114 protein-coding genes and 1 tRNA gene (2 of these 115 cut by a window edge) are annotated in these 112,145 nt (G+C 56.3%); 66 read left to right on the top strand and 49 right to left on the bottom strand.

Annotated elements, in window-relative coordinates; genetic code table 11:
* Positions 1-439: the 3' end of a 2-oxoacid:acceptor oxidoreductase family protein gene (locus ACZ5PA_RS07650; protein ID WP_464929754.1), read on the top strand. The gene continues 1,469 nt to the left of window position 1, outside the view; the window shows 439 of its 1,908 coding nt (coding positions 1,470-1,908); the start codon falls outside the window, past its left edge; its stop codon occupies positions 437-439.
* Positions 436-1,380: a 2-oxoacid:ferredoxin oxidoreductase subunit beta gene (locus ACZ5PA_RS07645; RefSeq protein ID WP_464929753.1), complete on the top strand. Its 945-nt coding sequence runs from the start codon at positions 436-438 to the stop codon at positions 1,378-1,380. The genes ACZ5PA_RS07650 and ACZ5PA_RS07645 overlap by 4 nt, the downstream gene beginning before the upstream one ends.
* Here the strand turns inward: ACZ5PA_RS07645 and aroF are convergent, their stop codons facing one another.
* A complete protein-coding gene (aroF, locus tag ACZ5PA_RS07640) occupies positions 1,381-2,367 on the bottom strand; it encodes a 3-deoxy-7-phosphoheptulonate synthase (RefSeq protein ID WP_464929752.1) in 987 nt (328 codons plus the stop codon).
* 55 nt (positions 2,368-2,422) lie between these two features.
* On the opposite strand from aroF, the gene ACZ5PA_RS07635 reads away from it, so the two are divergent.
* The 5 genes from ACZ5PA_RS07635 to ACZ5PA_RS07615 all read left to right on the top strand — a co-directional run bounded on the left by ACZ5PA_RS07635 (position 2,423) and on the right by ACZ5PA_RS07615 (position 7,468).
* Positions 2,423-3,379, top strand: coding sequence for a tyrosine--tRNA ligase (locus ACZ5PA_RS07635; protein ID WP_464929751.1), 957 nt, complete (start codon positions 2,423-2,425; stop codon positions 3,377-3,379).
* 126 nt (positions 3,380-3,505) lie between these two features.
* Positions 3,506-4,303 (top strand): transketolase, encoded by a 798-nt coding sequence (locus ACZ5PA_RS07630; RefSeq protein WP_464929750.1) that lies wholly within the window; start codon positions 3,506-3,508, stop codon positions 4,301-4,303.
* Positions 4,294-5,238, top strand: a complete 945-nt coding sequence (locus ACZ5PA_RS07625) for a transketolase family protein (RefSeq protein WP_464929749.1) — start codon at positions 4,294-4,296, stop codon at positions 5,236-5,238. The genes ACZ5PA_RS07630 and ACZ5PA_RS07625 overlap by 10 nt, the downstream gene beginning before the upstream one ends.
* Positions 5,235-6,257 carry a 3-dehydroquinate synthase gene (aroB, locus tag ACZ5PA_RS07620; RefSeq protein WP_464929748.1) on the top strand — a complete coding sequence of 341 codons (1,023 nt, stop codon included), beginning with the start codon at positions 5,235-5,237 and terminating at the stop codon, positions 6,255-6,257. The genes ACZ5PA_RS07625 and aroB overlap by 4 nt, the downstream gene beginning before the upstream one ends.
* Positions 6,245-7,468, top strand: coding sequence for a 3-phosphoshikimate 1-carboxyvinyltransferase (locus ACZ5PA_RS07615; protein ID WP_464929747.1), 1,224 nt, complete (start codon positions 6,245-6,247; stop codon positions 7,466-7,468). Before aroB ends, ACZ5PA_RS07615 begins: the two co-directional genes overlap by 13 nt.
* On the opposite strand, the gene ACZ5PA_RS07610 is transcribed toward ACZ5PA_RS07615, so the two are convergent.
* The 3 genes from ACZ5PA_RS07610 to ACZ5PA_RS07600 are packed head-to-tail and all read right to left on the bottom strand — an operon-like array spanning position 7,465 to position 11,455.
* Positions 7,465-8,769 carry a TrpB-like pyridoxal phosphate-dependent enzyme gene (locus ACZ5PA_RS07610; RefSeq protein ID WP_464929746.1) on the bottom strand — a complete coding sequence of 435 codons (1,305 nt, stop codon included), beginning with the start codon at positions 8,767-8,769 and terminating at the stop codon, positions 7,465-7,467. The genes ACZ5PA_RS07615 and ACZ5PA_RS07610 overlap by 4 nt on opposite strands.
* Before the next feature lie 29 nt (positions 8,770-8,798).
* A complete protein-coding gene (locus ACZ5PA_RS07605) occupies positions 8,799-10,082 on the bottom strand; it encodes a TldD/PmbA family protein (protein ID WP_464929745.1) in 1,284 nt (427 codons plus the stop codon).
* Positions 10,079-11,455, bottom strand: a complete 1,377-nt coding sequence (locus ACZ5PA_RS07600) for a TldD/PmbA family protein (RefSeq protein ID WP_464929744.1) — start codon at positions 11,453-11,455, stop codon at positions 10,079-10,081. Before ACZ5PA_RS07600 ends, ACZ5PA_RS07605 begins: the two co-directional genes overlap by 4 nt.
* Before the next feature lie 66 nt (positions 11,456-11,521).
* On the opposite strand from ACZ5PA_RS07600, the gene ACZ5PA_RS07595 reads away from it, so the two are divergent.
* Entirely contained in the window at positions 11,522-11,842 is a 321-nt protein-coding gene (locus ACZ5PA_RS07595; protein WP_464929743.1) for a hypothetical protein, read from the top strand.
* An 89-nt stretch (positions 11,843-11,931) separates the two neighbouring features.
* On the opposite strand, the gene ACZ5PA_RS07590 is transcribed toward ACZ5PA_RS07595, so the two are convergent.
* The 8 genes from ACZ5PA_RS07590 to ACZ5PA_RS07555 form a co-directional block, all read right to left on the bottom strand.
* Positions 11,932-12,177: a hypothetical protein gene (locus tag ACZ5PA_RS07590; RefSeq protein WP_464929742.1), complete on the bottom strand. Its 246-nt coding sequence runs from the start codon at positions 12,175-12,177 to the stop codon at positions 11,932-11,934.
* A 116-nt stretch (positions 12,178-12,293) separates the two neighbouring features.
* Complete coding sequence (locus ACZ5PA_RS07585; protein ID WP_464929741.1) at positions 12,294-12,983, bottom strand: formate dehydrogenase accessory sulfurtransferase FdhD; 690 nt, start codon at positions 12,981-12,983, stop codon at positions 12,294-12,296.
* Positions 12,973-13,437 carry a formate dehydrogenase accessory protein FdhE gene (locus tag ACZ5PA_RS07580; RefSeq protein WP_464929740.1) on the bottom strand — a complete coding sequence of 155 codons (465 nt, stop codon included), beginning with the start codon at positions 13,435-13,437 and terminating at the stop codon, positions 12,973-12,975. Before ACZ5PA_RS07580 ends, ACZ5PA_RS07585 begins: the two co-directional genes overlap by 11 nt.
* Before the next feature lie 91 nt (positions 13,438-13,528).
* Entirely contained in the window at positions 13,529-14,260 is a 732-nt protein-coding gene (locus ACZ5PA_RS07575) for a cytochrome b/b6 domain-containing protein (protein ID WP_464929739.1), read from the bottom strand.
* A gap of 33 nt (positions 14,261-14,293) precedes the next feature.
* Positions 14,294-15,148: a 4Fe-4S dicluster domain-containing protein gene (locus ACZ5PA_RS07570; protein ID WP_464929738.1), complete on the bottom strand. Its 855-nt coding sequence runs from the start codon at positions 15,146-15,148 to the stop codon at positions 14,294-14,296.
* A 2-nt stretch (positions 15,149-15,150) separates the two neighbouring features.
* Positions 15,151-18,678 carry a molybdopterin-dependent oxidoreductase gene (locus ACZ5PA_RS07565; protein ID WP_464929737.1) on the bottom strand — a complete coding sequence of 1,176 codons (3,528 nt, stop codon included), beginning with the start codon at positions 18,676-18,678 and terminating at the stop codon, positions 15,151-15,153.
* Positions 18,675-18,878, bottom strand: coding sequence for a hypothetical protein (locus ACZ5PA_RS07560; protein ID WP_464929736.1), 204 nt, complete (start codon positions 18,876-18,878; stop codon positions 18,675-18,677). Before ACZ5PA_RS07560 ends, ACZ5PA_RS07565 begins: the two co-directional genes overlap by 4 nt.
* A 23-nt stretch (positions 18,879-18,901) precedes the next feature.
* Entirely contained in the window at positions 18,902-19,513 is a 612-nt protein-coding gene (locus tag ACZ5PA_RS07555; protein ID WP_464929735.1) for a helix-turn-helix domain-containing protein, read from the bottom strand.
* A gap of 179 nt (positions 19,514-19,692) precedes the next feature.
* On the opposite strand from ACZ5PA_RS07555, the gene ACZ5PA_RS07550 reads away from it, so the two are divergent.
* The 3 genes from ACZ5PA_RS07550 to ACZ5PA_RS07540 all read left to right on the top strand — a co-directional run bounded on the left by ACZ5PA_RS07550 (position 19,693) and on the right by ACZ5PA_RS07540 (position 23,218).
* Positions 19,693-21,393, top strand: a complete 1,701-nt coding sequence (locus ACZ5PA_RS07550) for a FeoB small GTPase domain-containing protein (RefSeq protein ID WP_464929734.1) — start codon at positions 19,693-19,695, stop codon at positions 21,391-21,393.
* A 108-nt stretch (positions 21,394-21,501) separates the two neighbouring features.
* Positions 21,502-22,626: an alkaline phosphatase family protein gene (locus ACZ5PA_RS07545; RefSeq protein WP_464929733.1), complete on the top strand. Its 1,125-nt coding sequence runs from the start codon at positions 21,502-21,504 to the stop codon at positions 22,624-22,626.
* 28 nt (positions 22,627-22,654) lie between these two features.
* Positions 22,655-23,218, top strand: coding sequence for a DJ-1/PfpI family protein (locus ACZ5PA_RS07540; protein WP_464929732.1), 564 nt, complete (start codon positions 22,655-22,657; stop codon positions 23,216-23,218).
* 18 nt (positions 23,219-23,236) lie between these two features.
* On the opposite strand, the gene ACZ5PA_RS07535 is transcribed toward ACZ5PA_RS07540, so the two are convergent.
* Positions 23,237-25,675, bottom strand: a complete 2,439-nt coding sequence (locus ACZ5PA_RS07535) for a malate synthase (RefSeq protein ID WP_464929731.1) — start codon at positions 25,673-25,675, stop codon at positions 23,237-23,239.
* A gap of 103 nt (positions 25,676-25,778) precedes the next feature.
* On the opposite strand from ACZ5PA_RS07535, the gene ACZ5PA_RS07530 reads away from it, so the two are divergent.
* From ACZ5PA_RS07530 to ACZ5PA_RS07515, 4 genes are read left to right on the top strand one after another with little or no spacing between them, the layout of a single operon-like run.
* A complete protein-coding gene (locus ACZ5PA_RS07530) occupies positions 25,779-27,356 on the top strand; it encodes an L-lactate permease (protein ID WP_464929730.1) in 1,578 nt (525 codons plus the stop codon).
* Entirely contained in the window at positions 27,353-28,750 is a 1,398-nt protein-coding gene (locus ACZ5PA_RS07525; protein ID WP_464929729.1) for an FAD-binding oxidoreductase, read from the top strand. Before ACZ5PA_RS07530 ends, ACZ5PA_RS07525 begins: the two co-directional genes overlap by 4 nt.
* Entirely contained in the window at positions 28,747-29,730 is a 984-nt protein-coding gene (locus ACZ5PA_RS07520; protein WP_464929728.1) for an FAD-binding oxidoreductase, read from the top strand. The genes ACZ5PA_RS07525 and ACZ5PA_RS07520 overlap by 4 nt, the downstream gene beginning before the upstream one ends.
* Positions 29,727-30,896, top strand: a complete 1,170-nt coding sequence (locus ACZ5PA_RS07515) for a (Fe-S)-binding protein (protein WP_464929727.1) — start codon at positions 29,727-29,729, stop codon at positions 30,894-30,896. Before ACZ5PA_RS07520 ends, ACZ5PA_RS07515 begins: the two co-directional genes overlap by 4 nt.
* Positions 30,897-31,047: 151 nt before the next feature.
* Here the strand turns inward: ACZ5PA_RS07515 and ACZ5PA_RS07510 are convergent, their stop codons facing one another.
* The 8 genes from ACZ5PA_RS07510 to ACZ5PA_RS07475 form a co-directional block, all read right to left on the bottom strand.
* The gene (locus ACZ5PA_RS07510) at positions 31,048-31,839 is read right to left on the bottom strand and encodes an ATP-grasp domain-containing protein (RefSeq protein ID WP_464929726.1); all 792 of its coding nucleotides are present in this window, start codon (positions 31,837-31,839) and stop codon (positions 31,048-31,050) included.
* The gene (gene carB / locus ACZ5PA_RS07505) at positions 31,833-34,901 is read right to left on the bottom strand and encodes a carbamoyl-phosphate synthase (glutamine-hydrolyzing) large subunit (protein WP_464929725.1); all 3,069 of its coding nucleotides are present in this window, start codon (positions 34,899-34,901) and stop codon (positions 31,833-31,835) included. Before carB ends, ACZ5PA_RS07510 begins: the two co-directional genes overlap by 7 nt.
* A 122-nt stretch (positions 34,902-35,023) precedes the next feature.
* Positions 35,024-36,331, bottom strand: coding sequence for a 4Fe-4S binding protein (locus tag ACZ5PA_RS07500; protein WP_464929724.1), 1,308 nt, complete (start codon positions 36,329-36,331; stop codon positions 35,024-35,026).
* Positions 36,318-36,968: a TorD/DmsD family molecular chaperone gene (locus ACZ5PA_RS07495; protein ID WP_464929723.1), complete on the bottom strand. Its 651-nt coding sequence runs from the start codon at positions 36,966-36,968 to the stop codon at positions 36,318-36,320. The genes ACZ5PA_RS07500 and ACZ5PA_RS07495 overlap by 14 nt, the downstream gene beginning before the upstream one ends.
* Positions 36,968-37,768: a 4Fe-4S dicluster domain-containing protein gene (locus tag ACZ5PA_RS07490; protein WP_464929722.1), complete on the bottom strand. Its 801-nt coding sequence runs from the start codon at positions 37,766-37,768 to the stop codon at positions 36,968-36,970. Before ACZ5PA_RS07490 ends, ACZ5PA_RS07495 begins: the two co-directional genes overlap by 1 nt.
* 2 nt (positions 37,769-37,770) lie before the next feature.
* Positions 37,771-41,484: a molybdopterin dinucleotide binding domain-containing protein gene (locus tag ACZ5PA_RS07485; protein ID WP_464929721.1), complete on the bottom strand. Its 3,714-nt coding sequence runs from the start codon at positions 41,482-41,484 to the stop codon at positions 37,771-37,773.
* Positions 41,472-42,476 (bottom strand): NrfD/PsrC family molybdoenzyme membrane anchor subunit, encoded by a 1,005-nt coding sequence (gene nrfD / locus ACZ5PA_RS07480; protein ID WP_464929720.1) that lies wholly within the window; start codon positions 42,474-42,476, stop codon positions 41,472-41,474. Before nrfD (ACZ5PA_RS07480) ends, ACZ5PA_RS07485 begins: the two co-directional genes overlap by 13 nt.
* A gap of 68 nt (positions 42,477-42,544) precedes the next feature.
* Positions 42,545-43,285: a transcriptional regulator gene (locus tag ACZ5PA_RS07475; protein ID WP_464929719.1), complete on the bottom strand. Its 741-nt coding sequence runs from the start codon at positions 43,283-43,285 to the stop codon at positions 42,545-42,547.
* 795 nt (positions 43,286-44,080) lie between these two features.
* On the opposite strand from ACZ5PA_RS07475, the gene ACZ5PA_RS07470 reads away from it, so the two are divergent.
* Positions 44,081-44,341: a sulfurtransferase TusA family protein gene (locus tag ACZ5PA_RS07470; RefSeq protein ID WP_464929718.1), complete on the top strand. Its 261-nt coding sequence runs from the start codon at positions 44,081-44,083 to the stop codon at positions 44,339-44,341.
* Here the strand turns inward: ACZ5PA_RS07470 and ACZ5PA_RS07465 are convergent.
* A complete protein-coding gene (locus ACZ5PA_RS07465; protein WP_464929717.1) occupies positions 44,310-44,696 on the bottom strand; it encodes a DsrE family protein in 387 nt (128 codons plus the stop codon). The genes ACZ5PA_RS07470 and ACZ5PA_RS07465 overlap by 32 nt on opposite strands.
* A gap of 164 nt (positions 44,697-44,860) precedes the next feature.
* On the opposite strand from ACZ5PA_RS07465, the gene ACZ5PA_RS07460 reads away from it, so the two are divergent.
* The 5 genes from ACZ5PA_RS07460 to ACZ5PA_RS07440 all read left to right on the top strand — a co-directional run bounded on the left by ACZ5PA_RS07460 (position 44,861) and on the right by ACZ5PA_RS07440 (position 47,342).
* Positions 44,861-44,936: transfer RNA gene (locus ACZ5PA_RS07460), tRNA-Gly, on the top strand.
* A 180-nt stretch (positions 44,937-45,116) separates the two neighbouring features.
* Positions 45,117-45,998 (top strand): TIM barrel protein, encoded by an 882-nt coding sequence (locus ACZ5PA_RS07455; RefSeq protein WP_464929716.1) that lies wholly within the window; start codon positions 45,117-45,119, stop codon positions 45,996-45,998.
* A 137-nt stretch (positions 45,999-46,135) separates the two neighbouring features.
* Positions 46,136-46,663, top strand: coding sequence for an ATP-binding protein (locus ACZ5PA_RS07450; protein ID WP_464929715.1), 528 nt, complete (start codon positions 46,136-46,138; stop codon positions 46,661-46,663).
* Complete coding sequence (locus ACZ5PA_RS07445) at positions 46,663-46,887, top strand: hypothetical protein (RefSeq protein ID WP_464929714.1); 225 nt, start codon at positions 46,663-46,665, stop codon at positions 46,885-46,887. The genes ACZ5PA_RS07450 and ACZ5PA_RS07445 overlap by 1 nt, the downstream gene beginning before the upstream one ends.
* Before the next feature lie 26 nt (positions 46,888-46,913).
* On the top strand, positions 46,914-47,342 hold the full coding sequence (locus tag ACZ5PA_RS07440) for a DUF4143 domain-containing protein (RefSeq protein WP_464929713.1): 429 nt from the start codon (positions 46,914-46,916) through the stop codon (positions 47,340-47,342).
* A 331-nt stretch (positions 47,343-47,673) separates the two neighbouring features.
* On the opposite strand, the gene ACZ5PA_RS07435 is transcribed toward ACZ5PA_RS07440, so the two are convergent.
* The 3 genes from ACZ5PA_RS07435 to glpK are packed head-to-tail and all read right to left on the bottom strand — an operon-like array spanning position 47,674 to position 51,027.
* Positions 47,674-48,129 (bottom strand): SRPBCC domain-containing protein, encoded by a 456-nt coding sequence (locus ACZ5PA_RS07435; RefSeq protein WP_464929712.1) that lies wholly within the window; start codon positions 48,127-48,129, stop codon positions 47,674-47,676.
* Entirely contained in the window at positions 48,120-49,430 is a 1,311-nt protein-coding gene (locus ACZ5PA_RS07430) for an FAD-dependent oxidoreductase (protein WP_464931236.1), read from the bottom strand. Before ACZ5PA_RS07430 ends, ACZ5PA_RS07435 begins: the two co-directional genes overlap by 10 nt.
* Positions 49,431-49,449: 19 nt before the next feature.
* Positions 49,450-51,027 (bottom strand): glycerol kinase GlpK, encoded by a 1,578-nt coding sequence (gene glpK / locus ACZ5PA_RS07425; protein ID WP_464929711.1) that lies wholly within the window; start codon positions 51,025-51,027, stop codon positions 49,450-49,452.
* A 178-nt stretch (positions 51,028-51,205) separates the two neighbouring features.
* On the opposite strand from glpK, the gene ACZ5PA_RS07420 reads away from it, so the two are divergent.
* The gene (locus ACZ5PA_RS07420; RefSeq protein ID WP_464929710.1) at positions 51,206-51,931 is read left to right on the top strand and encodes an MIP/aquaporin family protein; all 726 of its coding nucleotides are present in this window, start codon (positions 51,206-51,208) and stop codon (positions 51,929-51,931) included.
* Between the two features lie 15 nt (positions 51,932-51,946).
* Here the strand turns inward: ACZ5PA_RS07420 and ptsP are convergent, their stop codons facing one another.
* Both ptsP and ACZ5PA_RS07410 read right to left on the bottom strand, forming a co-directional pair.
* Positions 51,947-53,674, bottom strand: coding sequence for a phosphoenolpyruvate--protein phosphotransferase (ptsP, locus tag ACZ5PA_RS07415; protein WP_464929709.1), 1,728 nt, complete (start codon positions 53,672-53,674; stop codon positions 51,947-51,949).
* Positions 53,671-53,952, bottom strand: a complete 282-nt coding sequence (locus tag ACZ5PA_RS07410; protein WP_464929708.1) for an HPr family phosphocarrier protein — start codon at positions 53,950-53,952, stop codon at positions 53,671-53,673. The genes ptsP and ACZ5PA_RS07410 overlap by 4 nt, the downstream gene beginning before the upstream one ends.
* Before the next feature lie 55 nt (positions 53,953-54,007).
* Here ACZ5PA_RS07410 and dhaK point away from each other — a divergent pair, with 55 nt between their 5' ends.
* The gene (gene dhaK, locus ACZ5PA_RS07405; protein ID WP_464929707.1) at positions 54,008-55,021 is read left to right on the top strand and encodes a dihydroxyacetone kinase subunit DhaK; all 1,014 of its coding nucleotides are present in this window, start codon (positions 54,008-54,010) and stop codon (positions 55,019-55,021) included.
* A gap of 21 nt (positions 55,022-55,042) precedes the next feature.
* Here dhaK and dhaM read toward each other — a convergent pair whose 3' ends face one another.
* Complete coding sequence (gene dhaM / locus ACZ5PA_RS07400; protein WP_464929706.1) at positions 55,043-55,435, bottom strand: dihydroxyacetone kinase phosphoryl donor subunit DhaM; 393 nt, start codon at positions 55,433-55,435, stop codon at positions 55,043-55,045.
* A 13-nt stretch (positions 55,436-55,448) separates the two neighbouring features.
* Positions 55,449-56,201 carry a dihydroxyacetone kinase subunit DhaL gene (gene dhaL / locus ACZ5PA_RS07395; protein ID WP_464929705.1) on the bottom strand — a complete coding sequence of 251 codons (753 nt, stop codon included), beginning with the start codon at positions 56,199-56,201 and terminating at the stop codon, positions 55,449-55,451.
* A 564-nt stretch (positions 56,202-56,765) separates the two neighbouring features.
* Between dhaL and ACZ5PA_RS07390 the strand changes: the two genes are divergently transcribed.
* Together ACZ5PA_RS07390 and ACZ5PA_RS07385 are read left to right on the top strand one after the other, a co-directional pair.
* A complete protein-coding gene (locus tag ACZ5PA_RS07390) occupies positions 56,766-56,906 on the top strand; it encodes a hypothetical protein (protein WP_464929704.1) in 141 nt (46 codons plus the stop codon).
* 50 nt (positions 56,907-56,956) lie between these two features.
* Positions 56,957-57,088: a hypothetical protein gene (locus ACZ5PA_RS07385; RefSeq protein ID WP_464929703.1), complete on the top strand. Its 132-nt coding sequence runs from the start codon at positions 56,957-56,959 to the stop codon at positions 57,086-57,088.
* 452 nt (positions 57,089-57,540) lie between these two features.
* Here ACZ5PA_RS07385 and ACZ5PA_RS07380 read toward each other — a convergent pair whose 3' ends face one another.
* The gene (locus ACZ5PA_RS07380) at positions 57,541-58,416 is read right to left on the bottom strand and encodes an EVE domain-containing protein (RefSeq protein ID WP_464929702.1); all 876 of its coding nucleotides are present in this window, start codon (positions 58,414-58,416) and stop codon (positions 57,541-57,543) included.
* A gap of 818 nt (positions 58,417-59,234) precedes the next feature.
* Positions 59,235-59,669, bottom strand: coding sequence for a transcriptional regulator (locus ACZ5PA_RS07375; protein WP_464929701.1), 435 nt, complete (start codon positions 59,667-59,669; stop codon positions 59,235-59,237).
* 379 nt (positions 59,670-60,048) lie between these two features.
* On the opposite strand from ACZ5PA_RS07375, the gene ACZ5PA_RS07370 reads away from it, so the two are divergent.
* The 3 genes from ACZ5PA_RS07370 to ACZ5PA_RS07360 all read left to right on the top strand — a co-directional run bounded on the left by ACZ5PA_RS07370 (position 60,049) and on the right by ACZ5PA_RS07360 (position 63,732).
* The gene (locus ACZ5PA_RS07370; RefSeq protein WP_464929700.1) at positions 60,049-61,152 is read left to right on the top strand and encodes a TIGR04053 family radical SAM/SPASM domain-containing protein; all 1,104 of its coding nucleotides are present in this window, start codon (positions 60,049-60,051) and stop codon (positions 61,150-61,152) included.
* A 135-nt stretch (positions 61,153-61,287) separates the two neighbouring features.
* The gene (locus tag ACZ5PA_RS07365) at positions 61,288-62,070 is read left to right on the top strand and encodes a hypothetical protein (RefSeq protein ID WP_464929699.1); all 783 of its coding nucleotides are present in this window, start codon (positions 61,288-61,290) and stop codon (positions 62,068-62,070) included.
* A gap of 6 nt (positions 62,071-62,076) precedes the next feature.
* Complete coding sequence (locus ACZ5PA_RS07360) at positions 62,077-63,732, top strand: ABC transporter ATP-binding protein (RefSeq protein ID WP_464929698.1); 1,656 nt, start codon at positions 62,077-62,079, stop codon at positions 63,730-63,732.
* Here the strand turns inward: ACZ5PA_RS07360 and ACZ5PA_RS07355 are convergent.
* A complete protein-coding gene (locus ACZ5PA_RS07355; protein WP_464929697.1) occupies positions 63,718-64,278 on the bottom strand; it encodes a YbhB/YbcL family Raf kinase inhibitor-like protein in 561 nt (186 codons plus the stop codon). The two genes, ACZ5PA_RS07360 and ACZ5PA_RS07355, sit on opposite strands and share 15 nt — an antisense overlap.
* Before the next feature lie 46 nt (positions 64,279-64,324).
* Here ACZ5PA_RS07355 and ACZ5PA_RS07350 point away from each other — a divergent pair, with 46 nt between their 5' ends.
* Positions 64,325-65,395 carry an energy-coupling factor transporter transmembrane component T family protein gene (locus ACZ5PA_RS07350; protein WP_464929696.1) on the top strand — a complete coding sequence of 357 codons (1,071 nt, stop codon included), beginning with the start codon at positions 64,325-64,327 and terminating at the stop codon, positions 65,393-65,395.
* Here the strand turns inward: ACZ5PA_RS07350 and ACZ5PA_RS07345 are convergent.
* The gene (locus ACZ5PA_RS07345; protein WP_464929695.1) at positions 65,392-65,547 is read right to left on the bottom strand and encodes a hypothetical protein; all 156 of its coding nucleotides are present in this window, start codon (positions 65,545-65,547) and stop codon (positions 65,392-65,394) included. The genes ACZ5PA_RS07350 and ACZ5PA_RS07345 overlap by 4 nt on opposite strands.
* Positions 65,548-65,640: 93 nt before the next feature.
* On the opposite strand from ACZ5PA_RS07345, the gene ACZ5PA_RS07340 reads away from it, so the two are divergent.
* On the top strand, positions 65,641-66,078 hold the full coding sequence (locus ACZ5PA_RS07340) for a hypothetical protein (RefSeq protein ID WP_464929694.1): 438 nt from the start codon (positions 65,641-65,643) through the stop codon (positions 66,076-66,078).
* 65 nt (positions 66,079-66,143) lie between these two features.
* On the opposite strand, the gene ACZ5PA_RS07335 is transcribed toward ACZ5PA_RS07340, so the two are convergent.
* Together ACZ5PA_RS07335 and ACZ5PA_RS07330 are read right to left on the bottom strand one after the other, a co-directional pair.
* Positions 66,144-66,677, bottom strand: a complete 534-nt coding sequence (locus tag ACZ5PA_RS07335; protein WP_464929693.1) for an NADH-quinone oxidoreductase subunit C — start codon at positions 66,675-66,677, stop codon at positions 66,144-66,146.
* 3 nt (positions 66,678-66,680) lie between these two features.
* A complete protein-coding gene (locus ACZ5PA_RS07330) occupies positions 66,681-67,271 on the bottom strand; it encodes an NADH-quinone oxidoreductase subunit B (RefSeq protein ID WP_464929692.1) in 591 nt (196 codons plus the stop codon).
* 205 nt (positions 67,272-67,476) lie between these two features.
* Between ACZ5PA_RS07330 and ACZ5PA_RS07325 the strand changes: the two genes are divergently transcribed.
* A complete protein-coding gene (locus ACZ5PA_RS07325) occupies positions 67,477-68,901 on the top strand; it encodes an MFS transporter (RefSeq protein ID WP_464929691.1) in 1,425 nt (474 codons plus the stop codon).
* Here the strand turns inward: ACZ5PA_RS07325 and ACZ5PA_RS07320 are convergent.
* Positions 68,879-70,012, bottom strand: coding sequence for a glycosyltransferase family 39 protein (locus tag ACZ5PA_RS07320; RefSeq protein WP_464929690.1), 1,134 nt, complete (start codon positions 70,010-70,012; stop codon positions 68,879-68,881). The genes ACZ5PA_RS07325 and ACZ5PA_RS07320 overlap by 23 nt on opposite strands.
* 96 nt (positions 70,013-70,108) lie before the next feature.
* Here ACZ5PA_RS07320 and ACZ5PA_RS07315 point away from each other — a divergent pair, with 96 nt between their 5' ends.
* The 7 genes from ACZ5PA_RS07315 (at position 70,109) to ACZ5PA_RS07285 (ending at position 77,957) form a co-directional block, all read left to right on the top strand.
* Positions 70,109-72,568, top strand: a complete 2,460-nt coding sequence (locus tag ACZ5PA_RS07315) for a molybdopterin-dependent oxidoreductase (RefSeq protein WP_464929689.1) — start codon at positions 70,109-70,111, stop codon at positions 72,566-72,568.
* Positions 72,565-73,131 (top strand): 4Fe-4S dicluster domain-containing protein, encoded by a 567-nt coding sequence (locus ACZ5PA_RS07310; RefSeq protein ID WP_464929688.1) that lies wholly within the window; start codon positions 72,565-72,567, stop codon positions 73,129-73,131. Before ACZ5PA_RS07315 ends, ACZ5PA_RS07310 begins: the two co-directional genes overlap by 4 nt.
* Positions 73,128-74,294, top strand: coding sequence for an NrfD/PsrC family molybdoenzyme membrane anchor subunit (gene nrfD / locus ACZ5PA_RS07305; RefSeq protein ID WP_464929687.1), 1,167 nt, complete (start codon positions 73,128-73,130; stop codon positions 74,292-74,294). The genes ACZ5PA_RS07310 and nrfD (ACZ5PA_RS07305) overlap by 4 nt, the downstream gene beginning before the upstream one ends.
* A 221-nt stretch (positions 74,295-74,515) precedes the next feature.
* Positions 74,516-75,325, top strand: a complete 810-nt coding sequence (locus ACZ5PA_RS07300; protein ID WP_464929686.1) for an eIF2B alpha/beta/delta subunit family protein — start codon at positions 74,516-74,518, stop codon at positions 75,323-75,325.
* A 101-nt stretch (positions 75,326-75,426) separates the two neighbouring features.
* Positions 75,427-76,491: an amidohydrolase family protein gene (locus tag ACZ5PA_RS07295; protein WP_464929685.1), complete on the top strand. Its 1,065-nt coding sequence runs from the start codon at positions 75,427-75,429 to the stop codon at positions 76,489-76,491.
* Positions 76,492-76,511: 20 nt separating this feature from the next.
* Positions 76,512-77,264 carry a tRNA pseudouridine(38-40) synthase TruA gene (locus tag ACZ5PA_RS07290; protein WP_464929684.1) on the top strand — a complete coding sequence of 251 codons (753 nt, stop codon included), beginning with the start codon at positions 76,512-76,514 and terminating at the stop codon, positions 77,262-77,264.
* Between the two features lie 42 nt (positions 77,265-77,306).
* A complete protein-coding gene (locus ACZ5PA_RS07285; RefSeq protein ID WP_464929683.1) occupies positions 77,307-77,957 on the top strand; it encodes a hypothetical protein in 651 nt (216 codons plus the stop codon).
* Here the strand turns inward: ACZ5PA_RS07285 and ACZ5PA_RS07280 are convergent, their stop codons facing one another.
* The gene (locus ACZ5PA_RS07280) at positions 77,958-78,437 is read right to left on the bottom strand and encodes a molybdopterin-binding protein (RefSeq protein WP_464929682.1); all 480 of its coding nucleotides are present in this window, start codon (positions 78,435-78,437) and stop codon (positions 77,958-77,960) included.
* Between the two features lie 75 nt (positions 78,438-78,512).
* Between ACZ5PA_RS07280 and ACZ5PA_RS07275 the strand changes: the two genes are divergently transcribed.
* From ACZ5PA_RS07275 to ACZ5PA_RS07260, 4 genes are read left to right on the top strand one after another with little or no spacing between them, the layout of a single operon-like run.
* Positions 78,513-79,541, top strand: a complete 1,029-nt coding sequence (locus tag ACZ5PA_RS07275; RefSeq protein WP_464929681.1) for an ABC transporter ATP-binding protein — start codon at positions 78,513-78,515, stop codon at positions 79,539-79,541.
* Positions 79,538-81,346 (top strand): ABC transporter permease, encoded by a 1,809-nt coding sequence (locus ACZ5PA_RS07270; RefSeq protein ID WP_464929680.1) that lies wholly within the window; start codon positions 79,538-79,540, stop codon positions 81,344-81,346. The genes ACZ5PA_RS07275 and ACZ5PA_RS07270 overlap by 4 nt, the downstream gene beginning before the upstream one ends.
* A gap of 52 nt (positions 81,347-81,398) precedes the next feature.
* Entirely contained in the window at positions 81,399-82,859 is a 1,461-nt protein-coding gene (locus ACZ5PA_RS07265) for an ABC transporter substrate-binding protein (RefSeq protein WP_464929679.1), read from the top strand.
* 51 nt (positions 82,860-82,910) lie between these two features.
* Positions 82,911-84,542, top strand: coding sequence for an ABC transporter substrate-binding protein (locus tag ACZ5PA_RS07260; protein ID WP_464929678.1), 1,632 nt, complete (start codon positions 82,911-82,913; stop codon positions 84,540-84,542).
* On the opposite strand, the gene ACZ5PA_RS07255 is transcribed toward ACZ5PA_RS07260, so the two are convergent.
* Genes ACZ5PA_RS07255 through ACZ5PA_RS07245 form a run of 3 tightly spaced genes read right to left on the bottom strand, consistent with a single transcriptional unit; the run spans position 84,534 to position 87,303 of the window.
* Complete coding sequence (locus ACZ5PA_RS07255) at positions 84,534-85,337, bottom strand: ABC transporter permease (protein ID WP_464929677.1); 804 nt, start codon at positions 85,335-85,337, stop codon at positions 84,534-84,536. The genes ACZ5PA_RS07260 and ACZ5PA_RS07255 overlap by 9 nt on opposite strands.
* Positions 85,328-86,341: an ABC transporter permease gene (locus ACZ5PA_RS07250; RefSeq protein WP_464929676.1), complete on the bottom strand. Its 1,014-nt coding sequence runs from the start codon at positions 86,339-86,341 to the stop codon at positions 85,328-85,330. Before ACZ5PA_RS07250 ends, ACZ5PA_RS07255 begins: the two co-directional genes overlap by 10 nt.
* Positions 86,338-87,303: an ABC transporter ATP-binding protein gene (locus tag ACZ5PA_RS07245; RefSeq protein ID WP_464929675.1), complete on the bottom strand. Its 966-nt coding sequence runs from the start codon at positions 87,301-87,303 to the stop codon at positions 86,338-86,340. The genes ACZ5PA_RS07250 and ACZ5PA_RS07245 overlap by 4 nt, the downstream gene beginning before the upstream one ends.
* Positions 87,304-87,343: 40 nt before the next feature.
* On the opposite strand from ACZ5PA_RS07245, the gene ACZ5PA_RS07240 reads away from it, so the two are divergent.
* On the top strand, positions 87,344-87,979 hold the full coding sequence (locus tag ACZ5PA_RS07240; protein ID WP_464929674.1) for a hypothetical protein: 636 nt from the start codon (positions 87,344-87,346) through the stop codon (positions 87,977-87,979).
* A gap of 112 nt (positions 87,980-88,091) precedes the next feature.
* Entirely contained in the window at positions 88,092-88,562 is a 471-nt protein-coding gene (locus tag ACZ5PA_RS07235) for a PaREP1 family protein (protein WP_464929673.1), read from the top strand.
* A 65-nt stretch (positions 88,563-88,627) separates the two neighbouring features.
* Here the strand turns inward: ACZ5PA_RS07235 and ACZ5PA_RS07230 are convergent, their stop codons facing one another.
* On the bottom strand, positions 88,628-89,335 hold the full coding sequence (locus tag ACZ5PA_RS07230; protein ID WP_464929672.1) for a diphthine--ammonia ligase: 708 nt from the start codon (positions 89,333-89,335) through the stop codon (positions 88,628-88,630).
* A gap of 59 nt (positions 89,336-89,394) precedes the next feature.
* Here ACZ5PA_RS07230 and ACZ5PA_RS07225 point away from each other — a divergent pair, with 59 nt between their 5' ends.
* The 3 genes from ACZ5PA_RS07225 to ACZ5PA_RS07215 are packed head-to-tail and all read left to right on the top strand — an operon-like array spanning position 89,395 to position 91,565.
* Positions 89,395-89,859 carry a protein-tyrosine phosphatase family protein gene (locus ACZ5PA_RS07225; protein ID WP_464929671.1) on the top strand — a complete coding sequence of 155 codons (465 nt, stop codon included), beginning with the start codon at positions 89,395-89,397 and terminating at the stop codon, positions 89,857-89,859.
* A gap of 38 nt (positions 89,860-89,897) precedes the next feature.
* Positions 89,898-90,593 (top strand): DUF72 domain-containing protein, encoded by a 696-nt coding sequence (locus ACZ5PA_RS07220; protein WP_464929670.1) that lies wholly within the window; start codon positions 89,898-89,900, stop codon positions 90,591-90,593.
* Between the two features lie 18 nt (positions 90,594-90,611).
* Entirely contained in the window at positions 90,612-91,565 is a 954-nt protein-coding gene (locus ACZ5PA_RS07215; RefSeq protein WP_464929669.1) for an aldo/keto reductase, read from the top strand.
* 13 nt (positions 91,566-91,578) lie between these two features.
* Here the strand turns inward: ACZ5PA_RS07215 and argF are convergent, their stop codons facing one another.
* Positions 91,579-92,502 (bottom strand): ornithine carbamoyltransferase, encoded by a 924-nt coding sequence (gene argF, locus ACZ5PA_RS07210; protein WP_464929668.1) that lies wholly within the window; start codon positions 92,500-92,502, stop codon positions 91,579-91,581.
* 73 nt (positions 92,503-92,575) lie between these two features.
* Between argF and ACZ5PA_RS07205 the strand changes: the two genes are divergently transcribed.
* Entirely contained in the window at positions 92,576-93,343 is a 768-nt protein-coding gene (locus ACZ5PA_RS07205) for a hypothetical protein (RefSeq protein WP_464929667.1), read from the top strand.
* Between the two features lie 25 nt (positions 93,344-93,368).
* Here the strand turns inward: ACZ5PA_RS07205 and ACZ5PA_RS07200 are convergent, their stop codons facing one another.
* Complete coding sequence (locus tag ACZ5PA_RS07200) at positions 93,369-93,767, bottom strand: HIT family protein (protein WP_464929666.1); 399 nt, start codon at positions 93,765-93,767, stop codon at positions 93,369-93,371.
* A gap of 46 nt (positions 93,768-93,813) precedes the next feature.
* Here ACZ5PA_RS07200 and ACZ5PA_RS07195 point away from each other — a divergent pair, with 46 nt between their 5' ends.
* From ACZ5PA_RS07195 to ACZ5PA_RS07180, 4 genes are read left to right on the top strand one after another with little or no spacing between them, the layout of a single operon-like run.
* Positions 93,814-94,248, top strand: coding sequence for a MaoC family dehydratase (locus tag ACZ5PA_RS07195; protein ID WP_464929665.1), 435 nt, complete (start codon positions 93,814-93,816; stop codon positions 94,246-94,248).
* Positions 94,245-95,009: a diphthine synthase gene (gene dph5, locus ACZ5PA_RS07190; RefSeq protein ID WP_464929664.1), complete on the top strand. Its 765-nt coding sequence runs from the start codon at positions 94,245-94,247 to the stop codon at positions 95,007-95,009. Before ACZ5PA_RS07195 ends, dph5 begins: the two co-directional genes overlap by 4 nt.
* A gap of 15 nt (positions 95,010-95,024) precedes the next feature.
* Positions 95,025-96,794 (top strand): translation initiation factor IF-2, encoded by a 1,770-nt coding sequence (gene infB / locus ACZ5PA_RS07185; RefSeq protein ID WP_464929663.1) that lies wholly within the window; start codon positions 95,025-95,027, stop codon positions 96,792-96,794.
* Positions 96,795-96,830: 36 nt separating this feature from the next.
* Positions 96,831-97,496 carry a dolichol kinase gene (locus tag ACZ5PA_RS07180; RefSeq protein ID WP_464929662.1) on the top strand — a complete coding sequence of 222 codons (666 nt, stop codon included), beginning with the start codon at positions 96,831-96,833 and terminating at the stop codon, positions 97,494-97,496.
* On the opposite strand, the gene ACZ5PA_RS07175 is transcribed toward ACZ5PA_RS07180, so the two are convergent.
* From ACZ5PA_RS07175 to ACZ5PA_RS07160, 4 genes are all read right to left on the bottom strand, one after another.
* A complete protein-coding gene (locus tag ACZ5PA_RS07175) occupies positions 97,462-97,908 on the bottom strand; it encodes a 30S ribosomal protein S6e (protein ID WP_464929661.1) in 447 nt (148 codons plus the stop codon). The two genes, ACZ5PA_RS07180 and ACZ5PA_RS07175, sit on opposite strands and share 35 nt — an antisense overlap.
* A 50-nt stretch (positions 97,909-97,958) precedes the next feature.
* Positions 97,959-98,201: an Lrp/AsnC family transcriptional regulator gene (locus ACZ5PA_RS07170; protein WP_464929660.1), complete on the bottom strand. Its 243-nt coding sequence runs from the start codon at positions 98,199-98,201 to the stop codon at positions 97,959-97,961.
* Positions 98,202-98,317: 116 nt separating this feature from the next.
* Positions 98,318-99,178 (bottom strand): heme o synthase, encoded by an 861-nt coding sequence (gene cyoE, locus ACZ5PA_RS07165; protein WP_464929659.1) that lies wholly within the window; start codon positions 99,176-99,178, stop codon positions 98,318-98,320.
* A gap of 114 nt (positions 99,179-99,292) precedes the next feature.
* Complete coding sequence (locus tag ACZ5PA_RS07160) at positions 99,293-99,577, bottom strand: hypothetical protein (RefSeq protein ID WP_464929658.1); 285 nt, start codon at positions 99,575-99,577, stop codon at positions 99,293-99,295.
* A 44-nt stretch (positions 99,578-99,621) separates the two neighbouring features.
* Between ACZ5PA_RS07160 and ACZ5PA_RS07155 the strand changes: the two genes are divergently transcribed.
* On the top strand, positions 99,622-99,975 hold the full coding sequence (locus tag ACZ5PA_RS07155) for a hydroxymethylglutaryl-CoA reductase (RefSeq protein ID WP_464929657.1): 354 nt from the start codon (positions 99,622-99,624) through the stop codon (positions 99,973-99,975).
* 21 nt (positions 99,976-99,996) lie between these two features.
* On the top strand, positions 99,997-100,752 hold the full coding sequence (locus ACZ5PA_RS07150) for an SDR family oxidoreductase (RefSeq protein ID WP_464929656.1): 756 nt from the start codon (positions 99,997-99,999) through the stop codon (positions 100,750-100,752).
* On the opposite strand, the gene ACZ5PA_RS07145 is transcribed toward ACZ5PA_RS07150, so the two are convergent.
* Positions 100,738-102,078, bottom strand: a complete 1,341-nt coding sequence (locus ACZ5PA_RS07145) for a ribonuclease FAU-1 family protein (RefSeq protein ID WP_464929655.1) — start codon at positions 102,076-102,078, stop codon at positions 100,738-100,740. The genes ACZ5PA_RS07150 and ACZ5PA_RS07145 overlap by 15 nt on opposite strands.
* Before the next feature lie 69 nt (positions 102,079-102,147).
* On the opposite strand from ACZ5PA_RS07145, the gene surE reads away from it, so the two are divergent.
* Together surE and ACZ5PA_RS07135 are read left to right on the top strand one after the other, a co-directional pair.
* Positions 102,148-102,900, top strand: coding sequence for a 5'/3'-nucleotidase SurE (gene surE, locus ACZ5PA_RS07140; RefSeq protein WP_464929654.1), 753 nt, complete (start codon positions 102,148-102,150; stop codon positions 102,898-102,900).
* On the top strand, positions 102,897-104,117 hold the full coding sequence (locus ACZ5PA_RS07135) for an MFS transporter (RefSeq protein ID WP_464929653.1): 1,221 nt from the start codon (positions 102,897-102,899) through the stop codon (positions 104,115-104,117). Before surE ends, ACZ5PA_RS07135 begins: the two co-directional genes overlap by 4 nt.
* On the opposite strand, the gene ACZ5PA_RS07130 is transcribed toward ACZ5PA_RS07135, so the two are convergent.
* On the bottom strand, positions 104,079-104,924 hold the full coding sequence (locus tag ACZ5PA_RS07130; protein WP_464929652.1) for a SagB/ThcOx family dehydrogenase: 846 nt from the start codon (positions 104,922-104,924) through the stop codon (positions 104,079-104,081). The two genes, ACZ5PA_RS07135 and ACZ5PA_RS07130, sit on opposite strands and share 39 nt — an antisense overlap.
* An 8-nt stretch (positions 104,925-104,932) precedes the next feature.
* Here ACZ5PA_RS07130 and ACZ5PA_RS07125 point away from each other — a divergent pair, with 8 nt between their 5' ends.
* The 10 genes in view from ACZ5PA_RS07125 to ACZ5PA_RS07080 are tightly spaced (at most 55 nt apart) and all read left to right on the top strand, a layout consistent with a single transcriptional unit that may run on beyond the window.
* Positions 104,933-105,244 carry a hypothetical protein gene (locus ACZ5PA_RS07125; protein ID WP_464929651.1) on the top strand — a complete coding sequence of 104 codons (312 nt, stop codon included), beginning with the start codon at positions 104,933-104,935 and terminating at the stop codon, positions 105,242-105,244.
* Between the two features lie 32 nt (positions 105,245-105,276).
* A complete protein-coding gene (locus ACZ5PA_RS07120; RefSeq protein ID WP_464929650.1) occupies positions 105,277-106,449 on the top strand; it encodes a fucose isomerase in 1,173 nt (390 codons plus the stop codon).
* 55 nt (positions 106,450-106,504) lie between these two features.
* On the top strand, positions 106,505-106,897 hold the full coding sequence (locus ACZ5PA_RS07115) for a hypothetical protein (RefSeq protein WP_464929649.1): 393 nt from the start codon (positions 106,505-106,507) through the stop codon (positions 106,895-106,897).
* Between the two features lie 38 nt (positions 106,898-106,935).
* Positions 106,936-107,490: a hypothetical protein gene (locus ACZ5PA_RS07110; protein ID WP_464929648.1), complete on the top strand. Its 555-nt coding sequence runs from the start codon at positions 106,936-106,938 to the stop codon at positions 107,488-107,490.
* A 29-nt stretch (positions 107,491-107,519) separates the two neighbouring features.
* Positions 107,520-109,310, top strand: coding sequence for a carbon starvation CstA family protein (locus ACZ5PA_RS07105; RefSeq protein WP_464929647.1), 1,791 nt, complete (start codon positions 107,520-107,522; stop codon positions 109,308-109,310).
* 35 nt (positions 109,311-109,345) lie between these two features.
* The gene (locus tag ACZ5PA_RS07100) at positions 109,346-109,594 is read left to right on the top strand and encodes a DUF7990 family protein (protein ID WP_464929646.1); all 249 of its coding nucleotides are present in this window, start codon (positions 109,346-109,348) and stop codon (positions 109,592-109,594) included.
* Complete coding sequence (locus ACZ5PA_RS07095) at positions 109,591-110,592, top strand: ArsA family ATPase (protein WP_464929645.1); 1,002 nt, start codon at positions 109,591-109,593, stop codon at positions 110,590-110,592. Before ACZ5PA_RS07100 ends, ACZ5PA_RS07095 begins: the two co-directional genes overlap by 4 nt.
* Entirely contained in the window at positions 110,589-111,566 is a 978-nt protein-coding gene (locus ACZ5PA_RS07090) for an ArsA family ATPase (RefSeq protein WP_464929644.1), read from the top strand. Before ACZ5PA_RS07095 ends, ACZ5PA_RS07090 begins: the two co-directional genes overlap by 4 nt.
* Positions 111,563-111,826: a DUF7990 family protein gene (locus tag ACZ5PA_RS07085; protein ID WP_464929643.1), complete on the top strand. Its 264-nt coding sequence runs from the start codon at positions 111,563-111,565 to the stop codon at positions 111,824-111,826. Before ACZ5PA_RS07090 ends, ACZ5PA_RS07085 begins: the two co-directional genes overlap by 4 nt.
* Positions 111,816-112,145 carry the 5' portion of a hypothetical protein gene (locus ACZ5PA_RS07080; RefSeq protein ID WP_464929642.1) on the top strand. Its footprint extends 120 nt past the window's final position, so only the first 330 of its 450 coding nucleotides appear in the window; the start codon lies at positions 111,816-111,818; its stop codon lies beyond the right edge, outside the window. The genes ACZ5PA_RS07085 and ACZ5PA_RS07080 overlap by 11 nt, the downstream gene beginning before the upstream one ends.

Genomic DNA, 112,145 nt, shown 5'->3' with positions numbered 1-112,145 from the left:
CGCCGAGATGGTCAAGAAGATGTACGAAAAACGCATGAGGAAGATGGAGCTCATATCGAGGGAGATACCCGACGAGGACAAGGCCAAATACTACGGCCCTCCCGACGCCGACGTCGTCATAGTCTCGTGGGGCACCACCAAGCCGCAGATACTCTCGGCCCTCGAGAAGTTGAAAGGAGTGGGGTTCCTCCAGCTGAGGCTCTTGTACCCGTTCCCTGCAGATCTAGTAAAACGCTATCTACAAGGCAGGAGGACCTTGTTCATAGAGGGCAACTACACGGCGCAGAGCTCCATGTTGGTGAGGATGTACACGGGCATCTCGGCCGACGCGGTCGCGGTCAAGTACAACGGAAGGCCCATAACGATGGACGACGTGTTGGAGGCATACGAGCGCTTCTCCAAAGGCGAGAAACGAATAGTGCTGGAGTGGGACCTATGACGACCGTCAAGGTGTCCTTGAAGAGGACTCCGCAGGACTACAAGTGGACTAAGCCGCCCGAGTGGTGCCCTGGCTGTGGGCATTTCGGAGTGTTGCAAGCATTGTTGCAAGTATTCGCCGAGCTCGACATGGACCCCTCGAGGACCGTGTTGGTGTCCGGCATAGGCTGTAGTAGCAGGTTGCCGCATTACGTGAGGACGGTCTCGGCCCATACGATACACGGGAGGGCGGTGCCCTTCGCCATAGGCCTAAAGTTGGCCAACCCCAACTTGGAGGTCATCGTAGTGGGCGGAGACGGCGATTTGTTCGCAATAGGCGGCAACCACATACTCGGAGCCGGCCGTAGGAACGTCGACTTCACCGTGATATTGATGGACAACGCGGTCTACGGCTTAACGCGCGGCCAGGCGGGCCCAACGCTCCCGTTGGGCATGCAGCCCAAGGCTTTGAACAAGCCCAATCCGCACTCAGACCTCAACCCGTTGCTCGTGGCCTTGGCGTCGGGCTTCACCTTCATAGCCAGGGCCTACAGCTACGACATAAAATACACGGCGAAGATGATCAAGGAGGCCATACTGCACAAGGGCTCCGCGATAGTCCAAGTCCTCAGCCCCTGCGTGACCTACAACAACATAATGACGAGGGAGTGGTACGAGAAGAGGGTCTATAAGCTCGACGAAGACCCCACGTGGGACCCAGTAGTGCGCGACGAGAAGGAGGACTACGAGAAGAAGAAACGCGCTATAGAGAAGATAGTGGAGCCTGATAGGCTCGCCCTCGGCGTGTTCTACAAGAACGAGCTGGTGCCGACGTTCGAGGAGAGGTACGCCTCTATGTACGACCCCAACTACGCTAAGATCCCGCCTGCGCTTCAGCCCATAGAAAAGGACGGGAGGTCCGTGATCGACTTCTACAAGCTAATGGCGGACAGGATACTGTAATCACAAGCTTTTCCCCAAGGCCCTCGCGAGGGCCCTCGCCTTCTCCACGAGCTCGCCGAATTGGGCGAAGGTCAACTGCTGCGCGGCATCGCTTAAGGCCTTGTCTGGTTGTGGGTGCACCTCGACTATGAGGCCGTCGGCCCCCGCCGCCAATATGGCCAAGGCCAACGGTATCACGAAACGGCGATCGCCCGCGGGGTGGCTTGGATCGCCTATGACGGGCAGATGGGTAGCCTGCTTGGCGTAGGCTATTGCGCCTACGTCTAGCGTGAAGCGGAGCGTCCTGTCGAAGGTCCTTATGCCCCTCTCGACGAGGACGACGTCGCCGTTGCCGTGGAGAGCCACGTACTCAGCAGCCGCGAGCCACTCGTCCACAGTGTTGCCGAAGCCTCGCTTCAAGAGGACGGGCTTGCCCGCGCGGCCCAGCTTTTTGAGGAGCGAGAAGTTCTGCATGTTCCTAGCCCCTATCTGCAAAGCGTCGGCGTATTTGGCCACTAGGCCGATGTCTTGCGAGTCCATCACCTCGGTGACTACGGGCAAGCCCGTGGCCTCCTTGGCCTCAGCGAGCAGTTTGAGCCCCTCCTCGCCCAGCCCTTGGAACGTATACGGAGAGGTCCTCGGCTTGAAGGCCCCTCCCCTCAACGCGTGGGCGCCCATCTCCTTGACGGCCCTCGCCGCCGCCAAGATCTGCTCCTTGCTCTCCACGGCGCAAGGCCCGGCGATTATGAACACCTTCCCCTCGACGATTTCCCTATCCCCTATTCTCACCGGCGTGGGGTCCTTCTTCCACGCGCGGGACACCAGCTGGTATTCGCCCTTGAGCTCTATCTCCACGTCGGCCCCCGAGGGCGAATTGGCCTTAACTCCAGGCGGCGTGGTCACTATATAGTAGCCCCAGGCCTCTATATACCAAGAGGAGAGGCCTTCGGCGTCGAGGCGCTCCTTGAAGGCCTTGGCCCTCTCCGGGTTCTTGAAGGCGTAGAGCATGCGCCGAATTTCGGCGATCTATATAAGTCTTCAATTAATAAACCGGACCTATCACATGGGGTTCGAGCTAGTCGTAAGAAACGCCGTAGAGGTCGTGACAGAGGAGGAGGTGAAGGCGCGGATAGGCGGTAGGGCCTACGTCGGCTACGAGCCCGTTTGGCCCGTCCACGTGGGCTGGCTCGTTTGGCTGTACAAGGCGAGGGACCTCGTCGAGGCCGGGTTCGAGGTGGTGCTCCTCGAGGCCCTCTGGCACGCTTGGATTAACGACAAGGGCGATTTCAAGACCTTGGAGGAACACGCGGCGAGGATAAGGGAGCTAGCCGGGAGGATATCGGGGAGGTTCAAGTTCAAGGACGGGAGGGAGCTAGCCGCCGATCCTAAATACTGGGAGCTCGTGGTCAAGGTGGCCAAGTCGTCGTCTTTAGCGCGTATAAAACGCGCCGTGCCCATAATGGGCAGGAGGCAAGAGGAGGTGGAGCTGGACTTCTCGAAACTGCTCTACCCGGCCATGCAAGTCGCCGATATGTTCTACCTAGACGTCGACGTGGCGCTAGGAGGGCTCGACCAACGGAGGGCTCACATGTTGGCGCGCGACGTGGCCGAGAGGCTGGGCCTCAAGAAGCCCGCGTCGATACACACGCCCATAATAACGTCCCTCAGCGGCGTCGGGAGGATGGAGGGCACCAGCAGGGAGGTGGACGAGGTGTTGGCGCTCTACAAGATGTCCAAGTCCCGACCCGGCTCGGCGATATATGTGACCGACTCGCCCGAGGAGGTCGCTAAAAAGGTCTGGTCCGCCTACTGTCCCCCGAGGGAGGTGGAGTTCAACCCCGTGTACGAGCTAGCCGCATATCTGCTTTTGCCCTATCGGGGACCCCTCGAGATAGGGGGGCGGAGGTATGAGGACCCCAAGACGCTCGCCAAGGACTACGAGAGCGGCGCCCTCCAGCCTCAAGCGCTCAAACAAGCCGTGGTCGACGGGCTCATCGACATGCTCTCCAAAATTCGCTAGTTCCTCGACCTCGGCGGGTTATCTCTGGGCCGAAAGCCGCACGGCCTCGGGCAACTCCTCGGTAATGTTTAAATATAGCTCCTTGACGCACGGCATGGAGATCGCCTCGGGGTACGCGAAATCGGGGTGGGCTCCTTAGCGGAGTTGGCTTGCGAGGCTAGGCGAAAGCTCCTCATAATGGCCGCCTACGATCCCGGGATTCACATCGGCTCGTCCCTGTCCGTCATCGATATACTAACCGCCTTGTACGGCACCGGCAGGGTTAAGTTCAACGCCCACAACGGCGTCGCTTCGAGGAACTACCTCGTGCTCTCTAAAGGCCACGCCGTCCACGCCATATATGCACTGGCCTCCGTCTTCGGCTACTTGAACCAAGACGAGCTAAGGGAGACCGGCTCTCTGGGCAGCAGGCTCCAGAACCATCCCGAGGACGACACGCCGTTTGTGGACTTGTCCAACTCCGGCTCCCTCGGGCTGGGGATAGGCATGGCCGTGGGGCTCGCCATGGGGCTGAGGCTTAGGGGATCCGCGGGGAGGGTCTATTTGATAACCGGAGACGGCGAGCTGGACGAGGGCATTTCCTGGGAGTCCTTCGCCGTGATCTCGTCCTATCGCCTCAACAACGTGATAACCATAGTGGACTTAAACGGGGCCCAGCTCGACGGGCCCTCCGAGGAGGTGTTGAGGAAGGGCGATATAGCCGGGAGGTTCAAGGCCTTGGGCTTCTTCGTCCAGACGGTCGACGGCCACGACCTCGAGAGCCTCGTCAAGGCCCTCGAAGCCGCCGAGGGGTCGAGCGCCCCCAGCGTGATAATAGCGAGGACTATTAGGGGGAAGGGCGTGGACGGCCTAGAGGGCTCCACCAGGCAGAGGATACCCAGAGACGAGGCCTTGGCCCTAGCCGCGAGGGTGACATGTCGTTAGTCGAGGAGTTGACCCCCAGAGAGGCCGCCGGCAAGGCTCTGGCGGATCTAGGCGATCTCAGAAACGACGTGGTGGTCCTCGTGGCGGACACGGGCGAGACCACGAGGGCTAAGTTCTTCGCCGAGAGGCATCCCGAGAGGTTCTTCAACGTGGGCATAGCCGAGCAGGCCATGGTGGCCATAGCCGCCGGCCTCGCCTCGGCGGGCTTCATGCCGTACGCGTTGACGTTCGCCGCCTTTATGGCGAGGGCTTGGGAGATAGCCAGGAACTCCGTAGCGCGCTTGAACTTGCCCGTGAGGCTAATCGGCACGCACGCGGGATTCTCAGATCCCTACGACGGCCCCTCTCACCAGGCCCTGGAGGACATAGCGCTCTTCAGAGTCCTGCCCAACTTCACGGTGATCGCCCCGGCCGACTCTTGCGAGACTTACAGAGCCGTGATGGCCTCCGCCGAGGTCAAGGGGCCTGTCTACATAAGGGTGGGGAGGGATTTCCACGTTCCAGCGACGTGCGACATGTACAAGACCTTCGAGGTGGGCAAAGGCTACGTCGCGTTGGACGGCAACGACGTGGCTATACTGACCACTGGACAGATGTTGAGCCTCGCCCTCGACGCGGCCCACGTGTTGAAGGAAAAGGGCATATCCGCGGCCGTCCTCCACTTCCCGACGATCAAGCCGCTCGACTTAACCCTCCTATCCCGCTACGCGCGCTCCGTCAAGGCGATAGTCACGGTCGAGGAGCACGTGGTCCACGGCGGTTTCGGGTCTGCGGTGGCCGAGGCCTTGGCCAACATAGGGCCTAAGCCCATCGCGATCATGGGCGTCAAGGGGTTCGGCAGAACGGCCAAGAGCCCCGTGGAGCTGTACCAGTTCTTCGGGCTCACGCCCGACAACATAGCCGCTAGGGCCGAGGAGTTGATGTCCTTGTCATGAGGGAGCTTTCCTACCGCCACAGCAGAGGGGTCACGAAGATAGTCGTCGGCCGCGGGCTCGACTTGCGCGTCGTGGGCGACAAGGCCGTTTACCTAGTCGACGCAAACTCCGGCGTGGAGCTTGAGGACGCCTTGAGGCTCCCGGGCGGCGAGGACGTGAAGAGCTTGGAGGTTCTCACAAAGGTCTACGAGTTCTTGGCGTCGCGCGGCGCCGACAGGTTCACGTACTTGGTGGCCATAGGCGGCGGCGCCTTGTTGGATTTGGCCACCTTCGCGGCGGGCACCTACATGAGGGGCATGAGGCTGGTCTTAGTCCCCACTACTTTGTTGGCCATGATCGACGCGGCGATAGGCGGAAAAGGCGCCGTGGACTGGGGGCGGGTGAAGAACCTAATAGGGGTCTTCTACCAGCCCGACTTGATACTAATCGACTTGAGGTTCGTGGACGGGTTGCCCGACAGGGTTTTCAGATCGGCCTTCGCCGAGGCCGTCAAGTACGGCGTAGTTCTTGACACGGACTTCTTCGCTTGGCTCAAGCTCAACGCCGAGGGGCTCTTGAAGAGGGACGGGGCGTTGCTCGAGGAGGCCGTCTACAAGTGCGCGAAGATAAAGGCCTCTGTGGTCGAGGAGGACGAGTTCGAGCTGAGGGGCATAAGACAAGTCCTCAACTTCGGCCACACGGTGGGCCACGCCATCGAGAGGGTGCTCGGCTTACTCCACGGCGAGGCGGTGGCCATCGGCATGGTCGTGGAGGGCGAGGCCGCGGTCGAGGCCGGCCTCTTGGGGAGCGCCCAGCTGGACGAGCTCTTGGCCTTGTTGAAGACCTTCGGGCTCCCGACAAGGGCTTGCCTGGACCAAGCCTCGTTGGAGGAGGCCAAACGACTCGTAGAGCGCGACAAGAAGAGGAAAGGCGACGCAATGCTAATGCCGGTGCCCGCCGGGATAGGGAGATGGAGGCTGGAGGAAGTGCCCCTAGAGCTCGTGAAAAAGGCGCTGGACCGGCTGAGATGCTCTGCATAAAGCCGTCGCCGCTCGAGGGCAAGTTCAAGGCGCCTCCCTCTAAGCCCTTGAGCCAACGCTACATACTCGCAGCCGCTATAGCAGACGGCGTCACGGAGATCGGCCCCGTAGAGCTCAGCGACGACGTAGTTGCGGCGTTGAGGGCGGCGCAACCCCTCGCGCGTATATCGCTTGAGGGCGACAAGGTCCTCTTGGCCAAGAGAGAGCCCGACTCCGTCAGGTCCTTCAACGTGGGGGACTCCGGCTTCACGTTGAGGGTATCCGTCGCGTTGTACGCCGGCATAAGGGGGAGGACCGTGATATACGCGTCGGAACAAGTGGACAAAAGGCCTCTGGACGACTTAGTCCAAGTTCTGAAGAAATACGCCGAGATCGAGAGGATCCCGGGCGCCGTCTTGATAGAGAGCCGCGGAGTCGAGCGAGTGGACGTCGAGATACACGGCGATGTGACGTCCCAATACATCAGCGGGCTCATCTACCTCTCCGTCGTGGCCGAGGGCGGCGGCAGGGTGAGGGTCTTGGGGAGGAAATCGTGGCAATACGTCGAGGCCACGGCCGACGTCGTGAGGAAATTCGGCGGCAAGGTCGAGCTCGACGGCGACGTGATATACGCCGAGGGGCCCCTCAAGTCGCCCGGCTCCGCGGCTGTGCCAGGCGATTACGCCCTTTCGGCTTTCCTCTTGGTCGGGGCCGCCGTAACGGGAGGGGGCGTCTCGGTCTTAGGGCTAGGCGAGGGCCCGGACAAAGCCGTGTTGGACATACTAAGAGATTCCGGCGTCTCGGTCCGCGCGTCTGGCGACGAGGTCTCCGCGGAGGGGGCCCCCTCGAGGCCGCTGGACGTCGACCTATCCAACGCGCCCGATCTAGCGCCCCCCTTAGCGCTTCTGGCCGCCTTCGCGCCAGGCCGTAGCGCCTTGAGGGGCGTCGAGCACCTCGCCTATAAGGAATCCAACAGGATCGAGACTATAAAGGACGTCTTGGGGAGGATGGGCGTCCGCGTTGAGTACAAAGAGGGAGTTCTATTCGTCGAGGGTCCGCCCAAGGCCAAAGACGTCCGTTTCGCGTGCCACAAGGACCACAGGATCTGCCTCATGGCCCTCGTGGCCTCCAGAGCTCTCGGAGGCTGCGTCGACGACCTATCGCCTGTGGCCAAGACTTGGCCCTCCGCGCCTTTGTACTTCTTGGGTCAACTATCGCCGATCCGGGCCTAGCGTGGGCCTTTCTCGAAGCCCAACACGTCGGCGAAGTTCGCCAGATCCAACAGCCCGTGTCCGCTGAAGCTTATCAACACGACTTTCCTCTCGCCGGTCCTCTTAGCCTCATCCGCTATTTCCTTCACGGCGGGGAGCACGTGTGCCGTCTCCGGGGCCGGCACGTAGCCCTCCAGCTGCGCGAATGCTTGGGCCATCTTGAACACAGTCTCCTGGTCGTAGTCGCGCCCCTCGACCCATCCCTTGTACATTAAGTAGGACAAAGTCGGCGCGACTCCGTGATATCTGAGGCCCCCCGCGTAGATCGGAGGCGGCACGAAATCGGCGCCGATGGTGTACATCTTCAACTGCGGGAGGAGCTTGCCGGCGTCCGGGTCGTCGTATTTGTACACGCCCTTGGTGACCTTGGGCACCTCCGATGCGCCCACCGCTATATACCTACGCCGCACCTTGCCCGATCTCAGCTCCTCGCCTATGAAGGGGAAGAAGGCCCCGCCCCAGTTCGAGCCGCCGCCGACCACGCCTATGAATACGTCCGGCTCCTCGCCTATGAGCTCCAGTTGTTTTTTGGCCTCTAGTCCCGCCACGGTCTTGAACAGAATATCGGCGTTTATGACGCTGCCGACTACGTATTTGCCGCCGTGTTTTAGGGCGTATTCGGCAGCCTCGGTTATGGCGACGCCCAGCGAGCCCGGGTGGTCCGGCCTCTCGGCCAACAACCTCCTCCCGAATTCTGTCAACTCGCTGGGGCTCGGGTGGACCTCGGCGCCGTACATCTGCATGAGGAAGCGGCGAAGCGGCTTCGCGTAGTACGAGGCCCTGACCATAAAGATGTGGGCCTTGGTCTTGAAGAGGGCCGCCGCCAAGGCCACCGCAGATCCCCACTGCCCGGCCCCCGTCTCCGTCGTGACGAGGCCGGCGCCGTCCTTCAACGCATAGTAGACCCACGCCAGCGCCGAGTTTATCTTGTGGCTGCCCGTGTAGGTGTACCCCTCCATCTTCAGATATATCCTAATTGGCGCGTCCAAGTACTCCTCCAGCCTCTTCGCCCTTATTAAGGGCGTTGGCCTCCCCACCTGTAAGTAACGCTCCCTCACCTCCTCGGGGATCTTGATATAACGCTCCGTCGAGAACTCGAGCCTCAAAGGCTCCGACGGCACTACTTGTTTCAAGAGCTCCAGCCTCTTCCCGCCGTCGGGGTCTAGAGGAGGCGGCAACGGCTCCGGCAAATCGGCCAAGATGTTGTACCACCTATCGGGCACCTCCTCGGGAGGTAGATCCACTCTCAACTTATCCGGCATATCTTCTGGAAAAAGAATCTATTTATCGATTACTTGACTACTCCTACGTTCTCCACGACGGCATAAGGCGCGGTGGCGGCCACCGGCATATCCCACCAATATATCTGCTCGGCCTCGCCCGATAACAACGAAATCCCCCTCAGTATGTTCTCGAGCGTATCCGCTATCCTCATATGCTTGACGATCGCCGTCGGCTTACCGCCTCGCACCACGAGCACCACATCTCTGCCCACTGTCGAGAACTGGCCTATCTTGACGTTCTGATAGCGCGTGTACCAGTTGTTGTGGACGTAATAGCCAGTGCCCAGCTCGGCTAATAGGCCTTGCAGATCCTTAGGCCCATCGCCCGGCCTCGCCATCACGTGCCCGGGCGTCGGCATGATCCATCCCCTGAGCGCGTGGCCCGTCGTGGAGGCGCCGAGCTTGGCCGCAGTCCTGTTGTTGTGGAGGAACCCGGCCAAGACGCCGCGTCTTATCAGCTCGACCCGCCTCACAGCGTTGCCCTCGTAGTCCAACGGCGTGAAGCCGTACGCGCCCTCCTCCGCGGTCACGTCCTCGAGCGTCAAGGCCTCCGAGGCGACCGTTTTGCCGAGATCGCCGGGCCCGTACCTGGAGGAGCCCGCGAGTACGCTGCCAGCGGCGAGCCAAATCGACGCGGCCTCCCCTATCAAGTGGCCGAACACTAGCGGGGATAGCAACAACTTGTGCTTGCCCGGCTCCACGTCCTCGGCGGGGAGCCCGGCCGCGAGCCCGAGCAGTTCCGCGTTAGATCGGCCGGCCTCCTTCGGCCTAAGCTCCGAGGGCCTACGCGCCGCGCTCGCCGCCGTGGCGGCCAATTCGCCCTTGAAGGAGCGGACGGTGAGGTAGGACCTATTGACGCAATACTTCCCGCGGCCTCCGTGGACGTCCTCGTACTCGAAACAGAGATAGGTCAACTGCACGGCGCCGGCGTTTCTCTCGACGCCGTTGGCCGCCGATATGGCCTCGGCCGCGATGTCGGCGAGTTTCTCGAAGTCCTCCTCCCTTTCCTCCCTCGGAGGAGGCGGCTGCGGCTTGAGCGGCGCGTAGAGCGGGTCCTCCGGCAACTTCTCGAGGCGCTTCACGGCCTCGTCCACCGTTTTGACATCCGGCTCCCCCGTGAAGGAGACGATGGAGATCCTCTTGCCCTTGGCCAGATAGAGGCTGAACTCCGTCGTTGCCCAAGACTTAAACGCGGTGATCTCGTCGTTGGCGAACCTCACTAAGTAGTTCTCGGACTCTACCTTGACCAAGGCGGCCTCGTCGACTAGCCTCTCGACGAGCTTGAGGATCATGGCGCCACCAGTAGGTTCCTGCTCCTAAACGTGGGGCCTCCCATGGTCACCGGCACTCCTTGCGATGGATTGCCCTTGCCGCACGTCCCCACGAAGAGCTTAAAGTCGCGGCCCACGGCGTCGACGTTGCTCCAGAGCTCCTTGGTGTCGACCTCCAAGAAGCCCTTGACCGGCTCCTTGAGGTCTCCGTTCTCTATCAAATAGGCCTCGAAGAAGCCGTACCTCCCCGCTTGCCGCTTGTCGTCGATGTTCCACTCCGTGTACGACACGACGTATACGCCGCGCCGCGTGTCCTTTATGATCTCCTCCGGCCTCCAGTCGCCCGGCGCCAAGTACGTGTTGGACATACGAGGTATGGGCTCTCTGTCGAACGCGGACGCCCTAGCCGCGGCGTTGCTGCGCGCCCCTATCACGGCGGCGTATTGCCTATTGGTTATGAACTCCTCGACCCGCCCCCTTCTGACGAGCTGTTTAGGCCTCGCCGGCACGCCCTCCTCGTCGACTAGGTAGAACCCATACGTGCCAGGGATCGTCGGGTCGTCCACCACGTTGACCAGCTCGCTCCCCACCTCGACCCTCAAGCTCTGCGGCCTCACGTAGGACTCGCCGGCCTCGGCGCCCTCCCTCCCGAATATCCTGTCCAGTTCGAGTGGATGCCCTATGGACTCGTGCACGAATATGCCCGCCATCTCCGGCGAGAATACCACGTCGTATCTGCCGGGGGGTATCGGCCTCGCCTTGTCCAAGAGGTCCGCTGCCTTTCTGGACTCCTCCTCGACGAAATCCTCGAAGCCCTCCAACGACCTCGCCGATGTGCCTCCCGCCGAGACGTCCCTCTGGAGGCTGCCCCTCGACGGCTCGTGGGCGATCAACACGCCGAATACGAAGACCCTCGGGATCTTGCTGTATACGTCAGCGCCGTCGCTCGTCACTATCCTCTTCTCCGTGGTCCACACGCCGCCCACGAAGCGCCGGATCGACACCCTCTTGTCGACGCGGGAGTCCAGCTCGGCCAGATACCGCTCGAGCTCGAGCTCTATGGGCGGGAGCTCGTACTTGACGGCGGCGAGCCTCTCCTCGGAGAGCTCGACGGGCCTCCTCCTCATCCTCCCCGCCGCCTTGGCCAACTTGACGGCCCTCTCCACGGCCGAGAGCAGATCTTGAAGGCCGGTCCTGGGCGTCGCCGCGAAGCCCAACCCGCCTTCGGCTATGGCCCTCACCGAGAATCCGGCCAGCCGCGTCGAGCCCGAGAACTCGAACTCGCCGTTGCGGAATCCCGCCCATCTGCCCTCGTCAGATTGCCACCTCACCTCAACGTACTTAGCGCCTAGGGATAGGCCGAAGTCGACGGCCTTTCTTATAACCTCGTCCATAAAAACGCCGCGGAATTCGCTATAAAGTTTTTCGAAAAGCTTTTTTAGCAGCTCGGGGACGTCCTCGTGTCCGTCATAGACCAGCGGGATAAGCACAGATTCGGCGAGGACTCCACGCCTGTCGTCTTGGAGAACGCCAGACGAAAAGCGGCGTCTATGGGTCTGAGGCTAACGATAGACGACCGCGCCGTGGCGATCGGAAACTTCGAGGCCGAGGCCTCCGGCGGGACGTTGAGGACGCCGTTCGGCTCATACCCCGTAGAGCCCGACGAGTGGGACCTCCTCAAGGGCTTGCTCTTGAGCTTTTTCGCCTCAAACGGAAGGCCGCCGAATCGACGAGAGTTCGCCGAGATGTACTTCGCCGCGACGGGGCGTTGGCCTACATGAGGGCGCTTTCGGTCCTCGCCGCAACGTCGGCCCGTTCCTAAAAGCCAAGTCGTTTTTCGAAATAGGCGATTACGTCGCCGAAAGTCGCCTTAAGGGCTCCGCCCTTTTCTGATCTCGTTTAAAAGCTCCTCCACGAGCCTCGATTGCATCTCCTCTACGAACTCGACAGTCTCGGCGAGCCTCCTCGCCATCTCCATGTTTAGCCTCAAGGCCTCCTCCAGAACCTCGGCGGGATCCTTAAAACGCGCCGATTCTATGAGCTTCCTCATAGCCTCCTCGTAAGTCGTGACGCTCACGCCGAACGATTTCAACATTCCGCGCGTCTTCTCGCTCATATCGCCGCAGTTCGAACAATCGCTGTTCTCGGATCTGCGGTTAGTACAAACAACGGCTCAACGACGGCGTTGAAGAGCTCGTAGAACTTCGCCATGTAATCGCCGATTGTTGCATTTTAATGTTCTCTTAGGATCCTCTGCTCGTTGCAGAGCGCTACAAAGCCCTTGCCCCTCACGTTGGCCACCAACGTTACGCCCAGCTTGCAAGCGGCCTCGATGCCGCTGTAAAGCGGCCCTCTCAAGCTCACCACGATCGAGGCGCCCATCGACGCCGCTCTGATCACCATGTCGGAAGAGGCCCGGCCCGTCGTGAAGACCACGCCGCCCCTTAAGCCCTTCTTGAGGGCTTTCCCGACCAGCTTCAACACAGAGCTGTGTCTGCTCACGTCGTGCGCCACCGTCCATTCGCCGTTGAGGAGGGCCGACGTGTGCATGGCCAAGGACGGCTCTATCGAGGGCATGGTCAACTTGCCGAACTCGGACGCCAGAGATCTGAGCTGCTCCTCGGTTATTTGGACCTCCACTAGTTTGCGCTTGTTGGATATCCCCACTCCGCCGCATTCGTCTAGGACTGTCGACGCGATGCGGGGCGAGCCGGCTATCCTCGCCCTCACGGCGTTGTCCTCGACCGATATCTCCGCGACGTCTTCCAACGACTCGACGTAGCCCTCGGCGTATAGGTAGCCCAGAGCAAGCTCCTCTAGCTCAATCGGCGTGGCCACCAGCGTGGCCGCTAACTTCTCGTTGACGTATATCTCTATCAAGCGATCCACGGCGATTCTAAAGCCCTTGACCTCACGCCACATATCTGGCCAAGATCCTGAGCCCGTACTCGGCCACCTCGTCTATCTCGTCGTTTACCTCCACGTGGACGTGCCCGCACCTCTTGCATTTATGGAAGAAGACGCCCTTCATATCCTCCTTGTACATCACGTCGAAGTTCTCCCTCCCCTCAGCGCCGCATTTCGGGCACCGCCACCATTTATAACGCCACGTGAAGCCGCAGACACATTTGGCGTATTTAGCCCGGCCTTCGAAGAGGGCCCCGGGCTCGCGTTTGACTAAGAACAACACGGGCACCGCGCCGCAGATGGGGCACCTATCGCCCTCCCATTCTCGAAATCTTTCGCCGTATAGTTGGGCCAGCCTCCGGGCTACGGCCAAACGCGCTAGATCCTTGTCGCCTATTAGGACCTCCGCCGAAGATAAGTTCATCACGCGTTCTATCAACGGCGACTCGATAGACTCTAGCACCGGCATAAAAGAGGAGAGGCTTGAGAAAAACTCGGCCGCCTCTTTGGGGGCCTCCGAAAGCCCCCTTCTGCACTCCTCGTCGTCTCCGCAGACAGCTCTAATTATCGCTTCTCTTGACATGTTTCAGATAATTGGGCATATGCCTCTGAGCCCACTCCAAGGCCACCTTACCGTAGCCGAACATGGCATTCAACAAAGGCCTACTAGCCGGATGTAGCACAGCGAATAGATGGAAGAATATGAACAACAACACTAGATAGAACCCAATATCGTGTAGCATCAACAAATCTCTGAAAACGGCAACGCTCAGCCCGAGGGCGTTGCTGTATACAAGGAGGACTCCGCTGATCGACAACAACACTATCCCCACTACCAATACTATAGTTATGTAGGCTGCCAATACGTTGTGTCTCTCCAAGCTCTTGGCCACGTCCTCGGGAAGCGGCTTGCCGAACACGTAGTGATTGGCCAACGCTTTCGCTTCCCTTATCTGTTGGCTCAAGGGCTTCCTCAACGCGTCGAAGACGTGGATCCTTCTAAAGGCCAACAGATATACAGCATAGACTATCAGTAAAACGCCCCATATCTCGCCGAGGAACCTATGCGACGAGCGCGCCAACTCCTCCCCCACCGATACTGGGTAGGGACTCCCCAAGAGGGCGGCGAGCGGGGCGCCCACTGCGTAGCTCATCCAGCTCATCAACTCGGGGAACAACAACATGGACCCCGTAATCGCCAATAACGTAATCAACACTAAGTTGAGCCCGTGGGCGAGCCTGTAGCCGAGGGACGCCACCTCTATTTCTTTTTCATTATTTATACTAGCCATATTATAATAGAGATTTTGAGTTTAAAAAATTTACTATGCCTTTTGTTGTTGAATAGATTTTTGCTCTTCTATACGAGATTTGCGCCACGAGGCCACTCCGATAATCGTCAACCCCACGGCGCCCACGAGAGCAAGCGGCGGCACTATCTCCTTCAATATCTCCCTCGCCTCGTTGGTGGCGACCACGGCGTCTTTCGGGAAGTGTTGGCTTATCGCGAAGGCCCTCCTATCTGATGAGACGTATATCCAGCGGACTTGGCCTCCGACGTATTGGCTCAAGCCGAGCCCGTACACAGTCCTGCCCTTAGCGGCTTCCGATTGGGCTAACTGGATTATCTGGGAGGCGGGTCCAAAGGTGAAGACGCCGGTGGGGCAGACCTCGACGCACGCGGGCCTCTCGCCGTTTTGTATCCTGTCCACGCAGAAGGTGCACTTGTAATACTTACCGTCCGATCCCCTTCTGGGCACGTCGTAGGGACACGCGTTCTCGCAGAAGCCGCACCCTATGCATTGATCCTTATTTATCACGACGGCACCCTCAGGCGTCACTGATATGGCGCCGGACGGGCACGCCCTAGCGCACGGCGGGTTTACGCAGTGGAGGCACTGCGCCGGCAACGGAGCTATGTCCACTTGCTCGAAGACGAGCTCGCCCGCAGGGGTCGACAAGCCCTTCTTAGTTGTGCCCTCGTAGAAGAACACGACCTTCCAGTCGTTCGCGGTGAAGGTTGGCGGGTTCGTGAACGTGGGGCTAAACGTCGTCTCGGTGGGGCCTCTGCCGTTCCATTCCTTACAGGCAACTTGACATGCCCTGCAACCTATACACTTATCTATATCTACAAGAACGGCGTAGCCCTCGTTGGCAGGGGGCGGGTTTATGGCGACCATGGCTACACGCCAGAGGCTTTTCTTATCACCCCAAGCCAGGCCTTAGTCTCTTGTATAGTCGTCACCGGGTCCACGACATCCGGCGAGATGAAGTTGCCCGACGGCCCAGCCTCCGGCCCCTCGAAGCTCCACGACCAGAGCACGTTGACCACGGGCACTTGTTGGCCATCCACGTTGAGGTAAGCCTCGCCGTCTGTGACGTAGGCCCTGACCTTTATGCCACCGCGGGCAGTCCAGATCTCCACGTAATCGCCCGTGTTTACGCCGATTTGTTGCGCCAGCTTTTTCGATATGATCGCGAAGGGCCTCGGCACCAGTTCGGCGAGGTCCGGCATGCGGCGGTTCATGGAGCCGCTGTGCCAAGTCTCCGTCAAGCGGTTCGATGTTACCACCACGGTCACCCCGCTTATGCCTAACTGTTGCAGCATGGACTGCAACTCCTTAGGCTCTAAAGCCACTCCCACCATCTTGCCTTGTAATATACTCGGTTGTTGGTTCAGCACGTCTAGATTGTAAGGGTTGAGCCACGCCAGAGTCGGGTACTGTATGGCCATGTCGACTATGGGCGACTCGACGGGCTCTGCATGTATAGGCCATTGGAAGGTATAGCCCTTATACCAACCGCCCATGTCTTGTATCACCTTGAGCGTGGCCGCTTTCAAATCTCCTAGTTGTTGATAGTATTGTCTCAACAAGCTCCTCATCTTCTCGTAAGTGGGCTTGAACTGCCTCCACCCCACGCCGCTGTAGAAGATCCTCTTGAGGAACGCCTTGATCGACAAGGTGTCTTGGTCCCAATACAGCGTATCGTTGGCCCATAGGTATTTCATCCCGGTCTGAGAGGCGAAGGAGTCGAAGTCTAGGACTTGCACGCCGTTGTCTGTCTCCACCACGAATTTCCCTAGGAAGTTCATCTGGCCCGTGCGTATGAACGTCATTAAGTCGAGGCCGCCGAAGAGGTCCGCGACTCCGCTGAGCCTCCTCTTGAAGGACCTCGGAACGAAGAAGTTATGGCCGGGCACAAAGGCCGGCCTATATTCGCCCGTGTACTCGTCGATTATCTCGCCGGTCTCGCCGGTGACGGTCCACTGCCTCCCAGCGGCCGTTATCACGTCGGGCTTGCCCAGTATTACCTCAAGCGAGTCGTAGTTGTACATGAATCGGACGTTCATAGGCCACGACCAGCCCCAGTTCTTGTACACCTTGAACGTAGAGCTGAAAACGCCGTCTATCTCGCCCGGCTTTCTGAGGGAGTTGTCGCGCCTCATCGTCGTGAAGGAGTCCCTTACAGGATCGTATATTCCTTGGTAGAGGAACGTGGAGAAGTTTATCTCCTTGTTTATGATCCTCGGGTTGACCTCGGCCTCTATATCCGATATCGGCTGGGCGGCCCCTGTCCCGCCCGAGTAGTCCCAGGAGTAGTCGGGCCTCAACGGCCTCTCGTAGACGAAGACTAATTGGCCCTTCTTCCTAAACTTGACCTGCTCAGATTTAAGGCCGGCGGCCTCGCTAGGCAGCAATATAGCGCCGGCTTTCCTCAAATACTTGTATAAGTTCGTAATTATCCAGTAATCAGGCCTCGATTGGCCCCTCGGAGACACCGCGCGCCAGCTCCACTGAATCACTCTGTTGCCGTCCGTCTTAGTCCCCTCCTTCTCGGCGAAAGAGGCCGCCGGGAGCACCACGTCGGCGAACCAAGCGGTCTCGGTCTCGAATATGTCGCTGACGACCAACAACTGCAACGACGATAGGGCCGCCATGGTGACCTTCACGTTGGGGTCGGTCACCGCGGGATTCTCGCCGAATATAAACGCGGCCTTGATGCTGCCTTGCAACACCTTGCTGGGGAACGTGGTCTCGGAGGCCCCGGTGCCGAAGGGAATGTCGCAGACGACCTTTCCGTTGACCGGGTCGTCGGGCGGAACCGTGCCGCAGTAGATGCCCCAGAGCAGCTCGAAGCGGCGCCATCCGTAGAAGTTGAAGACCGTGAGGATCTTAGTGACGTCTGCAGAGCCCTTAGATGGCGCAGAGGTCCCCAGCTTGCTGACGGCCCACTGCGGCACTTCCCAACTCCAAGCGTCCGGCATCCCCTGTAATTTCCAGTCTTGGTACACCCTGACGTCGAAGGAGCTAGACGGAGGGGCGTGGTATCCTGGCAACACGCCCAAGCCGCCTCCTTGAACGTCGGTGGCTCCCTGCACGTTGCTGTGGCCGCGGAACGGGTGGGTGCCTCCGCCGGGATAGCCTACGTTGCCCAGCAACAGTTGGACTATGGCGGCGGCTCTGATTATGCTCAACACGGCGTCTGTGTGTTGCGTCATGCCCATGGCCCACTGTATCACTCCGTGTTTCTTGTGTCCCGTGACGACGCCGCTGTTCTCTACGTATATCTGGGCGAGGGTCCTCAACATGTCCACGGGAATTCCGGTTATATTGGACACCGTCTGGGCGTCGTATTCCGAGACCATCGCCTTTAAGTCGTCTAGGTCGTCTTGCGTGATGTTCCACCTCTGGGACATAAGCCTCTGGAACTCCGGGAGTTGGTCTATGGGCGGGTTCCTCTCGAAGAAGGCGTAATGGAGGATGTAGTTCAGTATAGCAGTGTCGGTGCCGGGCCTAAACGGTATCCAGATGTCGCTGGCCGCAACAGTCCTGCTGTAGTTGGGGTTCAACGCGATGAGGATAGTGCCCCTCTCCTTTTGGCCTTTCTTGAAGTAATAGAAAGACAACGGGTGGGCCTCAGCCGGGTTCGAGAAGAAGAGGACCACATCGGCGAGCGCCACGTCTTCTATGCTGGCCGTCTCGGCGCCCCAGCCGTAGGTCAACGCCAACGCGGTCACCGTGGACGAGTGGCATTTCCTGTACTCTGAGTCTGTGTTGGAAGTGCCCAGAAACGCGGCCAGTTTTCTGGACAAATAGGCTTCCTCGTTTGTGACTATCGAGGAGCCTATGAGCATGACGGGGTTTTGGGCGCCCACGTAGTAGTAGCCGTCGTTTTGTATCGGCGCCCCGGTCGAACTACGCCACTCGTTGAGGATCGAGGCTAGTTTGTTGGCTATATAGGTAAACGCTTGCTCCCAAGACACCTTCTCCCACTGCGGCGGGTATTTCTTCAAGAGAGCCACTAAGTCGTCCCAAGTCTTCGCGTTGAGGATCTCGTCTGGAGGCGGCTTAGGGCCTGTCCTTATCATGGGGGAGTCCAACCTCTGCTGGTTATCGACGATCTGATAGGCCGCCTTGCCCTTAGGGCATAAGGCGCCCCAGTTTATGTAGGAGTCCGGAGAGCCCGAGGTCCAGATTATGTTGGAACCGTCGGTGTAGAAGTCTATGGAACATCCCATGGAGCAGAACGTGCATATCGTCGGCGTTACTCTGGCGCTCTTGAGGCCTAGCTTCCCTCCGATCTCGCCGAGAGTCCACGTGGTCTTCTGTTGGATAAAAGGAGTCTGCGCGGCCGAGGGGAGCCCCAACGCCAACGCGGCTATAGCCGAGATCTTCAACAGACCTCTACGAGATATCGTGGCCGTCATAGCTTGGCGGATCCCCAGTTTTTGTCCCTCTTCCCGAATATCTTCTTGGCTGCGAAGCAGCTGTAATCGGGCTCGCTGTTCATAAGACCGTAAAGCCCGCTTACACTCTCGCCGATAAGCCGCAACTCGGCCTCATATACTTTATGGAAATCTTGGAGTTGCTTCCTCACTATATTCGAAGGCATATCCGCCCTATCCACTAGGCGCCTTAAGCACCTTTTATTTACGCCTTATTCAAAGTCTCCTTGTAATTGAAAGTTGGCTCAAAGAGCTTACATCTATCCACCACATAGCGAGCACATAGCTTACAGTATCCAGCGAACAGGACGTCGCCGCCGTACACTATTAGGAGCCCCTTATGTCCATCGTAATTAAAGGCGGGGAAATATTCCGCTATTATTTTCGCTATCGTGTCGGCTAGATCTTCATCTTGCCTTGCTAATTCTACAAGCTCCTCAGGTCCCTTCGCGAGCTTAAGGAGCGCCTCTAGGAGGTTGTCGTTCAAAACCGACCAGTAGGGCGTTAACTTATTCAGCAGTTTACAGAGGCCTGGCCCGAAGTCAATGCCGTACTTGTGCTTGGCGGCTAACATCACCGAGGTATCGCAACCGAACGCGGCTACGTACTTTACTAAGCCTTTCAAGCGCGGGTGCACTATGCCGTCTTCGTCCACGGCCACGTAACCATCCCTCTCAAGATGCGCCAGCTCGTAATATGCCGTGGAAGTAGGCATACCCGCCGATTTGGCTATCTCATATCTGCTCGCCGGATATCTGGCTACAACTTCCTTGAGGAGGCCGAGGCGCTTCGAGGGCGCGTCGCTTCTGTAAAGCATTTATGGATAATGAAAATTATGTTCTTAAGACTATCGCTATCTCGTTATCGGTACGGGAATTGATACACACATTTTCTCCAAGAACTGAGTTCGTGTTCATTGTATTTACTATGTTAATATTGCTTCCGATATCTCCAATCGATTAGAAAGGCTTAAATAGTTAACATCGTTAACAACGCGTGGCCAAGAGGATAGCGCTCTTGGGCCCTCCCAACGTGGGGAAGTCGGCGTTGTTCTTCGCGCTCACTGGGCGATACGTCAAGACGGCGAATTACCCCGGCACGACCTTAGAGATAAACGTGGGCAGAATCAAGTGGACGGACGTGGAGATAGTGGATCTCCCAGGCGTGTTCAACCCGCGCAATCCCAGAGACGAGGACGAGAAGCTGGCGCTCGACGCGGCCCTCAAGGACTCATATGACGCTGTTATCGTAGTCGGCGCTCCGCACGCATTGAGGGAGGCGTTGGAGTTGGCCGAGATCGTGAGCAAACACAAGCCGGTGGCGTTTGTCTTGAACATGTCGGATATCGGAAAGCCCGAGGTGGACGCCAAGACCCTCGCCGCCGAGATGGGAGTCCCCGTCTTCTACACGTCCGCCGTCAAGCGCACCGGCGTTGCGGAGCTCGTCGAGTTCCTAAAGAAGTGGGATCCGAGGGGGCCCACGCCCGTTAAGCCCGTCGAGATCCCCTTGAGGCCTACGGCTAGAGTGGCCGGCGCGATATTCTCGAGGCCCTGGGCCGCCGCCTTAGCCCTCTTCGCCATCTCCACGGCCACTGTGTTGTTGTTGATGGCGGCCTTAGAGGGGATCCTCCCCTGGGGAGGACAAGCGCCGGGCTTGCTCCCGACGCTGGAGCGCTACCTCGACGCGGTCCCGGAGCTGATCTCCTCTGCGGGTCTTCCCCCCTTGCTTACGTCGTTTCTCGTCGACGGCCTTTGGACCGGCATATCGGCGTTGGTGGGCTTCTTGCCCTACGTGTTGGTGGCCTTGGTCATCGTGGTCTTTTACGAGGAGACGGGGATCATAGGCGCATTGACGAGGGCCGTCGAGTCCAAGCTGGTCGCGCTCGGCGTGCCGGGCAGAGGCCTCCTCTGCCTAGCCGTGGGCGGCATCTGCAACGTCCCAGCGCTCTCCATCACTAAGGTCATGTGGGGGAGGGGCAATAGGCTCTTGACGGCGCTCCTCGTGCCGTACGTGCCTTGCGCGGCTAGGCTCTCCTTGTTCGTGGCCATAGCGACGGCGGCGTTGGCCGAAAGGCCGTACCTAGTGCCCTTTGCCGTGTTCATCCCCTACGCGGTCTCGGCCCTTATCATACTGGCGGCCTCTGCCATATACAGTAGGGCCCTCCGCGCGAGGCCCCGCGTCGAGGGGCTCCCGCCTACTCCTCTGATGTTGCCCAACTGGAATATCTACGCGATTAAGATCTGGCACTACTTCAAGGACTTCTTCAAGAAGGCCGGCTTGTTGATAGCGCTTTTGCCGTCCGTCCTATGGCCCTTGACGGCGTTTGGGCCCGGCGGCCTCGCCGCGAGCCCGGCCGACTCGTGGATGGCGATAGCCGGCGAGCACCTCGGCGCCGTTCTCGCGCCTCTCGGCATACCGTGGCAGATCTCGGCGTCGCTTATAGCCGGCTATATCTTCAAGGAGGTCGTGTGGGGCTTTATGGAGGCCCTCGGCGCCACGGCGCTTCTGCCCAGCCTATCCCTGCCCTCCGTTCTCGCGTTGTTGGTGTTCCTGGCCGTCTACTCCGCCTGCATAGCGACTACCTCGTCCTTGATAAAGCTAGTGGGATGGCGCGCGACGCTGGCCTCCCTGGCCATCCAGCTGGCGTTGGGCCTCGCAGCCGCCTACGTAGTATACTACATAACCTTAATAATTTAGTCCTGGCCGGGGCGTCTCCTTAGAGGGCGCGTCGCATGCCCGCTCGCGTTCGACGAACTGTACCGCCTCTCCCGCGTAAATCATTTTTTACAAAGCCGTATCGCATTCATGGAGAGGCCCGACTACGCTGGAGGGGGTCTGAACTCCTTGTCCAACTCGCTCTTGGCCCACTTCGGGTTGCCGGAGAGGGGACCTCCCCTTAAGTTCGACCTGGGCGTCTCCTCGAGGAGGATCGCCTTAGTGTTGCTGGACGGCTTGGGATTCAATTTGTTCTCGAGGGTGGCGGCCGCCGATAAGTTCAGAGGAGTTTATAGGATATCCACGGTCTTCCCCTCGACCACGGCGTCCGCGTTGACCACGCTCTCAACTGGCCTCGCCCCTTGCCAACACGGCGTCGTGGCCTGGAGCTTCTACTTGAAGGAGGCGGGCGCCGTCGTGGACGCCCTCACAATGAGCCCTATGTTGGGCGAGAGGGACGGCCTCCACAACGCCGGATACGAGCTCAAGGCGCTTTTCCGCGCCCCCACAATATTCGCCGATATGGCAAAGGCCGGGGTGAAATCGCGGGTCCTCCTCCCGAGAGGCCTCAACGGAGGGATCAGCAGAATTCTCTACGAGGGGGCCGAGGTGTTCGAGTACGTCTCCCACCACGACGCCTTGATAAACGCAGGCCGCTTCCTAAGCCAACACGACGCGGCTCTGGCCTACGTCTACATCCCCACCATAGACAGCGTGGAGCATAAATACGGCCCCCGCTCGGAAGAGGCTACGGCGACGGCCGAGGGCCTCCTCGACGACGTTTTGAAGCTCGCCGAGCGGCACCTCAAAGGCGCTGACGTCTTGTTGACTGCAGACCACGGCCACGAGGAGATATCCCGCAACGAGGACTTGACCAAGGACTCCGAGCTGTTGAGGGCTCTGGAGGCGCCTCCATTCGGCGATCCGAGATCGCTGCACTTGAAGACGTCGATAGACAGGCGCGGCCTCGAGGCCCTTCTGGCCAACCACGGCGAATTCCAGCTCATGACCAAGGAGGAGGCCGTCGGGGCCGGTTTGTGGGGGCCGTGCGAGGGCGGCTTCGTCGACAGGTTGGGCGACTATTTAGCACTGCCCGGCAGAGGCTTAGCCGCGATTTATCTGTTCAAGCGCAAGAACGAGGACCCTCTGAAGTTCAGGGGACATCACGGCGGATTGACCGAGGACGAGCTCTACGTGCCGCTCGTCGTGATATAAGCTTAAAAATCAGCAAGCGTTACTCTATATGGCCAAGAAGGTATTGATAATAGCTGGAGATGCCGTGGAGGCCTTGGAGATCTTCTACCCCTACTATAGGCTTAAGGAGGAGGGGTTCGAGGTAGACGTCGCGGCCCCCTCTAAGAAGGACTTGAGGACAGTCGTACACGACTTCGAGCCCGGCTGGGAGACCTACAGCGAGAAGCCGGGGTATCTGTTCAAGTGGGTCACTAAGACCTTGGCAGAGGTAAAGCCCGAGGAGTACGACGGCCTAGTGATACCGGGCGGGAGGATGCCGGAGTACGTGAGGGTGGTGGCGTCGGAGGACGTGAAGAGGATCGTGAGGCATTTCTTCGAGCACAATAAGCCCGTCGCGGCTATATGTCACGCCCCCTTGATCCTCGCAGTTGCCGGGGTCATTAAGGGCAAGAGGATGACCAGTTACATAGCCGTTAAGCCCGAGGTGGAGAACAACGGCGGCATATGGGTCGACCAAGAGGTAGTCGTGGACGGGAACTTGGTGACCGCCAGGGCGTGGCCGGACAACCCGGCTTGGATGAGGGAGTTCATAAAACTCCTCAAATCGCGATAGATTTTTTCCCTACTCCTTTTATCTGATGTCGTGGATGTAGTCGTAGAGCTCGAGGACGTAGGGCTTTAGCTTCCCTTCCCTCACTAGCCTCTCCACCTCCTCCCTCTGCGTAAAGATCGCCCTCAACGCGGCGTCCCTCTCCTCGTCCGGCAACGGCGCCAGCGCCATGATCAAGCGCCCGCCGTGTTGTAAGTACATGGGCGACTTGAGCTTAGCCCTCAAGATCTCCATTATGACGGGCGCGAAGGACCTATCGAAACGCGGTTGGTTCTCCACGACGGCTTTCTCCAACTCCTCCTCGGCGATGGACCCAACGATCCTCCTCGCGGTCTCTCTCGGCGACTGGTATCTGAACGGGCCCGCCTTGTAGGCATCGGCGATAGCCCTCTTCACCTTCTCCGCGAACCTCGACAAGATCCTCTCGGCGGCTATGCGATCCAAGTCGTCGTAGAAGGCCAGAGTCCACTCCATGTGGAGGTCCCACAGCTTGTCGAAGAGCTCCTCCGTGAAGCGCGTCCCCGCTTGAACCTTTATTCTGTCCTCAGCAGGTATAACGCCGAGGCTAGTCCTGGCGGGTCCTTTGAAGGCCCCGTCCTTCGTGATCGCCGCGTTGTGTCTGAGCAAGGTCCAGAGCCACGTCGAGAATATGCGGTAGGTGGCCAGGTCGTTCATGAAACGTTGCCCCAGCTCGTAGTCGTCTATGGCAGCCGCGAGGTTGCCGTTGAGCAGCTGGAAGCCGTAGTTGGCGGCCATGTAGAACGCGTGTTGTATGTGCTCGGCGGTGATGTCTCCCTTGGGCGGCTCGAAGAGGGCGCTCCAGAGGTCCTTGCCTCCCCACAGCTCCGGGTTGTTAATGAGCTTCTCCGGCGTGTCCAACATATCGGGCCTTATCACCCAAGGCGTTATGTTGCCCTGCTCGTCTATGAGGCCGAGCCTCACGAAGAGCTGCCTCTCTTGCTCCGTCAAGCCGCTGTCGACTGCCGGTATCCTAACGCCGTCCACCTCGACGTACTTGACGGGGCGGTTGATCATCTGTTGGAGCTCCTCGAGGCTTGCGCGCAAGGGCTCGTTGCCGGCCCTCACGTAGGACTCCTCCGGCGTCGCCACCCAGCTCTGCCTGAAGAGGTCGAAGAGCTTGCCTTTGACCTTGCCGTCCAGTATATCCTTTAAGACGACCTTCTTCACGGGCTCCTCGGCAAAGAAGATAAGGCCTATTAGCCTCTCCCTCAGCTTGTCCAGCCAAATAGCCCTAAGCGCTCTTGCGTTGAAGCGGTGGCGTTGGTAGGGGTCGTCTTGTCTGTACAACATGACGGCGGCCATGCCGCCTACAGGGCCGGCGTTTAGCCTCCCCTCTTTGTCCAACCCCGCCATTAGGCACACGAGCGCGTTCCACTTCTGGTACGCCATCATGATGGGGTGCGTCATGGTGATGTTCTGGGGATCCGGGTACACCGCCTCGTCTTTCCACATCTCGATCAGAGAGCCCAAGTAATCCCAACGGCCGTTGTTGCTCTTCACCAGCCTCTCCCGCCATATCCAGAAGATCACAGGCAAGTATATCCCGGCTCTGGCCTCCTCGTAGAGCACGGCTATCTTGAGCTCCCCCCGCCTCAGCCCTAGCTTGTCCTCAACTCTGCGCAACAACTTCTCCACCACTAACGCCTCGTCGGGCGTCTGCGTCTTGGGGATGTAGAAGTAAACGCCGGACCCCGCCTTTTTCAACAAATCGTAGTTGTTCACTGTATATATCACCACGGAGGTTATTATGGCGGGGACGGGCCTTCCGTCGACCCTGATGTCGAAGTCCAATATATGTAGCCCCGGTACCCTGTGGATAAGCGTCGGCCACTTCTCCCTCGGCTTCCTTATCTTGTACTCCTTGCCCCCCTCGTAGTAGGGCTGCGGCACATCGCCCCGCAATACCTTGTTCACTACGCGCCTGGCCTCCCACACCGCTGCGACAGTCCGCCCGGAGCCTCGCGGTATGTACCACGCAGGGGAGGCGTCCTCCTCGTCCTCCATCATCGCCGCCACGTCGGCGTTTATTTGGTGGATTGCTCTGCTCATGGGGAACCACGGCCCCGTTATCTCGAGGCCTGGGTTCTTCAACGGGTGGAGGTCGTCCGGCACGGGCGCGTTCCAGTTGAGCCCCCAGCGCAAGGGCGTGTCGCGGCCCAGGAGGTTGTCTATTAGGCCTTGCACGATCTCCCTAAACGTGCGGACGTTGCCGTCGGCGTCCGTGAACTTCTCATCCCAAGGAAACGCCGCCTTGGCCCTCACGGGCCTCTTGTCGTTGAGCCACTCGCGCCTAGCCCTCACCACACGGTCTATCTCCCCCCTCAACTCCTTGGTCAACTCCTCTATTAGTCCCTCGACCGAGACCACGCGGCCGTTGACGACCTTCTCGCCGAGGAGATCGCCGTATTCGCGTTTGACGATAGGATTGATTTCTATCATGGACAACACAAAGAGGCGCATTTTTAAGTATTCTATGAGGTTATACTTCCTTTTTCGACAATAAACGAAGTAAATATTTTAAAATATCGTAAATCATAGACCTATGTACACACAACCCGAACTGTTCTTCGGAAATCCCGTTTTAACTATATTTATCGACCTAAGCCCAATTCTATTACTCTTCGTACTATTGGCGGGCCTACGCCAATCTGCGTGGAAGGCCACTCTCATAGCCTCCTTGTTCACGTTGTTCTTCGCCATAGCGCTCGGCGTCCCTCCCGACCAGACCGCCGCGGCGTGGGCCATCGGCGCGTTGTTCGGCGTCTGGAGTATATCGTGGTTGATATTCTGGGGCGTCGCGTGGTTCAACACTTGGAGGTTGACCGGCCATCTCGACGCCTTTAAGTACTGGATGTTCCAAAATATCACGCAGGATATGCGGGTTTTGACAATAGCCTTAGTCTGGGCCCTCGGCGCGTTGATAGAGGGATTGATAGGTTTCGGATCTCCGTGGGCGTATATAGTGCCCATATTGGTATCGTTGGGGCTACCGACGTTGAGGGCTATAACCATAATGGCCGTGGCCAACACCGCCCCCGTCTCCTACGGGGCATTCGGCATACCGGTGATCACGCTTGCCGGCGTCACGGGCCTCCCCTTGATGTTCACATCGTCTGCAGTCGCCCACGTAGTCGCAGTGTTGGCCATGGTGATAACGTTCTTGCTCTTGTATTTAATAGACGGGTGGAGGGGCATACGCGAGGCGTGGCCTGCCGCGCTGATGGGAGGGCTGGGATATATTTTGGGCCAATACACCACGGCAGTATATCTAGGCCCCTACCTCCCTGATATAATAGGCTCTATTACCGCCTTCTTGTTCATAATTGCCCTCTCCCGCGTCTGGCGTCCGGCTAACATCGTCAAGCCGCCCCGTTTGGATATAAACGCGGTGGATAACGACAAGGTGGTCAGGGCGTGGATTTCGTTAATAATCTTCGTGGCGGTTATGGGTCTCTGGAACTCGCCCATATCCCCCTTCGTTAAGTTCTCCCTCGCGACCTTCAAGGTGTCGGCCTTCTCGACCGTGTTGAACAAGACGGTGGCCGTGTCCTATTCCTTCAACCCCTTCGCCACAGGCACGTCGGCCCTCATCGCGTGGCTCATCACGTTGCCCATCATGGGGGCCACTAAGCGCGTCGTAGCGGAGGCGCTGAAGACCACGTGGAGGCAAATGTGGGGCGCCGTCTTGACCGGCGTCTTCGTAATAAGCTTGGGCTACGTCTTCAACTTCAGCGGGATGGCCTACAGTTTAGCCCATCTAGCGACCGGCGTCGGTCTCCTCTTCCTAGTGATATCCCCGTTCCTGGGCTGGCTAGGGGCCGCGCTCACTGGGAGTAATACTTCCTCCAACGCGCTCTTCGGCCCGTTCCAAGCGGCGATGGCCACGTTATTGGGCATGCCGGCGGGTCTCCTCCCAGCTCTACAGAGCGTGGGGGCCGAGCTGGGGAAGCCCGTCGCGCCGCAGACTGTATCGACGGGCGTCTCGACGTCTGAATACGTAAGGCGCGAGGGCGAGGTTATCAGAAACAACTTAAGATATTCTATATCTCTAGTATTTGTGTTAGTCCTAATCGGCGCGTTGTACTTGTTGTTGTTCCCATGGCCGTTCATGCTACATTGAACGCGTTCGCGAAAAAGGCGCGCGAGATCTTGGGCGAGGGGGGCGTCCTCTTGGACGAGGTGGATCTGCTCGTATACGAGCAAGACGGGACCTTGGCGCTTAGGGGGAGGGCCGATGTGATAGTCTTCCCGCGCACTACTGAGGAGATGGCCAAGGTAGTGGAGCTGGCCTATAATTACGGCCTCCCAATAGTAGGCAGAGGCTCCGGCACTAGCCTCAGCGGCGGCGCAGTTCCGGTCAAGGGCGGCGTCGTCGTGAGCACGGCCCGCATGAATAGGATTTTGGAAATCGACTTGGACAACGAAGTGGCCGTGGTCCAAGCCGGCGTGGTGAACGACTGGATAAACTCCTACCTCGCGCGCATGGGCTACCAATACCCCATCGATCTGGGGTATCAATATACGGCGGATCCCGGCTCGCAGAGGGTGTCCACGATAGGCGGTAACATAGCGCACAACTCAGGAGGGGTCAAGTGTTTCAAATACGGGGTAACCGTGAACCAGCTCAGAGGCCTCACCGTGGTTCTGCCTACGGGCGAGGTCAGAAGGATCGGCGGCAAGGAGTTCGAACAAGTCGGCTACGACCTAATAGGCCTCTTGACGGGGTCTGAAGGCACTTTGGCGCTAGTCGCCGAGGCCATCGTGAGGATAGTCCCCACGTATGAGTCCTCCGTCACTATATTGGCTAAGTTCGACGACTTATCGACCGCCGGCCGCGCCGTGTCCGCCGTCATCGCGTCGGGCGCTATGCCCGTGGCCATGGAGCTGATGGACAAACTCGCCGTGGAGGCCGTGGAGTCGGGGCCCTACGCCGCCGGCCTCCCCAAAGACGCCGAGGCCGTTTTGTTGATACAAGTAGAGGGATCCCTGCCTGGCGCTAAGGAGGAGGCCGCGAAAGTCGCCGAGATTTTGAGGAGGAGCGGCGCTGTAGGGGTCGAGGTAGTGGAGGATCCAGCCAAGGCGGCTAAGATATGGGCCGCCAGGAAGCAAGCCTTCGGCGCCATGGGCTTCGTGGGCCCCAACTACGTCGTCGAGGACGGCACGATACCCCGGAAGAAGCTGGCCGAGGCCTTGATGTTGGCGAGGGCCGCGGGGGCCAAGAGGGGCCTCAGAGTGGCCAACGTGTTCCACGCAGGCGACGGCAATCTACACCCCTTGATCCTCTACGACGAGAGGAAGCCCGGCGAGAGGGAGAGAGCCATCGAGGCGGGGGAGGAGATCTTGGAGGCTTGCGTGGAGCTCGGCGGAACCATAACGGGAGAACACGGAGTTGGGTACATGAAGAAGAAGCTATTGCCCAAGATGTACAAGAGGGAGGAGATAGAGCTCATGAAGGCCATAAAGGCGGCGTTCGACCCCAAGGAGCTCATGAACCCAGGCAAGATATTCCCATGAGGCCCAAGTCCGCGGAGGAGCTGGCGGAGGCCATAAACGAGGCCAACAAGGAGGGGAGGAGGTTGTTGCCGGTCTGCAAGGGCTCGAAGGCCCATCTAGGGCCGCCCGTGGAATACGACGAGGAGCTCCAGCTGGGCGATATGCCGAAGGCCGTGGAGGTGGACGAGGAGGAGATGGTGGCGAGGGTCTCTGCGTGTGTGGGCATCGACGAGCTTCAGAAAGAGCTCAGGAAGAGGGGCCGGAGGCTCGCCCTAGATCCCCCCTTGTTCCGGAAGTCGTCTATAGGAGGGGTCTTGGCCACTAACTTCTACGGCCCCATGGCCTACCGATATATGACGCCCAGAGATCAACTTCTCAGCGTTAGGATAGTGACCGGCGAGGGGAAGTTGATGAAGTTCGGCGCGCCGGTCATGAAGGACGTGGCCGGCTATAACATAAAAAGGCTCGTGGCGGGCTCGTGGGGGACCCTCGCGGTGATAGTGGAGGCGTATATGCGCATATACGCATTGCCCGACTCCGTAGCCGTCCTGGCCACTAGCAGAAGGCCGCTGGGCGAGTTGAGGAGGTTGCGCCCCGCAGGCGCGGTCGAGTCCGACGGCGTCCTCTACTTGAGGTTCGAGGGGGTTAAGTCGGAGGTCGAGTATAGGCTCTCGGCGGCCGGCAGAGGGGATGTCCTCTACGGGGAGGAGGCCGAGGAGAAATGGGCCGAGGTCACGGAGGCGGAGGGCCTCTTCGCGTCGAGCCGACTCGTCAAGGTCGTGGCCCCGCCTGCCTCTCTGCCGGAGCCCCCGCCCGGCGTTAGGCACCTCCGCTACCCGCTCCTCGGCGTGATGTACCTCGCCGGCGAGCCCCCATCCGGCGTCAAGGCCTATTGGCTAAGGCCTCGGAGGAAGTGGGAGGTGGAGAACGCCGATTTGATGGCCAAGATAAAACGCATCTTCGACCCCAACGGAGTGCTCTCCCCTGGGAGGTTGCCATGACGGCCTTCGACGAGCTCTATCGTTGCGTCCATTGCGGCTTTTGCCTCCCCACTTGCCCCACCTACTTGGCCACAGGCCTCGAGGGGAACAGCCCGAGGGGCAGGCTACACCTCATGAGGGCGGTGGTGGAGGGGAGGGCCAAGGCCGAGGGCAAGCTCTTGGAATACCTAGACGCTTGCGTGTACTGCCTCCGGTGCGAGACCGCTTGTCCATCAGGCGTTAAATACGGCGAGGCCTACGAGGAGTTCTTCAGGAGGTACAGGAAAGAGATGCAGTCAGTGAGCTACGACCGCTATATCCCGCTCTTCAACGTTTTGAACACGAAGCTCGGCTTGGCGATCGCCCCCTATGTCAAGTCCCTATCCCGCGAGCTGAGGCCCATGGTCTCCGGAGGCGATATCTCCGACTTGGTCGGGAAGGTCTACGAGGCGAAGGGGGAGGTCAAGGGGAGGGTCGCGTTGTTCGCGACCGACGAGTGTATCTCGTGGCGTTATAGGAGAGGCGTCGTCGAGGCGGCCATCAGAGTGCTCACTTGGAACGGCTACGAGGTGGTCGTGCCGCGCTTCGGCTGTTGCGGCGCCCCCTATAGGCACAGCGGGCAGTTCGAGAAAGCGGAGGCCTTAGCGCGTCGGAACCTCTCCGTCCTTAACGACGCGGGGGACGTAGACGCCTTGGTGGTCCCCAATTCGGGCGGATGCCAAGCGGAGCTCCTAAGATATATGCGCGGCCGCCCGGTCGTGGACGCGATGCAGCTGTTGGCAGACGGCATAAGGGGCAATCTAGGCAAGGTCGAGATGAAGCTGGCCGTTCAACACAGCTGCCATCTCATGAACGTGGCCAAGGCCCACGACGTGGTGCTCAAGGTCTTGTCGAAGGTGCCCGGCTTGTCCCTAGTGCCTCTGCCCAGCGCCGACGTGTGTTGCGCCGGCGGGAACATGTACCCGTTGAGGCACCGCGATATCGCGGATGCTATTCTCGATAAGAAGAGGGAGGAGGTCAAGACGATTTCGCCAGACGGCATATTGGTAGAGAGCCCCTCTTGTCTACAACAAATGTCTAAGTTGGGCCTTGAGGTGTACTTCCCGCTGGAGCTATTGGATTTATCGTATCGGAACGGCGGAAATGAGGGCTATGCGGAGTTGAGGGGGAGGCCGTTGCGGACATAGGCAAGCAACAGAGTGCCGGGACCTCGTCTCGCCGCTCTGGGGTTTCAGAGGCCCAGCCCGCCGTCTCTCACAACTTGGCGACGGATGAGAGCATATTCGGCGGCGGATTCCGCCCCCGTTCCGAGGGACATAAGCGCATACCGCGTAGGCCCTACTTCTTCTCCATCTTAAGGACGTATTCGACGAGCTCCCGCGCGACGTCCACGCCGCTGGCCCTCGAGACCGCCTTGAACTCAGGCACAACGTTCACCTCGCCCACGTAGTAAACGCCGTCGCCTATCAATATATCGACCCCGGCGTATTCGGCATTGAGGGCTCTAGCCGCCTTGACCGCTAAGCTCTCGAGCTCCGGAGACGGCTTTATCCTCTCCACTATCCCTCCCCTCGCCGCGTTGCTACGCCAATCGCCAGGTGGCGGCCTTCTGATCATGGCCGCGACGACCCTATAGCCTATCACGAACGCCCTTATATCGGTCCCGTCCCCCACGCGTTCTTGGACCAGGTACAACTCGTCGGGATCGGCGCCTTTTAGGAGGGCCTCCACGTCCTCCTTGGATCTGGCCAACGCGACCTTTCTGCCCCAGCTCCCGAAGGCGGGCTTGACTATGAGCTCCTTCGAGTCCGGCGCGGCCGGGGCCAGGCGGGTTCTAGGTATCGGCAGCCCCGATGCCCGGAGCATGGCCAAGGCCACGGCCTTGTTCCACCCGGCCGCCAAGGCCCTCCAGCCGTTGACGGCGACAGCTCCCGACGCCTCCACGTGGGCCGCCGCCACGATGGCCTTGTTGTGGCTGAGCGTCCTTATCAAGTACACGCCCTCCTCGACGTCCTCGTTCAAGCTCAGCCCGTCGATCTTCACGAGGTCCAGCCTAGCGCCGAGCCTCTCGGCCGCCTTCAACAACATCCTCTCTTCCTCCTTTAAGATATCGACGACCAGCTTCACCACGGCTCCGCCTTGAGCTCGCCCCCTTCCCTCAGCCAATTGAACGCGTTGGCCAGCTCTAGGCCCAACGAGGGGTGCAACACCAGGGGGGTCGAGGTGTCCGCCGCCACGCGCCTAATGGCGTAGTCCTTCTCGGGCGTGACGCCCGCCGTTATAACTATGTCCACTTTTTTCCACTTGATCATCTCGACGACGTCGGGGGCGGGCTCCAGGAGCTCCAGCCACTCCAACCTCCTCCTTATCTCCTCCACGTCCTTGAGGTACGCCTCGTCGAATGTGTAAACTAAGGCGTTCCTCCTCGGCAGCTTGTTCGGCTGGGCCGAGAGCCAGCTCTTGAGGAGCGCCTCCTCGAAGACGTCGCCGAACGAGGCGACCTCCCCCGTGCTGTACATGACGGGGCCGAGCCTCGGGTAGGCCCCTCTGATTCTGCTCCAAGAGAATTGAGCTGTCTTCACCCACCACTTAGACGGCCTCAACACAGTGAGCTCGCCCTCGTAGGGCAACCTCTCCCTCGTCAAGACGTCGGCGACGAGCGACATGTAGTTCACGCCCGTGGCCTTGCTCACGAAGGGCATGGAGCGGCTCACCCTCAAGTTCGCCTCTATTACGTACACGTCGTCCAGCACTATGAACTGGACGTTGAGGGGCCCCTTGACGTCGAGCTCCCTGGCTATCGTGTAGGCGATCTCGGCCATCTTCTCGACGGCCCAGCTGGGCGTCTTGCGAGGCGGCATGACCATCGTGGAGTCCCCCGAGTGTACGCCCGGGGGCTCCACGTGCTCTATCGGCGTCACCACGGCCCTCCTCCCGTCGGAGACGGCGTCGACCTCGGCCTCTATCCCCCACGGCATGAACTTGGACACGACGACGGGGTACTCGCCGCTCACCCTAGCGGTCTTGGTGAGGAACTCCGTGAGCTCCCTCCCGTTCCTCGCCACGGCCATGTAGGTGCCCCCTAGCACGTAGCTGGGCCTCAACAACACCGGATATCCTAGATCCTCCGCCAGCTTTAAGGCCTCCTCGACGCTCTTGGCGTAGAACCAAGGCGGTTGCCTTATGCCTAGCTTGTCCAAGAGCCTCGAGAACTTGCTCCTGTCCTCGGCCAAGTCCACCGAGTGCGCGCGAGTGCCGCCGATCCTCACGCCGAGCGCCTCCAGCCTGGGGTAGAGCCTTTGTCCTATCTGGCCGCCCGCGTATAGTACCACTACCGGTCCTCCTTCTTTTTCGTATATGTCGAAGATCCTCTCCGCCGTTATCTCGTCGAAATACAGCTTGTCCACGATGTCCCAATCGGTCGACACAGTCTCGGGGTTGTAGTTTAACACAGCGACGCGATGGCCCCTCTTCTTTAGCTCCAAGGCCAAGTTTACGGTAGACCAGTCGAACTCGACCGACACGCCGATTCTGAAAACTCCGGCGCCCACCACGAGGTAGTCCACCTTGGGCGCCAGCTCGTCGAGCTCGCCGCCGTATGTCAAATATAGGTAGTTCGTCTCGGCGGGCCACTCGCCGGCGAGCGTGTCTATCTTCTTGACGACGGGCCTCCGCCTCCTTTTGGCCATCTCCTCGGGCCTAACGCCTTGGGCCAACGCTATCTGCTCGTCGGAGAACCCGAGCCTCTTCGCCTCCTCTATCAGCTCCGGCGTCGCCTCGGCCGACTCGAGGGCTTTCCACACGTCCACGACCCTCTTTATGGCGTTTAGGAAGAACTTATCGACTTTGGTCAACTCGTAAATCTGGTCGACAGTGGCGCCCAAGTATAGGGCCTTCGCGGCGTAGATGGGCCAATAGGGCAAGTGGCGCTCGAGGGCCTTGAGGGCCTCCTCCAATGTCGCGGACTTAAAGAGAGGGCCGCCGACTAGGCCGGGCTCTCCGATGTCTATCATGCGCACGGCCTTCTGCCAGGCCTCCTCCAAGTTGCGGCCTATGGCCATGGCCTCGCCTATCGACATCATCTCGGGCCCCAGCCCCTCCTCCACGCCGAACCGGTCGTTCTCCCATCTGGGGTGCTTCACGACTATGTAGTCCAAGGACGGCTCGAAGGCCGCCACGGTGCGCCTAGTCACTTGGTTCAAGACCTCGTCTAGGCGATAGCCCAACGCCAACTTCGCGGCTATATAGGCCAGGGGATATCCAGAGGCCTTGGAGGCCAGCGCGCTAGAGCGCGACATGCGCGGGTTCGTCTCTATCGCGTACTGCTCCGGCCCGGCGTAGTTGATCGCGACTTGGACGTTCCCCTCGCCGATAAGGCCTATCGCCCTTTCTACTGCTATGGAGATATCTCTGGCCGTCTGGTACTCGTCGTCCGTGAGCGTTTGGCAGGGGGCCACTACTATGGAATCGCCCGTGTGGTACCCCATGGGGTCCACGTTCTCCATGCACACCACGGCGGCCACGTTGTCGTAGGCGTCCCTCACGACCTCGAACTCCACCTCCTTCCAGCCCTCGAGGTACTTCTCCACGAGGACTTCGCCTATGGCGGACTGCGCGAAGGCCTTGTATATCCGGGACTCGAGCTCGGCGCGGCTCTTAGCCTTGAAGGCCCCGGCGCCGCCGAGGTTGAAGGACACGCGCACCATCACGGGGTACCCCAGCTCCTCAGCCGCCGCGAGGGCCTCCTCGGGGCTCCTCGCCGAGCGGCTAGGCGGTATGGGGATCCCGGCCTCCCTCATGGTCTTCTGGAAGAGCTCCCTCGAGAGGGCCTTCCTTATGCCCTCGACGGGCGTCCCGACGACCTTCACGCCGTATTTCGAGAGGACGCCGGAGTCGTGGAGCTCGACGCAGGCAGAGAGCGCCGTCTGGCCCCCGAAGCCGCAAGCTATGGCGTCAGGCCTCTCGCGCTCTATTACGCGCTCCAGGAAGTCCTTGTTTACGGGGAGGAAGTAGACGCGATCGGCGAGGATTTTCGAGGTCTGGATAGTGGCCACGTTGGGGTTCACCAAGACGGTCTCTATGCCCTCCTCCTTGAAGGCCTTCAACGCTTGAGAGCCCGAGTAGTCGAACTCGGCGGCCTCGGCTATTTTTATAGCGCCTGAGCCCACGACGAGGATCTTCCTAACGTCCATGGCGCCCCGCAACGGCCTCGTTGTTCGCTAACGCGATCGCCCCGACGACATCAACTCCTCGATTGATGATCTATATAAGCTTTTCGAGAGCCTCGACGCGGTCGAGCCCAACGACGAGGCTCCTACTTCCTCCTCAACGCGGACTCCAACATGCGCTTTACGGTGTATTGGCGGCGGCAGTCGGGGCAGAGGTAGAGCCATTCTGGGTCGTCCTTTAGGCCTAGCTTTGCCTTAACGGCTTGGATGTGTTTATACGTGTCGAACGCCCTCCCGCAAGACTTGCAACGGACGACGTAGTCCACGGCCTTCTCCTCCACCTCAGGGGGGAGGGCCTCGCCCTTAACGACCGTTATCGCCTTCTCGGGGCAGACCTCCTCGCAGTACCCGCAACCGACGCATTTCAACGGGTTGAGGGACAACTTGACCGCATCGCCGTCTCTGCTCACGTCGAAAGCCCTCTGGGGGCATTTGGCGAAGCAGACCCCGCAAAGGGTGCACTTGTCCGCGTTGACGTCGACCGCGTATATCTTCAAGGCGGCGGTCCTCTCGCCCGTGTATAGGTCTCTGAACTTGGAGAGGGCCTCCAAGTAGTCCCTCCTCCTGGAGCCCGACGGCGAGATCGGGCGGGCTCTCGTCTTGAGGACCGCCCCTCCCTCCGTCTTTATCTCCTCTAAGCCGAAGGCCTTGGCCATCTCCTCCACGAGCCTCAACGCAGGCGAGGCCCCGCCCGCTGGGCATTTCTGGTCCGGGCATTGGACCTCCAACTCCCCCGCAATGGCGAGGGCCTCGAGTACCCACTCGGGGCCCAAGGAGCCTATGCAAGGCAACTTGTAGACGTACTCGCCCTCGCCGCTTATTCTCCCCGATCTGTAACACGTGAAGACCACCTTGGATATCCCGTGGAGCTTGGCCTTGGCCAACGCAGCCGCTATCTCCACGTCGTCGGATCCAGGAGCCGCGAGCGCCCCCGTCGGGCAAGCCGCCACGCAAAGGCCGCACTCGGTGCACTTGGACGGGTCTATAGACGCCGATCTGTCCACGATCTTGACGGCCCCCGTCGGGCAAGCCTCGGCGCATTCCGAACAGCCGAACCTGGCCATACAAAGCTCCGGGTAGAGCTGGGGGACTGCTCTCTTCTCGAACACCTCGCCCTTCAGGAGATCCCTCCTGGTCACGGCCTTTCTGGCCTCCAAGTGGAATGGAGTCCTCCGGGCCCTCAACTGCGCCGCCGCCACCTCCACCGCCGACGAGGGCCTCACCACGTGGACCTCTAAGGGGTGGAGGTCCCTCGGAAGTCTCGGCGGAGCCTCGGCGTTTTTCAACACAACGACTACTTGAGCCCCTGGGTTGTCCTTGACCAAGGCCTCCAATTCGGCGTCGCTGGGATCCTCTACGACTACTACCTTCCCGTCGTTGTTAAGAATCCTCATCCTCGTTTAATATGATCTCTATTATATCTTTATCTTGGTTCAAGAACTCGCGCGTGAAGAGGAGGACTCGCTTCATGTACTCGGTGGACACTATCCTCAACCCTCTTTTGACGAAAACGGGAACCCACGTCAAGAGGTGATTTGTTAGAAAACGACTTTGGCCCTCGAGGTATTTAAACGGGTCGTCCGCCTCGTATTCCTTATAGGCGAGATACGACATAAAGGCCAGCTCCACGGCTATGTGATCGGCTCTCAAATCCCTGAACTCCTTCTCGAAGCCCGCGCCGTACTCGGCGTAGAACTTCGCGACGGAGTCCTCTACGGATAGGTCCAAGTATCCGGTGTGTAGATACCCCTCATACGGCGGCACTCCGTAGTCGAGGCGCGTGAAGTCGACCTCGATCGGCGTGAGCTCGTCGTATCCGTCCACCTTCTCGGCAACGTCGAGGAGGGAGTCCAGATGGCGGAGCTCGTATATCCTGGCCAACGCCTTCCGCGCCTCCCTCACTCGTCCCACCTTCGACTTGATGTATTCCTCGAACTCCGACAACCTATAGGGGTATATGTATAGGGAGGAGAGAAAATCGTAGAGGATGGAGCGGAAAAGGGAGGTTTGTTTTGAAAGGGACCGAAGCATTAGGTTCCCTCGCCCGTCGGCCCTCCTACTCCGCCTCCGCAATGGCCTCCCGTAGGCTTCACGCCCTTCAGCTTCGACAATATATTTGGCACATCGACGGCGCCGGTCCTTACGGCGAACTCCTCCTCCTTGGTCATGGTCGGCCATTGGTACTCGCGGCCGGCCACGTTGACCGGCGTGCCTGGCATTATGTAAAGGCTCGGCGGATCTGTGCCGTACTCTGGGCCCAACGGGACAGCCCCTCTCCTCTTGGCCTCTCTGTATATCACGCTGTTGGGGTCGTCCATATCGCCGAATATCCTCGCGCCGGCGGGGCACACCCTCACGCAAGGCGGCACCCTCTCGTACTCGGGCAACGATTCGTCGTAGACGCGATCTATTGCCATGACGCACTTCTTGGAGACTCCCTCCACGGGGTCGAACGTTATGTTGCCGTAGGGGCATGCGTTTTCGCAATACCTACAGCCTATACAGACGTCGTAGTTTATGACCACCACGCCGTCCTCCTTCCTCTTGAATATAGCGCCGGTGGGGCAGACCTCGGTACAAGCGGGTTTTCTGCAGTGGAAACAACTTATCGGCACGCTGAAGGTCTTGGTGTTGGGGAACTCGCCGACTTCTACTTGCAACACCCTCAAGAAGAAGACGGACCAAGGCCCTTTGCCGGGCTCCGGCCCCCACGGGTGTAGATCCGTCATGGGCCCGTAACAGCCGCTGGAGTGCCACTCCTTGCAGGCCAGCATACACGCAGCGCACCCGAAGCATTTGCTCAAGTCCGTGAGGATGGCCAGCTGGACCATGGCTACACCTCCTCGGTCTTCTCCTTCTTAGCCGGTTTAAGCGCTGCGTCGAATTGATAGCCCATTTTGCCCTCTATGGTCTGCTGGAATTGGTACCAAGCGGAGTTCACCTCGTACCAGCTCACGCCCATCTCGGCGGGGCTCTTGTAGGCGTTGTAGTTGAAGGCCGATATGGACCACGCCTCGCTCCCCACCATCAGCTTCGGCGGCTTTTTGAGTATGACGTCTGCGTTGCCCCACGCGGACTCGGGCTTGTCGTTGGCTATTCTGACTATCTTCACGCGTAGATCGCCCCAAGCGGTCTTGCCGGTGAACGGGTCTAGGTTCAACGTCGGGTATCTGCCTTGCTGTACAGCCGCTATGAGCCCGTCCACGGTGTATTGCGAGTTGGGCACTCCGCCTAGGCTCTCGGCCCTCGTGTAGACGTAGATATCGTTGAACATGAAGCCCTTAGTCGCCTCTACCGAGTTCGGCGGTATGCCGAACACGCCCGGCCTGGCGTTCCTCGACTTCCAGTAGCCCACGACTCCAGGCGCTATGGCCTCCGTCAGCTTCACTTGTCCTCTCGCTATCTCGCCGCCTCTGCTGGTGAACTCCACCCAATCGCCGTCCTTTATGCCGTATTGAGCCGCCGTCTTGGGGTTCATCCAGACCACCGAGTAGGGCAACAACTGCCTCAACCACGGGTGGTGGTTCTCCCAAGTGTGGTAGAACCAAGGCGTCGTCTTCCTGTTCAACGTAGCTATGGGGTACTGGTCCGGCGGCGAGCCGTCCGGGGCGATCCAGTCGAGCGGCGGGTACCAAGCAGGTATCGGGTTGTAGTACGTCTTTATTATTTGAGCTACGTGGGAGCCCCACCAATCGTTAGGCGGCGACGCGTTCTTCCTGGCTAGGTCCAAGTACTTGGAATCGCCCGTCTTCTTGTACATGTAGTAGTAGTAGGCGTTGTAGCCCTTCCACAAGCCGTACGCCGCAAGCTTGTACTTCTGTATAATCTCCGAATATAGCTGTATTATAATCGGTTTAGCGTAAGGTATCATGCCGACGCTCGCGGCCCACTCGAGATAGCCCTTGTTCACGTGCCTATAATATCTGATCTCCAAGGGCAACTCGTAATAGCCTGAGGCATGTCCGACGGTCTGCACGCCGGGATTTACGCCGGCCGGGTACTTCCCGTTCTTGACGGGGATCTTCTGGGGCGGCGGATAGGTCTTCTGGCCCGAGTAGCTCCCGGCCGGTATGAAGCCCGGGTATACGTACATCTTTATCTGGTCGGGGTTCGGATCGCCTTTACAACACGACGTGCCGTCCTTGCCCCTGGCCATGTAGAGGACGCCGATGCCTGGCGCGTACTGGAATTTCCAGAGCCAGTCGTACATCTTGTTGGGGTACATCGGGTTGCCGTTTTGGTCCAAGAAGCCGGGCAGGCCCAGCTTCTCGCCCAGTATTATCTCGCCGTCGCTCCAAGGTATCACTTCCTTGAATAGCGGGGGCAGTATCGGCCACTCTATGCTGTCCATAGGCCCGTAGATTGAGCTATCGGGCCTGTCCAGCAGGCTGTGCTCGCCGTAACGCTCGTAGAAGGTCGTGTCGGGGATGACCAAATCGGCGCACGGCACCGAGCCGTTGTAGAACGTGTCGACGATCGCCACGAACGGTATTCTGTACCTGCCGTCGGAGTCCTTCATTCTGAGCAAGCCGAGGTCCTTGTCTATATCGTAGGCGTTGTCCCAATAGGGATTTGTGATGTGCCACAACAAGAGCTCCACCCTATACGGCCACTCCAAGCCGGCGTCGATGTTGACGGCCGTGTACACTCTGTGGAGGGCGAACGGGAACTCCCAGCTAAACGCCCTGTCTATAAGCAACGGATGGCCGTTGTCGTCCACCACGACGTTGTCGGGCGTGTAGTTGATGATCTTGGTGGTGACTTGGATGGCCTTCGGATACGGCACTTTGTGGACGTCCAAGACCACGACGGTCCCGTCGTTGAGCACCCTCTCCGATATCATGGCGCCGCCTATAACGCCGATGAGCTTCTCGCCGTTGGGCCCCGTGAACAAGGAGGGGTTCTCGGCGTAGTCCTCCGCCGTTACCCTCATTCTGGGATCCGGCGGGGTGATATACGGCGGCCAGTAATCGCCGTCCGGTATAGGCCACGGCGCAGGCGATTTGTACATCCACCCTCCCGGCGTGTCCACAGCGCCCACTAAGGATAGAAGCAACGCGAAGGCGCGCGCGGTCTGGAAGCCGTTGGTATGCGCCGATATGCCCCTCATTATATAGATCGAGAACGGCGTGCCGACGAAATTGTCGTGTTGTCTGCCGAGGTAGTCGGTCCATTTGGCGGGGATTATCACCCTGCCGTTGTTCAACAAATCGATTATCTTCTGCGCCAGCTCCCTTATCTTATAGGCAGGCGGAGTGCCCCATTTAGCCTCTACGTTCTCGGGAGCGTAGTCTGGCTTCATCGCCTCGTCCTCTATGAGGGTGAAGACGGTGCGCACGTTTACCGTGATGGTCTCCGCGGTGTCGGGTCCCTTGGGCACCGTGACGGCGCCTCTATACTCCAAGACGGGCTCAACGCCGTTCTGCCAAGGCACATCCGTGAACGGGTATATATTGCCGTCGGAGCCCATCACTGCGGGAACCCAATCGCCGTTCTTGTTCTTGACCCGCAAGAACAAGCCCGTGTTGGGCGCTTGTGGGGGATCTATCGAGCCGTCCGGGTTAGTTATCACGAGCCACGGCGCGTTGGTGTACCACTTGAGGTACTCCTCGTCTATGGCCTTGACGCCGTTCTTCCAAGCTTGAATTAACAGCTGTATTACAGACCACACGACTACGCCGTCGGTGCCCGGCACTACTGGGATCCAATCGTCGGATACTTGTCCGAAATTGCCTATCCTCTCCGGCGACATGTAGATGACCTCGCCGCCTCTGTCCTTTACCTTGGTTATCTCCCTTCTGATCTTGGTGGGGAAGTGGTCTTGGGTCACCCCAGCTAGTATGAGCAACTTGGTGTACTTCGAATCGAACCCTCCGTACTCCCACCAAGTCCCGCCCAGTATGTACGATCCGCCAGATGCTACGTTCACGGCGCAGAAGCCGCCGTGGCCGGCCTGGTTCGGCGAGCCGAACATGGCGGCGAACCAAGTGTTCTCTGCCGGGTTGTACTGATCCCTTCCCGTGAAGTAGACGAACTTCTCGGGGCAACATTGATTAATCTTCTTCATGCCCAAGAAGCCGTATTTCCAGCCCCTCTCCTTCAAGATAGCCGCGTCGTCGCCGTTGACCAATATATCTAACATGTCGTTGTAGGTTATCTCTATGAAATCGCCGTCGCACCTCTCGCTGGTGGGCACCCTCAATAGGGGCGATCTCAGCCGGGCGGGGCTGAGGTAGTGCAACATAGTGCTCGGGCCTATGGGGCAAGTGGCGCCTTCGTTGCGGGTGAATATAGATCCCGCTATGAATCTGGGCAGTTTGTTGGGGCTTATCTCCACTTGTATCTGGCATCTGCCGAGGCAGCCGTAACACGTGGTGTAGGCCACCACGTTCCCAGTCGTCGCCTCCAACTTGGCCCCCTCTTTGAAGAACTTGTTAAATATCAACTGCTCCTTGCTTACAGTAGCGGCTACGGCTACTGCAGTGCCCGTTACGGCGGCGAGCTTGAGGAAGTCCCTCCTGGTCAGCTTAGGGCTTACGACCACCATGGCCCCCACTGGCTAACCGCGTTCGTCAACGGGGTGAACGGGCTGTAGTAATACGCCGTGGCTATTACGATATACCTCAACATATAGCCGCCGACCATTACCGAGATGAAGATAATAGGTATGGCGTAAGCGGCGAATTTGCCGAGCGGATCCGCCTTGAGCAACGTGAGTTCTAGGAGCAGGGGTATCGCTATCCCCAACGTTATCACGAAGCCCCAGAAGTAGGGCGCGTAGGTCTGGAAGAGCAACTGCGTGAGAGGTATCCTCGCCTCTATGTGGTTGGCGTAGGCCACGCTTATGAACAGAGCCCACGCGAACGCCTCGAACAAGACCGCCAAGAGGTCCGCCCAGCTCAGCTCGTGTAAGAACATCCTCAACCTCGCTAAGTCGCTACCTCTCTCCAACTTGACGAACCTCCCCAGGAGGAGCATGAAGGCGGCTCCGTAGCCGAGGCCCGACGATAGCCACAAGAGCGGCAACGAGCCGTTCCACCAGAAAGATTTGCCGCCCGCCGCCGAGAATAGAAATGCCGTATATATAGTCGCCAACACGGCGTTTATCATGATGAGGTAGTACAAGGCGTTCAACAAGATCGGGCGTTGAAGCGCTCTTATGAACAACGAGCCGATGTAGACGAGGCCCCACAAGACCATGCCTCCTAGGAACATGACTCCCCAAGCCATCCAGGACTGGGCCAACCTGCCGTTGGGCCACCCTATGAGTATTATATTACCGGCTCTAGAGGGGACCCCCAAGTCTATCACGAAGAAGGCCAACGCGACTAGTATGAAGATCCAACCCATTACCATGCCGTAACGGGTGGCTAAACCCCTCACCCTCCTCAACTCGAAGAAGGCCGACAACGCCATGGACATAGCGCCCAAGGCCGTCGCGAACACGGCTACGGCGATCCTCCAGCCCCATATCATCTCGAAGTCAGGCGGCATATAGGGACCCCAGCCGCTCCAGCTCAGAGGCCAGGGATTTGGCATGCACTAATAGCCCAGAAGGCGTCTTCAACCTTCCTTTCAAGCGTTGAAAAAAGGCAGGGACGAGCCCTCTACAGGCCCTTATCCGATCTTTCGCTGTTTTGAAAAACCCGCTTTATGGCGTCGGCCAACAAGACTTGGCCCACGTAGCATTTAAGCCCCATAGTGTACCCGTTCGTCCTACAGTGGGAGGCCAATACGCTGAGCTTTACGCCGTAATCCCCCTGGAACGTCACGACTACTCTACAACCATCGGGTAGCTTAATGGAGGGGAAGAACTCGAGCAAGGCCTTGGCTATTACGCGCTCCGCCTTCTCGACCATCTCGACGGGGACTGATAGATGTTGCGCTACTATCTTCGCGACGTTCCTCCCCCCGAATCTGGGAGGCAATAGGACTTGGACCGTCCTGCCGAAGTCGTTGGCGCAGAAATCGTGGGGGGATCTGCCCAGTTTCTTCAACCCGATTAGAAGAAGCCTGACGTAGGCCTCCACCTCGTCGTCGGCTACGTCCGAGAGGCCCCAATCCGATTTGAGCTTCCTTATAGCCGCTCCGAGAGCGCGCTCCGGCGCCCTCCCCTCTATCGCTTGGGCGGCTAGGTAAAAGGCGCCTTTCGGCGTCAACGTGTACGCCCCTTTTCCCAGTTTTAGTAGAAAGCCTTGCTTGAGGAGCTCTAGGGATCTCCTATACACAGTGGCTATGCTGATCCCCGTATCCTTAGATATGGCGTATAACGATGCCGGCGACCCTCGTATATTTATAGCAAGTATAGCTAATAAAATTGAAATGAAGTCGGTCATTGAAGGGTGCATGGATTAGTGCTTTTTTGAGATATAAAAGCTTATAACCGCACCGTCGCGTCTTGGCCGGCGAGGACCTTGAAGCGCCGTTGTGTCTAGTGTTCGGCTACGCTTCTGTGTTGTTCGGCCGCGGCTCAATATGTCGAATTCCCGAAAGACGCGCGAAGCCCCTTGACGTCCGAAATTTATGCCTACTGCCAACTGCGTCTTGGTGAGGGTGCACGGTCTTGCGCCAATGAGGGCTATCGTCCAGGGAATAGCTTGGATAACCCCTTAAGAGGGCGATGGCCGTGTAGAGTGCGTCTACGCACAAGTAGCCTCTTCCAGCAAAGCCGGCCTTAGCTCCGACCCGATCTCCTTTCTCTCAATGCGATTCCCGTAACGACTCCGCCAGTCTGTACGTCTCTGTTGCATTGTACATATTTTTACATACATCTCAACGCGGCCCTCGCCGCCGCGTTTTTACAACCTTTACCAACGTCGGTGTAGCCGCTTACAGAGCCAGTGCGCCGCGGAGGTTTGAGCGGGATCTGATTAGGCGAAAAGATAGGAAGAGGCGCGCGTGGACGTGGGGATCGGCTAGAGACGCCATGGCGGCCGCTAAGCGACTCGCTCCGAGGACGGCGCCGTTTTTATAGGCGGTGAGACTCTCCGACCATGGCGCTTAGATCCAGCATGTCTCCGGCGTCGGCTCGTGGTTTATGCTCGACAACGCGCAATCCGCTGGGCGATTGACAGAAACTAGCTGTATATGGCGCAGGGATCCGCTCCCTAGATGAAATTTTTTATATGGAAATAGCTAACCATATGTACGCGGAGCGGGGGCGCGGGTCTATCGTGAAGGTGTACGAAGTGAAGGGCCCTTGTCCCGACTTAGGGCTTACTCTGGCCAAACTCGCCGCAGAGCTTCGGGAGGGCGAGGAGGCCGTTATCGTCAGCAAGTGGAGGTACATATTGAACGACTTGGCCAACTCGGCGGGGCTTCTCGGCATCGAGGTCGTGTCCTATAAGATGGGGGACGTCGTGGAGGTGCTGGTCAGAAGGTCAAGACCAAATCGGCGTCCTTAGCTAAGGCGAGGAAGGTCAGAGCGCCGGCCGTCGAGACCCCCTCGGCCGGCTCAACGCCCAGCATTTTGGCCACGGGCTCGTCCACGTACACCTTCACGCCCGATTTGAGGCACTCGGCGGCTAGCTCCTCGAGCCTCCTAGCGCCTATTCTCCTCATCTTCCACTTGATGTACAAGGAGGCCAGAGAGGGCAAGCCGACGAGCCTCGTCTTGGGCCTCTTGCCGAAGACGAAGACGCCAAGGCCGCTCGCGAACAAGTACACGTCGGCGCCGAGCGCCCTCGCCGACAACGCCACCACCAACGCGTGGTATGCCCTGGCCAAGTCGTTGTCCGAGAGCATCACGACTACCTTCATCGGTATTGCCCGCGCCCGGTTTAATAACCTTGTAGGCCCTACACGGCGCCGATCCCCTCGCAACTTCGCGACTGCCTTGAGGCCTCGCCTAGGCCCAAGGGGGCCGTCCTAGGGGCGAAATGCTTAAAAATAAACGACAAAAATGCATAAGGCCAGAGAGTAGAGCGGCGGTAGTCTAGCCTGGTTTAGGATGGCGGCCTGCCAAGCCGTTGATCCCGGGTTCAAATCCCGGCCGCCGCATCGGAAATCCTTTTATTAAATTGCGTGTATGGGGTACTCGTTGATGGGTTTGTTTTGTCTAGCTATAATATCGTATGCGATAATAAAACTGAACGAAACAAAGTATACAATGACATACTAACCTGGCTAAAAAAAGGTAATATGATGAGGAAACCCTTTATTTACCGGCTAGCATAACCCATGGTAATGGCCAGGGTTTTCATAGGCCCCGCAGGCGTTCCCATCGGGGCCAGGGAGAGGAAGAAGAGTGCGGGGACCCTGGACGGTATTAGGTACACGGCTGAGGTGGGGCTTAGCGCCATGGAGGTGGAGTTCGTACAGGGTGTTAGGATGAGTAGGGACGCGGCGGCTGAGGCGGGGGAGTTGGCTAGGGAGTTAGGTGTTAGGCTCTCTGTGCATGCACCCTACTTCATAAACTTGTGCAGTGAGGATAGTGGTAAGGTGGAGGCTAGTATCACAAGGCTCCAGGAGTCCCTGGATAGGGGCGAGGCCATGGGAGCCACGGTGGTGGTCTTCCACCCAGCATACTACGGTAAACTGGGCCCAGAGGGTTGCTACAACGCCATTAAAGACGCGGTGCTCGGGGTACTGGATTGGATGAGGGAGAGCGGCATTAGGAATGTGAAGCTGGGCCTAGAGGTCATGGCCAAGAAGAGCCAGTTTGGGGTCTTGAGGAGATCTTCAGGCTGGTTAAGGAGATTAACCGCCCACAGGTGGTTGCCGTTGGTTGACTGGGGCCATGTATACGCAAGGAATGGAGGCTCCATAGATTACGCCCAAGTCCTAAACCTATGGAGGGAGTACTTCGGAGACCAACCCATGTACACCCACTTCACATGCGTAAAGTACAAAAACGGTGAGTGGATTTATGAGCACGAGCCAATGGACACCAACAACCCACCCTTCGAACCACTGGCCCAGGAGTTGGGTAGGAGGGATATCGAGATAACAATAATTAGTGAAACGTCATTGCTCGAGAAGGACGCACTAAAGATGAAGGAGATACTCAAGAAGAATGGAAACAACGTAATAGAACCAACAAAGCCAGGCGAGGAGGAGTGACTATCCAGCAATACCTTAAGGAAACAGATTTATGGGCAATCTGTTTCCTTAAGAATAATGCTTAGTATTAAGAGGGCGTTTAGGGAGGTATTGAGGAGTGGTTCTCATTTGAATTGCCAAGCATCATAACCAGGGACTTGGACTACACGCTCAGTGACAATGCCCTGGCAATCCTCGGCCCCAGGAGGGCTGGTAAGACGTACTTCCTGTTCCAAATAACGAGGGATCTAATGGGCAGTGGATGGCCCAGGGAGAGCATAGTGTATGTGAACTTCGAGGACATCAGACTAATGGGCATAAACCCCAATCACTTCTCCACATTCCTAAAGGTCGTCAACGAACTGGCCAGGGAGTTCAGGGGCAGGATAGTAATAATGATGAATGAGGCCCAAAGCATACCACAATGGGGGCGTTGGGTACGCTCCCTACTGGATAGGAGACGCTACCACGTGGTCATCACCGGGTCCTCATCGAAGCTGGGCATTGCCGAAATACCCACGGAATTAAGGGACAGGTACATACAACGCCTACTCCTACCATTCTCCTTCAGGGAGTACCTAAGGGCCAGGGGCTTCGAAACAAGGCACCTAGGAGCCCCTGAACAATTGGGCAAACTACTTGGCCTGTTGAGGGACTACATAACGCATGGGGATTCCCGGAGATAGTGCTGAGGCCTGACCTGGCCAGGGACTTGGCGAGGGTTTATAGGGACACCGTCTTCTACAGGGATGTGGTTGAGAGGCACGGCATTAGGGATACGTACTCCTTCGAGGTATTCATGAGGATTGTTGAGGATAGCTTTGGGAAGTACCTATCCATGTCCTCAATACATAACTACTTCAGAGCCTTGGGATTAAGAAGAGCAAGAAAACCCTGGCCAACTACCTAAGGTACCTCGAGGAAGCCCTCTACATAGTGACCGTTAGGAGGTACGGAGCGAGCACCAAAGCCCAACTCCAACAACCCCGTAAAGTCTACCCAATAGACCCAGCATACTTCAGACGCGAGTCCCTAGGGCCGATGATGGAGTCCATCGTAGCTGTGGAACTGCTCATGAGGGGCGCTGAGCACTTTTACTACAGGGCTAATAATTACGAGGTGGATTTCGTAATAACCCAGCAGGGAACACCACAGCAGTTATTGCAGGTCACCTACGCATCATCAATAGACGAGGTGGACAGGCGTGAATTCAGGAGCTTGGTAAGGGCGTCCGAGGGCCTCGGCGTTAGGGATTTAATGGTGATAACGTGGGACCTAGAGGACGAGCTCACGTACGACAAACATAAGATAAAATTAACACCACTCCACACATGGCTATTAACCACCCAAACCCAGGGACCTTAATGCGGGACCCATTGGTACGTGAGGCACGGCACAGGTAAGCAATGAGTTAAGGTTAAGCATAGCGGTGACGGACCGTTATTCATGCTTCCTTTTAAATGGTGTGTTGATGCGGTTCACTTCCTTCTGCCCAATGCCCTGTAGAGCTTGTCCTCATCCCTCCAAACATCACTTTTCATAACCTCATCCCAAAGCCTATTGAAAACTGAGTAACCAAGTATCCTCTCAAATGACGAAGGTTCCATCCTTAATCTCCTTAACGGCCTGCCTCATGAGTCTCCTAACCTCATCGGTGATGTACCTAGGATCCCGCATCATTAGATAATGTTTGATTTTAACTTATACACTGTGATAGCTTATTTACTATATCATTAACTATGTTATTTACTATATCATCGATATCAACGAATTTCAGTAATGTATTTACTATTTTACCTAGGTCCACTATTGCATACCAATCGACCCTTGTGTATTTATCGCCGGTAGTACTTAGTTTAAGTAATATATCACCGCTATAATTTATACCAGCTGCATTTCCCTTGAAGTGATATTTTATTTGCTCCTTTTCTGATTCTAATATTTGTAATTCTACATCTGCAGTGACTCTTGATAGGTATTGAAGCATCGGTATTGACCCTATGTTCGCCTTAAACTTAGCCCTTGCCGACTTAGTCGAGCACTGATACTCAACTAAGTTTGGCAAGCAGGGCACAAGTTTAGAGAGGTCGTTGAAGAAGGAGTATACTTTCTCCATCCGTGCTTTTATTGTTAGATTACCATTTAGCTCCATAACTTCTTCACCGATTGTTTCTCAATCAAGTATTGAAGTAGTATATAATTTACTACTTTCCCTCTTTCATAGTCCATCCCATTATACATGATTTGAATTAACCTAGTGATTAAGGACTTATCTATGGCATTACCCGCCCTACTCGCTACATCCTCCAGCTTGTACTCACTAAGCCTTATACTTTTCGTGATGCTTTCCTTCTTAATCCCCAGTATATCAGTGACTACATCCCCTATTTTCTCTCCCATTAGCCTGCCCGTTGTAAATTTACCACCAATTATCGAGATGAAGTTCCTGGGCTTCTCATGGACGTATATTTTGAAGTCCCTTGAGGCAAGACGCTCAACTCTCTCACCGCCTTCGAATTTTATCAATGGCCTTGTACTTGCATAGCTCCTAACTATAGGCGTTTTCTTTAATTCAGGTATCATCGAGGATCCCTCTTGTATCAGGAATTCTGGGTCTGTCTCTGGTATTGTGAAATTATCCGGGTCCTCTATTATGAATGCGGTTGTACCCATTATGGAAACACCACCATAGGGTACAAGTATATCACCGTCAGACGGCATCCTCATATGATTAATAACCCGCTTTGTTAATCTCCTAGCCACCACCGTCATGGTACCCGCCGTCGGCATTATATCAACACTAATACCCGCCGCCTTAGCCACCTTACCCGCCCAGGGACCCGCGGCATTCACCACAACCGTAGCCCTAAACTCGCGTGTTTCACCACTTACTTTATCCAGTGAGGTTACCACTAGCCCATCCTTATCCTCATTAATCTTCACAACCTCATTACTTTCAAGGAACAATGCGCCATGGTCAAAAGCCATCATTTCCACACTCGCCAACAAATCCAAGCCAAATACCACTTTATCTGGAACCTCTATGACGGATTTTACGTCCCTACTTAACATTGGTTCCTCCTTCAATGCTTCATTAACTGGTACTTCTCTGAATGGTATATTCGCATCCTTCAAGCCCTTTATGAACTTATCCTTGAACTCCTCATCATCCTTAGTTACCGAGACAAAGTATCCACCAGTATCTTCAATAGCATGCGGTGCGATCCTACTTAAGATTTCATTTTCATGAATACACTCAACGGCTGAGCTTGGATCAGTTACCACGTATCTCGCACCACTATGTAGAAGGCCGTGAAATCTTCCGCTTGTCCCGCTTCCGATGTAATTACGTTCAATGAGTAATACCTTTAATCCCCTCAATGTTAAGTCCAATGTTGTCCAAAGTCCGGTGGATCCTCCACCGATAACTATTACGTCAAAGTTATTTAAAATCACGTTTAATCACTTTTAATCACTGCAATCCATACGCCCACGGTACCTCCTTAGCCCAGCCTAATGCTCTTTTAACCGCGGCCTTCCATCCATTATAAAGCCTCTCTCTGGTTTCAGGGTCCATCCTTGGCTTAAAGACCCTATCTAACTTCCAATTTTGTCTAACTTCATTCAAATCCCTCCAGAAGCCTACGGCTAATCCAGCCAGGTAACCAGCACCCAGTGATGTTGTTTCAAAAACCACGGGTCTCCAAACCTCAATACCGGTAATATCTGCTTGGAACTGCATTAGGAAATTATCCCTGGCCGCACCACCATCAACCTTAATCCTTGGTATCTTAATTCCCGTATCGCTCATCATCGCTTCAAGCACATCCCTAGTTAGGTAGGCTATTGACTCGAGAATAGCCCTGGCAATATGCTTCCTCTCTGTACCACGGGTAATACCAATGATTAAACCCCTAGCATACTGATCCCAGTATGGTGCACCTAAACCAACAAATGCTGGTACGAAGTAAACACCACCAGTATCACTGGCATTTGCCGCAAGGGGCTCTATCTCATCAGAAACCTCAATGGCCTTAAGCCCATCCCTAAACCATTGAACCGCGGCACCTGTGATGAATATACTACCCTCAAGCGCGTACACTGCCTTCTTCTCCTCGAGTGAGTAATAGACCGTGGTCAATAGGTTGGTTTTTGATTTAATTGGTTTATCACCAATATTCATCAGTATGAAATTGCCCGTACCGTATGTTGACTTAACCTCACCAACATCAAAACCCACCTGCCCAAATAAAGCCGCCTGCTGATCCCCAGCATCCCCACATACAGGTATGCTAACACCACCAAGTATTTGGGAAACCTCAGAGCCGGTGTACCCGTAGATGGACTTATCACTTGATGGTCTTAATAACGGGAGTATATCCCTTGGTATCTTACCCTCAATCTCAAGCAATTCATCGTCCCAGTCAAGTTTATGAATATTAAAGATCATGGTCCTAGACGCATTGCTGTAATCAGTTACATGAGCCCCATTCCTCTCGGGGGTGAGTACATCCTTATTTCCCCTTGTTAAGTTCCAAATAATCCAAGTATCAATAGTCCCGAATATTACCTCACCCTTCCTAGCCTTATCCCTCAGACCTGGTACATTATCTAGTAACCACCAAATCTTAGTCCCTGAGAAGTAGGCATCAGGGACTAGGCCAGTCCTTTCTTGAATCATATCCAAGTAATTCTGCTTTAAATAATCAACCATTTGTGACGTCCTCCTATCCTGCCAAACAATGGCATTATAGACCGGTTGCCCGTTCCTTGGATCCCAAATAATCGTAGTCTCCCTCTGATTAGTCACTCCAATCGCCGCTATCTCTCTAGGATTAACCTTAGTGAACTCCAGGACCTCCTTAATCACCTGCTTAGTCCTCTCCCAAATCTCAAATGGATTGTGCTCAACCCACGCAGGCTTAGGGTATATCTGAGTATGCTCATGATAAGCATAACCAACTATAGAGCCGCTATGATCAATCAACGCAGCCCTAGTACCCGTAGTACCTTGATCTATTACCAAAACATACTTCTTTTCCTCAGGCATGTAGTTCTTAATTCAAAAAGTATTTAAGGATTACGGTCATCTAGATTTACCAGAATATATTTAGTATACTCAGTGTTATCAAGTAAACTGAGTATATTAAGTTTATATTATTAATTTAATTTATGGATTCATTACTGCTGAAAAGTAAAATTTAAAAATCTCAGAGAACCTGATTAGTATGCCCAATGTATACCTAGGGGAGTTCCTTGGAACTATGTTCTTGATACTCTTTGGTGATGGTGTTGTTGCCAACGTGGTCCTTAGCAAAAGTAAGGGAGCTGTACTTTCGCAAGCATCCCAGTGGATAGTGATAACAGCTGGATGGGGTTTTGCCGTGATGGTAGGTATAGCAGTCGCATTTTTAGGTGGGTCTCCATATGCATTCATAAATCCAGCCGTAGCTATCGCCTTTGCCGTTTTAGGTAAGGTAAGTTGGAGCTTAATTCCCGGTATTATACTGTCTGAAATAGCAGGAGCATTTGTTGGAGGTTTATTGGTATATGTAACCTACTATGATCACTTCAAGGAAACCACTGATCAAGTGGCTAAGTTGGCGGTATTCTCGACTATTCCAAATATAAGGCATTTACCTGTAAACTTTGTAACAGAGGTTATAGGTACATTTGCATTAGTACTGGGGGTGTTGGCTCTTACATCCATACATGGATTACCAACATGGTCTGTTCCTGTAATAATAGCGTTCCTTGTATGGGGTATTGGCTTGAGCCTTGGAGGCCCTACGGGCTATGCAATAAACCCCGCTAGGGACCTTGGACCTAGATTGGCGCATGCGGTGGTTCTTTATAAGGAGCCCTCGGATTGGACCTATGGCTTAACAGTACCTATATGGGGGCCAATAGTAGGCGGGCTAATTGCTGTGGCAATATACCTAGCAATATTGTAACCATAAGGGCACAAATTAAATAATTATTACTCCTTTTTCCCTAAGATAATCCCTAACCAACTGAATTACTTTATTTTCATCTTCAAGTTCTAAGACTTTTGATATCAATTCCTTTCTAATAGAATCTTCATCTAACTTACTTATAGTATATTTAATTAAGCCAACTAGTGGAGGATTAACACTAAGGGCATCCACGCCCATACCTATCAAGATGGGCGTGGCATATTGTCTACTAGTCATCTCTCCACAAACTTCTGTATGCAAATTGTAGTGTTTGGCTTTTTCAATTGCTATTTTAATTAGCCTAAGAACTGAAGGATCAAATTCACTATATAGAGAGCTAACTTTAATATTTGTACGATCAACTGCAAGAGTGTATTGTGTTAAATCATTAGTGCCAATACTAATGAATTTTACATAGCCAGTTTCAATAATTTTATCAAGCAAAATAACGGCTGCCGGGGTCTCAACCATAATTCCAAGATTAATAATATCTAAAGTATGAGATAAACCAAGCTCAGCCCCTACCTTCTCTATAAGTTCGGCAACTTCGTAGATCTCCCTAACCTTACTTACCATTGGTATGAGTAGCCTAAGATTATTATTCGATTTGGCTACAGACAAATAGGCTTTAAGGAACGGCTTGAATATATATTCTAATTCGAGCAATAACCTAACACCCCTTAAACCCAAAAATGGGTTATTCTCTTCCAATTTAATGTAAGGAATAGGCTTATCAGCGCCAAGGTCTGGTGCTCTAATTACAATTTGCTTATCTCCAAAGAATTCAAGAAGTTTAATAAAAATATTATATAAAAGCTCTTGATTCGGTGGATTATTACTTAAGTATAGAAATTCTGTCCTAAAAAGACCAATGCCATCACAACCTAATGTAGAAGCTACACGAGCCTCCTCAATATTACTAACATTACATAAAACGCTTATCTCACGTCCATTAATTGTACGTGACTTTATATGAGCATAATTCTTGGCTGTTTCTCGTAAGCTTTCATAACGTTTAGATATTTCATCGTAAACTTTAAGGGTTTCCTCATTAGGATTTATTATAAGTTTACCCTCAAGTGCATCTATTATTACATATTTACCTTCAAGCTCATTCATACGCTCTATTTCTAAGTCAGGAACTATTAAGTAAGGTATATTATTATTTCTAGCAATAATAGCCGTATGGGAAGTAACGCCGCCTCGTCTAGTCACTATGCCCTTTATATTCTGTGAAATTAGCTTTATAGCATCAATAGGATAAATCTCATCTGCTACTATGATTAATGCAGTTTTATTCTCACTCTTATTTATTTCAAGAATATAATCTATAATATTCGATGCTATGCTCCTTAAATCGCTTTCTCTTAATGCTATTAATTCATTACCGCTCTCTTTAAACAACTTACTGTATTTTTCATAAATAAGCTTAATTGCAAGCTCAGCGCAAATGTTATTTCGCAGAATAAGTTCATTTGCTTCAGATACCAAAGATTCCGCCATTAATCTGTATGCCTCTATAAGCTCTTGGTCATTAGGTTGTAAGATATTTTTCAAATTAGATAAATAATTCCTATACTTATTTAAAGCATCAGTAAGTTTACGAGATTCCATAATAGGATCACTGGTTTTGCACTCATTTAATATGTTATTTAAGATATTCTCCATATTGTATACATGTACATCTCCAGTAGCTATACCTTCTGAGGCTATTATACCTTGATAAATGATCATTTTCATAACCCCTTATCTTCATTAGGTAATATTGTTTGTAATAAATGGGATATTTGATTTAATGCATCATTCTCATCCTCACCTTCTATCTTTAATACTATCGTATCACCATAATCCACGCCAAGCGATAATATTTTAAGTATGTTTTTCGCATCTACACAATTATCATTCTTACAAATAATAATTTGCGATTTAAATTTTGATGCTAATTGAACGAATCTCACGGCAGGTCTGGCATGTAAACCATGTCTATTAATAATCTTAACTCTTATTTCAATCGCCATCATCGATACGGGAGTAATACTTAAAAAGCTTTTGCTGATATAGCATTCGATGAGCATGGTCGTTAAGAAACTAATCAATAAGCCAGGTGAGGAGGTTAGAGAAATGCTTGAGGGGATGGCACTAGCTTTCCCTGAAATCATAAGGTTAGACCCAAACTATAACAATGTATATAGGAGGTATAAGAAACCTCCATATAAGGTAGCGCTTGTATCAGGTGGTGGAAGTGGACATGAACCAGCTCATGCCGGTTATGTAGGATATGGTATGTTAGATGGTGCAGCCGCAGGGTTTGTATTTACCTCGCCAACGATACCTCAAGTACAGGCAGCAATTAAGGAAGTAGCTACAGATGCGGGTGTTCTCGTAATTATAAAGAATTATTCTGGAGATGTTATGAATTTCAAAACAGCAGCCGAATTGGCAAAGAGCGAAGGCATTAAGACAGATTATGTAATAGTTAATGATGATGTGGCAATTCCAGAAAAGGAAAAAAGAAGAGGCACGACAATAACCGTTCTTGTACATAAAATAGCCGGCGCAGCAGCTGAAGAGGGCTGGCCTTTAGAAGAGGTAAAAAAGGTTGCACAGAAGGTAATTGACAATGGCAGGGATATTGGTGTAGCTTTAACACCATGTACCGTACCAGCAGCCGGAAAACCAACCTTTGAACTTGGACCTGATGAAATAGAGTTTGGTATCGGTATACATGGTGAACCTGGTATTCAAAGAATAAAATATATTTCATCAAAAGAATTAGCCAAGCTCATGGTCGATAAGATAGTCGAAGATTTAAAGCTCGAGAAAGGAGAGGAAATAGCATTAGTTGTACAGGGTACTGGTGGTACGCCTTACATAGAGAAATTCGTATTTTACAGAGATGTTCGTCAGTATGTTGAGTCATTAGGTTTAAAGGTCTTTGCAAGTTGGGTAGGTGAGTTTATGACATCATTAGAAATGCAAGGCGGCAGGGTAGCTATATTAAGACTTGATGAAGAATTGAAAAGGCTGTTAGCTGCTCCTGCACAAACGATTGCAATTAGGACACCGCCACTAAATGTAGTTTCGTAATTAAATATTAATAGTTAAAAATTAGTTCAATTTTTTCATATTTCTGGATTCTTCAGCTGCCTTTATTATCTCTTCTAACCCCTTACCTAAGCTAGCCTCAACAGCTGCGATAAATGCACCCTCAACTATTGGGGCATCGACTATTATTGTCTTTGTTTTCTTTTCATCATCTAATAAATTTAAAGCAGTCTTAGCACCAATAGCTGTACTGCCAAAATCTACAAATATTAATACACCCTGATTATCATAAACACCATTTATGGCTTCAACTATTTCACTTACATTCGTTCCAAGCTTACCCTGTTCCCCACCGACACATGCGACTTTAACATTATTACCAACCATTTGCTCTATGAGTTCCTTAATCCCTTCACTAATTTTCTTGGTATGCGATACTATTACTATGCCGACCATATTACTCACTATTTCAGCTTATATATGTCTCTTCAAGTATTTTCCCACTGGCCTCATCATATTTTGATACTTTAACACCAATCTTACCTTGCAGGGTATCTAAGAAAGTCCTTATTATAAGGTATGCTGATGTGGCACCAGGATCTTGATGCCCAATACTTCTTTCTCCTAAATAACTTGCTCTACCCCTCTTAGCTAGCATAGGTATTGTATTTAAAACACACTCCCTGGCATACGACACCACTTCACTAAGAACCTCTATAAAGTCCGCATTTGGGTTTTTAGAGACTATCTCTTTAAGCTTCTCAACAACTGGTTGTAACACATCAACCATGGTTTTTTCACCTGGCTTTGTGCCACCACCAATAGTTATCACTGCACGTAATCCAGCATCTAGCATATTTATGAAATCCTGAACAGTGATTTCATGCTTTCCAGATACAGTTTTTGCAGCCTCTAAAAAGAACATTCCGTATAAAGGTCCTGCGGCCCCTCCAACCACCTGTAATATACCTGTCCCAGTTAATTGGAGTAATGTTCCAATGTCTAAATTTCCTGGATTACTGCGCTGGCTTATTAACTCCATTACTTTCTCAAAGCCTCTAACCATATTTATACCATGATCCGCATCACCTATGTCGGAATCTAATTTAGTCAAATATTTCTCATTAGCTCTAAGGGTCTCTAGGATATTACGTAAAACCTGAATTAACATCGCAGAATTAATGGTGTAGACCTTTGTACCAGATGCGGACATATATCTCATAATTCGAGTTCCCGTTAGAATTTAAAAATTTTTTGTTCCTATTCAAAAGTCAAAGTTTCAGCATGTTGGTGTTAGTACCATATCTTCATGGCTTGAGTATTTCTTTATACAACCATGGGGTAAGTGCCTTCGGATGTTACACAACATCTCTGGGTTCCATTCCAATCATAAACCCAAGACTTAGTTAACCGAGAACTCGATACATAAACGCCCTAAGACCAAGCACAAACCATAAGCACAGGGCTTAGGACCGCGGGAATATAACCATGGAAGCTCCAAAGGGCATTACTAAGGCTTATTATGCAGTGAATTATACCTTAATTGTAGACCTCGCCTCATTCATTACATTGATGCTTAGCCGAGCCCCATTGGTTGCTGTTGCCATAGCGGTTATCATCCTCTACGTTAAGAGGAGGATTAAATCGAATATATATTCATATATATTCAAGCCGTTCCTTAAAGCCTATTTGTCTGTAGCCAAATCGTTTAGGGTCTGAGGTTCATGATTTAAGGGACTCCATTAACTCCCTGACGGGGTTTGGCGAAGCACTCCTCTCCATACTGGTGAAGAAGGGCCTCCTGAGCCAGAACGAGGCCCTGGCACTCAAGGCATCCAGCATTATACCCCACACCAGGCATTACACCATGGAGGATTATAAGAAGTTAATGGGGATCCTGGACAAGGATTTAGATGCCATCACCTGAGATGGCATCTTCGAGCACGAGAGAATAGCAAGAGCAATTTACAGGGACGGGTGGAGCTCAATAGGGATGATTACATTGATTACTACGCCAAACTCAAGGTCTACATAGGCATACTCGAGGGCCTCCTCATGAAGAAAGGAATACTACCCACAAGAAAACAGGAAAACGCGCCACACCAATAGGCTCACCCTCACGCTCACCATTTGATTATTACGTAGATTAGAAGGGGAAATCGAAAGCATAAAGTTCAAGATTTATGATTCGAGGATTTCCCTAATAGGATTTGACGAACTCTTCATATCAATGAAATATGCTCAGCAATTAGCCAGGTAAACCTACCATAGTATAAACTCAGCCTAATAGCCACAGCGACTTATAAGGGATTTTGAGTAGAGCACTAATTAAGTTGATTCACGACGATAATGAAGGCCCACCAAAAGCTTTGTCCTGGCTCCTGGGTAGGGTTAAGACTGGGGCTAACCTTGGACTTGCGCTGGTGGGCGGGCAGTTTGTTAATGTGGTTGTGGGTAGCCAAATCAGTGGCTACCTTTCACGCCAAAGTGACCATAGTGATTACGGAAAGACCACAGTCACCAATGTGATCACGGTGGGTACGTGATGCTTATGTTTACTTTTATTTTTTGAGTTCGTTAATTAGTTTCTTTATGTTTTCATTGCGTAACGTATTGTGTAATTGTACGAGTTCGCTGTGCCTTATTATTATTATTTGCTCTCTGATTTCATGAAATGCCCCCTGCATTGCCTCATTCACTAGTTTAAGTACTTGATCCACGTCCTCATTGGCGATGACGTAGATGGGCCTTGAACCATACTTATCATAGGCATGCTTTAACGCAGCAAGATCCTTATATATGTCACCCCTTACGTGAACCTCAACCACGGCGTAGGGCCCAGCCCTTGGCCCCTTGAAAAACGCCACGTCCACCCAGAAGTTATCAATTTTATGGTTAATCTCGGCTTTAAAGCCAAGCCACACACCAATATCCCTAACCATCTCAACCAACTCATCATGAATACTTGATTGGGGCTTCACCGTGGCACCCCTCCTAAGTGCCCGCTCTATGAGCTCACCCGCCTCCTCAGGGAGCGGTTTCTTAGAGTAATATAGCGAAGAGAGCGTGAGTATCCAAGGGGTCAGGTCCTTTTTCCCAAGGACCTTTGACAGTTCGTCCTTAACCTCATCAAACTTCACAACCCCCTCAGCAATGAATTTCACATTCACTATACGTGGATACAGTATTCTCCCCTCTTCCTCCTCCTCGGGGAATTGAGGCTTGCTGGACTCCCTCCACTCCCCAACTACCTCGACAACCGCCGTGAATGAGCCACAGAGCTCTTTGCAATTTTTCTTCATCATGATGTAGACCACAAGTCTATCTCCTGGCTTTATCTCTTCTGCAAGGTCCTTTGAACTCTCAGGTAAACCATAGATGAGGTGGCTCCTCATGTACCTATAATTCTCCTCAGACATCATTACCAACCAATACATCAGTAATAAAAATCATTAATTATTAAAAATTTTCCCCTTTATCTTTCTATAAGCATTGCGGAAAGATCTTGTTAGGTTACTGATTAACCCCACAAAACCTGTTGAACTCGCACATTCCTCAGATGAAGCTTCCCAATCCACTCCACTAGTATTGGGTATGCTGGTATGGTCAGTAATCCAGCTATGGCTAGATTAATGTAATAAAACCCCACCACAAGCTCCACTGCACCATAACTACATTACTCACAGTCAAGCCCCTCGCTGTAGGTATTATTAAAAGTCCATAATAGCGGTGCCATCTTGCTTAAGCGAGTTTAATTAGTAAGTTAAGGGAGGAGAGGCTTTAGTGCCCTAAATGCCATGGGGTCTTTAACCATTACCACAGTGTAAGCCCACGCTCTAAAAAGGAGCCTTGGAATCCACGATAAGGCCTGGAGGTGATGGATTATGAGTAGGGGAGGCTTCGCAGCTGAGTTTTGGTATAAACTTAGAAACTACCTAAATAGGTGGCGTGTTAACGGTCACAAATTAGCCGTTAAGGAATCCTTTCATCCCCTCCGTAATTATAATGGTTACCTCGGTAATCAGCGCCCTTTTAAGCGGCTGTCTGGTGAGTGGGGAGTCGCCATTGGTGGTGTGATTGAGGAGTTGCTGAGGCACGAGGCCAGTGCGGTGAGTTGGTGAGCTTGGTTACTTGACTGGTAGATCCTTCTTTTTGCTCCCAACGTGGAATGGTTCTTCGCTGTCTTTCCTGGCTAATAATCTGAATAGCCCAGAGCCCCTAGCGTCGCTGACGTGGACAGCCGACGCCGGCGGTCTCAGACCCCTAAGTCTTGGACGTCCGCGGGCTCAAGGCCGAGCGCCATCTCGCCGATCGCGGCGTCGAAGAGGGCTAAGTCCAAGACTCCCAGCGTCAACAACATGGGCAATATGTGCACCACGGGGGTTAACAGCTCGTCGGCCTCCTCGCTCGCGCCCTGCCTTCTGAGCTCAGCCGCCTTCTCGACGCGCTTCAACACCATAGCTCTCCAGGAGTATAGGACCTCGTAGCCGCGCTCCGTGAGGACGTAGACCTCCTTCTTGAACACGAGCCCTTTAAGCCTCCTCTCAACTAAGCCGTTCGCCTCGAGCGACGCGAGTAAAGCTTCCGCGTCCCGCACATCTACGCCGAGCATGACGGCCACGTCCTCCTTCGTCTTACCTCCTCGGGACAAGGCCTCTAGCACTAAGTAGCGCTCCGGCTGGAACTCCACGAGGGCCGAATATTGTGGGCATAAATCCTTAACCAACTGGATGGGCCTCTCGGCCCTACGCGCCCCGCCATGCCACGTACTGACGACGCCATTCGGCGATCGGGGCCGGCGATTTCTAGCCCGCTCCGGCCGGCTGGGGCGTTCCTCTTTTATATTCGATGGGCGATTGAGGCATCGGCGGTCTATGCCGACTCGAGCCCCGTGCTCAATAGCCCGATCACGCGACGAGCACTATGTGGGCAAGAACGCGCGACAACACGTCGCGGCTCGGAACCTCAGCTAAGTCGGCTCGAGCCGAGGGGGTTCGACGGCCGTCCAAGCGTTGAGGCGCCTCGATATTGGGCGCCGCCCATCTATATATAGAGAGTTCGAGTGGTCCATGGATCCCAGGAGGCTCGCCGCTGAGTTCGATAAGCGGCCTCTCTTGGTCTTCTGGGAGGCCACTAAGGCTTGTCCCTTGGCTTGTAAACACTGCAGAGCCGACGCCATACTCAAGCCCCTCCCCGGCGAGTTGGCCACGTGGGAGGCCAAGGCCTTCCTCGAACAACTCCTCGATTTCGGGAAGCCCCCCGAGTTGATAGTGACCGGGGGCGATCCCCTCATGAGGCTCGACATAATGGAGATCCTCGATTACGCCAAGGAGCTAGGCGTGCCCGCCTCCTTGGCGCCCGCTGTGTCGAGGAACTTGTTCGAGGCCTTGCCGGAGCTGAGGGGGAGGATAAAGAGCGCTTCGATAAGCCTAGACGGGCTCAAGGAAGTCCACGAGGAGCTCAGAGGGGTACAAGGCGTCTTCGACTCGACAATAGAGGCGATAAAGGCCTTGATGGGCGTTGGCATAAAGGTGCAGGTCAACACAGTGGTGTGGAGGAAGTCCTTCCCGCAACTGCCCGACGTGTTCAAGTTGATCTACGACCTAGGCGTGAGGGTCTGGGAGGTCTTCTTCTTGATAGAGACGGGGCGGGCTGTGAGGGCCCTCGACATAACTCCTCAAGAGTACGAAGACGCGGTCCAGTTCCTAGTGGACGCGTCCCGCTACGGCGTGCAGATAAGGACCGTCGAGGCCCCCTTCTACAGGCGGGCCAAGATCCAGAGGGCGTCGGGCCTCTCCTACAGCTCGCCCGCCTACGAGAAGCTCGTGGCGAGGCTGAGGGAGCTCATGGGCGATCCGCCAAAGCCGCTCGACCCCACGGTGGTGCCCACGAGGGACGGACACGGCATAATCTTCGTGGCGTACGACGGCACCGTCTACCCAAGCGGTTTCCTCCCCTATCCTCTCGGCAACGTGAGGAGGGAGTCCATTGCGAGGATTTACCGGGAGCACCCGCTCTTGGTCAAAATGAGGCGCGGAGAGCTCAAGGGGAGGTGCGGCGTGTGCGAGTTCAAGGACGTCTGCGGGGGCTCGAGGGCTAGGGCCTTCGCGTTCTTCAAGGACCCGTTGGCCGAGGACCCCGCCTGCGTGTACGAGCCCAAGGGCCTAACCTAAATATAATAAGTTAAATAATAAATTTAAGAATGAATTAAATTTTTGCTGTTAAGCCGGCCCGAGGGGCTCGACGCATGTGCGCGGGAAGCTCTGTAATATGAAGAAAATTTAAAATTATCATTAAACAGAGTACTCATGGAGCTCGCGGCTACAACGACCACCAAGCCTCAGCCGGTCTGGAACGGCGTATATTTCAACACCAACACCATAATACCTTGGCCCATAGTCTTGGCGTTTACGCTCATCTACTTCGGCCTTCTGGCCTGGGCTTGGAGGCCCAGAGAGGGGAGGGCTTTTGGAAAGTTCAGAACTCTCGATTTCGTCTACGTCGCCCTCGTAGCTGCTCTCACAATCGTCTACAACTTCTTCATCTCGCCTCTCATCCCGAAGGTGGGCTCCATAACTACGTACTTCTATTATCCGCTAATCGGCGAGATATTCCTCTTACAGCTTGTCGCCGCCTTGTCGGGGAGGCCCGGCGTCGTCGGCCTTACCATGTTCGTCTATACGTTGCTCTCTGATATAGTCCATTACGGATTTGGCGGCGAGCCCTTCTGGTTTATCTACGAAATGACGGCGTACGGCGCCTTGATCGATCTGTGGCTCATCTACAGAGGGGAGGCCATATTCACGCCCTATCTCAAAGCCCCCAAGATGGCCTTAGACGGCGGCGAGGTCGAGGAGGCGGCCCCGCCGAGCGATATCGGCGTGGTGTTCGCAGACGGCGTGATCTCCGGCGCTTGGATAGGCATGGCCTATCCGTTCTGGTGGAGGGGGTTCTGGGGCACCTTCGTCACGGGCTACGTCACCACGGTGCAGTTCTGGGCCATTACGAGCGTAACCGGCCTTTTAGCGGGCGCCGTCATGGGCGCCTTGGTGGCGCCGTTGGTAGCGTATATTAAACGGGTGGCGACTTAGCCCTCGATGAAGGTTATAGAACTAAACAACGTTTTTGTTAGATATATACAGCCGTATAGGCTAGCGTTGAAGGAAGTGACGCTCTCGATAGAGGAGGGCGAGTTCGTGTTGTTGGTGGGCAAGACAGGCTCGGGCAAATCGACTCTCATAAACACCATAAACGGCGTTATACCGAATATAATAAAGGCCGAGGTGAGGGGGAGGGTCTCCGTGTTGGGCAAAGACCCCAGAAACGCCCCCGTCTACAAGACCGCCCTGGACGTGGGTACCGTGTATCAAGTACCCGAGAGCCAGATCTTCGCGTTGGTGGTGGAGGACGACGTCGCGTTCGGCCTCGAGAACAGGGCGATCCCCCCAGAGGAGATGAAGGAGAGGGTCAAGGAGGCGTTGGAGCTAGTGGGCCTTTGGCATAAGAGAGGCCACCCCACGTTCCTCCTCAGCGGCGGCGAGAAGCAGAGGTTAGCCATAGCGGCAATACTCGCGTTGAGGCCGAAGGTCTTGATCTTGGACGAGCCTACATCTATGCTCGACGCCGTGGGGACCAAGGAGGTCTTCGACCTCTTGGGCAAGCTGAACGAGCAAGGCATCACTATAATAATCGCAGAACATAAAGTCGAGAAGGTGTTGCCGATGGCCGATAGAGTAGTGGCGATCGACGACGGCAGGATAGTCCTCGACGAGGAGCCCCACAAGGCGGTGGCCAAGGGCCTCCACAAATTCGGCGTGGAGGAGCCCCAAGTGGCCTACCTACACCGTTTGGCCAAGCCGGAGGACTCGAGGTTCCCGATAACGGTCGAGGAGTTCGTAGAGGCCAACAAGGGCTTGGCGATCGACGTAGTGGAGGGAGAGGGGCCTCCTCCCGGCGAAGCCGTCGTGAAGGCCAGCGGCGTCGTCTTCAGGTACCCGGGCAACGAGGCGCCCACCCTTAAGGGCGTAGACATGGAGATCCCGCGAGGCGCTATAGTGAGCGTAGTCGGGCCCAACGGGTCAGGCAAGAGCACCTTGATGTACCTCATGGCAGGCATATATAGGCCGACCTCGGGCGTCGTCGAGATAGCCGGCAGGCATCCCGCCGATCTCTCGGGCTCCGAGAGGGTGAGGCTAGTCGGCTACGCGTTCCAGGACCCGGACCAGATGTTGATGAACACTACGGTGAGGGCCGAGATAGAGATGACGTTGAGGCTAGCTGGCGTCAAGGGGAGGGCCTTGAAGAGCTTGGCGCAACAAATAGCCAAGGACCTCGGCATAGAGAAGCTCTTGGATAAGAGCCCGCACAAACTATCAGTAGGGCAGAGGAGGCTCGTGAGCCTCGCCGCGGTGCTAGCGGCGTCTCCAAAAGTCCTAATACTCGACGAGCCCACAAGGGGGCTCGACAGAGAGACCGCGGAGACCACGATGAAGTACCTCATGGACGTAAAGAGGGAGAGGGACATGACTATAATATTAGTCAGCCACGATATGAGACAAGTAGGCGATTACAGCCAGCTGGTCTACGTCATGTACGACGGAAGGGTCGTGTACAAGGGAACTCCGGAGGAGGTCTTCGCCGAGGCCGAGAAACATAGGGAGTGGGGCGTCGAGCCTCCGCAAGTTTACTACGTAGCGAAGCACTACGGCAAGCTAGCCGCCAGCCCCAAGAGGATAAGGCTAACGCCCGTATAAGCCCACGAGCTCGCCCTCCGCTATCACGTAGGGCCTCGCCGATTCTAGGACTTCCCTAGCGGGGGCGCCGGGCGGCAGACCGAGCGTCGCGTTGAGCGCGTACACTGTTATAATATACCTATGGGGCCTCCCCGGCGGAGGGCAAGGGCCGCCGTATCCGATCCTCCCGAAATCGTTGACTGCTTGGAGCCCGTACTGGGTGGAGGCGGCTGGCGGCACTCCTTGGGGGAGCTCCGTCAAGTTGGGGCTTACGTCGTAGAGCACCCAGTGTATGAACTGGCCGCCGGGGGCGTCGGGATCTATCATGGCTATCAACAAGGACTTGGCCTTCTCGGGGACCCCGCTCCATTTGAGCGGAGGCGATATGTCGGCACCGTCGCACGTGTACTGAGCTGGCATAGTCGAGCCGTTCGAGAAGGCCGGAGAGTAGACCGTCATGGAGCCGACCGCGCTAGTCAAGCTCGGGGCCTTCTGGAAGTACAAGACCGCGAGAAGCGCCGCTATCGCGATTACGAGCACGACGGCTGTTATCAAGAGAGGCCTCATGGACGGGACGGGGCTTATGCTTAAAATTATTTTATCTAAAAATTCTATGGAGCCCGTCCCCGGCGCCCTCGCCTCAGATATAGGCGCATTTCTTTACAACCCAGTCGTCAATTGGGCGATCGCCTTAGCGTATCTTTTATGGGGTCCCGCGCTGGTTATATACCTCATCTTCAAGCTCATCGGGTTCAGGGGCTATATGTCCCTTTTCAGATATGCCGGCGGCGCCTCGTTCTTGTATAAGCTGGATCCGAGAGTCAAGATACTCATGTCCATAGTGGTCACCACGGTCGCTGCGATGACCGTCTGGTGGATCTCGGCCATAATCTTCGCGGCCGTCATGGCCCTCTACGCCTTCACGACAAACGTGCGGGAGAAGATGAAGGTGGTGGTCCCGCTGGTCCTCGCCTCGTTCATAGGCACGGCTTGGGCCCAGTCCATGATCGCGCCGTATAGCTACTTGGTCTTCGACTTCGGCGAGGTCCACTTCTTGTACGCCTTCCCGCCGGCGCTCTCCGCGCTCGGGATAACCAAGGCCAACGGCACGGCCTATGTGCCTTTCTTGGGCTACGTGGAGAGCCCCACGGGCCTAACCTTGGAGGGCTTCATCTACGGCCTCCAGATAACCTTCAGGTCTGTCGCGGCGATAGCGTCGGGCCTCTTGTTGATATTCACGACTCAGCCGTCTGATATATTGACCTCCCTCGAGAAGTCCGGCCTGCCGGTCGAGCTCGGCTTCGCCTTATTGCTGGCGGTCTCCTCTGTGCCCAAGGTGTTGGAGGCCTCCATGACGACCTTGAACGCCTTGAAGGCCCGCGGCGTGGAGTTCCGGCCCAGGGGCAGCAACACATTCGCGGCGTTGGCAGCCCTCGGCGACAGCGTTAGGTATATCGTGTTGGCGTTGGTCACAATAGTGATCTTGACGCTCAAGGACGCCGTGCAGATAGCCGTCGCGGCCGAGATAAGGGGCTTTAGAGCGAGCCGGCATAGGACCTACTACCGCGACATGAGGATGAAGAAAATGGACTACGTTGGCGTAGCTCTGCTCTTGGCCCTGCTGGCGCTCGGCGTTTATCTATCGGGCGTGCCGGGCTTAGGCGCAGTGCCCTATAACCCTTAACAGTTACATCCGCCCGAGGCTCCTCCGAGCAACTTGTTCTCCTCGGCCAGCCTCCTCCAACAGTCTGGGCAGAGCAACACTGAGCCTAAGCCCTTGACATAACCCTCGAGTAGAGCTGTGTCGCTCCTCCCGCATATATAACACTTGTACATGACGTCCCCGTGTCCCAGGGCCTAAAAGCGCAACGCGCCGTGCAAGATCTGCCTCAGACGTAAATGATTTTAAGACAATATGCCGGAAAAACGATGGAGAAAAGGTATAGGATATTTGATCACTACGCAATAGCGGCGTCCGTCGGCGTGATGTTGGCGCTTGCATCGTATCTACTCAGCGGGCCTAGACCTCTACACGCCGCGGCGGGCTCGGCGGTGGCAGCGACCATCTTGATAGCCATATTTGAATACACGTGCGGCTACGCCCGCACGCTGGTCGTGAGCGACGACAAGATAACCCAGATATGCCTCGGAAGGACTCTCGACGTGGCCTATAGAGGGCGCGTTGACCGCATAGTAGTGGAGGGCTGGTTCCTCTACTCGCGTCTATCTTTCCCGGGCGCGGGCAGCGTCGAGGTGCCGGCCTATGTCGCCGAGAGGCTCGCCAAGGATATCTCGGCTTGGTGGGAGATAGAGCTCGAGGAGGTCCAAAGGCTTTGGTTCCTCCCGCAGATAGAGCCGAGGCACTAATCGCCCGGCGCGGGAGCGCCGCGTCTCGACCAGTTACCACGGGGGACGGGGGTCCTCGCGGAGCGTTAGCCGAAGAGCCCCCACTCGGGCACCTTGAAATCCCTGCGGAGGGGATAAAGCGGCTTGCCGGTCTTCTCGTCTATACAGCAGTCGGGATCCAGGAGGAAGCGCTTGCCCATGTGCGGATTCCCGTCGAACCATATGCCGAACATCTCGTGGCACTCCCTCTCGTCGTAATCCGCCGACGGGAATATGTCGGCTATGGACGCTATGTGCGGATTATCTCTGGGTATCTCTGCTCGGACGTTCAATAAAAAGCCCTTGAGTTGCGGGTTGAGGTAGGAGAGGAAGGTGTACATGACCACGAACTTCTTCTCCTCCATGTAGTCCATCGCGCTCACAGAGAGGGCTTGGTCGAAGCCCAAGGCCTTAAGCCTCTGGGCCACCTCCCTTATCTTGTCGGCGGGGACCATAATGCAGAGGAAGCCGTCGGCCGAGACGCCGTGCGATAGGACGAGGTCGCCGAGGGCTTCCTTGAGCTTCGGCAACAGCGGATGGTCGGCGGCCGGGGGACACTTGGGCGGGAGCTTCGCCGACATGGCCTACGCGGTCTGCGCCGCGGTCGAGACGGGCTTGGCCGGGGCCGCGGGCTTCGCCGCCGGCTTTGCCGCGGGCTTCGGCTGCGGCAAATACGGCGTGAGGTCCACCTTAACGGGCTTGACCTCGGGGCCCGGCTTGCCCAATATCTTGTTCCCGACCATGAAGAACGCCCGTATGACCGCCTCGGGCGTCGGCGGGCAGCCAGGTATATACGCGTCGACGGGGACCACGGTGTCCACTTGCACTATGTGATAGGAGTTCCAGAAGAGGCCTCCGCGGATGGCGCAAGCGCCCATGGCCAAGACGAATTTGGGCTCGGGCATCTGTTCGTAGACCCACTTGAGCACCTTGGCCATCTTCTTGGTTATAGTCCCCTCGACTAATATCACGTTGGTCTGGCGCATTGTGTTGAAGGGCAGTACGCCCCACCGCTCGGCGTCGAAGACGGGGGCCGAGGTGTGGGCCACCTCCACGCCGCAACAACTGGTCACTAGGTGGACGGGCCACATAGACCACTTGATGCCCCAACGGATCACTCTGTCGAGCTTCATCTGCTTCAACACGTATTCCTTAAGGGCCTGAGCGACGGGCACGGCTCATCTCCCTCTCTTCTATAAATACATTGTCCTCCTTATCTATACAACTTTTTTAAAATAATTTTTTATTTTTATAATTATAATCTCAAAAAAGATAATATTTACTTTTAATGTATTATATATTAATATTATTTTAATAATGACCTAGTATGCTTAAACATGATTTAGCATTATTTGTTAATTCACGAATATCCTATACGCCATGTCGTCGGACAAGGCTTTGGCGTCGCCCTTCGAGCACTTGGATATGCTTAAGCTTACGTGGACTCATATAAAGATATGGTATTTATCGGGGGCCGGCTTCTTCACAGACGCCTACGATCTCTTCATAATCGGCGCCGTCCTCACCGTGTTGACCAGTTACGCCGTGCCCGGGTTCGAGGAACTACACGGCCCCCATGCGGAGTTCTGGGAAGGACTTCTCGGCTCAGCGGCGCTTTGGGCCACGATAGCGGGCCAACTGCTCTTCGGCTTTCTCGGCGATAGGCTCGGCAGGAAGTACCTCTACGGCGTAGAGGCCATTATACTCATCCTCGGCGCCGTGTTCAGCGCCGTTGCGCCCAACTTGTTCTGGCTGGTCGTAGCGAGGACTTTCTTGGGCTTCGGAATAGGCGGCGATTACCCCATATCGGCTACTATAATGTCGGAGTACTCGAACGTCAAGGATAGAGGGAAGTTGATCGCCTTGGTCTTCGCGAATCAAGGCCTCGGGATTTTGGCCTCCGTCGGTGTCGCGCTGCTCAGCGTCATGTCGTTGCCGCCCGATGTGGCTTGGCGCGTCATGCTCGGCGTAGGCGCCGTGCCGGCCGCCTCCGTGGTGTACTTGAGGAGGAAGATCCCCGAGACCCCCCGCTTCGCCTTGCTCGTAAAAGGCGATGTCGACGAGGCGAGGAGGGCCATGAGGCTATTCGGCGCTGACGTAAACGTGTTGGTTAAATCGCGGAACCTCACGGCACGGGAGTTCTTCTCCGAGAACTGGAAACTGCTCGTCGGGACCGCCGTGCCTTGGTTCCTCATGGACATAGCACTCTACGGAACCGGCGTGTACTCGAGCATTGTGACCGCCTCGATAATAGGCCCGGCCAAGTCCACGTTACAAGCGATCTTCTACCAGAGCTTGCCGTTCCTGGCGGGCTTCCCGGGCTATTTCGTCGCGGCCCTCTTGTTGGACAAGTTGGGCAGAAAGCCCATCCAGACGATGGGGTTCGCCGCCATGGCCGCCATCTACTTAGCCGTTTCGTTTATGTTGGCGCAAATCGGCGGGTCGGTCGAGCTGTCGATGCCCGCCGCCGCGGCTCTGGCCGTGTACTCGCTCAGCTTCTTCTTCATAAACTTCGGCCCCAACACCACGACCTTCGTCATACCAGCCGAGGTCTACCCAACCCGTTATAGGGCTACGGGACACGGCATATCGGCCGCGGCCGGCAAGCTGGGCGCAGCTGTATCCACGTTGTTATTCCCGTCCTTGGTACACGTAATAGGGATCCCGTCCCTCCTCCAGCTGCTCGCCGTTGTGAGCATGGCTGGAATCCCGGTGACGCTCTTGGCGTTGCCGGAGCCCAAGGCCGTGAGCTTGGAGCTTGTGAGCGGCGAGCATAAACACCTCATCGTCGCCGGTCCTCCTTAACGCGGTGCGTTCTCCTCTCCCATAGTACTGCCAAGGCCACTAGCGCGGTCGGCACGAAGACGTCGACCATGGGGCTGAAGTCGGAGACGTAAAAGCTGAACAAGGTGCTATTGCCCAAGGCGTACACCACGACGAAGCCCGCCCAAATAGACCAGGGAAACGCCGAAGCCGTCAAGAGCTTCTCGTCCTTCACGACGGCGACGAGCGCCGTCAATAAAACCCAGAGTATCATCACGGCCACGTTCACTCTGGCGTATAGATCCTCGCCTAGGTAGAACGGATGTATGTTAAGAAACCAACCCCAAGGCGTGGATATTTGGCTCTCGGCGTTGCCCGCTATGTGGCCCGACGTGATGTCCCAGTTGATCATGTGCAAGAAGCTGTCCTTGAACCAGACGATGGGCCCCAAATATGCCATCAACGGCAAGGACAACACTACGTAGACTGCTACTGGTATAGCTATGCCGTATAGAAGCCTCTTGAGCGGCCTCTCCTCTATCTCGCCTACGTAGTAGAGGTACGGCAACGCTAAAAAGAACGTCGACTCCTTAGTGGCGAAGGCGAGGCCTAGCGCGATCGAGGAGGACAACAACCGGCCCGACATCAGTAGATACAACGCCAACAACGAGAAGAAGCCCGCGTACGCGTCTAACATGGCTATCCCGTGGAGCGCCCAGAAGTTGGGATCGACAGCCAAGACTATCGCCGACAAAACGCCGGCGAGGGCCGCCGCGTCCTCGCCCCTGTCCTTCAACAACTCGCGCCCTGTCAGATAGGCCAACACGACGGCTAGCCCTCCGATTATCCAGCCCGGGACCCGCCAAGCGAGAGGGTAATAGCCAAGCGCGATTATGGAAAGCGCTATCAAGTACTTGGCTAAAGGCGGATGCTCCAAGTTCAGGTAAGCCTCTATGCCGCTCGCGTTGGGATAGGCGTACTCCATCGTCGCGTTGTACCTGAAGACGTACTTCAAGATGTTGTAGGCGGCTGGGGCGTACCACGTCTCGTCCGATATGTAACCCTTAAGGCTGGAGAAGTACGTGTAAGTATAGTATACGTAGACGGCGGCAATCACAACGGCTATTATTAGACCCACGAGGGACCAACGCATAGGAGTTGGGATAATCGGATAATTAAATTCCAACGGCTTATGGGGAAAAGTTTGCACGCTCAGCCGATGTTTAAATAACATCACATAACCGTTCTTGTGTTATCTCTAAAAATCAATAGGAGGGATCTAGTGAAGCTCGGCGCCACTATCGGCCTTGTGTCCGCGTTGGGCGGGCCCATGGCGAAGTTAGTGCTATCGCAGACCCCACAGCGGATCGACGCAGCGCAAGAAGGAGTGGTTCCTATATTCTGCGGCGCTTGCGGCTCTAAATGCGGCCTATACTTCGTCAGAAAGGGCGATCTGGCGTATATACTGCCCAATCCCGACCACCCACAGCCCGGCATGTGCGCGCGCCCCGCCTCGGCGATACAGCTCTGGAACCACCCGCTTAGGTTGAGGAAGCCACTTAAGAGGGTCGGCAACAGGGGCGAGGGCAAGTTCCAAGAAGTGGATTGGGATACGGCATTGAACGAGGCCGCTGCTAAGCTGAAGGAAATCGCCGACAAGTACGGGCCTCAAGCCATAGCGTTCACGAGACACGACCACTTGAGTTGGCACCTCCCGCTGATAGCCTCGTTGATAGGAACGCCGAACGTCGTGGGCCACGAGGGGACTTGCCACGACGCCTCGACGGCGGCTAGGCAAGCGGTCTTGGGCGCGGGTGGCCCGCCCGCCGTTGATCCTGATTACGCCAACTTGAACTACTTGATCTTAGCCGGGCGCAACCTCGACGCTACGATGGGCTCGGTCAGAGCTTTGGCCAAGGCGAGACAAGCCGGCGCTAAAATAGTAGTAGTCGACCCCAGAGCTCCCAACATAGCCTTCTCGTCCGTGGAATGGGTGCCGATATTGCCCGGCACAGACGCGGCGTTCTTCTTGTCGATGATCTACGTGATAATAAACGAGGGCCTTTACGACGCGGCATTCCTGAAGAAGTACACGAACGCGCCTATGTTGATAAAATCGGACGGAAAGCCGTTGACCCAAAGCGATTTGGGACAACAAGGCTCCGCGTATCTCGTCCTCGACGCGGCGGATAACAAAGTCAAGCCGTTGGGATCCGCCGTCGATCCCGCCCTCGACTACGAGGGCGCAGTGGAGACGCCGACGGGCCCCGTGGCCGTCAAGACGGCGTTTAGGCTACTGGCCGAAAGGGCCGCGAAGTATCCCCCGGAGAAGGCGGCCGAGATCACGGGAGTGCCCGCGGACACTATAACGCGCATAGCGAGGGAGTTCGCGATAAGGCGCGGGGTCGTGGAGGACGGTTGGTACTCCGCTAGGAACGGCAACGACTTCGACGCGTATAGGGCTATGCTCATACTAAACGCCTTGGTCGGCAACATAGACAAACGCGGAGGCCTCTGCTTCCAGGAATCCGCTAAATTCCCCAACTCTTGTACAATAGGCGCCGAGAGGATAGACACGATATTTGGGGTCTCCTTGCCGCCATTGAAGGCCAAGAGGATCGACTTAATGAAATACCCGCTAGCCGTGAGCGCGTTCGACGCGGTTCTGGATGCGGTGTTGACGGGCCAACCATATCCCATAAAGGCGTTAATAATTGTGGGGACGACGCTCTTCCACAGAGACGTCAACACCCAGAAGTTGAAGGAGGCGTTGCAGAAGCTCGACTTGGTCATAACAATCGATATATTGCCCCAAGACCACGTAGATTGGTCGGATTACGTCTTCCCCGACTTGATGTTCTTGGAGAGGAACGAGATATCGTCGGCGCCTTGGACCCTCGACGCGGCCGTGGTCTACTCGAACAAGGTATTGGATCCGCCGCCTGGCGTAGATGCGCGCCACGCCTTGTGGGTGCTCCTCGAATTGGTCAGGAGGGCTTGGCCGGACAAGGCGGCGTTGATAGGCTATACCGATAAATACGCCGATTATAGCCAATTCGAGCAATACGAGGAGCTCCTCTTCGACAAAATACTGGATTATTTATCCAAGACTTGGAACATTTCGAAGGAGGAGCTTGAGACGGCCCTCAAGACTAAGGGCTACTACGTCTTGAAGAAGAAGGCCTACGAGACGAGGCCGTATAAGTCGAAGTTGTCCACGCCGACAGGGCTGGTGGAGATATATTCCCTGACCGCTCTGAAGTACGGGCTGGACCCGCTCCCCGACTGGACGCCGCCGCCTGCGTACAGCAAGCCGAGCGCGCCCAACGAGTTCTATTTGATAACGGGCAAGGACCAGAACATCTCGGGGCATTTCGTGTTCACCTACAACTCCAAATACCTCACGGAGAGGTGCGTCTGGATGAACCCCATGGATGCGGAGAGGCTGGGCGTGAAGGACGGCGACATGATAACGCTCGAGGGCGTCGACAACGGGTTCGCCGTAAGGGCTTGCGTCAAGGTCACCAACAGGGTAAGGCCCGGCGTGTTGTTCTCCTACGCCTTCGCCGGCGGCCACACCTCTGCGTTAATAGATGGAGAGTACGACTTCCTCCGCTCCGGCGTGAACCCGCAGTGGTTCACGAAGGGCTACGTGGCGCCCGTGATCGGCGTAGCCGCGACGAACTCAGTCGTGAGGGTTAGGCTATGACGCGGCTGGCCTTCCTCTGGGACCAGTCTAGGTGCATCTCGTGCGGGGCGTGCATAGCCGCGTGCAACGCGGCGAACTACAATTCGTCGACTGCGCCGAATATATCGTGGAACTGGATCAGGAGCAATATAAGGAGGATCGAGCTGGCCGACGCGAGAAGGCCTATGTTGCTCCTCGTCCAGTGCCAACACTGCGAGAACCCGCCGTGCGTCACCGTGTGTCCCACAGGGGCTTCGTATAAAGACTCTAATGGATTAGTTAAGATAAATTACGATTTATGTATAGGCTGTAGGTACTGTATGGTGGCATGTCCCTACGACGCTCGTTGGTTCAACGAACGCATGTGGGCGCCCGTCAAGTGCATGGGCGATGAATGCCAGTCGAGGATAGCCAAAGGCGAGGCCCCGGTCTGCGTCGCCGTGTGTCCAGCAAGCGCTAGAGATTTCGGCGATTTGGACGATCCGAACTCGTCTATATCTAGGCGACTTGCCGAATCTAGATACGCGAAGTTGCTGGAATACATGGGCACTGGGCCTAAGTACTTCGTGGTGGTGGGGCCATGAAGCAGCTCGCCCTAGCAGGTCTGGCAATAGCGTTGTTGATCGCGGGGGCCGCGGCGGTGTGGGTAGGCTATACGGGAAGATCCGCGGAGGAGATATGGTGGGGCCTTTTGGTGCCCGGCTACGTCTTCTTCGCCTTGATGGCCACGGGCTCCAGCATAGTGAATTCGATATACACAGTTTTCGGCTACAAGGGGCCCAATAACGAATACGAGAAGATCATAAAACTCGGCGTATGGTTCTCGCTCATAACGATAGTGCCGGCGTGGGTAATGATATTGTCGGATCTCAGGAGCCCGCTCTCGGCAGTTAATATGTTCATACACACACAAGGAGGCCTCTCCTTGTTCTTCCAGTACCGCTCCGGCATAACTTGGATGGCCACCTTGTACATGTTATTCGCCTTGACCTTATTAATAGAACTTATCTACTTTATTAGAAGCGAGGTTAGCGAGAAACTGAGGGCCATGAAATCTGCGGAGCTCGCTATAGCGCTCGCCGTGTTGGTCGTGACCGTGATACTCCACAGCAATCTGGGCCAAGTGTTCGGCAACGTGGCGGCGGTGCCTGCTTGGTATGGCCCCCACATGGCGCTCTACTTCATAGCGAGCGCCATAGCCATAGGGGCGGCGGGCCAAGCCTTGTTCATATCGGCCTTTGCCGGAGGCCTCGGCGTTAGGGAGTTCGTGGCGAGGTATTACAGCCGCATCCTCATGATAGGCCTCCCCGTGCTCGCCTTCATTAAGGGCTGGATGGTAATAAGCGCTTGGTATAACCCGGCCTCTTGGGAGGCCTACAAGCTCATGACCTCGTCGCCTAATTTCTATATATTCGAAATAGGCTTATTGCTGGCGGTCCCGTTTGTTGTATCCGTGTTCGCCTACTATAAGAGGAGCTTGCCGTTGGCCCTATTAGCGGCGGCGCTCGTCGTGGTGGCGGGCTTCGTCGATAAATACGACTTGATCATAGAACCGCAGATGGCCCACATATCCTACAGCCTTGCGGGCTGGTCCGGCGTTGGCTCAATACATTACGTCCCGACGGCGTCGCAGATAGAGATAGCGGCGGGCTCAGTCCTAGCGTACGTCGGCTTGTTGATCCTAGGCGTGGTGCTCCTGCCGCTCAAGCCCGGCGAGAGGCCGAGGACGCTCTATATATTTAAATAAATTAAAATTTCTTAATTTTAATAAATTTTTCTTTTTATACATTAATCGAGGACAAGTACTGGCGGATCGCGCCTGGCGACTTGTCGACGAAACGATACGCTGGCTTAGAGGGGATCGGGCGCATCGAGCTGGCGCCTGTAGCGGCGTGCGCCCAAGCCCTCGATCGGACATCTGATATGTCAGAGGCGCGCTAGGGATTTATAGTCGAGCCTCCTTGTCAAGTGTTCGACCTCCTAAAGTCCGAGAGGATTAAAGGCGCTTCCTGGTACCTCAAAGAGGCGTTGAGGATACTCGCTGAGTCGAAAACTCCAGAGGTCGCCGTAAGGGAGCTGAGAACCTTAAGGCCGGGCATGGCCCCGCTCGATCTAATAGCGCTCGTCGTCGATGAGGCCGTCAAACGCGGCGTTGAGCTGAGGCGTGTCGTCGAGGGGCTTTTGGCCTATTCGGAGCGCGCGCAAGCTGGTCTGAGGTCCTCCATATCGGGACTAAGCCTCGAATGCCCGGCGGATTTCGTCACGATTAGCTTCTCCCGCGCCGTTAGCGACTTCGTCGCCGTCAAGAGGGGTTGCATAAGGCGCTTGTATTTACTAGAGTCGAGGCCTGGCGACGAGGCAGCGGCCGCCGCTGAGGAGTACGGGAAACACGTGGAGGTGACGCCTATTCCCGACTCGGCGATCGGCGCTATCGACTTCGACTACGCCGTCGTGGGCCTCGACGGGCTCTACGCCGATGGGCGCGCTTATAATAAAATAGGAACTTTGCCGTTGTTGGCAGTTTCTAGGATTATCGGAGCTACCTCGATAGCGGTCTTCGAGAGTTACAAGACGGCCCCTCTCGCCGGCCCAGAGCCGTATAGAGTGGAGGCGGAGGTCTTGGGTAGAAGAGTCGTCGTGTCCCTCTTCGACGTATTCGACTCGTCCTTGATAGACCTAGCCGTCACCGATTTAGGCGTCTTCGAGAGGCCGAGCGGGGATCTCGCGAGAAGAGCTTGGTCTATCATAAAGGTTGCTCTCGGGCTCGACGTTTCGTAACGTTGAGGACGGAGTCTAGCACAACGGCATCTGCCCGACGACGTAGCCCCGTAGCTCTCGCCGGCCGCGCAATAGTTATACGGCCGAGCGCAGATCTCCTAGTGGTCGCCGTCAGGGCTAAATACGTGTTGTGGGGAGTTGACCTAGAAGTAGTGGAGGACGGCGTCGTGGAGATAGACGACGAGGGCGAGATCGTCGGCGTGGGGAAATACACGGGCCAAATATCGATAAACTTGGGCAACGCTGTGTTGATGCCGCAGCTGGTCGACGCCCATATCCATCCCCTAGACGTCGTCATGGCCGACAAGGACGATTACTATATAGACGACCTCGTGGGGTGGCCCCACGGCGTTAAGTACCACGTCTTGAGGAAGCTCGTCGCCAAGGGGAAACACGTGAAGCCCCTCGAGGCGCTCGCCAGAAGGGCTAGGAGGTACGGGATCGGCTGCGTCTTGGCCTACGCAGAGTACGCAGCGGCCGACGTCGCCGAGGCCTTCGAGCGGCGCGGCGTTAAGGCCGTGGTGTTCCAAGAAGCCCACGGCGATTATCCCGACTACCCCAACGTACAAGTGGCCTCCCCCCTCGACCATCCGCCCGAGTACTTGAGGGCCTTGAGGGGCAGATACAAGCTGGTGTCCACCCACGTCTCGGAGACCCAGGATTGCCACGAGGAGGGCGATCTGGAGCTCGCATTGAAGGAACTGAACGCCGATGTGTTGGTGCACTTGGTCTACGCAACGCCCGAGGAGATATCCCAAATACCCGAGGACAAGGCCGTGGTGATAAACCCTAGGGCCAACGCGTATTTCGTGGGGAAGCTGCCCGACGTGCCGTCTCTGCTGGAGCTCAAGCCCCTCATAGGCACCGACAACGCCTTCGTGAACGAGCCCGACGTATGGGCGGAGCTGAAGTTCCTACACGCCTTCTCGCGGCTGGCCAAGTGGGCGATAGACGAGAGGACTCTGCTCAAGATGGCCACTACTTGGCCTTGGGAGAAGCTGGGCTGCGGATCCCCCATAGACGTAGGCCTCAAGGCGAAGGCCTTGGCGGTATCGCTTCCGTATCCGACCCACGACGTGTATAAATTCCTCGCGAGGAGAGCCGGCGGACAAGACGTGGGCGCCTTCATAGAGGGAAGCGAAATAGTCTTCAGCTGGGAGATTTAATTACCCCCCTCCGTACGGCCGTGTACGCCTACCTAGTCGCCTACGACGGCGTTTTGTTCTACGGCTTCACCGGCCACGAGAGGTCCGTGGAGCCTGTCTTGGCCAAGGCGTTGGGCCCTATCCTGGGCCGCGGCTCCCGGACAGACCCAGGCGTCTCTGCGGTGGCCAACGTAGTAGTCGCCGAGGGGCTGAAGCCCTTGGGCCTAATAAACTCGCGGCTCCCCGAGGGCGTCTGGGTCTGGGGCTACGCCGAGGTGGACGAGGGCTTCAACCCGAGGCGCGCTAGGGAGAGGATATACGCGTATTTCGCACCGCGTAGGGGGGAGGACATAGACGCGGTGAAAGAGGCGGCTCGGCTGTTCGTGGGCACGCACGACTACAAGAATTTCGCCAAGGGGGTTAAAAGCGCCGTGACCACCATCACCTCCATAGACGTGCAAGATAGAGGGACGCACGTAGAGATAATCTTCAAGGGCAGGGGCTTCAAGAACAAAATGCTCAGGAAAATAGCGTGGGCGCTCTTGGCTGTGGGCCGCGGCGTCTTGTCCCTAGAAGACGTGGCGGATTTGTTGTCGGGAAGGGGGAGGGGGCCCGTGCCGAGCGCGCCGGCAGAGGGCCTCGTGTTGCTCTGGATAGACTACGGCATAAATTTCTCCGTGGACCGTCCAGCGTTGTCAAAAATATATAAATATTTCCTAAATAGGTATAAAATGTATCTTTCTTTAAGCATGGCATATGTAAGAATTACTGAAGAGGTCTTGAAATGGCTGTAGTTGCTGTAGGATAGCTTTTAAATAACTAACGCGTATAACGCCATGGAGCCCTACTGCAACTTCGACGCCGCCGTGGAGAACGTGAGGGAGTTGCTCTACGACGTGTTGTCGGATTACTACTGGGATATGCCGAAGCGCGAGCTGGAGACCGTCGTGGACATAGCGCTGAGGGATTTCCTCCACTACTTGGCGTATAGATCGGGGGTATACCTAGCCCAGCGCTTCAAGGAGGACAAGGCGCGTTTAAGGCTCTGCGCGTATATAATGGAGCGTTGGCCCAAGGTAAGCGAATTAGCCTCGGAGTGGATCGTGATGTGGTCAGCTAAGTGGAGGCAGAGGGTGAGGCTGGTCTTCACCGACGACGAGTTCAAGAAGGCCGCGATGGGGGAGGAGGGCTTCAAGCCCAACAAGAGCTTAGACGAGTTCCTCTCGAGGATAGACCGCTTGAGCCTCCAGCTCTTCACAGTATCCCAGCTCATAAGGGCTGGGGAGCTGGCCGGCCTAGACCAAATAGCTGATTACATAATAAGGGAGGAGGCCAGCGCTTTGCTCGACAGATACGGATTAGAGAAGGCGTTAGAGAAGTACAAAGATGGCGCGTTGGCCGAAAGGATAGTCAAGAGGATAAAGGGGCTCGGCAAGGTCTCGGAGCCCCTTTTGATTATAAGAGTAGACTTGACTAAGTCTTGGTGATCAGCCCACCGAGACGGCGGTCTCGTACGAGACGTAGGCCGGCTCCCGGGGCTCGACCTCCCTCACTACCACCTTGACCCACCCGTTGTTAGTGTAGAGGAAGCCCGCGAAGCTGGCGAAGACGGGAACGCGAGCGGAGGCCACAGCCGACATGACGGCCCTAAGCTCACTCGCCGATATCGGCGCCTCGGCCTGGAGGACTATCCTCACTCTAGATGCCTCGTAGATCCTCTCTATCCTCTTTAGGAGAACGGCCCTGGCTCTCCCCCCTAGCGCCATGTAGACGTCCGCGGTGACCAACACGCCGGATTTCATCGACCGATCCACTTCCGCTATCCTGGCGCTGGTGGCCCCATCGGGGCTCTCTATCTTGACCGCGTCGCCGACCTTCAGCCCAAGCGCTTGCGCCACGTCGTTGGAGACGACTGCCCTGAAGCCCAGCTCCTCCAAATAGCCGCGGAGCCTCACGAGGGCATGCACGCCGTGCTTTACTCATGTATATATAAGCTTAATTCGTTTGAGGAACGATTAAGTTTTTATTCCGAGGGTACTATCGTGGTCTCAGTCGTTCTTGAGAAATTGACTAAGCGATACCGAGACGTCTACGCGGTGAAGGACGTCGATTTGGAGGTCAAGGACGGCGAGATATTCGCCGTGTTGGGGCCCTCCGGTTGCGGCAAGACTACGTTGCTCCGACTGGTCGCGGGCTTGGAGGAGCCCACGTACGGCAAGATATATTTCGACGGAAGGGAGGTCACCAATTTGCCGACCCAGGCGAGGAACACGGCGTTGGTCCCCCAGACGTGGGCCCTATGGCCTCATATGACCGTTTTCGAGAACGTGGCGTACGGCCTAAAGCTCAGGAAAATTCCTAAGCGGGAGATCGAGGCGCGCGTGAGGCGCATCTTGGAGCTCATGGGCTTGTCGGGACTGGAGAGGAGGAAGCCGTATGAGCTCTCCGGAGGACAACAACAAAGAGTAGCGCTCGCCAGGGCGCTCGTGGTGGAGCCCGCCGTGCTCCTCCTCGACGAGCCCTTGGCCAACCTCGACGCCAAGTTGAGAGTAGAACTGAGGGGCGAGGTGAGGAGGATAGCGAGGGACCTCTCCATAACCACGATATACGTCACGCACGACCAAGAGGAGGCCTTCGCCGTGGCGGACAGAATAGCCGTCATGAACGCAGGGACTATTAGACAAGTAGGAGCGCCCGAGGAGATCTACAAAAGGCCCGCCGACTTGTTCGTGGCCACGTTCATAGGCAAATCCGAGGCCTTGCGCGGCGTAGTCGTGGACAAGACTGATAAATTCGTCGTCGTCGACGTGGGCTTCGCAGTCAAGGCGGAGGCCGTGCAACAACTGGAAGTGGGGGATCAAGCCGTAGTCGTGGTGCGTCGGGAATCCGTATCTATAGTACAAGACGGAGGCGTGGCGTGTGAAGTGGTGGACGTCAGGTTCCTCGGTGACGTCTACCACGTAGACCTCGACTGCGGGGGAGTCCGCCTATCGGCCGAATCGCGGAGGCGGCTGACGCCGGGGGCGCGCGTGGGGGTGTCCTTGAACGAGGCGCTCGCCTATAGGCCATGAGGCAGAGGTTCTTGACCTTATCGACGGCGCTGGGTTTCGCGTACTTATTGGCGTTCTTGGTGGCGCCTCTGGCTTATATTTTCTACTACATAGCGACAGAGCTCACAGTCGTTGCGCCCCTCTTGAACAGCCCCTACTATATTGATTTGTCGAGCGACGCGTTCAAGGATATCGTGCACTTGGATGAGATAAACGGCGTTTATAGGCTAGTGATAAGAGGGCCCGATATGGGCGTCATAGCCAACAGCCTATGGGTCGGCTTAACTGTGGCGTTTATCGACACGCTCTTGGGCCTCGCGCTCGCCTACGTCTTGGCTAAATACGACTTCAAGGGGAGGGCTCTGTTGGGGACCTTGGCGACGTTGCCGTTGATAATAATACCGTTTGTCACGGCTTACGTAATACGCATTTTCTTGAACCCGTTGTGGGGGACTTTGAACTGGGCCCTATCGGCTATAGGCGTGCCGTTGAGGGTCGAGATCGCTGGGCTTGCCGCCGTGGCCCTCGCCCAGATCTTCATGTACCTCCCGATAGCGTACCTCAACATCTACACGGCCATAAGCAAGGTGGACCCCGTCTTGGAGGAGATGGCCAACAACCTAGGCGCTAGCGAATCGAGGGCGGCCAGGGACATAGTATTACGTCTCGCCGCGCCGGGCATCGCGGCCGCGTTCACCCTCGTCTTCATAATGTCCATAGACGACATAGCGGCGCCTATAATATTCCAGGATTACCCGGAGGCCCGCAAGCTGATGTCCTATCAAGTCTACGAGTACTTCATAAGCTCTACGAGCGGCCAGATAAGCCCGGCAGCGGCCCTCCTAGCGCTCATACTCCTCACGATATCCCTCGCGGCGTTTCTCGCCGTTAGGAAGTACGTGAGCTTGAAGCAATACGCCATGTTGATAAGGCAGTTAAGGCCTAAGTCCTACAAGCCGGGCGTCCTCGGCTATCTCCTAGTGGCGATAGCACTGGTGTCTGTCGTCGTTGCGGCGATGCCGCTGATGGGGGCGTTGTTGTTGGTCTTCGTCACTAGGTGGGCCAGCTCGCCTTTACCCTCCGGCCTTTCGCTGGACGCCGGCTTGGACAGATTGGGCGTAGTGCTCACGAACCCGTACTACGTAAGGGGCATAGAGAACACCGTCTTCTACTCGACCTCGGCCACAGCCGTGGTCGTAGTTATAGGCATCCTCATATCCATCGCCGCCGCCAGGTCCCGCGGCCGCCTCGCGGGAGCTCTCGACGCGTTGGCCACGGCCCCCATAGCGATACCGGGCCTCGTAGTGGCCTACTCATACTTCTTGACGTTGTTATCCCTATCGAGTTGGCTCTCCTCCTGTTGTCCTTGGCTGGCGCAGATAGTGAACCCCAACGTCGACCCGGCGGCCGCGATAATTATAGGGTATTCTGTGAGGAAACTGCCCTTTGCCGTGAGGAGCATATACGCAGGGCTTCAACAAATACATACGTCGGCAGAGGAGGTCTCCTTGAACCTAGGCGCTAGTTATCTCAGAACCGTGAGGAGCGTGGTGGTGCCCATGGTTAGGAACAACATAATCAGCGGGGCGCTCATAGCGTTCGTCTATATGACGAGCGAGGTCTCCCTAGGCGTCACTCTTGGCTCGCTCAAGGGCCTCGGGTACGACCACGCGATGCCCATCACGGCCGTCATGAGCGTTGATATCCAGAGCGTCAATGGGCTCTTCTACGCGGCCGCCCTCGGCCTTATACTCGCGCTTATACAGATAGCGGCTATATTGCTAGTTACGAAGGTGCTTAAAACTAAATACGGGTTCATAGTCTAGGCCTCGACCTCGCTTAAGCATAATACTTAAAAATACAGATAAGCGTTTTCTTATGGCGACGAAAACCTTGTATATAGTAGTTGCAGTAATTATAATCATCGTAGCTGCCCTTGCGATATATTACACGTCCAAGGCGCCGCCGGCGGCCACTACGACGCAGACAACTCAGACCTCGGCGACCCAGACGACCAGCACGCAAGGGCCTACTGTTGCCGTGCAACAATGCCCTCAGCTCGTCATATTGACCCGCCACCCGACCGCGATACTCAACGTCACTAGGACCCTCTTCTTGAACAGCGATGTGGCGAAGAAATACGGGATAAAGGACTTGGTCTTCAAGAACCCGCCCGCATCCCAGTGGGAGGCCCTTATTAAACAAGGCGGCATCGACGTGGCTTGGGGCGGGGGGCCTACCACGTTCAACACGTTGTATCAAGACGGCTTCTTGTTGCCGCTACAAGGCGATGAGGTCAAGGCCGCCTTGGCTCAAATCCCCGATAGTATAGCAGGAATGCCGCTTAAGCTCAAGGGCCCCGACGGGCAGGTCTACTGGGTGGCTTGGGCTATATCGAGCTTCGGCATAACCGTCAACCTCGACTTCTTGAACAAGACCGGCCTCCCGATCCCTCGCGATTGGTCCGACTTGGCGTCCTTCACCTTCGGCAAAGCCCTCCTGCAAGGCTACCCGGCCACCTCGATAGGCGACATCTCCAGGTCCACTAGCTCCTTGAGGATGGCCGAGATCATCCTCCAGGCGTACGGCTGGGATAACGGGTGGCGGATCATAACATTAACTGCGGCTAACGGCAAGGTCTGGAGCACCAGCGAAGACGCCAGAGATGCCATAATCAGAGGCGATGCAGGCGCCGGCTGGACCATAGACTTCTACGGCTACATAGCGCAGTTGCAGAACCCCCACACTAGGTATATAATACCCCCCAACACGACGGTCAACGGCGATCCCATAGCGGTGGTCAACAGCACTAGGTGTAGACAAGCGGCGGAGGCTTTCGTGGCTTGGGTGATAACGGACGGCCAGAGGATGGTCTTCGACCCCAGCATAAATAGATTGCCGGCCAACCCCAACGCCTTCAACACGCCAGAGGGCCAGAGGAGGCCCGACCTCAAGGCAGTGTACCAACAGCTACTCAACATGAAGGCGATTAACTTCAACGATAGCTTGGCTATGAGCTACGAGCAGTCCATAACCTATTACTTCGTGGCGACTATAGTACAAGAACAAGGCGATCTGCAGAACGCTTGGAAGGCGATCCTTCAGGCGTACTACAGCGGCAAAATCGACAAGGCTACGGCGGAGAGGCTAGCCGCGCAGCTCGGGGCGCCTCTGAAGTTCACAGTCAACGGCACTACTCTGGAGTTCACGCAACAATACGCGCAGAGCATAAACGATCGCATAAAGAACGACCCGGCGTTCAGAGACCAGATGATAGCCATATGGCGCGATGCCGCCCGCCAGAAGTATTTACAAATATTAAAACAAGTTTCTGGGTAAGCCTCCTTTTTTCCCTATTAATACTTAAAAAGATAAAAGAAGAACGCAATAATGCGAACGTCGACGATTATCGCAATAGCCGTAATAGTCGTGGTGATTATCGGCGTCGTGGCATATCTGGCAATGTCGGGCGGCGGGAGAACTGCCCCGAGCGCCACAACGCCCACTCCCACCACATCGGCGCCCTCGCCTACATCGACTGCGCCGCAGGTCTCTACATCGACAGGGGGCGGGCCGACGCTTACAATAGGAGTCACCGACAAGGTCACGCAACTGGACCCGGCCATGGCCTACGACTTCTTCACGTGGGAGATCTTCTACAACACAATGTCCGGCCTCGTCATGTATAAGCCGGGCTCCACGGAGCTCATGCCGGCGTTAGCAACGAGCTGGGAGGTCAAAGACAACGGGACGGTCTGGATATTCCACTTGAGACGCGACGCGAAGTTCTGCGACGGCACGCCGGTAACGGCGCAAAACGTAGTTTGGTCCATACAGAGAGTTATGAAGATAAACGGAGATCCCGCATGGCTCGTTACGTATTTCGTCAAGAACGTGACCGCGCTCGACAACTACACTGTCGAGTTCGTCTTGAAGAGGCCTGTCGCGTACTTCCTAGCGCTTCTCGCAACGCCGCCTTATTTCCCCGTGAGCCCTAAGTACAACCCCAACCAAGTGGATCCGGATCAAACAGCCGGCGGCGCCGGGCCCTACTGCATATCGAAGTTCGTTAGGGATCAAACCATAGTACTTACGGCAAATCCCTACTGGTACGGCCCCCAGCCGTATTACAAGACCGTGGTCATAAGATTCTATAGCGACTCCTCCGCGTTAAGGCTCGCGCTCCAAAGCGGCGAAATAGACGTGGCTTGGCGTACTTTAAGCCCGCCCGATCTACAAGCGCTTAAGGCCAGCGGCAAGTTCAACGTCGTGGAGGTGCCCAGCTTGTTCATACGCTACTTAGTGATAAACACGAAGATGATAAACAACACATTAGTCAGACAAGCGATAGCGGCGGCTGTATGTAGATCCCAGATAGTAAACGTGGTGTTCAACGGGACGATGTCGCCGTTGTACACCATGATACCTTCAGGCATGTGGGGCGCCGTGCCAGTGTTCCAACAAATCTACGGCGATTGCAACACGAGCTTGGCGCAACAACTGCTACAAAAAGCCGGCTATTCGCCCAATAACAAACTGGTGATAGATCTGTGGTATACGCCGTCGCATTACGGTAGCACTGAGCAAGACGTGGCGGCCTTGCTTAAGCAACAACTCGAGGCCACGGGCATGATATCCGTGAATATCAGATCGGCAGAGTGGAGCACCTATACCGACTATGCCAGAAAGGGCGTTATGGAGGTCTACTTGCTCGGGTGGTATCCCGACTACCTAGACCCCGACGACTACACAGTGCCGTTCTTCAGAAGCGGCGCCAACACGTGGTTGGGCAACGGCTATTCCAACCCGACTGTCGATAGGCTACTCGACGAGGCGTCCGTCTTGGTGAACCAGACTGCCAGGGCGCAGATATACGCGCAAGTCCAGAGAATTGTAGCCGAAGACGTCCCGATTGTGCCGTTGTTCCAAGGCAAATTATACATAGTTACAAAGCCAGGCATAAAAGTGACCGTGGATCCCACGATGGTGTTGAGGTATTGGCTTATATCGGGTTCAACCTAGTTTTTTCCTCAACCCGAACCTCTCGGCTAAAGCGTCTCCTAGTAGCGAGAAGCCCAAGGCGGTCAACACTATCATGAAGCCGGGCGTTAAGAGCCACCAAGCTCCGTTGAGTATATAGGACTTAGCCGCCGATAGGTCCGCGCCCCAATCCGGCGTTGGCGGCACGACGGTGAAGCCGAAGAACGCAAGAGCGGCCTCCGTCAATATGGCATCGGCTAAGTTTATAGTGGCGACCACAGCTATTGTTAATACCAACGTCGGCAACACGTGCCTCAACACTATGTGGGAAGTCGGCGCCCCGAGAGCTCGCGCCGCCTCTACGTATTGATAAGTCTTGACCACTTGGGTCTCATTGCGGGCTAGCCTGTAATAGGTGGGTATGTAGACGAACCCTATAGCCAAGGCGGCATTTAAGGGGCTTGGGCCCAACACGGCGGCAATGGCCATGGCCATCAACAAGCCGGGGAACGCGTAGAGGCTGTCCATCACCATCGTCGAGGCTCTGTCCAGCCACCCGCCCATGTACCCCGAGACCATGCCCAACAGAACTCCTATCACAGAGGATATCAAGGTCGCGAGTAGGGCCACGCCGAGCGGGACCCTTCCGCCGTACATGAGCCTCGCCAAGACGTCCCTCCCCAAGTAGTCCGTGCCGAGCGGATGCGCCGGGCTGGGCGGCAACAGAGGCTTGTCTGTGGACTTAGTCGGGCTGAGCCTTATTAACAGAGGCAACACCAGCGTGAGCGCCACGACGAGGGCCAATACGGCTGCTCCGAAATAGAGCTTCAACGCCATACGCCCCTCCTGAGCCTAGGATCCACCGCTACGTTTATCAAATCCACGGCTATGTTTATGAAGACGACCATGAGCACGTAGAACACGACTATTCCTTGCACAGTGGGGTAGTCGAGGTATTGAATTCGCTCGAGCAACAAGGTTCCGAGCCCAGGCCAAGAGAAGGTAGTCTCGGTGAGGACTGCGCCTTGTAGCAACAAAGCCAGCTGGAGCCCCATCATCGTGATCGTCGGCACCAACGCAGCTCTGTACGCCCTGAGCAACACCCTCCAGCGCGATAGACCGGCCGCTCTATATGTAGTTATAAAGTCCTCCTCCAAGGTCTTCACCAAGTTGTTCCTGATAAATCTCGTGAACAGACCAGATATGACGACGCCTAACGTTATGGAGGGCAACGCGAGGTGCTTCAAGGCGCTTATGAGGGAGGGCCAATCGCCGGTTATCAACGCGTCCAACACGTAGAGCCCGGTTATATGCGGGGGCTCGAGGCCCGGCGTAATTCTGCCCCCGACTGGCAACCACTTGAGGTATACGCCGAACACTAGCTGTAGCGCGAGCCCGAAGAATGGTATGAACAAAATATAGGCGATTATGGCGTATAAGCGCACCGCCTCGTCGACGCTCCGCCTGAAATAGGCCGCTAGGAAGGCCAAGACATGGCCTATGAGTATGCTGACTATGAACGACGATATGGCCAACTCGACCGTGGCTGGGAATCTGTCCATGATGTCGGCTATGACCGGCCTATTGTCTATGAAGCTCCTCCCCAGATCGCCCGTGAACACGCCCTTCAAATAATCGAGGTATTGGACGTACAAGGGCTTGTTGAGGCCAGCTTGTTCCATGAGCTGTTGTACGTACTCGGGCGGGGCTTTTTGGCCCACTATGGCCTCTATGGGGTTGCCCGGTATTATCCTGAGTATTATGAAGACCACGGTCAACAAGATCAACATAGTCGGCACAGCGAGCGCTAACCTCAACAAGATATACCTCAAGGGGCTCATGTCCTCAACAACCAACAAGCAGCTTTATGGCCGGGACCGACGTCGACCATGGGGGGCTCCTCGCGGGAGCACGCTTGCATCGCGTATCTACAACGGGGATGGAAACGACAGCCCGGAGGCGGGTTTATCAAGCTGGGGACCCTCCCCGGTATGAAGCCGAGCGCCTTGTCTTGCCTCAGAGTAGGCGTCGACTCGAGCAACGCCTTGGTGTATGGGTGCCTCGGCGCGGTCAACACGACGTCGAGAGGCCCTATCTCCACGAGCTTGCCGGCGTACATCACGGCGATTCTATCAGCTATCTCCGAGGCGAGCGCCAAGTCGTGGGTTATTAGAATCATCGATACGTCGCCTCTTAAATTCTTCAAAAGCGATATTATGTTGGCTTGAGTTATTACGTCTAGAGCCGAGGTAGGCTCGTCGAGGATGACCACCAAGGGGCGCAATATCAGCGCGAGGGCTATCATGACCCTCTGCTTCATGCCGCCGGAGAGCTCAAAGGGGTACATGTCCAACACAGCGGTTGGGAGGCCCACCGACTTCACGGCCTCAGCGGCCATGGCTAGGCCGGTCTTCTTGTCCACGGGCTTGTGCTCCTTCACTATTCTGTATATAAAATCGCCTATAGTCGAGACTGGGTCTATGGCGTTCATCGAGGCTTGAAACACCATCGATACGCGCTTCCACCTCACCTCGCGTCTCAGCGACTCCTCGTCCATGGACGTCACGTCCAGCTCCACGTCGCCGTCGTGGAGCACTACCTTTCCGTCGTAGAGCACTACGTTCTCGGGCAGAAGCCGCATAATGGCGTAGCCCAAGGAGGACTTGCCGCTGCCTGACTCCCCCACCACGGCCAAGACCTCGCCTTTCTCGAGCTCGAAGGACACGCCGTCCACGGCTTTGACCACGCCGTTGCTCACGCCGTAGTAAAGCCTCAGCCTCTCGACGGTTAAGACTGGCGGCATAGCCCTACTCAGTTTTTTATTTATAAGCGAAGACGTAGTCGTGGATTTCGCCATTCCGGTGGGGAAGTTCCGGGAGTTGGAGGACGCGACGTTGATAGTAAGGCCTCAAGGGGCTCTCGCCGTAGGCCGAGGGCCTGGCGGCTACGACGAGATGCCCATCTCTCTAGACGAGGCGAGCCCCTACGTCTTGCCGTACGCGGAGGCCTACGACGAGTTCTTGAGGAGGGTGGCCGAGGCGCTCGGGGCCGGCTACGAGCCGCCGGATAGGTCGAATATAGGCAAATGGCTCGAGGCCCACGTGAGGGCCGTCGAGTCCTTGGGCGCCAAGTGGGCCAAAGTGGTGGACTCGGTGGGTCCCTTCGTCGTCAGAAGAGTCGTGGCCAAGGTCTACGTGCCCTATATGGGCTCGAGCTTAACGGCCACGTACATCGTTTACCCCTTCGAGAACGCCGTGGTGTCGGCCGACAACAAGGGCAAGACGATGGCCATAGGCAGCGTTGTCGTCGAGTGGGGCGGCGTGGCGGTCTACAAGGGCGGCCTCAGAACTCTGCCGGGCGCCTTGGTGTTGGCGCAGGCGGAGCCCAAGTTGGCCCCTCCGCTCGAGGCTTTCGCGAGGGCCTTATCCGAGCTCGTGGACAAAGTGCTGAGGCTTGCCGGACTCGGCGCGAAGGGATAGCCCTCGCCGCAAGCGATGAGCCGAGCGCCGCCTCGTGGCAGAACGCGGCCTTATTCGGCTAAACTCGCTGCGACAGGCGACATCGATTTTAATATAGGCTATTCCTCTTATCGTGTTAGTCCTCTCTAAGCCTTGGGTGGACTTGGAGAAGTACAAGCGCGATCGGCTGAAGGAGGCGTTGTACGAGGCCGAGCTCGCCGAGGAGTTCTTGAAGAACGGGTTGCTCAGAAACGCCGCCGGTAAGGCGTTCCAAGCAGTAAAGGCGTATTTGGCGGCCGTCGCCGCGGCTCAGAGAGATAAAGTGTTAGCAGCTTTTCCAGGCAAGCGCAGGCTGAGCCCCACTAGGGTCGTGGAGAGAGGGGATTGGATAATTGCAGTAATGCCGATGTCGAGAATGCGGGAGGTAGCCGCGATAGTCGGCGACAGAGAGCTTAGGCTGATGGTGGAGCTAGCCCTGGACCTACACGAATTTCAGTACAACGGCCACAAGGACGTAGAAGTGTCGAGATACGCCAACGAGGAGATGGCTGAGAGGGATATAAAGGATATTATCGCCTTTATTAGGGGGGCCGTCAAGACGTAGTCGATCCGGCGTGAGCTCCGACCTCCTCGAGAAGGCGCCAGAACGTCCAGGGCTTGCGTTGTTCCTCAAGGCCTCGGCGAATGGCCGTCGCGATCGGACAGACGCGCCGACTTGATCAAGTAGTAGCCCCAACCGGCGGGGCTCCAATGGGCTTCCGCCTCCACTATTTCGACTCTTCTGCCCCGAAAAAGAGGGCTCGTCGTGACGTAGGTCTCGAACTCGCCGCCTTCGCCCACGGGCGAGAAGCCGTATTTCCTGCTCAGCTCCAAGAGCGCCTCGGCCTCGCGAAGGCCTACCTTGACGCCGAGCCATCTACTATCGAGGCCCATGGCCATGACGGCGACCATGATGAACTCCTCGGCCGAGGCCTCCGCCAAGAGTAGCTCCGCTTGATCCCTCCCCCACAAGGGGGCCACGTGGACTAGGCCCAGCCTCTGGGCCAATTTATCCACCCGCTCTTTCTGATACCGCGAGGCCACGGCGCCGGTGACGACCCCCTCGGCTCCGCACTTCTTCTTGTATTCGGCCAAGGCCTCGCCGAGCTCCTCCACCTCCCTCTCCTTGACGCCGGACACCTCCACGAGGTAGTGGGGCACCCCCATGGCCTCGCCGTGGAGCAAGGCCCACCGGGCGTTCACGGCGTGGAACATATAGGAGTCGCTCCGCGCGGGAACTACCGTGATCAAGCACTTGACGTTATGGCCCTCTCTGAGCGCCTCCATCACGGCGAAGTGGCTGTCCTTGCCTCCCGTGTAGAGCGCCAGGAGGTCCACATGATAATTGACGTATAAAAATTGTGGGAAGCTATTTAACGAGGTCTGCCGACCGCTACGTGGAGTGCCCCTACTTCCTCGAGAAGAACCTAGCCGGTAGTTGTATGCCGAGGAGGCCCGACTTGGACGAATTCGTCGAGCTGGGCATAAGACACGTCGTGGCCCTCGCAGAGGATTGGGAGTTGAGGGAGTACGGCGGGTGGGAAGGCCCCGACGAGTACAGGACCGAGCTAGGGCTGAGGGGCATTAAGTTGTTGCATTGGCCCACGCCAGACGGGAGGCCTCCCAGCAATCTACAAGCCTTGGTGGAGATAATCGCGTCGTTGGTGAGGATCGGAGGCGTCTTGGTCCACTGCGTCGGCGGAATAGGCAGAACCCCCACAACTCTCGCCGCATATTTGATATACAAGGGCCTAGACGCCCACGAGGCCTTGAGGAGGGTGTCCGAGGTGGTCCCCTCTATTTCGATCAGCGAGGAGCAGTACTACGCGTTGCTAGAGCTGGAGGCCCAGCTAAGGCGCTGAGCGCGTTTCCAATATTTTTAGCCGACGGGATAATCCTTGTGGAGATCTACGTGGGGACCAGCGGCTGGGCGTATAGCTGGAACCCCGACGGCCTCCGCTGGTACGTGAGGAGCTCTGGCCTAAACGCGGTGGAGCTCAATGCGTCGTTCTACCGCCTCCCCGGCAGACGGCTAGTGGAGGCCTGGGCGCGCGAGGGGTCGTCGTTGCGTTGGGCCGTCAAGATACACAGATATATAACACACGTCAAGAGGCTTAAGGAGGATGCAGCCGACGTCTGGGTCAAGTTTCGCGACGTGTTAGCCCCATTGGACCCTTATGTGGACTTCTACTTGGCGCAGTTGCCGCCCAGCTTCGACAAAAAGCCCGCCAACGTGAATAGGTTGAGGAGGTTCGCGGAGATGGCCGGGCTGGGCCGAAGGCTAGCCGTGGAGTTCAGACACGAGAGCTGGTTCGACGAGAGGACCGTCGAGTTGTGCGAGGACCTCGGCATAACGGCCGTCTCCGTCGACGAGCCCGGGACTACGTGGATCGCGAAGATAAACGACATCGTCTACCTCAGACTACACGGAAGAACTGCTTGGTACGCCCACGACTACAGCCGCGAGGAGCTCGAGGAGCTGGCCGAGCGCGTCGTCGCGTTTAAGCCCGAGAAGGTCTACGTATTCTTCAACAACGACCACTGGATGTTGGACAACGCAAGACTGATGTTTGACTTGTTGAAAAAGCTTAAATAAGGAATTACACTCAGCGACATGGATTACATAAAGCTAGGTAAAACCGACATGAGGGTATCTAGGATCGGGCTAGGCGTCTGGCAGTTCGACGAATACGCCTGGGGTCCCATGGATTACGATAGGGCTAAGTCCATTGTGGCCAAGGCCTACGAGCTCGGCATAAACTTCTTCGACACGGCGGCGGTATACGGAAGGGGGAGGTCGGAGGAGTTCCTGGGCAGAGCCGTCAAGGAGCTGGGGCTTAGGGATCAAGTGCACATAGCCACGAAGATACCGGGCGATTGGCACAGAAGAGGCGACGTGTTCAAATCGGTCGAGAACCAGAGGAGGAGGCTGGGCGTAGACGCGATAGACCTCCTCCAGCTCCACTGGCCTGCTTGTTGGCATAATGTGCCCATCTGCGAGACCATGAAGGCGCTCGAGGAGCTCGTCGACAGGGGGCTCGTGAGGTATATAGGCGTCAGCAACTACCCGCCGCAGTTGTTGGAGGCCGGGAGGCAATGTCTCTCTAGGACCGATATAGTGACGAGCCAAAACCGCTACAACCTCTTGGAGAGGGAAGCGGACAAGGAGCTCTTGCCATATCTCAGAAAGAACGGCATTGTGCTGATAGCTTGGTCCCCGCTCGCCAAGGGCGCCGTCACGGGCAAGTACACCGCGGACAATTTACCTGCCTTCAACGACGTCAGGAGGAACGACCCGTTGTTCCAGCCCGAGAACTTAAGACTCGCCGAGCCGCTCATAGCGGAGGTGAAGAGGTTGGCGGCCAAGTACGGCAAAACGCCCGCCCAGATCGCCCTCAATTGGTTAATCAAAGACCCATTGATTTACCCGATACCGGGCGCCAAGACGCCCGAGCAAGTGGCGGAGAACGCAGGAGCTGTGGGGTGGTCCTTATCGGCGGAGGACTGGGCGAGCCTCGACAAGATAAGCAAGGAGGTGTCCGAGAAGATAAGCTACGTGACGTATTAGGCCTCGCTCGGCCTCAAGGCGTCACGGCTGCCAAGACGGCCTTGGCCGTGTGTAGCCTGTTCTCGGCTTGATCCCACACCACGGATCTAGGGCCGTCTATCACCTCGTCGGTTACCTCCATGCCCCTATGCGCCGGGAGGCAGTGCATGAAAAACGCTTGAGGCCCTGCGAGCTCCATGACGGCAGAGTTGACTTGGTAAGGCCTCAACAGTTTTTCCCGCTCCTCGGCCTCTTTCTCGAAGCCCATGGAGACCCAGACGTCCGTGTATACTACGTCTACGCCTTTTAACTCCTCCAGCGAGTCTGACTGGTAGACCCGCGCGCCGGTCTTGCCCGCGTCCTCGGCTAGTTTCGACAAGTCGTTACGCCAGAGTTGCCTAGGCCCTATGAGCCTGACCTCCCAGCCCAGCTTTGAGCCGATAACTACGAGGCTCGCGGCCACGTTGTTGCCCACGTCGCCCACAAACGCTACCTTGGCCCCCTCGAGCTTGCCCCTTTTCTCCCATATGGTCAACGCGTCCGCTAGCGACTGGAGCGGGTGGAACTTGTCCGAGAGGAGGTTCAACACGGGCACGTCGGCGTGTTGGGCCAGCTCCTCCAACGCCTCGTGTCTATACACCCTGGCCGCTATGACGTGGACGTAGCGCGAGAGGGTCCTCGCCGTGTCCGCGATGGTCTCGCCTCTGCCAAGCTGGAGCTCTTGAGGGCTCGCCACTATTACGTTCATGCCGAGCTGGTAGGCGGCGACCGACGTGGACACCCTGGTCCTTGTAGAGGGCTTCTCGAATACGAGCATTACCGTCTTGCCCAAGTGTATCGGCGTGTAGACCTCCCCTGCGTAATACCTGGCCTTGAACTCCTTCGATATCTCGAGCAACGCCTTGACCTCGTCGGGCTTGAACTCCATCAACGTGAGGACGTCCCTTCCCTTTAGCATGCGCAATATATAGCCCTAATTATTATATATTCCGGCCCGCGCGTGGATAAATTTATACAGATATTACAACGACGTGGAGATCGCCGTCTACGCCAAAAGGGGGCGGATGGCGCGGTTTGTACTCGACGTGGCCTTGAGGTTGGGCCTTCCGTATGTCTTGGACTTGAGGGGGCTCGAAATGGACATATCGCCTTACGTACACGCAGTGGAGCTAGACCTAGAGCTGGAGGCTCCGCCGTCCGCGCTCATCTTGCCGTTGTCTGATGATATATACAAGCCCGTGCTCGTAGCGGATCTGTTGAACGTAGACAAGATCTACTTGCCGCCGCCCCCCTCGGTCGAGGCCCTCGCCAAGGCGTATGAGGAGGCCGTCGGCTACGGCGTGGAGATCGCGTGGCTCTACGGCAACCCCCCTTTGGCGAGGCCCAACGACGTGGAGGCGATCGCCGAGTCGATACACCCCCGCGCCGCGAGGATCGCCTACGACGTGGTGGCCGCCAGGTCCAACAAGGAGATAATCAAGACCTTGGCTATGCTACAAGGCTATATCGCCTCTATGTTCCTCTCAAACAAGAAGGGCCGTCGAGGGCCGAGGTTGCCCCCCTTCGACGTGGAGGGCGTGATAAACTACTCAGACGTCGTGCAGGCGTCGTTGTTATTGCAATGGGACGGCGTCTACGTCTTGCGGATGGCGCCCCAATTCGCCGAGAGGTTGCCCGCCCAAGTGTCTGTTTTAAACGAAATAGCCGAGACGTTCAGAAACACAGGCGCCTCCAAGAAGGTGCAGAGAATGGTTGCCGAGGTGTTGGACGAGATCTTAGCCGGGAGCGGCTTGGAGTAGCGCGCTGGCGGCCTGCCTAGGCGCTTTACATCGCCGATTTGAGCTTCTCGAGGACTTCTTTAGCCACCTCTTCCCTTATCTCATCGCGCCCGTGCCAAGCCAAGGCGCCGCCCCACCGCGGTATGACGTGGACGTGGTAATGGAATATCATCTGTCCGGCCTCCCTACCGGCGTTGGTCACGATGTTGACGCCCTTGGCGCCCAGCCTCTTCCACACGCGCGCGAAGCGCGCGGCGACGAGGAACGTCTTAGCCACTAAGTCGTCCGGCGTCTCCACGACGCTCTCGTAATGGGCCTTGGGCACCACGAGGAGGTGGCCGTAAGAGGCCGGGTATTTGTCCAGTATTACGATGACGTCGTCGTCTTCGTAGACCCTCCAGGCAGGCGCCTCGCCCCTTGCTATTTTACAGAATACGCAGTCCATATCCGCCGGAAAAACACTCTTCATAAGCTTTATCTCACGCTCCAACATGGTGCTCTATTTCGAGGACTTCCAGCCCGGGGCCAAGCTGGAGTCGCCAGGCGTGACTATAACCGAGGCCCACGTCGTCTTCTTCGCGGGGCTCACGGGCGATTTCAACCCGCTCCACCTCGACGAAGAGCACGCAAGGCGCACCATATTCGGCGGCAGGATCGCCCACGGACTCTTGACGCTGTCGTTGGCCGTAGGCCTCTTTGCGCCGAACGTGTACGGCAGCGCCATCGCGTTGCTCGAGGCGTTCGCGCGTTTTCTACGGCCGGTGAGGGTAGGGGATACCATAAGGGTCCTCACGGAGGTCCTCGACAAGAAGCCCTCGGAAAAATACGCGGGGGGCGTAGTCCACTTGAGGCACGAGGTCAAGAACCAAAAAGGCGACGTGGTGGCGGTTGCCGAGACCAAGATCCTCGTGGCCAAGAGGCCGTGACGAGGCTCTATTTAGTGGGCCTCGGCCTATCGCCGAGCTTTCTCACCGAGGCGGCGAAAGAGGCCGTCAAGAGCTCGCAGTGCGTCTTCATCGACGTTTATACTAGCTATTTCGACCCGGCGGCATTAGGCGTAGAGGCAAAGCCGCTTGACAGGCGGGAGCTCGAGGACAGGGGAGGCGCGGCCATAGAGGAGTGTTTGAGGGCCGGGAAGGACGCGGCGTTGTTGGTGCCCGGCGACCCCCTAGCGGCCACGGCCCACGCAGCTTTAGTGGCCTCTTTCAGGAGGAAGGGATACGAGGTCATCGTGGTGCCGGGGGTCTCGGCCATATGCGCCGCCATGTCCGCCGCATGCCTCTCTATCTATAAGCTCGGCGGCGTGGCGACCGTGACGTATCCGAGAATGGGCGTCTACTCGGCGAGGCCCTACGAGCTAGCCGAGCAGAACTTGGCCAGAGGACTCCACACGCTCCTCTTGTTAGACGTGAAAGACGACGGGGGCTTTATGCAGCCCTCGGACGCTGCGACGGTGCTCATGGAGCTGGAGAGGAGGTTCGGCAAGGGGGTATTCGTCGGGGAGAGACGGGTCGTGGTGGCCTATAGGCTGGGATGGCCGGGCGGCGGAGTAGCCGTCGGCGCGTTGGAGGAGGTCGCCCGGTCGAGGCTACCGGCGCCCGCCGTGTTGATAGTGCCGGGCGAGCTGAACCCTGTTGAGCGAGAGTGCCTATCTACTCTGCCCGATGTAGGTAAACTTTTAACTTGAGGGCGGCGGCTTGTCATGATCAGATCGCCCATAGCCGTCGTCGTGGGCCACGTGGACGTCGGCAAGACCCTCCTCTTGGACAAAATTAGAGGAACAGCGGTCGCCTATAGAGAGCCGGGGATGATCACGCAACACATAGGCATGTCCTTCGTGCCCTGGGCAGCCGTGGAGAAATTCGCCGGCCCTCTCGTGGACAAGATGAGGCTGAGGGGCAAGATCTGGATCCCGGGTTTTCTCTTCATAGACACCCCGGGCCACGCCGCCTTTTCGAACCTCAGAAAGAGGGGCGGATCCATAGCGGACGTGGCTATATTGGTCGTTGACATCACGTCGGGGCTCGAGGAGCAAGGCGTTGAGTCGCTCAACTTGATAAAGGCTAGGGGGGTCCCCTTCGTCATAGCGGCCAACAAGCTGGACAGAATATACGGATGGCAGTCCGAGGAGAACCGGCCGTTCTTATTCGCGGTAGAGAAGCAGGAATGGCATGCCGTGGCTAACCTGGAGGAGCAAATAGGTAAATTGATAGACCAGTTGTCGAGGCTTGGCTTCGAGGCGGATCGGTACGATAGGGTCAGGGACTTCGCGACTCAAGTGCCCATAGTCCCCACCAGCGCCGTCACGGGCGAGGGCGTAGCAGACCTCCTCCTAGTCCTGGCGGGGGTCTCGCAACGCTTCGTCTCGAAGGAGAAGCTGACGGTCCACGACGGGCCCGCGAGGGGCGTAGTCATGGAGGTCAAGGAGGAGAGGGGGCTCGGCACGGTGATCGACGCCATAATCTACGACGGCGTTTTGAGGAGGGGCGACTTGATAGTCACCGCAGGCCTCAGAGGGCCCATATCGGCCAAGGTGAAGATGCTAGTGGTGCCGAAACCTCTCGACGAGATGAGGGACCCCGAAGACCGCTACAAGGCCGTGGACGAAGTGAAAGCGGCCGCAGGCGTGAGGATAGTCGGGGACGGCCTAGAGGAGGCGGTCCCGGGCGCGCCTCTGTTAGTCGCGTCCGGGTCGTTGGATGAGGCGCTTAGATCGGTCGGCGAGGAAATAGCGACGGTGAGGATAGAATCGGACAAAGAGGGCGTGGTGGCCAAGGCCGATACCTTCGGCACTCTGGAGAGCATGGTCTTGTTCCTCAAGCAGATGAACATACCGGTAAGGAGAGCCGACGTCGGCCCACCGAGCCATAAGGACGTGGTCGAGGCGCTCCTCTCCAAGAGGAAGGACCCGGCCTACGGCGTTATCTTAGCCTTCAACGTCAAGGTGCCCCCCGACGTGGAGAGGGAGGCCCAGTCCAACAACGTTAAGATCATTAAGGGCGAGATATTGTACAAAGTAGTGGACGAGTACGTGAAGTGGTCGAGCGAGCTCAAGGCGAAAGCCCTCGAGGCCGCGTTGTCGCAGCTCGTGAGGCCCGGGATCATACAATTGCTCCCCGGCTACGTCTTCAGGAGAAGGGACCCCGTCATAGTCGGCGTGAGGGTGGTCAAGGGCACCATAAAGCCCGGCTACGTCTTAGTTAGGCAAGATGGAAGGGAGGTGGGGAGGATTATGCAAATCCAAGAACACGGATCGCCGAAACAAGAGGCCAAGGTAGGCGACGAGGTGGCTATATCGATACAAGGCGACGTCATGGTCGGGCGGCAGATAAAAGAGGGGGACGTCTTGTACGTCCACATCCCCGAGGACCACTTCAAGCAGTGGCTGCTCCAATACAAGACTTACCTCAGAGGCGACGAGAGGGAGGCGCTGGAGGAGTACGCCCAAATCAAGAAAAATTGGCGAAAATAGTTTAGACAAGATATAAAAACTCGACCCAGTAGAGGCATGATCGCGGATTTAATCTACGGAGCGGCGCTCCTGGTCTGGATCTTGTTCTTGTCCTACTACATAACTAGGAAGCTCTACGAGCGCTGGGTCTCGGGAGGCATGGCGCCGACGCGCGCCGTGTATTTCAACCGCAAGATAATACACATCCTCGCCGGGGGCCTCGCCGCCGTGTTATTGCCGTTTTTCTCGTCCTGGATCGTGCCGGTGGCCATGGCACTCCTCTTGAGCCTCTTCTTGTACATACCGAGGAGGGCGGGGCATCTAATGTACTGGTTCCAAGCGCCCGACAACGCCTATGAGATACACTTCACGTTGTCCTGGGCCTTCGTGATATTCGTATCTTGGGCGCTCCTAGGTATGCTGAACGTCGGGATCGCGTCAGTGCTCTTCATGGCATTCGGCGACGCCGCCACGGGCATCGTCAGGAATGCGTTGTTCGGCAAGAGGACTAAATCTTGGTGGGGCAATTTGGCCATGGCGCTAGTCTCTATCCCCATCGGATACGCCTACGTCGGGCCTCTGGGGGCATTGGCCGGTGCTGTGGCCAGCGTCGTGGAGCACTTCGAGTGGCCGCCTATAGACGACAACGTGACTGTGCCTTTGACTTCCTTCCTTATAATGGCCTCGCCTAGGCTTGTTGCTCTGCTGTTTGCTGTCCCGTGAGCTTCGCGAGCTCCTTAGCGCCGAGCGCGATGACAGGCGGCCCTTTATACCCCTCGGGGTAGACCAAGACGGTGTTGATCTGGACTATCTGGTCCGAGATGACGTTGCCCCTCACTAGTTTCTTCCTCCTCTCGCCCCTCCTCTTAGGCCTATAGCCCGGTCTGCCTGCCAGCATTGCGTATTTCTTCCCCTGCCCCGGCACGCTTGGGACCATGGGCGCGCCCTCGATCCCGCTACCTCCCGTGATCCTCAACTTGGCGCCTTGAGGCGCCTTGAGGTCGGGGAGGATCGACGCGTCTATCGTATCCCCTATCCTCAAGCCGATGAACCTCTGGGCCAGCGGGTCCTTGACCTCGTACTGCACGGCCTTTCCGCTCAACGGGTCGGACACCACGACCTTGAACGTGGGCACAACGCGCCTGTGTCAACGATATAAATAGTTTACGGCCGGCGAGTTGGGAGCTATTTAATTATGGACTTGGCTATTATCAAAGTAGTCGTGTTCCTGATCTTGGGCATCCTCCTGATTTTATCCGAGACGATCCTACGCAGATTCTCGGTGGTATCGGTGCTGATCCTCACAACCACGTCGTAGGGCCCATAGACTATCATAGCCTCCTTAACCTCGGGCATCTTGGCCAAGGCCTCAAGGACTTCGTCCTCGGCGCCTATGTCCGTATTTATGAAAACAAATGCCTCGACCATATATCGCACTGCGCCCGGGTTTTTAAGCATAACGCAACGGAGGTCCAGGCGCCTCGTCCAAGGCGTAATGCCACGTGGAAGACGACAGCGTCCCCTCGCAAGCCGACGCGTCGGCGCTAGACGAGCAAGGCGATGAAGAAGAACGTGAGCAACGGGCTACTTGACTTGAAAAGGCGCCAGAACGACCTCTCGTCCCTTTCGCGCAGAGCCAATAGGCCTAAGTATATGGAGACCGCCGCGGCGGGCGCCATGACAGCAACGCCGAGGAGGCCCTTGTAGGCATAGGCTAAAGCCCACATATACACAGCGGACCCCACATCCAAAATCGAGATCAAGGCCACCGACTTGTCCTCGGGCAGTATGGCCGTGAGCATGGGCACATTAGCCTCTCTGTATTCATCACGATAGACATATGCCAAGGACCATATATGGGCCGGTATCCATATGTAGATAGCCATGGAGTCCAGAATCGCCTCCAACGTGAGCGGCTTGGCCGCGAGCCAGCCCGAAAGAAATGCGGCATTTCCGGCAAATCCGCCCCACAATATATTCGACCAATGGCGCCTCTTCAAGAAAATTGTGTACACAACAGCGTAGAAGAGCCAGCCGGCGACCACCGCCGCGGTGGCGGCGGGGCCTAGCCAAAGCCACGATGCGAGGAACCCCGCTGCCGACAAAGCCAACGAATACGCGAGGGCGGCGCCCGGCCTTATTCTGCCGCGCGGGATCGGCCTAGAGGACGTCCTGTCCATCCTCGAGTCTATATCGCGCTCCCAGTACTGGTTGAAGGCGGCCGATCCGCCTGTGGCGAGGAGCCCTACTATTACCAACTCGGCCAGAGTCGCCCACGATATTTGGGGCATGGCCGCGTAGGCATAGCCCACGGCCGAGGCCAATATGAGCAACCAGATGACCTTGGGCTTTATCAATATAAAGTAATCCCTAACTACGTCGAGCTCCGGCCGCCTCCAAGACATCGCCTTAAATCGGATAAGAAAAATTAAGTTTTACTTCGCGGCCGCAGCCGCCTCGGTGGCGGCCGCTCATATGGCCCCGATCGGGGCTCAACATATCCATCGCCCCTACTTAAATCAATAAAAGCTTTCGATGTACTGGGCCCAGAGCTCGAGGTCCTTGAGGTCGATGGGCTCTGAGCCCGCGCCCGACCTCACATACGCCTCGGTGAACTCCACCAGATCGCCCCTCCTCACCCCCCTCAACAATATCTGCCTGCCCTCGCCGCCCTCGCCCACGCCCGCTGCCTCCTCCATCGAGGGCGTGTTGAAGACGAGCTCGACCCTATCGCCTATTTCGACCATAGTATAGCCGGTCGCCGATTCTACGAATCTCCTCAGTTTGTCGTATGAAATCAGCACAAAAGCCGTAGGATATAGATATAAATATATTAGCTGAACAATTCATGCTACCGGCCTCGGTTTTGAGACAGCTATACGTCCAGGGGAGCCTTAGGAATGGGCCCGACGGAGTCGAGTTCAAGCTCAAGAACATGTTGGCCCCCGCCACCATCACAGACTTGAGGATATCGGTGGACGGAGCGGCCGTGCCCAAGGACAAGATCGAGGTGGTGACGTCCTCGGGCAGATACGCGGCCGTCCAGCTGGAACAGCAAGGATACAAGTTCGCCGTTAGGGACGAAGTGACCGTAATCTTGAAGGGGCTCTCCCTATCGAGCGGTCCGCACAAGATAGACATAGCGGCTAGGACGAGGGAGTGGGGCGAGATATCGTTCGACGTGACCGACGTCCCTCGATAAACCCCGTTTTTTTAACCGCTTATGTCGACAGCTGTAGTCACTGGGTCAGGGAGGGGCATCGGCAGGGCTATCGCCGTTAGGCTAGCCCGGGAGGGCTACAAGGTCGTCGTAAACGCCAAAAAGGGCAGAGACGAGGCGGAGGAGACCTTGAGGCTCGTGAGGGAAGCCGGCGGGGATGGCGCCGTCGTTATGGCCGACGTCTCGAGCAGAGAGGGGTGCAAAACGCTTGTCGAGAAGGCCGTGGAGCTATTCGACGCCTTGGACGTGTGGGTGAACAACGCAGGACTAGGCCTATACTCCCGTTTCCTCGACGCCGACGATAGGCTTATAGATAAACAGTTGGAGACGACGTTGAAATCTGTCATATACTGCTCGCAAGAAGCCGCTGGCGCCATGCGCGACGGCGGCGTGATAATTAACGTGGCATCTATCGCCGGGCTTATGCCTTTCTACGGCCTCTCCATATACAGCGCGGCTAAGGCGGCTGTGATAAACTTAACTAAGGCACTCGCCGTGGAGCTGGCGCCCCGGATCAGGGTAAACGCCATCGCTCCCGGCGTCGTGAGGACTAAGATGGGCGATAGTCTCTTGGCCCTTTTGGGCATGTCGGAGGAGGAATACGCCAAGAGGAACACGTTGCTCGGCAGACTAGTTAGCCCCGAGGACGTGGCTGAGGCGGTGGTCGCGTTGGTGAAAATACCCAGCGTAACGGGCCAAGTGCTGGTCGTCGACTCTGGGGAGAGCCTAAAACACGGCTCGGTCCTACGACTCGACTAGGCCCTCCTCGGTGCATCGCGGCCGCCCAGGCGGCAGGAGGTCTTCTGGCCTCTTGTAGCGATCGGGGAGGAGCTCTGCGTATTTCGCGGCCTCGTCCACGTCGAGGATCCTCTCCCCCTCCTCCGACAACGCCTTGTCCACGAAGAGGTCTACGTATAGAACTCTTCTGCCCACCTCTGCGGGGCTGTTGACGTTTATATAAGTCCCGACCCAACGGCCCGACGCGTCGTAGTAGCTGTGGACCACGTAGGTGGAGCCCGGCCTTATGCAGCTCAGGGCGTAGAAACCACTTTCTATCCTCTTCCCGATGCCGTCGAGGACGCCCCCCGGCCTCAACGCCCTCTTGACCACGAGGACTCCGTTCTTTAATCCCAGGGAAACGCCCCTCATCTTGATCACGTCGCCCCACGGCTTTACGTGGAGTATCTCCACATCGCCTTTGGCGAGGAACTCGGCGATTTTCTCGTAATCGCTGGCTTTTATGTAGTCGAGGAGGTCGAGGCATTTGCCGAGGCCTTGCGCCCTCAAGGCGTGGTGGCCGCTCGCCGTGGGCACGACGGAGGCCCTCGCCTCGTCGAGCCTCCTCTTGGCCTCGGCGTCGAACAGAACCACGTAGAGGCAATCGCCGCGCCTGGCCACCTCCCCCTCGCCCCACGCGCTCGAGGATATCTTGAGTAGCTCGTCGTAGAGCGCTTTCGCCTCGCCCTCGAGGACTTGCTCGTCGGCAAATCTGGCAGAGGACTTGAACCTCAAGCCCAAGCCTTGTGATATATATCTGAGCCTAGTATCGGCCAATATCCCGAGCCTCAGCCTATCGCTGGGGCCTATATGCTCGCTGTACTTGACGCCGCCTATGGTGTCCACCTCGAGGTAGCGCCCGGCCACCACGATCTCCGGCACCGCCACGCCGGGCTTAGGCCCTATGGGCGGCCTCAACACAGTGAAGAGCCTCCTGGAGGGGTAGACCACGTATCTGCCCGGTATCTCGGCGATCCCCCCGCCGGGGGTCTTGACGTAATGCCTATCGCCCTCCGCATACGGCGTGGCGGCGAAGACCTCCTTGACGCCGTCCTTGGCCTTGGCCACGAAGGGGCCAAGCTCCTTGAGGCGCTCCACGAAGGCCTCGGCGGCCTCGCAAGAGCCGAGCACCACCACGCCGGTCTTGCTCTCGTGGTCCTTGATCGTTATATCGGGAGGGCTTAGGTCCTCCGCCAACTTAAACCTATCTATTATGGCCTTAGTCGGCTGGACCACCGAGAATCCCCAGTCTAAGGCCAGCTTGGTCAACGCCGTCGAGAATATACCGCGAATCCTCACCTTGTACACATCCGGCGAGGCGGCGAGGTTAATAAACAAAGCGGCGCAAAGATAATAAGCAAGCCCTATAAACCGCCGGTGAAGATCGTCTTGACCAACGACGACGGTCCACACGCGCCTGCGCTGAAGCGGGTCGCGGAGGCTCTCAAGAAGAGGGAACACCAAGTCGTCGTGGTCGTGCCTGAGCGCCAGAGGAGCGCCACGGGCTTCGCCAGGACCTACCACAAGCCGTTGAGGGTGCGACGAATGGGCGAGTACTATTTAACAAACGGATTCCCCACAGACGCCGTGTTCCTCGCCTTGAACCTCATAGCGCCCGACGCCGATTTGGTCGTGAGCGGGATCAACATAGGCGAAAACATAGGCTTCGAGTCCACCTACGGTAGCGGAACTGTCGCGGCGGCCATTCAAGCGGGCGTGTTGGGCAAGAAGGCCATAGCGGTCTCCATGGAGCAAGGAGCCGATATGCGCAACGCCGTGGCCTTGTTGGTCTCATTCGTCGAGGCCTCCGCGGAGCGCTGGCGCGACGGCCTCCTCGCGGTCTCCGTGAACGTGCCCAGCGGCTGGGGCGGAGAGCTGATTTGCCCTAAGGCGTTGGCAGTGGGCCTATACGCCGAGAGGTTGTACAAGTTCAACGACCCAAGAGGGGAGGATTTCTATTGGCGATGGGGGCCGAGGAGGGATCAATTCCCTGAGGACACAGACGCCTACGCCTTCTATGTCCGCAAGGCGGCGACGGCGGTCGGCATATGCGGAAACGGCGTTTGCGATATAAGCGATCTCGCGTCGGCCGCGCTTAGACGGCTTGCGGAGTTGCGCGTTAGGCCATGAGCTGGCTGAGGGGCAACGTAGGCGTTATCGTCATATCGTGGTTCCTCTTCGCGATCTCCTCATCCTTGACGTTTCCCTATTTGGCGAAGTACATGGAGCTGCTCGGGGCCTCCGAGATCGACATAGGCGCGGCCACCGCGCTCGGCTCTTTGGCTAACATGCTGGCCGTGTTGCCCGGGGGCGTCCTCACCGACGTGATAGGCAGACGTAGGTCCATAGTGATAGGCACGTGGGGAATCACGGCGACGCAGTTCCTCTACGCGGCGGCCCCCAACTGGCAGACGTTCGTGGTTGTCTACGTCGTGGACTCGGCGTTGCATTTCTATCAGCCCGCGTTGGCCGCTATACTTCTCGACTCGTTGCCGCCCGAGAGGAGAGGGGGCGGGATGATGTTAACGGCCGTGTTGCCCCAAGTGCCGTGGCTGTTCCTGCCGCCTGTCGGCGGCTATCTGCTAGACGCCATGGGGCTGGCCGGGATGAGGATCTCGTTCCTCCTATCGGGCGTCATATCGGCGGCCGTGGCCTTGTTCAGGATGAGGTCCCTCGTAGAGACTGCTCCCGTGCAGGAGATGCCCACCAAAGAGTTACTCAAGGCGATGGCTGAATCCCTGGCGTTCTGGAGAGGATTCGGCGGGCAGGACTCCTTGGTCAAGTACACGTTGGTCCTGGGCCTAGCCGCGAACGCGGCGGCTATCCCGTTGCAGAGATTCGGCGTGTTGTACGCCACCGGGGCGTTGGGCTTGGACAACTCGACGTGGGGCGTCGTGCAGAGCGCCGCCACGGGCATAGCCATGGCCTTCGGCCTCGTCATGACGCCCGTGATAGACAGAGCGCCTAGGGCCACTGCCATATTCTCGGGGCTCATGCTCGCGACGACGGGTTACCTAATAGCGGGGCTCTGGAGAAGTAAAGTGGCCATAGCGCTCGCCACGCTCACGGCCGGGGTCGGCTACGAGGTCGTCACGGCAGTTAGGCGCGCGGTGATCGGGGATCGGGTGGCTCAAATAAACAGAGGCAAAGTCATGGGCGCCTCCATGTCTCTGGAGTACTTGGGCGCGATCGTCGGCGGCATATGGGCGGGCGTCCTCTACTCGGCGTCGCCCAACTTATCCTTCATAGTATCGGCCGCCATTACGGCGGCCTCCTCGGCCTATTTAGCCCCTCATTTCCTCAGAGACCTAGGCTTGTGGGGAGAGAGGCGCAGACCTCCTACTTAATATATAGCGCGCCAGCTCGTCCTCGCCTATCTCGTAAAGCCTCGCGACCCTCCCTATCGGCATTATGTATAACGGCGTCTCGTCCTCGCCCAGTCCCACGACCTCCTTGACGCCCTCGTCGTCGAAAGCCCCGACTGCCACTGTGCCCAGCCCCAGCGCAGTGCATTGTAGATAGACGTTTTGGCCGAGGTGTCCTAAGTCCATATGGACGTATCTAACTCTCCCCCTCTCGCCGTACACCCTTTCGGTCTTCCAGTAACTCGCTGATACGACCAAAGAAACCGGCGCGTCCAGAACCCATTCTTGCCTCAGAGCGGCCTCGTATAATTGCCTCCTCACGTCGCCGGTTTTGATCAACAGAAGAGAGTGCCTATGCGGTAGATATTTGTAGACTCCGGGCGCCACGGCGCGCTCGCCGTCGACGACGCCGCGCTCGCCCACGACCGCGTAGACGTTGAGGGGGTATATCGCGCCGGCGCTGGGCGCCGTCCTGAAGCCCCACCTCGTCTCCGAGATACCGTAGGCGGCCCATAAGATTTGGCCGAGCTCCTCCAAGGTCAAGGGCTCGTCCAAGTACTCTCTGACGGACCTCCTCCTCGACAAGGCCTCCTCGACCGACATGGTCCCCCTCAACTTGGGCATTGGCAAGAAGACCTCTCCGGAGACGCTCGTGGAGGTCCTCCAACCCCTCGGCCGGCCCGAGGCCGAGAACAACAAGCCGACCACGCCGCCGGCGAGGGCCAATGATAAGATCAAGCGGTAGAGAGGACTTAGGAGAAGCGCTAATAATATACCCCGTCTCCCCATGTGGACTCATGGGCGTGAATAAAAACCTCATCTACCTAGCGCTAGTAGATACGACCGCGGTCTTGTTAGCGGCGCTGGGATATTTAGCGGCGCTCACGGGCTACTGCATGTCGAAACCGCAAGCCTCGGTCTTGCCTTATGGCGTATGCGCCAAGCTCCACCTGGACCTAATACCGCCCATCGCCGCGGCGGTCGGCTTCGTGCACACAGCCGCCGGCCTCTCCTTATGGCTCGCCAGAATTGGGAAAAAACTAGATCTATATATCTGGATTATTGGGTTTATAGCTACGCTATATCTAATACACTTATCGATAGTATAAATAACTTTAATATAGGATGCGTATTCGCGTATATGGATGCGCATTTGGCCGTGGCGTCCTCGGCTGACGTGTCCGATGATGTTAGAAAGGAGTACTACGAGAAATACAGTAGACAACTCGCAGGGCTGGGCGTCTCGATAACCCCCGACTCAGACACGGCGTTTATAGTAGTGCTCACGGGCGGGGCGGAGAACGAAATATTGGCGGCGTCTAGGCAATACAACGTGCTCTTGGCATGGCCTCAGTACAATTCCTTGCCCTCGGCGCTCGAGGCGCTCGCGGCGTTGAGGGATTCGGGGAGGTACGTCAGACTGATAACGTTGGCAGGGCCCGGCCGGCCGTTGGACGAACGGGCTGTGAGGTCCTTGAGGCTCATCGAGTTGATCAAACGCGGGGCGCCGCGATTTGGGCTCGTAGGGACGCCTAATTCTTGGCTGGTGTCGAGCAACATGACTTTAGTAGTCGTGGACCAAGTAGGGCTCGAGGAGACCCTCGTTGGCTTGGACCCTAAGGAGGGGCTCGAGGACGCCGAAAGGCTCGTGTCGGGCGCGACCTCCAGCGAGTTCTCGGGGGCGCAGATAGCGCCGATGGCGGCCTACGCCAGAAGGCTGGCGGAGCTGGCGAGGAAAAGGGGATGGGACGGCCTAACGTTGGGCTGTTGGTGTTTCGACAAAGAGGCCATAAGGAGGATCGGCTGGACTCCGTGCATCTCGCTCGCTCTGTTGAACCAAATGGGGATGCCGGCTGCGTGCGAGGGCGATATGAGGGCCTTGTACTCCATGTACGTGCTCTCGAAGCTCTCGGGCGGGCCGGCGTGGATGGGCAACGTGAACTTGGCAGAAGGCGATCTATTGGTGCTCACCCACGACGGAGCGCCGCCCTTAATGGCCGATAAATACTCCATAGTGAAGCGCATGGGCACAGGCGCGCCGGCCGCCTTAAGGGCCGTCTTCGCCTCGGGCCTCACGGCAACGCTCTTGAGAGTCTCAGCGGATCTCAGAAAGGCCCTCTTGCTCAAGGCGATCACAGTCGAGGCGGAGAGGGTCGAGGCTTGTAATAGCCAAATAGGGCTGAAGCTTCTCGTCGGCTCGGCCAAGGACGTGCTCGACTCGGGGCTGGGCAACCACTTGGCCTTTGTGCTAGACGACGTATACGACGAGGCGAAAGAATATTTAACCTATATGGGAGCTAAGGTAATACCGTGATGATTCCTTCCGCTGGGATCTCGTGGCCGCGAGGCACAACTGCTGACGAGAGGCCATGGACTTAGGGGCGCTCCTCTGGTTGGCGCTTTGGTTGTTCTCGCTTTGGGGATCTTTGACTTTGCTCAAGGGACGTCCGGTCAACCCCTTGTTAGTGATCCTCGCGTCGATTTTAGCTCCGTTCCTCTTCGTCGTGGGCTTCTTGATAGGCATTGCGGCGTCGGTCCTCTTGGCCGTGCTCTTCCCCCCGCTAGTGCTCCTCGCGTTGCCGCTCGCCTTTATTCTAGGCGTGTTGTTGGCCCTAGCCGCCATCTCGGCGCTGACGGGCGTGGGGATTTTGAGGGCCCTCGCGGCGGTGCTTCTAGCCGCCTTGATCACTACGCTGGCCTCCTACCTCTTGTGGCACGCCGCTGTGCCGCCGCAGATCGCCAAAGCGCCTATGCCGTTTTAGGCTGAGGAGCGCGCTTAATATAACCATAATAGCCATACATGGACCTCGCGACCTTGACTATATCGCTGGCCGTCTTCATAGGCGCTTGGTACAGCCTCGCCGCCGTTATCGGCCGTAGGATCAACGCCGACGCCGCTAAGAAGTGCGGGGGGTGCGATAAGATGCGGTTTCTAGCTACGGGGACCTCCTATTTGGTCGAGATGGAATGCCGATGGGCCAAATACGTAGGGGTCTTCGTCCAACGGCTCCCGTGGGACAACCCGTTCAACTTAGCTGCGAGTTTAATAGCCAGGAGAAGGCCGCTAGCCCTCGTCAAGGCGGATCTGGGAAGGCCCTTGCCTTGGTCCCTCGACATGTCGGCGAAGGGTGCGCTGGGCCCCGCGGAGAGGGTAGGGGGCTATTTCGTCGTCGGGAGGGCCCTCCCCAAGGCCCTCGTGGCGGAACTCGCCGACGCGTGCAAGAGATTGGGCGTCGTCCGCGTATCGGCAGGAGGGAGCCTCGTCGAGATATATATACCCTCAGACAATTGCAACCTCGCTATACAAATATCAAAAACTATCATTGAGATTTTAGAAAAATATCTAAAGAAGTAATGCTTAAATAGAAGAATAAAAAACTCTCCATGGGCTTCCTAGACACTCCGGCGCCCTATGTATTGGCTGGGTTGGCGTTGTATCTCATAACGTATTTCACATATTCCAAATATGTAGACAGGAGGATCTGGAACGCCGATCCTAATAGGCCGACGCCCGCCAAGATGTACTTCGATGGAGTTGAATATTTCCCTGTATCTAAATATGTATTATTTGGGTATCAATTCAAGAGTGTGGCAGCCCTAGGCCCCATTGTGGGGCCTCTCACGGCCGTGTTGTTCTATGGGTGGATTCCAGCGTTGCTTTGGGTGATCTTCGGTAATATGTTCATTGGCTGGGTCCAAGACTATAGCGCTATGATGATGTCGGTGAGGAGCGATGGGAGATCTATGGGCCCCATCACGTATAAGCTACTTGGCGGGAGGGCTAGGACTATTTTACTGACGTACTTAGTGTTCTACTTGATAATAATCACTGCTGTGTTTGAATGGACGATCGTAGACGTCCTCAACAGAGTGCCCGGCACCTTCATCGCCGTATTGTTCGTCCTCCTCGGCGGCGTGGTGTTCGGACAGATGGTCTTCAGAGCCAAGATGAGCGTGTTGACGTCTACGGTGGTGGCGCTTATTATAGTGTTAATAGGCTATTTCTTCGTCACCTTGGTGCCGCTGGCGCGCAACCCGCCTACGAACTTCTTGGATAATCCAGCATATTTGTCGCAATTCCCCGCCCCGCAAGGCGTCAACCCGGCGGCTCTCACTTGGCCCGGCACCAACACTGTGCTCTTTTGGCTTATCATAATTTCGATATTGTACTTTGCGGCGGCCGTGACCGTAATGCCGAAGTTCCTCTTGCCCACGGTCTATGTGGGCTATCTCCCGTCGATAATCGCATTGATCTTGGTCCTCTTGGGCGCCATAGCGACTCCTCTGACTAATTTAACGATACAACAGAGAGCTATTGGAGACCTCTTCGTGGATCCCTTGAAGAACCCACAAGGTGGACCCATTTGGCCTATACTGTTCGTGACAATAGCGTGCGGAGCGATATCGGGCTGGCACAGCTTGATCTCGTCTGGGCTGACGTCTAAACAGCTCGAGTTCGAGACCGATGCGCTCCCGGTGGGCGGCGGCGCCATGATGACCGAGGGCGCCGTGGCCCTCTCGTCCATAGCCTCTGTGATGGTGCTAGCCGCGCCGCCGACAGGAGCCGCCGCCTACGTGGTCGGCGCCACTAAGCTAACGTCTGCGATGTTACACGTAGATCCCGTGTTCATGAACATCCTATACGGCATATTCGTAACGGTGATGGGCTTGATCACGTCTATGTTGTTCGTCAGAGTGTTTAGGTTGACCATGGCAGAGCTTTTCGAGGGCTCCATACTTGGTAATAAATACGTCTCGACCCTCTTGATAATTGTACTAGCTGGCTTCTTGGCCTTTGTAGGTTCTTGGACCAATCTATGGGTATTCTTCGGCGGCACGAACCAGTTGTTAGCTGGCCTCGCGCTGCTTTTAGTGGCCATCTTCTTGACCAGCCAGAAGAAGCCGAGCGCATATACCTTCATACCCGGCGTGTTCATGGCCATTACAACTCTGGCGGCGCTGGCGTGGGAGACCTACGTCTACGGCCTATACGCCTGGCTCAATAAGCCTATAGGCGTTCAAGCGGCCGCGGCTAAACTATACGGGCCCTGGGTGGTGAGTATATCCAACTACATATCCGCAGCATTCGGAGCGTTGCTCCTAGTGTTAGGAATTATAATGACATACTACTTAATACTAGGCTGGTTGAAATATAGAAGGGAGAGTAAGCAGTAAGGGTAATTTTAAAAACCCCCCCTTCCTTTTATTTCGTGGGAATCCTGAACAAGATAAGGGAAGTGATAGAGGGAATGGCCGTGCACGGCCAAGCGGTCTCGATACTCAGGATCAAGGCCCAGATCGACAACCTCTTCATGATAATCACGTTGGGCGACATGTTGGGCATCCCGTTGCTCCCGCCATACTACTCGTTAAGGCTTCTGCCATATATGTACCCCAACATCCAGAGCTGGAAGATGTACATGTTGAGGGAGAGGGACGTAACCGACAGGATAGCATGATAGGCCTTAAGGGGCTCTTGGAGAAAAGGCCGAAGCTTAAGGTGCTGATATACGCGGGCAAGGGCGGCCTCGGCAAGACGACGTTGAGCGCCGCCTCGTCGTTGATCCTCTCGAAGGAGAAGAAAGTGCTGGTGTTCAGCACAGACCCCCAGGCGTCCCTCAGCGATGTCTTCGAGAGAGATGTGTTCGGCAAAGGCGAGGTGAAGATAACGGAGAACCTATACGTCCTCGAAATAGACGCCGATAAGAGGATAAACGAGTATGTGGCGTCGATCAAGAAAAAGATAATCGACATGTATAAGCTAGATAAACTGCCCCCCGACTTGGAGGAGTACATCGATAGCGCCGCGGCGGAGCCCGCCATGTACGAATCGGCCGTCTACGACGCGATGGTGGACGTCGTCTCCGAGGGGAAATACGACTACTACATATTCGACATGCCTCCCTTCGGCCACGGCATTAGGATGATAGCGATGGCCGAAGTGCTAAGTCAATGGGTCGAGAAAATAACCGAGCTCAGAAAACAAGCCTACGAATACGGGAGGGTTGCCGCGTCATTGAAGAGGGCGAAGCTCACCTATGAGGACGAGATACTCAACGAGCTCCAATATGTTAGAGATAGAATCGTGGCGTTCCGGAATATAATAGCCAACAAGGAGACCGCGGCGTTTATGGTTGTGGTGACCCCCGAGAGGATGAGCATACTGGATACCGAAAAGGCCTTGGAGATGTTCTCGTCCTTAGGCCTAGAGGCCGCGGGCATAGTGGTCAACCAAGTGTACCCGCCCGAGTTGGCCAAGAGGCCCGAGACGCCTGAGTACATCAAGAACAAGATAGAGGAGCAGAGGAAGTACATAGATGAGATCAGGCGGAAATTCGGCGACATGGTCATATCCGTCGTGCCTATGTTGAACAGAGAGCCCAAGGGGCTCGAGGCGTTATCGATAATAGCAAAGGAGCTGTGGTCGCCTAGCAGATCCCTCGAGGATTACACATGAAGGCGCTCCTCGACACCAAGACCAAGTTCTTGTTCTTCGGCGGCAAGGGCGGCGTCGGCAAGACCGTAGTCTCGGCGGCCACCGCGTTGTACTTCGCAGAGAAGGGCGAGAAGACGTTACTGGCCTCGTTCAACCCAGTCCACTCCCTCTCCTCTCTGTTCGGCCAAGACCTAAGCGGCGGCGTCATAAAACGGGTCTCCGGCGTTGATAACCTATACGCCGTGGAGGTGGAGATAGGCGATATAGTGGAGAAGTATAAGGAGCGGGTGACCGCTTTATTGAAGGAGATCTTCAAATGGGCCGAACTCCCGGTCGACACGAGGCCGCTCGTGGAGATAGCCACCACAAACCCCTCGTTCCACGAGGCTGCCATGTTCGACAAGATGATGGACATAGTGCTCAACGAGGGCAACAACTACTCCCGCATAGTGTTCGACATGGCGGCGGTTGCCAACGCCGTGAGGCTCATAGGCCTCTCGAAGCTCTACGGGCTTTGGCTACAACGCACGATAAAGATGAGGCAAGAGGCTCTCTCGTTGAAGTACCAGCTGGCCTTCCGCAAGGAGAAGGTGATGGAGGAGATAAAGAAGGACCCAGTCCTCAACGACTTGATCTCGCTACAAGAGCGTTACGCCAAGGTGAGGGATATATTGAGGGATCCCGAGAAGACTAGGTTCGTCTTCGTGACTATACCCACGGTGCTCTCCATATCTGTGGTCAAGAGGTTCATAGATATGGTGAAGGCCTACGAGATACCCATAGGAGGCGTCGTCGTCAACATGGTCATACCGCCCGAGGAGGCTGAGAGAGACCCCACCGGCTTCCTCAAGTCCAAGAGCGAGGAGCAAGCCAGGAACCTGGAGCTAATAGACAAATACTTCGGCTCGTTTGTGCTCAGCAGAGTGAAGTTGTTCCCCGAGGAGATCGTGGGCTTGGATAGGCTCAAGCTATTCATGAAGGAGCTCATTAAATGAAGTTAAAGCAGATAATCCACGACTTTCTGTTCGGGGCCTTCCTCTTAGACCTATACAGGGAGACCGCCAAGGCGCACAAACAACTCCTGACCGTCACGGAGTTCTTAGTCTTCGGCGAGTTCGTGGGCGTGCCCTTGTTGTCCACCTACTACGCCTTGAGGCTCCTCCCGTACTTCGTGGCGGATCTATACGACTTCAAAAGGGAGGTGTTGAAGGAGAGGGACGTGCTCGAGGAGTTATCGGAGATAGATGTCCACTGAGGACTACTCTTGGCACGCCATAGCGGTCGGCAACAGCATATTGGGCGTCTACAACTTCCTAGTGCTGGCGGCCCCTCCTCATTGGAGGGTGATCGTGATGCCGATGGCCTCCGACGTGTTCTCGTACACGTCCAAGGACGGAGTTAAGTGGGTTAAAGACGGCGAGGTGAAACACTTCGTCAAGGCCGGCCCTGAGTTCTACGAGCTGGAGATCAAGGTGAAGCCGGGTAATAAGTTGGCCTCGAGGGGCGAGCCCGTCGATTTCGGCGGCCATAAAGGGTTCTATTATTTAAAGAGGGAGGGCATCGTCAAGAAGTCT

This window comes from Thermoproteus thermophilus (genome assembly GCF_055392855.1).
The sequence above is the reverse complement of the archived record's forward strand: the minus strand, read 5'-3'. Positions and strand labels throughout refer to the sequence as shown.

What these genes read in the sequence shown, in the direction of transcription:
- ACZ5PA_RS07645 (WP_464929753.1), top strand. Translation starts at nt 436, where the DNA reads ATGACGACCGTCAAGGTGTCCTTGAAGAGGACTCCGCAGGACTACAAG.
- aroF (WP_464929752.1), bottom strand. Translation starts at nt 2,367, where the DNA reads ATGCTCTACGCCTTCAAGAACCCGGAGAGGGCCAAGGCCTTCAAGGAG.
- ACZ5PA_RS07635 (WP_464929751.1), top strand. Translation starts at nt 2,423, where the DNA reads ATGGGGTTCGAGCTAGTCGTAAGAAACGCCGTAGAGGTCGTGACAGAG.
- ACZ5PA_RS07625 (WP_464929749.1), top strand. Translation starts at nt 4,294, where the DNA reads ATGTCGTTAGTCGAGGAGTTGACCCCCAGAGAGGCCGCCGGCAAGGCT.
- aroB (WP_464929748.1), top strand. Translation starts at nt 5,235, where the DNA reads ATGAGGGAGCTTTCCTACCGCCACAGCAGAGGGGTCACGAAGATAGTC.
- ACZ5PA_RS07615 (WP_464929747.1), top strand. Translation starts at nt 6,245, where the DNA reads ATGCTCTGCATAAAGCCGTCGCCGCTCGAGGGCAAGTTCAAGGCGCCT.
- ACZ5PA_RS07610 (WP_464929746.1), bottom strand. Translation starts at nt 8,769, where the DNA reads ATGCCGGATAAGTTGAGAGTGGATCTACCTCCCGAGGAGGTGCCCGAT.
- ACZ5PA_RS07605 (WP_464929745.1), bottom strand. Translation starts at nt 10,082, where the DNA reads ATGATCCTCAAGCTCGTCGAGAGGCTAGTCGACGAGGCCGCCTTGGTC.
- ACZ5PA_RS07600 (WP_464929744.1), bottom strand. Translation starts at nt 11,455, where the DNA reads ATGGACGAGGTTATAAGAAAGGCCGTCGACTTCGGCCTATCCCTAGGC.
- ACZ5PA_RS07590 (WP_464929742.1), bottom strand. Translation starts at nt 12,177, where the DNA reads ATGAGCGAGAAGACGCGCGGAATGTTGAAATCGTTCGGCGTGAGCGTC.
- ACZ5PA_RS07585 (WP_464929741.1), bottom strand. Translation starts at nt 12,983, where the DNA reads ATGTGGCGTGAGGTCAAGGGCTTTAGAATCGCCGTGGATCGCTTGATA.
- ACZ5PA_RS07580 (WP_464929740.1), bottom strand. Translation starts at nt 13,437, where the DNA reads ATGCCGGTGCTAGAGTCTATCGAGTCGCCGTTGATAGAACGCGTGATG.
- ACZ5PA_RS07575 (WP_464929739.1), bottom strand. Translation starts at nt 14,260, where the DNA reads ATGGCTAGTATAAATAATGAAAAAGAAATAGAGGTGGCGTCCCTCGGC.
- ACZ5PA_RS07570 (WP_464929738.1), bottom strand. Translation starts at nt 15,148, where the DNA reads ATGGTCGCCATAAACCCGCCCCCTGCCAACGAGGGCTACGCCGTTCTT.
- ACZ5PA_RS07565 (WP_464929737.1), bottom strand. Translation starts at nt 18,678, where the DNA reads ATGACGGCCACGATATCTCGTAGAGGTCTGTTGAAGATCTCGGCTATA.
- ACZ5PA_RS07555 (WP_464929735.1), bottom strand. Translation starts at nt 19,513, where the DNA reads ATGCTTTACAGAAGCGACGCGCCCTCGAAGCGCCTCGGCCTCCTCAAG.
- ACZ5PA_RS07545 (WP_464929733.1), top strand. Translation starts at nt 21,502, where the DNA reads ATGGAGAGGCCCGACTACGCTGGAGGGGGTCTGAACTCCTTGTCCAAC.
- ACZ5PA_RS07540 (WP_464929732.1), top strand. Translation starts at nt 22,655, where the DNA reads ATGGCCAAGAAGGTATTGATAATAGCTGGAGATGCCGTGGAGGCCTTG.
- ACZ5PA_RS07535 (WP_464929731.1), bottom strand. Translation starts at nt 25,675, where the DNA reads ATGATAGAAATCAATCCTATCGTCAAACGCGAATACGGCGATCTCCTC.
- ACZ5PA_RS07530 (WP_464929730.1), top strand. Translation starts at nt 25,779, where the DNA reads ATGTACACACAACCCGAACTGTTCTTCGGAAATCCCGTTTTAACTATA.
- ACZ5PA_RS07520 (WP_464929728.1), top strand. Translation starts at nt 28,747, where the DNA reads ATGAGGCCCAAGTCCGCGGAGGAGCTGGCGGAGGCCATAAACGAGGCC.
- ACZ5PA_RS07515 (WP_464929727.1), top strand. Translation starts at nt 29,727, where the DNA reads ATGACGGCCTTCGACGAGCTCTATCGTTGCGTCCATTGCGGCTTTTGC.
- carB (WP_464929725.1), bottom strand. Translation starts at nt 34,901, where the DNA reads ATGGACGTTAGGAAGATCCTCGTCGTGGGCTCAGGCGCTATAAAAATA.
- ACZ5PA_RS07500 (WP_464929724.1), bottom strand. Translation starts at nt 36,331, where the DNA reads ATGAGGATTCTTAACAACGACGGGAAGGTAGTAGTCGTAGAGGATCCC.
- ACZ5PA_RS07495 (WP_464929723.1), bottom strand. Translation starts at nt 36,968, where the DNA reads ATGCTTCGGTCCCTTTCAAAACAAACCTCCCTTTTCCGCTCCATCCTC.
- ACZ5PA_RS07490 (WP_464929722.1), bottom strand. Translation starts at nt 37,768, where the DNA reads ATGGTCCAGCTGGCCATCCTCACGGACTTGAGCAAATGCTTCGGGTGC.
- ACZ5PA_RS07485 (WP_464929721.1), bottom strand. Translation starts at nt 41,484, where the DNA reads ATGGTGGTCGTAAGCCCTAAGCTGACCAGGAGGGACTTCCTCAAGCTC.
- nrfD (WP_464929720.1), bottom strand. Translation starts at nt 42,476, where the DNA reads ATGCCAAATCCCTGGCCTCTGAGCTGGAGCGGCTGGGGTCCCTATATG.
- ACZ5PA_RS07475 (WP_464929719.1), bottom strand. Translation starts at nt 43,285, where the DNA reads ATGCACCCTTCAATGACCGACTTCATTTCAATTTTATTAGCTATACTT.
- ACZ5PA_RS07470 (WP_464929718.1), top strand. Translation starts at nt 44,081, where the DNA reads ATGTACGCGGAGCGGGGGCGCGGGTCTATCGTGAAGGTGTACGAAGTG.
- ACZ5PA_RS07465 (WP_464929717.1), bottom strand. Translation starts at nt 44,696, where the DNA reads ATGAAGGTAGTCGTGATGCTCTCGGACAACGACTTGGCCAGGGCATAC.
- ACZ5PA_RS07455 (WP_464929716.1), top strand. Translation starts at nt 45,117, where the DNA reads ATGGTAATGGCCAGGGTTTTCATAGGCCCCGCAGGCGTTCCCATCGGG.
- ACZ5PA_RS07435 (WP_464929712.1), bottom strand. Translation starts at nt 48,129, where the DNA reads ATGGAGCTAAATGGTAATCTAACAATAAAAGCACGGATGGAGAAAGTA.
- glpK (WP_464929711.1), bottom strand. Translation starts at nt 51,027, where the DNA reads ATGCCTGAGGAAAAGAAGTATGTTTTGGTAATAGATCAAGGTACTACG.
- ACZ5PA_RS07420 (WP_464929710.1), top strand. Translation starts at nt 51,206, where the DNA reads ATGCCCAATGTATACCTAGGGGAGTTCCTTGGAACTATGTTCTTGATA.
- ptsP (WP_464929709.1), bottom strand. Translation starts at nt 53,674, where the DNA reads ATGAAAATGATCATTTATCAAGGTATAATAGCCTCAGAAGGTATAGCT.
- ACZ5PA_RS07410 (WP_464929708.1), bottom strand. Translation starts at nt 53,952, where the DNA reads ATGGCGATTGAAATAAGAGTTAAGATTATTAATAGACATGGTTTACAT.
- dhaK (WP_464929707.1), top strand. Translation starts at nt 54,008, where the DNA reads ATGGTCGTTAAGAAACTAATCAATAAGCCAGGTGAGGAGGTTAGAGAA.
- dhaM (WP_464929706.1), bottom strand. Translation starts at nt 55,435, where the DNA reads ATGGTCGGCATAGTAATAGTATCGCATACCAAGAAAATTAGTGAAGGG.
- dhaL (WP_464929705.1), bottom strand. Translation starts at nt 56,201, where the DNA reads ATGAGATATATGTCCGCATCTGGTACAAAGGTCTACACCATTAATTCT.
- ACZ5PA_RS07380 (WP_464929702.1), bottom strand. Translation starts at nt 58,416, where the DNA reads ATGTATTGGTTGGTAATGATGTCTGAGGAGAATTATAGGTACATGAGG.
- ACZ5PA_RS07370 (WP_464929700.1), top strand. Translation starts at nt 60,049, where the DNA reads ATGGATCCCAGGAGGCTCGCCGCTGAGTTCGATAAGCGGCCTCTCTTG.
- ACZ5PA_RS07365 (WP_464929699.1), top strand. Translation starts at nt 61,288, where the DNA reads ATGGAGCTCGCGGCTACAACGACCACCAAGCCTCAGCCGGTCTGGAAC.
- ACZ5PA_RS07360 (WP_464929698.1), top strand. Translation starts at nt 62,077, where the DNA reads ATGAAGGTTATAGAACTAAACAACGTTTTTGTTAGATATATACAGCCG.
- ACZ5PA_RS07355 (WP_464929697.1), bottom strand. Translation starts at nt 64,278, where the DNA reads ATGAGGCCTCTCTTGATAACAGCCGTCGTGCTCGTAATCGCGATAGCG.
- ACZ5PA_RS07350 (WP_464929696.1), top strand. Translation starts at nt 64,325, where the DNA reads ATGGAGCCCGTCCCCGGCGCCCTCGCCTCAGATATAGGCGCATTTCTT.
- ACZ5PA_RS07345 (WP_464929695.1), bottom strand. Translation starts at nt 65,547, where the DNA reads ATGTACAAGTGTTATATATGCGGGAGGAGCGACACAGCTCTACTCGAG.
- ACZ5PA_RS07340 (WP_464929694.1), top strand. Translation starts at nt 65,641, where the DNA reads ATGGAGAAAAGGTATAGGATATTTGATCACTACGCAATAGCGGCGTCC.
- ACZ5PA_RS07335 (WP_464929693.1), bottom strand. Translation starts at nt 66,677, where the DNA reads ATGTCGGCGAAGCTCCCGCCCAAGTGTCCCCCGGCCGCCGACCATCCG.
- ACZ5PA_RS07325 (WP_464929691.1), top strand. Translation starts at nt 67,477, where the DNA reads ATGTCGTCGGACAAGGCTTTGGCGTCGCCCTTCGAGCACTTGGATATG.
- ACZ5PA_RS07320 (WP_464929690.1), bottom strand. Translation starts at nt 70,012, where the DNA reads ATGCGTTGGTCCCTCGTGGGTCTAATAATAGCCGTTGTGATTGCCGCC.
- ACZ5PA_RS07310 (WP_464929688.1), top strand. Translation starts at nt 72,565, where the DNA reads ATGACGCGGCTGGCCTTCCTCTGGGACCAGTCTAGGTGCATCTCGTGC.
- nrfD (WP_464929687.1), top strand. Translation starts at nt 73,128, where the DNA reads ATGAAGCAGCTCGCCCTAGCAGGTCTGGCAATAGCGTTGTTGATCGCG.
- ACZ5PA_RS07285 (WP_464929683.1), top strand. Translation starts at nt 77,307, where the DNA reads ATGGAGCCCTACTGCAACTTCGACGCCGCCGTGGAGAACGTGAGGGAG.
- ACZ5PA_RS07270 (WP_464929680.1), top strand. Translation starts at nt 79,538, where the DNA reads ATGAGGCAGAGGTTCTTGACCTTATCGACGGCGCTGGGTTTCGCGTAC.
- ACZ5PA_RS07265 (WP_464929679.1), top strand. Translation starts at nt 81,399, where the DNA reads ATGGCGACGAAAACCTTGTATATAGTAGTTGCAGTAATTATAATCATC.
- ACZ5PA_RS07260 (WP_464929678.1), top strand. Translation starts at nt 82,911, where the DNA reads ATGCGAACGTCGACGATTATCGCAATAGCCGTAATAGTCGTGGTGATT.
- ACZ5PA_RS07255 (WP_464929677.1), bottom strand. Translation starts at nt 85,337, where the DNA reads ATGGCGTTGAAGCTCTATTTCGGAGCAGCCGTATTGGCCCTCGTCGTG.
- ACZ5PA_RS07250 (WP_464929676.1), bottom strand. Translation starts at nt 86,341, where the DNA reads ATGAGCCCCTTGAGGTATATCTTGTTGAGGTTAGCGCTCGCTGTGCCG.
- ACZ5PA_RS07245 (WP_464929675.1), bottom strand. Translation starts at nt 87,303, where the DNA reads ATGCCGCCAGTCTTAACCGTCGAGAGGCTGAGGCTTTACTACGGCGTG.
- ACZ5PA_RS07215 (WP_464929669.1), top strand. Translation starts at nt 90,612, where the DNA reads ATGGATTACATAAAGCTAGGTAAAACCGACATGAGGGTATCTAGGATC.
- argF (WP_464929668.1), bottom strand. Translation starts at nt 92,502, where the DNA reads ATGCTAAAGGGAAGGGACGTCCTCACGTTGATGGAGTTCAAGCCCGAC.
- ACZ5PA_RS07200 (WP_464929666.1), bottom strand. Translation starts at nt 93,767, where the DNA reads ATGGACTGCGTATTCTGTAAAATAGCAAGGGGCGAGGCGCCTGCCTGG.
- ACZ5PA_RS07195 (WP_464929665.1), top strand. Translation starts at nt 93,814, where the DNA reads ATGGTGCTCTATTTCGAGGACTTCCAGCCCGGGGCCAAGCTGGAGTCG.
- infB (WP_464929663.1), top strand. Translation starts at nt 95,025, where the DNA reads ATGATCAGATCGCCCATAGCCGTCGTCGTGGGCCACGTGGACGTCGGC.
- ACZ5PA_RS07180 (WP_464929662.1), top strand. Translation starts at nt 96,831, where the DNA reads ATGATCGCGGATTTAATCTACGGAGCGGCGCTCCTGGTCTGGATCTTG.
- ACZ5PA_RS07170 (WP_464929660.1), bottom strand. Translation starts at nt 98,201, where the DNA reads ATGGTCGAGGCATTTGTTTTCATAAATACGGACATAGGCGCCGAGGAC.
- cyoE (WP_464929659.1), bottom strand. Translation starts at nt 99,178, where the DNA reads ATGTCTTGGAGGCGGCCGGAGCTCGACGTAGTTAGGGATTACTTTATA.
- ACZ5PA_RS07155 (WP_464929657.1), top strand. Translation starts at nt 99,622, where the DNA reads ATGCTACCGGCCTCGGTTTTGAGACAGCTATACGTCCAGGGGAGCCTT.
- ACZ5PA_RS07150 (WP_464929656.1), top strand. Translation starts at nt 99,997, where the DNA reads ATGTCGACAGCTGTAGTCACTGGGTCAGGGAGGGGCATCGGCAGGGCT.
- ACZ5PA_RS07135 (WP_464929653.1), top strand. Translation starts at nt 102,897, where the DNA reads ATGAGCTGGCTGAGGGGCAACGTAGGCGTTATCGTCATATCGTGGTTC.
- ACZ5PA_RS07130 (WP_464929652.1), bottom strand. Translation starts at nt 104,924, where the DNA reads ATGGGGAGACGGGGTATATTATTAGCGCTTCTCCTAAGTCCTCTCTAC.
- ACZ5PA_RS07125 (WP_464929651.1), top strand. Translation starts at nt 104,933, where the DNA reads ATGGGCGTGAATAAAAACCTCATCTACCTAGCGCTAGTAGATACGACC.
- ACZ5PA_RS07120 (WP_464929650.1), top strand. Translation starts at nt 105,277, where the DNA reads ATGGATGCGCATTTGGCCGTGGCGTCCTCGGCTGACGTGTCCGATGAT.
- ACZ5PA_RS07115 (WP_464929649.1), top strand. Translation starts at nt 106,505, where the DNA reads ATGGACTTAGGGGCGCTCCTCTGGTTGGCGCTTTGGTTGTTCTCGCTT.
- ACZ5PA_RS07110 (WP_464929648.1), top strand. Translation starts at nt 106,936, where the DNA reads ATGGACCTCGCGACCTTGACTATATCGCTGGCCGTCTTCATAGGCGCT.
- ACZ5PA_RS07105 (WP_464929647.1), top strand. Translation starts at nt 107,520, where the DNA reads ATGGGCTTCCTAGACACTCCGGCGCCCTATGTATTGGCTGGGTTGGCG.
- ACZ5PA_RS07095 (WP_464929645.1), top strand. Translation starts at nt 109,591, where the DNA reads ATGATAGGCCTTAAGGGGCTCTTGGAGAAAAGGCCGAAGCTTAAGGTG.
- ACZ5PA_RS07090 (WP_464929644.1), top strand. Translation starts at nt 110,589, where the DNA reads ATGAAGGCGCTCCTCGACACCAAGACCAAGTTCTTGTTCTTCGGCGGC.
- ACZ5PA_RS07085 (WP_464929643.1), top strand. Translation starts at nt 111,563, where the DNA reads ATGAAGTTAAAGCAGATAATCCACGACTTTCTGTTCGGGGCCTTCCTC.